70 protein-coding genes, 2 pseudogenes and 1 riboswitch (1 of these 73 running past the window's edge) are annotated in these 86,551 nt (G+C 46.7%); of the genes and pseudogenes, 10 read left to right on the top strand and 62 right to left on the bottom strand.

The window, feature by feature from the left end; genetic code table 11:
• Together LDN12_RS07290 and LDN12_RS07285 are read right to left on the bottom strand one after the other, a co-directional pair.
• The coding region (locus tag LDN12_RS07290; RefSeq protein ID WP_223922016.1) for a LamG-like jellyroll fold domain-containing protein at positions 1-3,719 on the bottom strand (3,719 nt) is incomplete at its 3' end.
• A 567-nt stretch (positions 3,720-4,286) separates the two neighbouring features.
• Positions 4,287-5,378 (bottom strand): hypothetical protein, encoded by a 1,092-nt coding sequence (locus LDN12_RS07285; RefSeq protein WP_223922015.1) that lies wholly within the window; start codon positions 5,376-5,378, stop codon positions 4,287-4,289.
• Between the two features lie 137 nt (positions 5,379-5,515).
• On the opposite strand from LDN12_RS07285, the gene LDN12_RS07280 reads away from it, so the two are divergent.
• Positions 5,516-5,677 (top strand): hypothetical protein, encoded by a 162-nt coding sequence (locus LDN12_RS07280; RefSeq protein ID WP_223922014.1) that lies wholly within the window; start codon positions 5,516-5,518, stop codon positions 5,675-5,677.
• Between the two features lie 136 nt (positions 5,678-5,813).
• Here LDN12_RS07280 and LDN12_RS07275 read toward each other — a convergent pair whose 3' ends face one another.
• The 35 genes from LDN12_RS07275 to prsT form a co-directional block, all read right to left on the bottom strand.
• Entirely contained in the window at positions 5,814-7,016 is a 1,203-nt protein-coding gene (locus LDN12_RS07275) for a TIGR03087 family PEP-CTERM/XrtA system glycosyltransferase (RefSeq protein WP_223922013.1), read from the bottom strand.
• A 21-nt stretch (positions 7,017-7,037) separates the two neighbouring features.
• A complete protein-coding gene (locus LDN12_RS07270) occupies positions 7,038-7,760 on the bottom strand; it encodes a class I SAM-dependent methyltransferase (protein WP_223922012.1) in 723 nt (240 codons plus the stop codon).
• Positions 7,761-7,828: 68 nt separating this feature from the next.
• Positions 7,829-8,941 (bottom strand): glycosyltransferase, encoded by a 1,113-nt coding sequence (locus tag LDN12_RS07265; protein WP_223922011.1) that lies wholly within the window; start codon positions 8,939-8,941, stop codon positions 7,829-7,831.
• Positions 8,942-8,964: 23 nt separating this feature from the next.
• Complete coding sequence (locus tag LDN12_RS07260; protein WP_223922010.1) at positions 8,965-9,576, bottom strand: DapH/DapD/GlmU-related protein; 612 nt, start codon at positions 9,574-9,576, stop codon at positions 8,965-8,967.
• A 130-nt stretch (positions 9,577-9,706) separates the two neighbouring features.
• The gene (locus tag LDN12_RS07255; protein ID WP_223922009.1) at positions 9,707-10,906 is read right to left on the bottom strand and encodes a glycosyltransferase; all 1,200 of its coding nucleotides are present in this window, start codon (positions 10,904-10,906) and stop codon (positions 9,707-9,709) included.
• Positions 10,907-11,047: 141 nt separating this feature from the next.
• Positions 11,048-12,370: an O-antigen ligase family protein gene (locus tag LDN12_RS07250; protein WP_223922008.1), complete on the bottom strand. Its 1,323-nt coding sequence runs from the start codon at positions 12,368-12,370 to the stop codon at positions 11,048-11,050.
• Between the two features lie 57 nt (positions 12,371-12,427).
• A complete protein-coding gene (locus LDN12_RS07245; RefSeq protein WP_223922007.1) occupies positions 12,428-13,726 on the bottom strand; it encodes a transglutaminase-like domain-containing protein in 1,299 nt (432 codons plus the stop codon).
• Positions 13,727-13,796: 70 nt separating this feature from the next.
• A complete protein-coding gene (locus LDN12_RS07240; RefSeq protein ID WP_223922006.1) occupies positions 13,797-15,275 on the bottom strand; it encodes a lipopolysaccharide biosynthesis protein in 1,479 nt (492 codons plus the stop codon).
• 65 nt (positions 15,276-15,340) lie between these two features.
• Positions 15,341-16,342 carry a glycosyltransferase gene (locus LDN12_RS07235; protein ID WP_223922005.1) on the bottom strand — a complete coding sequence of 334 codons (1,002 nt, stop codon included), beginning with the start codon at positions 16,340-16,342 and terminating at the stop codon, positions 15,341-15,343.
• A 48-nt stretch (positions 16,343-16,390) separates the two neighbouring features.
• Positions 16,391-17,530: a glycosyltransferase gene (locus LDN12_RS07230; protein ID WP_223922004.1), complete on the bottom strand. Its 1,140-nt coding sequence runs from the start codon at positions 17,528-17,530 to the stop codon at positions 16,391-16,393.
• A 51-nt stretch (positions 17,531-17,581) separates the two neighbouring features.
• A complete protein-coding gene (locus tag LDN12_RS07225) occupies positions 17,582-20,179 on the bottom strand; it encodes a glycoside hydrolase family 127 protein (RefSeq protein ID WP_223922003.1) in 2,598 nt (865 codons plus the stop codon).
• Positions 20,176-22,053, bottom strand: a complete 1,878-nt coding sequence (asnB, locus tag LDN12_RS07220) for an asparagine synthase (glutamine-hydrolyzing) (protein WP_223922002.1) — start codon at positions 22,051-22,053, stop codon at positions 20,176-20,178. Before asnB ends, LDN12_RS07225 begins: the two co-directional genes overlap by 4 nt.
• A 50-nt stretch (positions 22,054-22,103) precedes the next feature.
• Positions 22,104-23,045 carry a glycosyltransferase family 2 protein gene (locus tag LDN12_RS07215; RefSeq protein ID WP_223922001.1) on the bottom strand — a complete coding sequence of 314 codons (942 nt, stop codon included), beginning with the start codon at positions 23,043-23,045 and terminating at the stop codon, positions 22,104-22,106.
• Between the two features lie 7 nt (positions 23,046-23,052).
• Positions 23,053-24,117, bottom strand: a complete 1,065-nt coding sequence (locus tag LDN12_RS07210; RefSeq protein WP_223922000.1) for a FemAB family XrtA/PEP-CTERM system-associated protein — start codon at positions 24,115-24,117, stop codon at positions 23,053-23,055.
• Positions 24,090-24,953 carry an XrtA system polysaccharide deacetylase gene (locus LDN12_RS07205; protein WP_223921999.1) on the bottom strand — a complete coding sequence of 288 codons (864 nt, stop codon included), beginning with the start codon at positions 24,951-24,953 and terminating at the stop codon, positions 24,090-24,092. The genes LDN12_RS07210 and LDN12_RS07205 overlap by 28 nt, the downstream gene beginning before the upstream one ends.
• A 69-nt stretch (positions 24,954-25,022) precedes the next feature.
• The gene (locus tag LDN12_RS07200) at positions 25,023-25,673 is read right to left on the bottom strand and encodes a PIG-L deacetylase family protein (RefSeq protein WP_223921998.1); all 651 of its coding nucleotides are present in this window, start codon (positions 25,671-25,673) and stop codon (positions 25,023-25,025) included.
• Between the two features lie 185 nt (positions 25,674-25,858).
• Positions 25,859-26,644: a sugar phosphate nucleotidyltransferase gene (locus LDN12_RS07195; protein ID WP_223921997.1), complete on the bottom strand. Its 786-nt coding sequence runs from the start codon at positions 26,642-26,644 to the stop codon at positions 25,859-25,861.
• Positions 26,645-26,674: 30 nt separating this feature from the next.
• A complete protein-coding gene (locus LDN12_RS07190) occupies positions 26,675-27,445 on the bottom strand; it encodes a bifunctional 2-polyprenyl-6-hydroxyphenol methylase/3-demethylubiquinol 3-O-methyltransferase UbiG (protein WP_223921996.1) in 771 nt (256 codons plus the stop codon).
• A gap of 12 nt (positions 27,446-27,457) precedes the next feature.
• The gene (locus LDN12_RS07185; protein WP_223921995.1) at positions 27,458-28,651 is read right to left on the bottom strand and encodes an ABC transporter ATP-binding protein; all 1,194 of its coding nucleotides are present in this window, start codon (positions 28,649-28,651) and stop codon (positions 27,458-27,460) included.
• 13 nt (positions 28,652-28,664) lie between these two features.
• A complete protein-coding gene (locus tag LDN12_RS07180) occupies positions 28,665-29,444 on the bottom strand; it encodes an ABC transporter permease (RefSeq protein ID WP_223921994.1) in 780 nt (259 codons plus the stop codon).
• Positions 29,445-29,464: 20 nt separating this feature from the next.
• Positions 29,465-30,391 carry a glycosyltransferase family 2 protein gene (locus LDN12_RS07175; protein WP_223921993.1) on the bottom strand — a complete coding sequence of 309 codons (927 nt, stop codon included), beginning with the start codon at positions 30,389-30,391 and terminating at the stop codon, positions 29,465-29,467.
• 243 nt (positions 30,392-30,634) lie between these two features.
• A complete protein-coding gene (locus LDN12_RS07170; protein WP_223921992.1) occupies positions 30,635-31,618 on the bottom strand; it encodes a glycosyltransferase family 2 protein in 984 nt (327 codons plus the stop codon).
• Positions 31,619-31,659: 41 nt separating this feature from the next.
• Positions 31,660-33,000: a polysaccharide pyruvyl transferase family protein gene (locus tag LDN12_RS07165; RefSeq protein WP_223921991.1), complete on the bottom strand. Its 1,341-nt coding sequence runs from the start codon at positions 32,998-33,000 to the stop codon at positions 31,660-31,662.
• 34 nt (positions 33,001-33,034) lie between these two features.
• Positions 33,035-34,348: a glutamate-1-semialdehyde 2,1-aminomutase gene (locus tag LDN12_RS07160; RefSeq protein WP_374045039.1), complete on the bottom strand. Its 1,314-nt coding sequence runs from the start codon at positions 34,346-34,348 to the stop codon at positions 33,035-33,037.
• 77 nt (positions 34,349-34,425) lie between these two features.
• Positions 34,426-35,718 (bottom strand): DUF4910 domain-containing protein, encoded by a 1,293-nt coding sequence (locus tag LDN12_RS07155; protein ID WP_223921989.1) that lies wholly within the window; start codon positions 35,716-35,718, stop codon positions 34,426-34,428.
• The gene (gene rfbC / locus LDN12_RS07150; protein WP_223921988.1) at positions 35,715-36,242 is read right to left on the bottom strand and encodes a dTDP-4-dehydrorhamnose 3,5-epimerase; all 528 of its coding nucleotides are present in this window, start codon (positions 36,240-36,242) and stop codon (positions 35,715-35,717) included. The genes LDN12_RS07155 and rfbC overlap by 4 nt, the downstream gene beginning before the upstream one ends.
• Positions 36,239-37,477: a class I SAM-dependent methyltransferase gene (locus tag LDN12_RS07145; protein ID WP_223921987.1), complete on the bottom strand. Its 1,239-nt coding sequence runs from the start codon at positions 37,475-37,477 to the stop codon at positions 36,239-36,241. The genes rfbC and LDN12_RS07145 overlap by 4 nt, the downstream gene beginning before the upstream one ends.
• A gap of 66 nt (positions 37,478-37,543) precedes the next feature.
• Positions 37,544-38,593 carry an NAD(P)-dependent oxidoreductase gene (locus LDN12_RS07140; RefSeq protein WP_223921986.1) on the bottom strand — a complete coding sequence of 350 codons (1,050 nt, stop codon included), beginning with the start codon at positions 38,591-38,593 and terminating at the stop codon, positions 37,544-37,546.
• Between the two features lie 76 nt (positions 38,594-38,669).
• The gene (locus LDN12_RS07135) at positions 38,670-39,935 is read right to left on the bottom strand and encodes a TIGR03016 family PEP-CTERM system-associated outer membrane protein (protein ID WP_223921985.1); all 1,266 of its coding nucleotides are present in this window, start codon (positions 39,933-39,935) and stop codon (positions 38,670-38,672) included.
• The gene (locus LDN12_RS07130) at positions 39,935-41,137 is read right to left on the bottom strand and encodes an XrtA/PEP-CTERM system-associated ATPase (protein ID WP_223921984.1); all 1,203 of its coding nucleotides are present in this window, start codon (positions 41,135-41,137) and stop codon (positions 39,935-39,937) included. The genes LDN12_RS07135 and LDN12_RS07130 overlap by 1 nt, the downstream gene beginning before the upstream one ends.
• Before the next feature lie 26 nt (positions 41,138-41,163).
• A complete protein-coding gene (locus LDN12_RS07125; protein WP_223921983.1) occupies positions 41,164-42,003 on the bottom strand; it encodes an XrtA-associated tyrosine autokinase in 840 nt (279 codons plus the stop codon).
• A gap of 44 nt (positions 42,004-42,047) precedes the next feature.
• Positions 42,048-43,550 carry an XrtA system polysaccharide chain length determinant gene (locus LDN12_RS07120; RefSeq protein ID WP_223921982.1) on the bottom strand — a complete coding sequence of 501 codons (1,503 nt, stop codon included), beginning with the start codon at positions 43,548-43,550 and terminating at the stop codon, positions 42,048-42,050.
• Positions 43,551-43,590: 40 nt separating this feature from the next.
• Complete coding sequence (locus LDN12_RS07115) at positions 43,591-44,397, bottom strand: polysaccharide biosynthesis/export family protein (protein ID WP_223921981.1); 807 nt, start codon at positions 44,395-44,397, stop codon at positions 43,591-43,593.
• Positions 44,398-44,433: 36 nt separating this feature from the next.
• Positions 44,434-45,831 carry a TIGR03013 family XrtA/PEP-CTERM system glycosyltransferase gene (locus tag LDN12_RS07110; protein ID WP_223921980.1) on the bottom strand — a complete coding sequence of 466 codons (1,398 nt, stop codon included), beginning with the start codon at positions 45,829-45,831 and terminating at the stop codon, positions 44,434-44,436.
• Positions 45,832-45,838: 7 nt separating this feature from the next.
• Positions 45,839-48,466 (bottom strand): XrtA/PEP-CTERM system TPR-repeat protein PrsT, encoded by a 2,628-nt coding sequence (gene prsT, locus LDN12_RS07105; RefSeq protein WP_223921979.1) that lies wholly within the window; start codon positions 48,464-48,466, stop codon positions 45,839-45,841.
• Positions 48,467-49,426: 960 nt separating this feature from the next.
• Between prsT and LDN12_RS07100 the strand changes: the two genes are divergently transcribed.
• Positions 49,427-49,780, top strand: coding sequence for a PilZ domain-containing protein (locus LDN12_RS07100; RefSeq protein ID WP_223921978.1), 354 nt, complete (start codon positions 49,427-49,429; stop codon positions 49,778-49,780).
• A gap of 76 nt (positions 49,781-49,856) precedes the next feature.
• Here LDN12_RS07100 and LDN12_RS07095 read toward each other — a convergent pair.
• From LDN12_RS07095 to LDN12_RS07025, 15 genes and pseudogenes are all read right to left on the bottom strand, one after another.
• Positions 49,857-50,202: pseudogene (locus LDN12_RS07095) on the bottom strand (IS3 family transposase); the annotation flags it as partial.
• Between the two features lie 325 nt (positions 50,203-50,527).
• Positions 50,528-50,806: a hypothetical protein gene (locus tag LDN12_RS07090; RefSeq protein WP_223921977.1), complete on the bottom strand. Its 279-nt coding sequence runs from the start codon at positions 50,804-50,806 to the stop codon at positions 50,528-50,530.
• A 20-nt stretch (positions 50,807-50,826) separates the two neighbouring features.
• A pseudogene (locus LDN12_RS07085) lies at positions 50,827-51,204 on the bottom strand (JAB domain-containing protein); the annotation flags it as partial.
• Between the two features lie 124 nt (positions 51,205-51,328).
• The gene (locus LDN12_RS07080) at positions 51,329-51,565 is read right to left on the bottom strand and encodes a hypothetical protein (protein ID WP_223921976.1); all 237 of its coding nucleotides are present in this window, start codon (positions 51,563-51,565) and stop codon (positions 51,329-51,331) included.
• A 279-nt stretch (positions 51,566-51,844) separates the two neighbouring features.
• On the bottom strand, positions 51,845-52,450 hold the full coding sequence (locus LDN12_RS07075; RefSeq protein ID WP_223921975.1) for a hypothetical protein: 606 nt from the start codon (positions 52,448-52,450) through the stop codon (positions 51,845-51,847).
• A 336-nt stretch (positions 52,451-52,786) separates the two neighbouring features.
• Positions 52,787-53,101: a hypothetical protein gene (locus LDN12_RS07070; protein ID WP_223921974.1), complete on the bottom strand. Its 315-nt coding sequence runs from the start codon at positions 53,099-53,101 to the stop codon at positions 52,787-52,789.
• A 51-nt stretch (positions 53,102-53,152) separates the two neighbouring features.
• Entirely contained in the window at positions 53,153-53,482 is a 330-nt protein-coding gene (locus LDN12_RS07065) for a hypothetical protein (protein ID WP_223921973.1), read from the bottom strand.
• Between the two features lie 16 nt (positions 53,483-53,498).
• Entirely contained in the window at positions 53,499-54,368 is an 870-nt protein-coding gene (locus LDN12_RS07060) for a GIY-YIG nuclease family protein (protein ID WP_223921972.1), read from the bottom strand.
• 52 nt (positions 54,369-54,420) lie between these two features.
• A complete protein-coding gene (locus tag LDN12_RS07055; protein ID WP_223921971.1) occupies positions 54,421-55,353 on the bottom strand; it encodes a hypothetical protein in 933 nt (310 codons plus the stop codon).
• A gap of 67 nt (positions 55,354-55,420) precedes the next feature.
• Positions 55,421-56,377 (bottom strand): hypothetical protein, encoded by a 957-nt coding sequence (locus tag LDN12_RS07050; protein WP_223921970.1) that lies wholly within the window; start codon positions 56,375-56,377, stop codon positions 55,421-55,423.
• A 48-nt stretch (positions 56,378-56,425) separates the two neighbouring features.
• Positions 56,426-57,487: a hypothetical protein gene (locus LDN12_RS07045; protein WP_223921969.1), complete on the bottom strand. Its 1,062-nt coding sequence runs from the start codon at positions 57,485-57,487 to the stop codon at positions 56,426-56,428.
• The gene (locus tag LDN12_RS07040) at positions 57,468-59,303 is read right to left on the bottom strand and encodes an ABC transporter ATP-binding protein (RefSeq protein ID WP_223921968.1); all 1,836 of its coding nucleotides are present in this window, start codon (positions 59,301-59,303) and stop codon (positions 57,468-57,470) included. The genes LDN12_RS07045 and LDN12_RS07040 overlap by 20 nt, the downstream gene beginning before the upstream one ends.
• A gap of 8 nt (positions 59,304-59,311) precedes the next feature.
• Positions 59,312-61,003 carry a restriction endonuclease subunit S gene (locus LDN12_RS07035; protein WP_223921967.1) on the bottom strand — a complete coding sequence of 564 codons (1,692 nt, stop codon included), beginning with the start codon at positions 61,001-61,003 and terminating at the stop codon, positions 59,312-59,314.
• Positions 61,000-63,522: an N-6 DNA methylase gene (locus LDN12_RS07030; RefSeq protein ID WP_223921966.1), complete on the bottom strand. Its 2,523-nt coding sequence runs from the start codon at positions 63,520-63,522 to the stop codon at positions 61,000-61,002. The genes LDN12_RS07035 and LDN12_RS07030 overlap by 4 nt, the downstream gene beginning before the upstream one ends.
• Positions 63,523-63,531: 9 nt before the next feature.
• Entirely contained in the window at positions 63,532-66,291 is a 2,760-nt protein-coding gene (locus LDN12_RS07025; protein ID WP_223921965.1) for a DEAD/DEAH box helicase family protein, read from the bottom strand.
• A gap of 640 nt (positions 66,292-66,931) precedes the next feature.
• A riboswitch (cyclic di-GMP riboswitch) is annotated at positions 66,932-67,014 on the top strand.
• A 145-nt stretch (positions 67,015-67,159) separates the two neighbouring features.
• On the opposite strand from LDN12_RS07025, the gene LDN12_RS07020 reads away from it, so the two are divergent.
• The 4 genes from LDN12_RS07020 to LDN12_RS07005 are packed head-to-tail and all read left to right on the top strand — an operon-like array spanning position 67,160 to position 76,906.
• Complete coding sequence (locus LDN12_RS07020) at positions 67,160-68,050, top strand: hypothetical protein (protein ID WP_223921964.1); 891 nt, start codon at positions 67,160-67,162, stop codon at positions 68,048-68,050.
• An 18-nt stretch (positions 68,051-68,068) separates the two neighbouring features.
• Entirely contained in the window at positions 68,069-69,337 is a 1,269-nt protein-coding gene (locus LDN12_RS07015; RefSeq protein ID WP_223921963.1) for an RHS repeat-associated core domain-containing protein, read from the top strand.
• A gap of 40 nt (positions 69,338-69,377) precedes the next feature.
• Positions 69,378-76,337, top strand: coding sequence for a toxin TcdB middle/N-terminal domain-containing protein (locus LDN12_RS07010; RefSeq protein WP_223921962.1), 6,960 nt, complete (start codon positions 69,378-69,380; stop codon positions 76,335-76,337).
• Between the two features lie 47 nt (positions 76,338-76,384).
• Positions 76,385-76,906, top strand: coding sequence for a hypothetical protein (locus LDN12_RS07005; protein WP_223921961.1), 522 nt, complete (start codon positions 76,385-76,387; stop codon positions 76,904-76,906).
• 132 nt (positions 76,907-77,038) lie between these two features.
• On the opposite strand, the gene LDN12_RS07000 is transcribed toward LDN12_RS07005, so the two are convergent.
• The 3 genes from LDN12_RS07000 to LDN12_RS06990 are packed head-to-tail and all read right to left on the bottom strand — an operon-like array spanning position 77,039 to position 78,705.
• Positions 77,039-77,683: a FlgO family outer membrane protein gene (locus LDN12_RS07000; protein ID WP_223921960.1), complete on the bottom strand. Its 645-nt coding sequence runs from the start codon at positions 77,681-77,683 to the stop codon at positions 77,039-77,041.
• A 25-nt stretch (positions 77,684-77,708) separates the two neighbouring features.
• Entirely contained in the window at positions 77,709-78,365 is a 657-nt protein-coding gene (locus tag LDN12_RS06995; protein ID WP_223921959.1) for a FlgO family outer membrane protein, read from the bottom strand.
• The gene (locus tag LDN12_RS06990) at positions 78,358-78,705 is read right to left on the bottom strand and encodes a lipoprotein (protein WP_223921958.1); all 348 of its coding nucleotides are present in this window, start codon (positions 78,703-78,705) and stop codon (positions 78,358-78,360) included. Before LDN12_RS06990 ends, LDN12_RS06995 begins: the two co-directional genes overlap by 8 nt.
• 136 nt (positions 78,706-78,841) lie before the next feature.
• On the opposite strand from LDN12_RS06990, the gene LDN12_RS06985 reads away from it, so the two are divergent.
• Complete coding sequence (locus tag LDN12_RS06985) at positions 78,842-79,183, top strand: helix-turn-helix domain-containing protein (RefSeq protein WP_223921957.1); 342 nt, start codon at positions 78,842-78,844, stop codon at positions 79,181-79,183.
• Here LDN12_RS06985 and LDN12_RS06980 read toward each other — a convergent pair.
• Complete coding sequence (locus tag LDN12_RS06980) at positions 79,180-79,773, bottom strand: hypothetical protein (RefSeq protein ID WP_223921956.1); 594 nt, start codon at positions 79,771-79,773, stop codon at positions 79,180-79,182. The genes LDN12_RS06985 and LDN12_RS06980 overlap by 4 nt on opposite strands.
• 36 nt (positions 79,774-79,809) lie before the next feature.
• Positions 79,810-80,775, bottom strand: coding sequence for a hypothetical protein (locus LDN12_RS06975; RefSeq protein ID WP_223921955.1), 966 nt, complete (start codon positions 80,773-80,775; stop codon positions 79,810-79,812).
• Positions 80,776-81,184: 409 nt separating this feature from the next.
• On the opposite strand from LDN12_RS06975, the gene LDN12_RS06970 reads away from it, so the two are divergent.
• The 3 genes from LDN12_RS06970 to LDN12_RS17975 are packed head-to-tail and all read left to right on the top strand — an operon-like array spanning position 81,185 to position 81,975.
• Positions 81,185-81,460, top strand: coding sequence for an integration host factor subunit alpha (locus tag LDN12_RS06970; protein WP_223921954.1), 276 nt, complete (start codon positions 81,185-81,187; stop codon positions 81,458-81,460).
• 33 nt (positions 81,461-81,493) lie between these two features.
• Complete coding sequence (locus LDN12_RS06965) at positions 81,494-81,718, top strand: hypothetical protein (protein ID WP_223921953.1); 225 nt, start codon at positions 81,494-81,496, stop codon at positions 81,716-81,718.
• 38 nt (positions 81,719-81,756) lie between these two features.
• Entirely contained in the window at positions 81,757-81,975 is a 219-nt protein-coding gene (locus LDN12_RS17975) for a plasmid pRiA4b ORF-3 family protein (RefSeq protein ID WP_223921952.1), read from the top strand.
• A gap of 451 nt (positions 81,976-82,426) precedes the next feature.
• On the opposite strand, the gene LDN12_RS06955 is transcribed toward LDN12_RS17975, so the two are convergent.
• The 5 genes from LDN12_RS06955 to LDN12_RS06935 form a co-directional block, all read right to left on the bottom strand.
• A complete protein-coding gene (locus tag LDN12_RS06955; protein WP_223921951.1) occupies positions 82,427-83,407 on the bottom strand; it encodes a hypothetical protein in 981 nt (326 codons plus the stop codon).
• Positions 83,408-83,617: 210 nt separating this feature from the next.
• Positions 83,618-84,976, bottom strand: a complete 1,359-nt coding sequence (locus LDN12_RS06950) for a DUF3987 domain-containing protein (RefSeq protein ID WP_223921950.1) — start codon at positions 84,974-84,976, stop codon at positions 83,618-83,620.
• The gene (locus LDN12_RS06945) at positions 84,925-85,107 is read right to left on the bottom strand and encodes an AlpA family transcriptional regulator (protein ID WP_223921949.1); all 183 of its coding nucleotides are present in this window, start codon (positions 85,105-85,107) and stop codon (positions 84,925-84,927) included. The genes LDN12_RS06950 and LDN12_RS06945 overlap by 52 nt, the downstream gene beginning before the upstream one ends.
• A gap of 204 nt (positions 85,108-85,311) precedes the next feature.
• The gene (locus tag LDN12_RS06940; RefSeq protein ID WP_223921948.1) at positions 85,312-86,184 is read right to left on the bottom strand and encodes a hypothetical protein; all 873 of its coding nucleotides are present in this window, start codon (positions 86,182-86,184) and stop codon (positions 85,312-85,314) included.
• 42 nt (positions 86,185-86,226) lie between these two features.
• Positions 86,227-86,551, bottom strand: partial view of an integrase arm-type DNA-binding domain-containing protein gene (locus LDN12_RS06935; protein ID WP_223921947.1) — the 3' end only. 881 nt of this gene lie beyond the right edge of the window; 325 of the gene's 1,206 nt are visible here — the last part of the coding sequence; its start codon lies beyond the right edge, outside the window — the gene reads right to left on this strand; it ends in the stop codon at positions 86,227-86,229.

Raw genomic sequence — 86,551 nt, 5'->3', positions numbered from 1 at the left:
CTCGGCGCGGCACCGCTCAGGGTGACCGTACCCTGAGAGGCCGTTCCCCCGACAACACTTGTCGGACTGACGGCAAGGCTGCTCAAAACCGGCGGGTTGACGGTAACGGTGGCGCTTTTATTCACTCCACCATAGCCGGCGGTGATCGTCACCGGCGTGGCAGCAGCCACCGGCGAGGTGCTGATGGTAAAGGTGGCCGTGGTCGTACCGCCCACCACCGTAACACTGGCCGGTTCACTGGCTGCGGTGGAATTGTCACTCACTGTCACTGTCAAACCACCGCTCGGCGCGGCACCGCTCAGGGTGACCGTACCCTGAGAGGCCGTTCCCCCGACAACACTTGTCGGACTGACGGCAAGGCTGCTCAAAACCGGCGGGTTGACGGTAACGGTGGCGCTTTTATTCACTCCGCCATAGCCGGCAGTGATGGCAACGGAGGTGGCAGCAGCCACCGGCGAGGTGCTGATGGTAAAGGTGGCCGTGGTCGTACCGCTCGCCACCGTAACGCTGGCCGGGACACTGGCAGCAGAGGAATCGGCGCCAAGGGAAACGACCGCTCCACCACTCGGGGCGGCAGCGGACAGCGTTACCGTACCCAGGGCAGAGACTCCCCCGGAAACACTTGTCGGGCTGACAGCAAGGCTGCTCACTATAGCCGGCGGGTTGACGGTAACAGTGGCGCTTTTATTCACTCCGCCATAACCGGCAGTGATCGTCACCGACGTGGCAGATGCCACCGGCGTGGTGCTGATGGTAAAGGTGGCCGTGGTCGTACCGCTCGCCACCGTAACGCTGGCCGGGACACTGGCAGCAGAGGAATCGGCGCCAAGGGAAACAACCGCTCCACCACTCGGGGCGGCAGCAGTCAGTGTTACCGTACCCTGGGAAGAGCCCCCTCCCGTCAGACTAGTTGGACTTAATGTCAACGCGGACAAATTAACTGCTGGATTAACCGTTAGACTGCCCGATTTAGTGACTCCTTCAAAGACGGCGGAAACACTGACCGTTACGGCAGTTGTCACGGATGTGGTGGATATCGTAAAGGTCGTTGAAGTACTTCCGGCCGGTACCATGACGCTCTCCGGAACCATAGCCACTGAGGCGTTACTGCTTGTCAGGGTAACAACCGCCCCCTCAGACGGTGCAGGAGCACTTAGTGTCACTGTAGCCACGGAAGAATTGCCACCAACCAAACTTCCTGGTGCAAGTGAAACCCCGCTCAACGCAGGTGGTGCCGATACGTTCCCGACCGGAGTATTCACATCAGTTTGAATTTCGGCATTAGTGAGCGCCCGATCAAATATTCGAACATTATCAATAATGCCAGTAAAATACTCCGTTGCCCAAATACTGTTACCACCGATCCGAAGAGCTCCGGAGGAGGCTGGAATAGTCGCTGAAATAGTTTCACTACCCTTCAATATTCCATTAACATATACGCTAAGCGTCGTACCATCGTAAGTGGCAGCCAGATGACTCCAAGTATTCGCGGTCAAATTGGTTGGTACTTCAAATCCATGTTCCGAACCATTAATGACCATAAAAACAACTGGATGATTTGCCGGACTGATATAAAGGCCGTATGCATAAAAGTTCGACGTTTCTTTCATGAGGACGCATCCCCATTTACCGGAGCTATTGGTCGGATATACCCATCCCTCCAATGTCATCCCCGTTGTCAGGTCGAGCACGTTGGAAGCCGGGACCGTGACCAAATTGTTCACTCCATTAAAGGAGAGAGCATTGCCGTCTTTGCCCGCTACCCAGGAGGCGCCGCTTATTGTCCCGTTCAGACCGTTGCCCGACGCGTCGGCAACAGTGGTCCCGGTTCCTTCATTGAAAGCATAAGCCGCTACCAACCCAGCTGTTACCGCACTACTGCGGGTAAAGGTTGCCGTCACACTTTGTGCTGAAGTTACCGTACAAGCTCCTGTACCCGAGCAAGCACCACTCCATCCGGAAAAAACAGAGCCTGGGTCTGGAGAGGCGACCAAAGAGACCGACGTGCCGCTATCAAAGTTAGCGCTGCAAGTGGCTCCACAATTGATTCCCGCAGGGGTCGACGTCACAACACCTGTTCCGTCCCCCCCCTTGACAACTGAGAGCAAAAAAGATGCTACGGGAGCATTGACATTAATAATGGTGCTCCGGGTGACTCCATTATAAGTTGCACTTATGGACACAGGACTTTGGGTTAAAACGTTAGACGTTGAAACAACGAAGTTCATACCAGTGCTGTTCTCCGGAACAGTAACACTTGGCGGTACGGTGACTACTGACGTGTTGCTGCTTGCCAGGGTTACTATCCCCCCGCCTATTGGAGCAGGACCGTTCAGGGTTACCGTTCCCTGCGAGGATACCCCTCCTGTCACAATAGCCGGACTGACTGATACTGAACCTAACTCTGCGGATGATGTAATTGTAATGTTTGCTGTGGCAACGTTACTGGTTGTGGTTCCATTGTCAATTGTGTATGTAAAGCTATCGCTTCCGACATAGTTCCAATCAGGTGTGTAAATGAAAGACCCGTTAGCATTAAGTGTGAGGCTGCCATGAGTCGGCCCCCCCGCAAATTGCACTGATACGGATGTTCCCTGAGAAAAAGTATCGTTATTCAGCACCCCTGGAGCGGCCTGGTTTATAGCATTATTCATAACGGTGCTATACACATCATTCGTTGCGACTGGAGACATATTGTAAGAGGATGGAGTTATTGAGATAGTCCCATGATCGGGGATGGCATCGTAGTAGATTACTCTCGTCGCTCCTTCAATGACCGAATCTATCGTTTTAACGTTAGTTCCCTGAGAGACAACAGTTGAAGTAAAGTTTGATGGCACCTCAGTACGTATGGTGAGCGGTTCGTCGTAAATTGAATCATCCAACGTATCAGAGAGATTCAAAACGATCTGATTGTCTGAAGAAGAGACAACCGATATTACCGCAGACTCTCTTTCTTTAATATATTTGGCGACATCCCCCATAGTGCCTACCCAAAGATTTTTGGTCCCAAGGTAGTCAAGAAAACCGGTCAAATCACCTATTTGCCAATTGCCATAGCAATCAGTCCCTCCAGCCAAACTATGAACAAAGAAAATCAGCCAACCACCCTGCTGTTCAGCAGCATCAGCCTGTTGATTAACATTGACCCCATCATCGGGAGAACAAGCCCCCAAATTATACATATCATAAGGTTCATTGTTGATTTGGCAAAAAACCCCCCTGGCAGCACTATAAAGAGGCTGGGCCATTGCCTTAACTTGGTCATTGGCATCTCCAAACGGATATGAAAGAGACAGACATTTCTTTGCGGGAATTTGAGCTTCAATTATGGCCTTCGACCCGGCCAGTTCTTCTTGAGCCTGGGATAGAGACAGCTCACCCAACTTATGATGAGTGACTGTATGACTGGCGATCTCATGCCCCAAATTTGAAGCATTTTTCCAGGCGTCCCACGAGACAACCCAGTCCGTAACTACAAAGAAGGTTCCATTAAGCCCTCGAGCATTCAGAGCAGGTATCCCCAAAGATATTTGAGAGGGACATGCGTCATCAAAAGTTAGCGATATGGCACCCGATTTCCCCCCCTTCCACTTTGCAACCGACGACGCTCCATGAGCCGCATGCGGAGTTGCCACAGCGCAAACAATAAAGAGTAAATATATTACATATGCTTTGCCATATGTTTTTAGCATCAAACATAAGGATGTGCTCGACATATCTCAATCCTCCCATTTTGAAATAACCGATTAAAAAAGCACAATTTGTACCAATTTTTTAACCGCTAATATTATTGATTTTTTTACAAAATAATTTAAGTTAAAATTAGAGCGTAAAGTATTCCGACAATTTATTGCAAATCTATAGGCGCTCATCTGGGATAACGAAAAACGGAAGCATTCATCACTTGACAATTGACAGGGGATGAGGCGCATTACCGAGGACTCAATCAAATGAAGCTGGTTGACCTAAAGTTAATAATCACAACAACACCGGAGCATTGCCTGTTTCACCCTTCAGGCTGTCTCGCAAACCCCGGCCAACTCAGAACTCAGAAAGCTACATCAGCTTGAAGAAGGGAGATGGCAACAATCAACAGCTGCACAGTGCTCATAAAAAATCTCCAAACACCTTTTAGGCGCAGGGAGATTAATATAAATAAGCCGAGAAGCTGACTGTTTTTTAACCCCAAACGGGGTAAGATTTTATTTTGCTTGGACCGTTGTACTAAAGATAGAAACCAACTGAAACGAGCCACTAACTCATTCTTTACTGATAGCAGACCATTAGGGAGAAGTATTTACTTGATAAACCAGGACAATTGGAAGGATCCCGTTCTCAGCCCTACTTTCGACAACATATATCCGCTGGGTGGCAGGGTCGTACGCTGCACCGGCGATGAAGTGTTCGGAGGTGTCGAAGGGAGATGATATGGGCCATATGGCCGGCGTTATATCCCACGGGTTTTTGCTGCCATTCTTTACGGCAAGAAGGTCATCGGCGTTTACCGCCCAAATCTGGTTGCGATACGTGGGGGCATGAATGTCCCATGCCCCTGCTGGCCGTGCGGTATCTCCGGCGATAATCGCATCGCACCCCCAGGCGGTGGGATTGCCGCTTTTGTAGCAGACAGTGGTTCCCGTGCCGGTATTCCCAAAATACAGAACGGTCTTGGTCCCATTCGGGAAGACCACCCCATTTAGTTGGGTCGAGCCGTTCCAGAATAACCGGCCTTCACCTAAACCGCTACCGACGAAAACGGAATCAGCCGGACTATGCGATCCATCTCCGGGCCAATACATAAGCACATTATGCGGCGTATTGCTGCTGAAATTGTCGGGATTGAAGGTGACCGCCGCAGGGCCTAAGGACGTCCGTGAAACGACATTGGGCGACATGGCGCCTGCCAACACCGTGCCCCCCAAAGCCGTCTGCCAGTTCGTGCCGCCACTACTGCTGTTATCCGGGACCGTAGTCATATATTCGTTGGAGATAGAAACAGGCGGGCCACCGTTGCCAGTACTTGTTACCGTGTAATCTCCGGCAAAGGTCCCGGTAGCAAGGCTATTTGCGTTCGTGTTGACAAAGTGGCTCCACGTCTCCTGGTCGTTATCAAAAGCATAATAATCGGTTGCGCCAACAATCAACTTCCCGTTATAAACAAGAAAACCACCAATAATCAGCCCTTCATTGGTGAAGACATGATGCCCCCTGGACACATCCGTAAAGTTTTGCCTTACCGTCGCGATATTCAAGGCACTGATATTCGAACTGTTTACTATTGCCGGGATATTAATCTCTGCGACATACGAGTTATTCCCGTGTCCCGACATGATCAGGGAATTATTAGCGGCATTGTAGGCAACCCCTATGGGCATGGCAAACCCGGCGTAATTGAACGAATATTTTGTATCGTCGCTGCCCCCATAGGTTCCGCTCGGTACGCGAAATGCGCCTATATACGTAACATCAGATGATTGAAGCACTTTATCGTAAATTGCTGTTGTAGCAGTTGATGCGGGAGCGCTACTGCTGCTACTGCTACTGCTGCTACTGCTACTGCTACTGCTGCTACTGCTACTGCTACTGCTGCTACTGCTACTGCTACTGCTGCTACTGCTGCTACTGCTACTGTTACTGCCACCAGAACAACTCAAAATGGAAATCATTGCTATAACTATAATTGTAAAGAATAAGTACTGAAGTTGCAGTATCCTTTTCATATGCTTCATCCTTGATAGATAATAATCAAAACGTTAATTTTGACTTTATCTGCTAAAGAGTTAATGAGCAATATTTTCGGGGAAGTCGAATTAATGAGAGGAAAAAGCTTTTTGTGTTTCAATCAACAACTCCTCTAATTTTCCAAGGTTCATTTGCCAATTATAACAACTCTCCACATTTTTTCGAGATTTTTCAGAAACAGCCCTCCTCAATTCGGCATCTTCCACAAGCTCGATAACCCGCATTGCAAAAAGCTCTGGTGTATCTTCAACGAAAATATCCTCTCCCTGTTTTGCAGTTATTCCTTCATAACCTAAAGACGACGTAACCACGGGAACTCCCATTGCCATGGCTTCCAGTATTTTGTTCTGTACCCCTCTGGCAATTCGCATAGGGGCTACAAATACTGCGGCATTACTCATATAGGGTTGCACCGCTTCGACATAGCCAGTTACTATTATACTAGTATCCTTTTTCGCCAACAAGATTATTTCCTTGGTCGGATTACTCCCTACAATGTAAAATTTGACATTATCAATCTTATTTTTGATGAGAGGCAATATTTGGTCGACAAAATAAAGTACTGCTTCGACATTGGCATAATAGTCCATTGCACCAGTAAATATGAGTGAATTCCTCTCATATGGTTCTGTCCCCGGAGTAAACATCTCACAATCTACTCCATTCAGAATTGGTGTGATAGTCGAACACGGACATACCATTTTCTTGAAATCCGCCGCTTCATTTTCAGAAACAAAAATACCATGCTGGTAATTTTCTGCGATCAAGGCCTCGTATTTTCTGAGTCGGTAACTTTCAATGCGGTATAAAAGCCTCATGGGAAATGAGGCATAGGTAGCGTACTGATTCCATTTCTCGGAATCAACATCAACGAAATCAATAAGTTTTGGAATATGCTGTACATGGTCAACATATTGGGCCATTGAGGAACAATAGACAAAAATTAAATCATATTGCCCATCGATCAACTTCATATTGATCATTTCTTTGAGTTTTTTAGAATAGAAATAGGAAAGGGTTAGCGGAATATCGGAGAAAATAGCCAAGCTTGATTGAAGTTTTGATTGAATTTTGGAAAGATGTACAACATCAATCGACTTACAAAGTTGGTTCAGTTCATCAGGAATTCCCATCTTCTGATAATTATCAGTAAGACAAAACAGAGATATCTCATGATGTTTGGATAAATGCTTGATCTCATTGAATGCTCTTAGTTTATCACCTTTATTAGGTGGGTAAGGTATCCGTTGAGACAGATAAAGAATCTTCATTTTCATATCCACTAATTACATTTATGTATTATCGTTCTGCTTTATCATGTGCACCAGTATCCATCCTCTTAGAAAGCTAAGAAATTCAAATCTTTCCAACAATTTTTCATAACAGGTCCCAACCAAAAACAAATATTTGTTGAACATGAGATTATGAGGATATTGCCCAACATATTCAAATTTATCAATTTTAAACCCTGATAATTTTGCTATATCGTAAACGGACTTTTTAGTATTTATTTTGTAATACGTTGGAAATACGTCATCTACTTTGCGTCCCTCAACTTTAGATACGATTTGAGGATGATATTTATTTGGTACTAATAATGATATGATTGAACTATAATCATATAAATTTGGTACAAGAAAAACAAAATTACCATTTAGCTTTAGGACTCTATTGATTTCTTTAAGTACTAATTCAGGATTTTGTATATGTTCTAAAACTGCTCTTGATATAACCATATCAATAGAATTACTATCAATAGAATCCATATTTCCTATATCGCCTCTAACCAGTTCAATACCAGGAATTGGTGAGGCGAATTCCTCGCAATCAATGCCAATCAATTTTCCAACCTTACCGGTATATTTTCTTAGAACAGGTGCTTCCCGACCGCATCCTGCGTCTAACAAAACCCAATCTGGCTTTAAAGCACTATTTATTAACTTTTCATAAATATTATAAGGATGATCTTCATCTTTAAAATATTTACGTCGCAGGTCATCTGCCGTTGACATCATGATACCCTCTTATTAAAATGTTGATACTCGCATTATGATAAATAAATCTATAGTTAAATGAAATGAGTTTATACGCTCATCAGTTCATAGTATATGGTTTCATATTCCAACGCCATTTTCCGGCTCGAATATTCTGACATAATCATATCGCTGGCGCGAATTGCCATGCGTTTGGCATCATCTGGGTGTACTCTGGCATATTCAATTTTCTCTGCAAGATCTTGGCTGTTACCAGGAGCAAAAAGCAATCCCGTCTTCCCCAAAACAACTAAATCACGATTTCCTGGGATGTCCGACACTATAACGGGAATCCCGGCTGCCATCGCCTCCATAATGCAGCGCGGTATTCCCTCCATAAGTGAAGGTAATACAAAAACATCGAATGTTTTTAACAGCGAAGTGGCATCCTGTCTATATCCCAAAAATTCCACCTGATTTTCTATACCAAGTTGTTTGGCTCTTGCTTGTAAGGCGTCTTTTTGATGGCCGTCACCAATCACCATCAATCTAATGTTTTTGTTATCTGCGTACAATATTTTAAACGCCGCAAAAAGCGTATTCAAATCTTTCCTTTCTATTAATTGGCCTATATAACCAATCAAGTAGCAATTAATATTTGTTTTATCAGAAGAAATTGCAGTTAATACCTCTTCAACATCAACACCATTCTGAATGAGTCTGATTTTATTACCAGTTGATATGCCCTTCGCAAGGTCACAAGAAAGTGGGCAAACAATATCCATGTACTTAAAGAGCCATCTATCGATTGTTTCATACAATTTCAGTTTATTATTCCCTTCCTGACTCCAGCCATGTGGGGTTGTTATCATCTTAACCCCTGATAAGCGGGCCGAAAGCAGGCCAATAACGTCGGACTTAAAACCATGACCATGGACAATATTGATTTGATGCTCCCGGATCCACTTTGCCAGACGAACGGCAACTATAGGATTAAACTTTCCGCCTGTAACAAAATCAAAGGCAACAAAACCTCTTTGCTTCGCCGCAGTTACCACCTGAGATTGCGCACAGCCACTATCGACTAAATTTATTAAGGTCATATTGACCTTATCAGCATTACTTGCCCGCATTAGCGCAAGAACCCATCGTTCTGCACCATACAGTCCTGTGCTACCTATTAAATGGAGAACGCAAATTTTCTTATTTTTGTCAAATGTCACCATATCTCCCTTTAGATAGAGATTTAGGTCGCATCATGCAACTTATCTGAATCAGCCAATCTACATTTTAAAACTCTTGCAGGGTTTCCCCCCGCGATTTTAAAATCTTCCAGATCCTTTATCACAACGCTTCCTGCTGCAACAATACACTTTTTACCAATATTAGCCATAACAACGGAGCTGTTACCCAACCAGGAATCTGCACCAATAACAATTTTCTCAAGTTCGCCTCCCTGCTCTCTCATTGGAACATCAAGCCGTTCAAACGAGTGTTGCTTCTTCCCGCTTATGATATCGACGTTACTTCCAATAAGAACATCGTCTTCGATTATGCATGCGCCTACGCAACAGTTAGTGCCAATATATACGCTTCGGCCAATTTCAATCGAACGCTGATTGAGCCTCGTACCAAACTCAATACAACAGTCATCGGCACAATGCGCCAGCGATAGCCGATAAAACTGTTGTCGCAAATAGTTTCCCGGCAATCCAGGAACAAGGCTTAACAACTGTGAACATCCCTGAAATGGCTGATCGTTCTTTGAGATCAACTCGCTTATAATTAAAAGGATGTATAGTGGATAAACCAAAATAAAGGCTATTCCCTTTACTATTGATTTGATTACATTCTTCAAACTATCTCCCAATATCAACAAACGAAGTTAAATTTTGTTATTTGTCAATTTGTCTAAACTGGCCTTATTTAATATTATGCATCATTAGATAATATTTTATTATATAATCTGATTTATTCAAATAATATATTTATTTGTAAATATACTTGTCACGTTTATCCGTTTCACTGTTTATCAAACTTTTAAATACTGATAATAAACTTTGAATTATTGTAATGATTAAATTTCTATTTGAAGGTGAGTTTTTCACCTCATCAATAATTGTTTTAATACTTTCTGTTACAGCTTTTTTTGTATATCTGTCAGCAACATGCATTATTGCATTTTGCTTAATAGTATTATACAGTTCAGCATCATTTATCAATTCTTCAACAGCATGTGCAAAATCTTCAGGTGTATCCGCAATAATTACATTCTTCCGATTTGTCAAACCCATACCTTGAGCACCTACAGATGTCGTTACAACAGGGACACCATGTGCCATAGCTTCTCCAATTTTACCTTTCATACCAGCACCAAAACGTAACGGGGCAATTGATATTTTACTAGCATGTAAATAAGGTGAAGTTGAAGAGACAAAGCCTGTTACGATAATATTTTCATCCTGAAGGGCTATTATATCTTTTGTTGGAGCGCTTCCAACTATTTTTAATTGAATACCTGGAATGGATTTACGGATAATTGGCAAAACTTCTTTATGAAAAAATAGGATTGCGTCAATGTTAGGCTCATGCGTAAAACCACCAATAAAAATTATACTGTGATCATTAGCATTATTACTACAACAATTTATTTCGTGAATATTTGGTATTATTCTAATTCTTAATTTAGGACAATCCATACTTAACAATTTAGCATCATCGGGTGTTACAGTTATAACAACATCAGCCTTGTTATATATTTTTGTTTCAATATTTTTGGTTATATTTGCATTTTCAATATCTTCATTATTATTAGTTATGTTACTTTGACTATATTTACGTATATAATGAACGTCAACTGTATCAATAATTATCGGGCATCTTGGTTGAATTAGTCTTATTCTTGGCAAATAATAATCTGCAATAAAATAAAATTCTATAAAAGCAACATCATATGTATATCTATGCAAGACATTTGCTATAGACATGTTATCGTCAAAAACAGTAATGCCAATAACTTGTAATTTATCTAGATACTGTTGATCATCATATTCTATTTTACATGCATAAAAATAAACTTCATAAACCTCAGCAAGGATCTGAAGTATTGTATATAGCCGGAGATCTCCGGAATTACGATCATATCGGGGTAGCGAAGGGGCTATAATTAGAATTCGTAATTTTAGCATTGTATTTTCCGATTATAATACTGCGGTTAAGGTACTGAATATTTTTATAAACTATGTCATTTATGTATCCATATTACATTTGTTAAATCAATTTTATACACAGACTATCGTGTTAAACAGTAATCAGTTACCAACAATTAATCACACTGTTTTAGGTACATAATCATTATAATTCTTACTATTTATAGCGCATAAAACCGACAATGAATTAATAATAATTAATAAATAGTAATATACTTCAAAATAGTTTAAACTCAAAAACATTGAGCATGTTATTAATCCAGCGAATGATGTAGTACATGCTTGTAATAAATATTTAAATTTGTCTGAATCATTATTGTCTTTATTTATACTTATCCATTTAAATATTTTTTTTGAACAAAAAATAAAATTAGATATTATAAGCACATAACATACACCAGCACCAATTCCAGATTCAGCAGAGTATTGAACTAAAGTATTATGAGCTATGAGCGGCAGGCCATTAACATATTTGGGGCATGCGTACATAAACGAGCCAATTCCGACACCTGTAATTGGATTATCACTCAACATTCTGATTCCACCTGTCCAAACTCTAATGCGAGCTTCCGCTGAAGATTCTCCTTCATACGCAGTAATTGTTTCACTACGCTCCTTCATCGTGTTTCCAGCCTGCCACTGGTAAAAACCAACAAAAAAAAGCAACATAACAAATATCAATGTTATTTTTTTTGAGTAGAGTAAACCTACTACCGTGACAACACCCAAACCAAGCAAACCACCTCTAGAACCAGTTAAGAAAACAGAATGCCATCCCAATGGAATGCAACAAAGTAACGAATAACGGACAAGTTTATTCGTTACTATCTGTGATAAAAAGTATACAAATGGTATTCCTGTTACAAATAACATTGCAAAATTATTTTCATCGCTATATATTCCACCACCATCAACACTAGTAGGCCCCATTAAACGCCCCATATTAAATTGAGACCAGTTACCAGAGACATATTGCATATTTGACCAATATATATAAAATAGTGTAGTTATAATGATAATTAAACTTAAATAGTATATTTTTTTAATATCATTTATAAGCAAGACTGATATAAAATAAAATAAGTATATCTTTGTGGCTCTAATGATCAGCTCTGAAGGGTTAAATGTGGTATTATTCGATGATACAAATGGTCCAAAAAAATATGAAATGACCAGAAAGCACCACAATGCAAAAAGGATTCGATTCTGTCTTGTTTTAATGAATCCAGTTTCAATTTTTCCTTTTAAGAACATAAGAAAAAAACCGGCCATCGTGCAAGCAGCTACTGTTAAAGAAACATGCAGGTTCCTAAAATTCCACCACCAAACATACTGCGGTCCCAATAGCGCAAGAAGGTAATACGCAATTATACCGATCCATGGCTTGCTCAATGAGCTAACAGCTGTTAAACCTATTATAATAACAAGTAAAATTTCTGCCATTTAGTATCCAATAAATCTGTTTATAATAATGTATTTCAACCTGATAAATGCTTTAATTCACTTTGTTGTATTACCTATATTGATAACCACAAAACTAGGAATTCCTTCTTGACCATATGAATTAACAGACCGTACTTCAATACTATTATCCCCACTATGGATTGGCCATAAAAATTTATTTTTGCTTTGTTTCAAGGTGTGTATTCCATCAATTTTTATATCAAAAAACGCATAATTCGGAGTGTTTGTCTCAAATGATACCATTATACCATCATCTGTTCGGGTACTATCGGCAAATAACAGGTGTGTCCGATTCAGATCCCAATAAAGATCATCAGGGTTATCCACTTCAGGTTTAAAATCAAGAAGGACCTTAAGCCGCTTATCCTGCCATACCAATGTATTTTCATCACTTCGTGCCGGGTGCCCGGGAAAGTAGTGATTCGTTAACCAATCATTACGCATATCAATATAAAAATAGGCATAATATTGCATCAAGCTTGATAATCTTTCTTCCAAGTCATGAATTGGTCTATGCTTACCGGTTACAATGGCAATATCCTTTGTATTTTTATCCATAAAAGCGTTGTGAATTTCAAGAACGTTAAGGGGAATCCCATTTTTTGTGTACCAAATATTAAAGTCAGGGTCGATCATAACCCACTTTTGATACTCATTGCTCCAAAATTCCGCCACTGCATGTTCATGTATATATCCATTCTTTGATAAGGATACCAATCTCCCTTGGTATCCAACAGAAGCCGCCGATTGGATCAACGTCATTGCGGCGACATGGCACCAGAATGTGGCGCCATTTTTAGCCTGGATGAGAACATCATCGGCATCAAAATTCGAAGGGTTGAACTTGCCGGCTGTTCCATGCTGCCATTGGCTATTCACCCAATTTGAGATCTCAGTAATCTGTTCAAAATCAGTTCGTTTTTCCGAAATAAATTTGTCTATGCCATATTTCTTTCTCAGCTCAACGAGCCGACGTTCATTCGACGTCTGATAGCTGAAAGGATGTGTACTATATGTAATCTGCTTGTTGTTATATACTTTTAGTTTATTTATACCTTTAGGATATTTTTTATTGATAAGCAATAATACATTCTCGGAATTGGTATTTTCAACAGGAGTATGATTGGCAGATGGTCCAGTTGGAGCAATAACGACTTTAGTCGGATCGTAAATAGATGTTGCATATTTTATAATTTCAAGGCACGCCTCTCTAGCTACAGTTTTTGATACATAATATGGAGATACTGAATAATAATATGATATACCCAGTATTAAAGAGGAACCAATCAACATAATTAAAAATATCAATAATGTTGATTTGATAGTTCTTTTCATTCACATTTACCTTCTAGCTGTTTTTTGTCAACATCCATATTATTACAACTTATCATGCTAAAATATTTTGCTAATTATTGCGAATTACTCCATCGACAAATTGTTTTATTAATTCATTTAATTTATTTTTTTCTTCTTTATTAAAATAACCTATCATATACAGTAAAAGTGGCAGGCTTAAACATATTCCGGTTAAATAACAAATCTTCAACGCTTCGTTATGCGTTGATACAAGTGTCGATAATATATAAAATAAAATGCATATTCCCGTGAGTATGGTTAAGCGAATCCACTCAAATCGTATGTAATATACATTTTTGTATAATTTCCAGGATATGCAAATGAAGCTAAAATACGTAATTACCGTAGCCCATGCAGCGCCCATATAGCCATATTTCGGGATCAATATCAGATTGACGAGCACATTCAATAAGGCCGCAATCCCGTTGCTGACAGGAAATAGCCATGTCTTATTGTAGATGGTCACACCGATTGATATAAAATTATGTAGTGCATATGGAATTAGCCCCAGACATACTATTGGTATCACATGGTATGAGCTGTAATATTCTTCTGAAGCAAGGATCTTTATTATGTATTCTGAAAATATACTGACAATGAACATTATAAATATAAATATTGATATTAAATATGTAGTTATTTTAGAGTATATTTCTTTTGCATCTGGTAGCTTATAAATCTCAAACATCAAAGCAGAGCCCCATATAAGGTTAATCGACACAATAAAGAGGCTATTTATTGCAAATGGTATTTTATATCCAAGCGCGTATATCCCTACTGTTTCCAGTCCTTTAAAATATCTCAACAGATATTGATCAACATTATGCATTAGCGAAGCGAAGATTGTTGCAGGAATCAATGGCAGGCCAAATGATATCATCATTTTAAGCTTCTCTCGTTCAAAGCCAACGCCATTCTTTAAAAGGACATGTCCTGTTGAAATAAAACAAATGATGCAATTTGATAAAGCCTGGCCGTAAACCATTCCAAAAACGCCAAGCTTCAAATATATGATAAAGAACAGATTTGCACTTATGCTCATAGCCAGCTGAGATACGCCATAAACAACATAAATTTTGGATTCTTTGACTGCTGCAAAATATGAAAGCGATACGGATAATACCGTCTCAGATATCAAAATAACCGCCGCAACATCGATAATCTTATACAAAGCGGCATTTCCGAAAAAAACATGTGCCAACGGATGGGAATTGGCAATCAAAAAAAATCCGCCGACACCGCTACTGATGACTGCAAGCCATAAACCTGTACTTATGACGGTTTTTTTATCCGAATCCTTTTCATAAAAATTGAAAAACCTGTTAACAGCGGCGGCTCCCCCCAGCGTGAAGAGAATCTTGATATAGTATACGGATTGATCCACAAGCGCCAGCGTGCCATAATCTGCCTTGGTCAAATACCGGGTATAGATCGGCAATAAAAGTACACTTGCAATACTGGTCAATAATATATTTAACGAGTAGACACTCGAGTGTTTAACTATTTGCTTAAATATTTCTGTTAGCATATATTATAAATATCCTTGATCAACTATAGTTACAGCTATCTCACTCTTCACGGCCGACGTGAATATCAAATCCAAATATCGTTATTATCTATTCTTTCCTTGCCTATTGCATGGGCGATGCCTTCAATATTAAAATGGCCATAACTGGCAAACATCCCCAATATAGATTTAATCCTGACCGATAAATTTCCCTTTGCGATAGAATTGATGAATTCCTTTCTTGCCAGATCCCACTTCTTTTTCAGCAGACATTTGCGGCCTTCATGGAAGCATGACTCTGCTATATTATTGTTCCAGTGAGTCCTGATAATGTTTTCATCGAATTCAGTTTTTTCTTTTATGGCAGCCGGCAATTTCTCGAAGAATTCACATGCAAAATCAAGAGTACAATCGAGAAGTTCGTGCTGTCTCGCCGTACTCATCTGGGTTGAGTGCCGCCTCCAGCAGCCGATAACCTCTGGCACCACTGCAGTCTCGCCGTTTACAACACTTTGCAACCACGTCGGATAATCAACCGTGACCATATATGGCGTTTGCTGGAAACCACCGATGGACAGCAATTTGTCCTTTCTCAGCATGACGGTGACTGCCGGAATAAAATTGCCCATCAGCAGCTCCCGTATATACTGATGTCGGCTAAATCCTGAATATCTCTGAATATCATTTGGTGCGGAGAGAATATGCCGCCCATCTTCATGTACCCAGTTGGCCGCCCCCCACACAAAATCGACTTCTTTATTGTCGAAAAGGGGAACCTGTTTTTCCAATTTGTTTGGCAGCCAATAATCATCGCCCTCAAGGATTGCTACGTACTCACCTTTTGCCAGGTTCAGGGCGTCGTTGTACGTGTCTTTTAAATTTTCGACTCCTTTATGGGGTTGCCTGATCAATCTGATGCGTTCATCGTTATAGCTCTCGACCGTTTCTATTGTTGAATCTGTTGACCCGTCATCAATAATGATCTGTTCCCATTGCGGAAATGATTGATTTAAAACACTATCTATACATTCCTTGATATATTTTCCGTGATTGAATGTTGGCGTAATTATTGTGACAACGGGATTCATTGCATTATCTCCTCATTGATTTTCACCCATTATACCCAATAGATTCATCTATGATAAATAACATTGTTGGATATATGAACCCATCATCCTGTCAAAGGTAAATTCCGTAAAAACTCTTTCCTGACCTTTCATGCCAAATTGCCTGGCCAGTGCGGGGTCTCTCAGCAATCTGACAATTTTTTCGGCCATTTCGACATCGGCATCAATGGGGACCAGGTATCCGGTCAGGCCATCGACCATCACCTCGCAATTCCCGCCAACGTCTGTAGCCACTGCGGGCACCCCGCTTGCCATAGCTTCCAGCAGGGTGATGGAAATCCCCTCCGTGAAAGAGGTTAACAGGAAAACATCAAGCAATCGATAGATTTCAGGCAGATCAAATCGAAGGCCGATAAATTTGACCCTGTCAGCAATTCCCAGTTGATCGGCATGGAGCCTGAGAGACTCCTCCTGAGGCCCCTGCCCGGCTATCAGCAGGACGGTATCGGGGGCATCCTGCAGCACCCGCTTGAATACCTCGAGCATCATAGGGATGTTCTTAATCTCATTCAGCCTGGAAGCGGTGCCGATAATCCGGCAGGTCTCGCTCAAACCGAGCTCTTTTCTCTTTGCAACAACATCAACCTGCGGGTTCATTCGTGTGAGATGTATGCCATTGTTAATGATTTTGATTCTTGAGAGAGGAAGGTTGTCATATGTTGACATTGCCCGGGCAGTACTCGCGGAAATTGAAACAAGGTGGTCAACGCCATAGGCAAGAAGCGGGTTCAAGAGGGTGCGCTTCCAGCTTTTTCGGTCTGGATAAAAACGCCCGTGTTCCGTATAGACGAGCTTGGCCCGCCCGGCCAGAAGGACAGCCGGAACAGAGTAAAAAAGCGGGGTATACTGGTGGGCATGTACAATTGTTACCCCTTCCCTGCGGATTATCTCACGAAGCCAGGGAATGACGCTCAAATCGAGCCCTTCGCGACGGTTTTTTATATATACCGTATAACCGTTCCGGCGTAACATCTCTCCCAGTTCGCCAAGTGCATCCAGACAGCAGACAAGTGGTTTATTCTCGGCAAACATGGGATGGTTGACCATGTCGTAAACCAGCTTTTCCGCCCCTCCCACCTCCATGGAGAGTACGACATGCAGGATCTTGTGATTTCTGGTAGTCAGGGCTATGTCATTAGCGTATGGCATGTGATTTTCTCTTGATTGGGCCTTGGGAAAGGATGGTCCCGTGGCCGAAAGTCATGTCACTCTGGAAACCAGCCAGGCCCATTCACGACGCAGGCTGGTTTGGCGAAAAGTACGTATCAGCTCGGCGCACGTGCGGCTGACAACGGAAGCTAACGTGAGATAGGGGGTCGGTTGCCCGCTGTGGCTCTGAGGGAACAGGTGCCTTTCCTCCCCCTCTTGTTCGGAAGCGAATTGACCATTCTCCGACAGGTGTGGTTCAACCCAGCAATTTTGCAGCAGGAGAACCAATGGCCGGGTAAAGTGGGTCGTTTCGTGCAAGAGCAGCTCATTCTTGGCATTTTCAAAAAAATACCGCCCTTTCTGCAAGAAAACAGACCTCCGCCCCCGTTCGGCATAACGGCTTGCCTGAAAAAAAATCACGCATTTTCTCAAATCCTGTGCAGGCCAGGTTTCGTTGGGATACTCAAGAATTTCCGGTTTTTCCAGGTAGAGATACTCATTATCAAGCATCCACTCCGCATAGGCGAGAAGAGCAGCGCGAGCATAGACGAAAGCGGAGTCAAGCTCACCCAGTTCCCGCTTCTTGTCAAGGTATTTGCCGACAGCTACCAATAACACCGTATAGGACCAGGCTCTTTCCGCCTCAAGAAGCTTGCGCGCATTTAGATCATCATCTGGATGCAGCGTGCCACGAATCAGTTTCTCCGCTGCATCCAGATACTTTTTCCCTCCCCCGATCTCATAGGCATCAAGGCAGGCAGTGATGGCATTCCCGGTCCCCCGGGTCAGCGGATATCGGGGAAAGAGGCGCACATTTCCGCGTGAATTCCGCCAGAGATTCAGAGAATGAATCCCTTGTTTCAATGCAGCCAAAACGGTCTGTGGCCCCTCCAGTACCATCAGAACCCAGTCAGCCAGGGAAATGACCGATTGCATGAATAAGGGGTTGCCGGTCTGAAAATAATGCAACATGAGACCGGTTGTATAGCAGTGTTCGGCACCAGGCCCTCCCCCACAGGATCGTGGTTCTTTACTCTTGAGATGCTCCCGGGAGAAAGAACGGTGGCTCGAAAGCCCGGCATCAATGTAGTGGTCGGTATGCCAGAAAAGCCCGTGGTTGTATTCCTGGCGGTCCTGCCCGGTATGATAGATATCGATATCGCTTACATGGACGGCAAGATCGGCTGCGATACGTTCCCAATCACTATTTCCGGTTGCGAAAAATTTTCTGTAGGCCCCGGCGATGAAATCGTACTGATTGTTATAGTGTGAGACAAACGTCCCGCGTTCCTTATGAAAGACGGATTCGTGGTCGGCATATATCTCGCCAAAATTGCGCCAGCCGTATTCGTCAATGATCTCCCGTTTATCGAGAATAGCTGCGGCGGTGGAAAAGCTGTCGATGAGATCCACATTATCCGGCAAATCGAGTAAAATCTTGGCGGCACGATATTCCTCGGGTGCTGCAAAGGCCTGGACAGGCCATAAGGCCCAACTCAGGTCATCCGGTTGTGCGGCGAAATCCAGGCAAAGAAGATGGGTTTTGCGTTCCCCTCCCTGGAGTTCATGCACATCCGGGAACCGTGCGGGGAACAAGTGAATTTTGAGCTGCTTTTCATCCGCTTCGATTGACTTGGGAAATTCCTGCCAAAAAGAAGGCAGAGCTGCAGCAACCCCAATACCTCTTGTACCGCACCAGAACCGCGGAGTCGCACGCATGCCCGTGGCGTTCTCAACCCCGTCGATCTCGATGACATAGCCTCTGCGGGACATGGGCACGCGCCCATCGCGATTACGGTGTGTCGGGCTCTGCCAGTTACACCCTCCACTCGACTCCTGATAAACGCAAAGCTTGGTTGCGCCGGAAATGTTTATGGAGGGAAGACCGCGTTCCGGAATACAATGAATCTCAGATGCCATTCCTTCTGCAAACGGCAACGTAAGAGTCAACTCATTTATCAGGACAGCCCCTGGGTCCCCCAAATCCCACAACCCTCCTGCATGCCTGGCAGCCTGCGGGTTGTGAATTGTGAACTCGATCTTTACCGCCATGCTCCCGGCAAAAAAATGCAGTCGCGCATAAAACCGTAGGTCTGTCATTCTTCCTGCTTCAGAAAAACGGCCCGACACATTGATGACCGCCCGCAGAGGACCATTGTCTTCAAGGGACATATTATCAATCGATGGCGTAAGCTGCGGAAAATCTTTAATGCTTAGTATGCACAAGCCCCCGCCTGGCTGAAGCAACTCGCCCGTCTGCCTTTGGACGCTGGCGAATGGCCGGAAAACGCAAGCATCCACACAAAATGTCCCCGCCCCCGTATCCACACGCCATCCGGAAGGGTCCTGGGTGACACGCACGGAAACAGCGGGTGCGGGCATTTCTTCAGGTTGGACAAGAAGCTTGCAGCTTTGGGAACTGCCGGCAGAAACAGAAACGGCGCAGTCCGCCAGCAGCCATTTGACTGAACCGTCAGGCCACTGCTTAAGCACCTTTGTCTGGCAGGGTTGTGCTTGACCGCCAGGGTCAATAATGCCCATCGACGCACTGGGCAATGCCTCTCCGCGCGCAAAGGGAACCGCGAAACGGACGTATTCTTGCGTCCGGCCGATACCCGCAGGTTCATTTATACGTATCGTCTTGATCATGCCAATTCGTATTCCCGCTGCCACAATGCAAACATAAGCAAGCTCCAAAGCAACGAACCGTGGTCAGTTTTCTTTTCCTGGTGTTCCTGCCAGATTCGCCGCAGCACGGTAGGATCCAGGTAATCCGACAATGCGGACTCTTGCAGGAGGTGTTGTTCGGAAAGGGCTTTCAACTCGCCGCGGAACCAGGTGTCGAGAGGGACCGTAAATCCGTGTTTTTTGCGGTTCAGGATACGGTCGGGGAGCAAATGTCCGAATGCCTTTCTGAGGATTATCTTTTTGTCATTCCCTTTTATCTTCCATTTGCTCGGTAGAGAAGCCGCAAATTCAACAATTCGGTAATCGAGGAATGGCGCCCGCACCTCAAGGGAATTGGCCATGCTCATCCGGTCAACCTTGACGAGAATATCGTCGGGCAAATAGGACTTAAGGTCGGTATAGATCATGCGTGTCACGTGATCGGCACCCTGCATTTTATCCCAGTACCGGGTCGTATGTTCACTGGGGTCATACCCGCTGCTGGATCGCTTCACCTCATTCGCCAGAAGTGATGCGAGTAAATCGTCTTCAATAAAGGTGTTGGTTCGGTAAAAGGCCAGCCCCGGCTCCTGCAGGGCACTGCCGGTCAGTGAACGGGCCTTGCGGACCCATGGGTGGCGCCAGGTTCCGGTCCCGGCGTGCAGGGTCGTCAGGAGTGGGCGGGGCACAACCTGTCGAACAAATGCTTCCTTAAGTTCGATGGAATACTTATCATAGCCGGCAAAGCTCTCGTCCCCCCCGTCACCTGCCAAGGCGACGGTAACCGACTGCCGGGCAAGCCGGGAAACATGGTACGTCGGCACTGCCGACGCATCTGCAAAAGGCTCATCGAAGTATCTCGGCATGAGCTGAACCGTTTCCAACAGGTTTTCCCGGCCAAGATATTCCTGATGGTTTGTTTTGAACAACTCTGCAACCTCTCGCGCATAGGGCGACTCGTCGTGCCTCTTGTCTTCAAACCCGATGGTACAGGTACGGACCGGTTCTTGAGAAGCCTTAGCCATCAGCGCAACCACGGCACTGGAATCCACCCCACCGCTCAAAAAGGCACCGAGCGGAACATCCGCTACCATCCTGCAGGCGGTGCTGTCCTGCAGCAGCTCCAGCAGCACATCTTCGGCTTCTGCTTCCGTGCAGGTCGTCCGGGCGGAGAAATCGACATCCCAGTACTCGGAAATACGCGGCTCTTCCCCGGGACGCAACAGGAGATAATGTGCGGGTGGCAGTTTATAGATGTTCTGATAGATGGTTTTTGGCGCCGGGATGTAGAGATATTTAAGAAAGTCGATGAGTGCGGTTGGATCTATCTGCTGCTTGATTCCCGGTAGCTGGAGAAGAGACTTGATTTCAGAGGCGAAAGCGAGCCGGTCGGCACCGCCGTGGTAATAATAGAGAGGCTTCTTGCCGATCCGGTCACGGGCCAGAAAGAGCGTTTTGTCAGCCTTGTCCCATATGGCAAAGGCGAACATCCCATTCAGTTTTTCCAGGCAGGCGACCCCCCTTTGCTGATAGAGCGCCAGAATCACTTCGGTATCGGTTTGGGTCCGGAAAAGAAAACCATCCCGCTCCAGTTCAGCCCGTAACTTCTGGAAGTTGTAAATTTCGCCGTTAAAGACAATAACCAAGGAATTGTCATAAGAAAACATCGGCTGGTTTCCCTGAGGGGAGAGGTCAATAATACTCAACCGACGGTGCGTCATACCAACATGGTCGTCTAGATAACTCCCACCGGCATCAGGGCCGCGGTGAAGAATTACGTCTCCCATTTTCTGAAGAACGGTCTTGTCGGAAACCGATGCGCAACTTGTTCTGAAATAACCCGCTATCCCGCACATGAGGGCAACCTTTGCGTCAAGTTTTATTTGATGAACGTTGATCCGTTACGCTATTTCCAACGAACGGGGACAAGACTGCGTGCAAAAAAATAGGCATTGAAGAGAATGTATAACTGTAAAACGGTTTTTATTTCACTTGTCTTGTTCTTTCTGAACGATACAAAAATAATCGGAACCTGCCACAACAGCAGTATTCCCAAGAGATAAAACAAATACCTATTGCCCATGCCGGTCAAGCACGCAACGAGCAGCAACAGGGAGATCACCCAAAAGACAAGGTATATCAGCGGCAATATCAAGCTGGGGATCTCTTCTTTATCTATTTTGCGTCTAAATATTCCCGTATAATTATTTTTGCCGCGCCATATTTCTTTTTTAATAAACTCTTTGATGGTAGCAGGTTCTCTATAATGGATGGCCATAACTCGATAATCAGATACCAACCGGCCGACAGCCTTCAGCTTCCGGGTCAAATCATAGTCTTCACACGTGACGAGAGATTCGTCGAAACCATGCACCGTCCGAAACGCTGAAGATTTCACAAACAGGTTGGCGGATTCAAGCCAATCGACATCAACGACCTGCCCTGCCCTGCCCCTGACGTTGAACCAGGCCTTCTGCACCCACGTTCCGCCTTCAGGAACAACCGCAGGGCTGCCGAAAGCAACAATATTTTCAGCTGGATCCAGGTAATGAGATGCAAACTCAAGCCATTGGGCGCTGACGGCACAGTCGGCGTCAAGAAAAGCATAAATCTGGCCGCTCGCCTGGGATGCACCAAAATTTCTGAGGCCGGCAATGGTCAGATCAGGTTCGACATAGACCGTAGCGCCCTTCTGGCGAGCTATCTCTGCCGTTTCGTCTGTTGACCCGTTATCGACAACTATCACTTCATATTGACTAGTATCAAACGTCATCCGACTGATGGAGTCAAGACAGCGCCCAATGTTTGCTTCCTCATTTTTAGCCGGAATTATGATAGAAAATTGCATATCATTCTCAAGGAATATTCCGCACGATGCCTGGTCCCACTATCTTCGTAAGCCCCACGGGAAGCTTTTGCCAGACCTTGATGGCCATTTCGTACTTCGGATTCTTGGGGTTGATCTCCGGCATCGCAGTGCCGGTTTTGAGTAGATATTGCCAATAGAGGGGCAGCGGTCTGGCGCCCCATTGTTTTTTGAAACGATACGTCCCCTCTTCCGGCGTGGACCGGCCAAAGTCGAATTTCGTGGAGCCATTCAGGATGGCGAACTTAATTGCCTCCCAGTAGAGAAGATTGTTGGGACACAGTTCCCGGAAGTCTCTGATCGAGGATGCCCAGGGGACCTCCAGTGTGTCCCGATACCACACCAGGATGCCTGAGGCAATCGTTCTGCCGTCAAGGAAGATTGATATGATGCGGGTTGTGTCCGGGAATGCATTCAAAATATTCTGGAAAAATACCTTTCCATAAACCGGCGTACCCAGATCCCTCATGTTACGGCAAAATACCTCGTAAAATCCGTCCAGCAATTCCTGTTGCCCGGTCCGAACCGACAGCCCGCTCTTTTCCGCCTTGCGCACCTGATTCCGGACTTTGGCGTTCAGGTCATTCCATTGTAACTCCCCGTCATCCCGCAGATCGAGGATCATTGTTACCTTGTGTTCTTTGGTAGCAAGCTCCCCGGAAAATTTTTGCAAGTGCCGAAGCTCAACGTATTCGGCACCTGTCGCACAACGTATGTTTTCAGCCTCCTGCAAAAGGGCGCGGGATATGTCTTCATCATCGGCCAGAACCCCGCCGTAGTTAAAAAATGGCAATGACACCAACAAGTTGCCGAATAACTTGCTTTTCATGTGGGTCAGGGGCAGAAGTCCGCGAATCGCCTTGGCGCTGTCCCTCGCAACCAGATAATGTGTCCTGTGACCAAAACTGTTCTCTATCACGTTGCGCCAGCCGTACTGGTGATAGTTGGTGCCGTCGCGGTGGAGAGCTGCGTACTCGTTCCATTCAGTGCCGGTTTCGTTGTAGGAATGAATCGCCATCTCCATGATCAATCCACCGCGGGTATCGGTACACATGCTTCGAGTACCTCACGCATAGTGCCGAAATTATTTCGAGACACCAGAGCCCGCAACTTCCCTTCGGTTTTTTCCAGATTCACATAATGCCGGAAACGGCTCTTGAGTCCAGTCTTGATACGCGGCTGGTGCGGATCGATCTCCCATGGATGGAAATAGAGAACGGTCGGCTGCTTCTCCTGGCGGTTTATCGTATTGATCGCCCAATCGATCATCCTTGCGGGAAACAAGCGCAAATACCCCCCACCGGCAACGGGCAGTCGAATGTCTTTGCCAAACAATTTCAAAGACAGGGTGGACAGGGGAAATTCCCGCAACACCCCGGAAGCACATCTGATCACGCCAGGAAAACGGCTTGCATCAGGTATTCCATACGTGTCATGGATTATCGGAAATATGCTTGAATCATACTCAAAGCCTTCCTCCACCAGAATCTCGAGTGCCCACATGGACTTCCTGGTGATGGAATAACTGGGCGCCCGGTAACCGATCACGCGTTCACCGCTGATATTTTCCAGGATGGAACGCGACTTGGCTATATCCTCCCTGAATTTATCCGGCCCGATGGCATAAACCAACTGATGACCATAGCCGTGGCAGGCGATTTCATGCCCTCGCCGATGTATTTCCTTAACAATGTCAGGGGCCCGTTCTGCAACCCACCCCAATATGAAGAAGGTCGCCTTGACGCCGAATTCGTCGAGCATATCAAGGATGACGGAGGTATTGCGCTCAACGCGAAGCGGATAATGGTCCCAATCTTCATATCGTATCTGCCGGGCAAAGGCATTCACCTGAAAATAATCTTCAACATCTATGGTCAGAGCATTAAGCATCGGGCCTTTATCTCCTGGCTCAATCCGGCGGGGAACCCCGTCATATCCTCTCCGGGTTGCCAATATGAATTACACTACCATCTTCCTGACATGGAACGCTTCGGAAAGCTTCGAAGGAGAGTTCACTTCCATCCCCCGCAAGCGGAGAATGGCCATAAACAGATCCCGAGTAAACCAGCTTTTATTGGATTGGCTGGCATAGTTTTCCAAAATATGGTCAAGCTTTCTGGTGCAGGTAGCCTCAGACAGCACTGAATAAAAATTCGGTTTTCCCAGATCACCGTCAAACTTCGGGATTTCATATTCAAAGACGAGATGGTTACGAAACGTGTTCCAGGTCAGTTCGGAAATGATCCGATGGTCCTGGTGGAGATCCTCCCTATAGTGGGTGAAAATAACATCCGGATCGACTTCGTGTTTTATCTGCTCAAAGCACTCCTTTATCTCTTTCCATGAACTGGGGAAAAAACCATCCCTAAAATCATAGTTCCTGCATTTCGAGGCATTTTCAGGGTCCAGGAAACATTCTGCCGATGCCCGGAACTCCTGTGACCTGATTGCGGTGCCGCTGAAGACTATCCATTGTATCGTTGCATCGGGGAACTCTTCGCGCAGTTTGAGAATGGTTCCGCCGCACCCTATTTCGATGTCGTCGCAATGGGCACCCAGGCAAAGGATTTTCAACGCGTCATGTTTTTTTGTAAAATGCAAAGGTAACATTACCCCGAATTCCTTTCAAAAAAACCTAGTGCCCCGTGCGGTTAGTCGTAGGAAGTAATTCCGAGCTATTTTGGCCGGTGCCAAGGCGCGGCGACGTAGGTGTAGCACGGTCTACATCAAGGAGCTGCAACGACGGCAGCGGACAAAGAGCCGGAATGACGAGTACGAACTAACCGCACGGGACACTAAGCTCCAACCGTTGACCAGACCTCCCAGGGGGTAGTGCCCTTGGCATACAGGTCATCCAGGTGCTGTTTGTCTTTAAAGGTGTCCATGCTCATCCAAAACCCGTCGTAGCGGTAGGTGAGCAGCTCTTTTTTATCGATCAGGCGCCGGAAAGGCTCATTCACCAATTCATCGCCGTCCTTGATATAATCAAATATATTCCGGCGCAGGATAAAGTAGCCGCCATTTACCCAGATGTCCGAACGCTCCAATCCGGTAATTGAATTAACAAGACCACTCTCCGCGACATTGACGATATGAAAGCTTTGGTTTGGCCTTACGCTCATAAAACAGGCCGTTTTCTGCGATTCGGTAAAAAAGTCGATCATTGTGGGAAGATGAAAATCCGTTAGACCGTCGCTGTAGTTCGCCAGGAACACCTCGTCATCGCCCAGATATTTCTGAACAGCCCGCAAGCGCTGTCCAATATTGGTCGTGATGCCGGTATCGGCAAAGGTTATGGTCCAGTCCGAGATGTCATTATGGTAGAGATGGAGGTCTTTGCCGCCATTGGTGAGAGTAAAATCGTTGGAGAGGCATTCCGTGTAATTGAGGAAGTAGTTCTTGATGGAATCTGCCCGGTATCCAAGACACAGGATGAATTCAGTATGCCCGAAGTGGGCGTAGTATTTCATGACATTCCAGAGAATCGGCCGATGGCCGACGCAGACCATGGGCTTGGGAATGGTCTCCGAATAGTCACGCAACCTCATGCCCATACCACCACAGAACAGAACGACTTTCATAATAACCCCTTCTGTTATCACGTATGAATACTATTTATTATGAGACGGCCTTTTCTGAGCTACAATCACTATCGACTGTCCCAGTCCCAAGCTTTCCTTAAAAGCTTCGATCCTTGCAGGCGGGAAAAAAACTTCCAGGATCTTGTTTATTTTATATGAATTTGTCACTCTCAGTATTCCCCGGTTACCGCATGGCAAAACCGTATCCACAGAGATAATTTTGAAATCCGCTTTAAATAAGTTCAAGATATCCTGTTTTGAAAGCCATTTTCTGATTTGTCCCGCCCCTGGTGGTTTGACATCATCTCTCCGTTCAAAGACGAATTTATTGACCGAAGTGATAATCACATAGCCATGCGGCTTGACCAGTGAAGCCAGCTTGGAAAAAAATTGCGACTGATCGTTCACATAGGAAATCGTTTCTAAGGCTATCACAATGTCGAACGATTCAACCGGCAAAGAAATATCAAAGAAATCTCCGGCAATAAACGTAGCTCCAGGAAGCCGAAATCGTGCAGATTCAATCGCCCGCGAAGATAAGTCCACACCCGTTACGGAACCAAATTCAAAAAGCCGTTCACACAGCCAACCGGTCCCGCAACCGATTTCACATATGGTACGCTGAACGGAAGGCAATGATTTGCAAAATTCGAGTACTTTTGTCCCTCTCCTGATGGTAGCCTCATCAAGGACCTCAAGAGTGCCCGTCCGATGCTTCAAATTCCAGGAATCCCACCAATCTGCCTGGTCTTTTAGGCTCGGGACCTGTTCTTCAAGCAGTTTGCTCATCTTCAGTACCACACATTATCCATGTTACGGTCCTTCTACCAAGACAGGGTACAAATTGGCAGCTCCACGTGCATCCCTATCCGATTTCACAAAAATTGTTTTGGCAGGAAAAAGTGAATCATAGGTTTTCTGTATGTCATAACGATATATCAACGCACCGACATGATATGTTCCTGGGCCAAGATTCAGTTCAAGTTCAAATACATGCTTCATAATTTCATTTTCATTTATTGTAAAACTGCTTTTAGTGAGTCTTTCTGTTGATGTATCAAAAATAAGATAGTAATTATCATCCTGCAAATAAATGCATACAGCTATTTTATCGACTTTTTTTATGCCTTTTACGCTGATTTCCAATCTTAGCTTGTCTTTTTCGTAAAACTGACTCTGCTCTCCGTTTTCTCCATAAATTACTATATTTTCTAATATAACATCTTTACTATCTTCACCCATTTTTTTATAGGGATCACTTTTGTAATAACAATCAATTACTTCATGAGTAGGCCCATCCAGCAGAACCCTGCCATGGTCAAGGAGCAACGAACGGTCGCATAAATCGGAAACTGCGCGCAGATTATGCGAAACGAAAAGCACGGTTGCACCTCCTTTCAGAATGGAGTGCATCTTATCAAGGCCCTTTTTTTGAAAAACGTAATCGCCGACGCTCAAGACCTCGTCCACGACAAGAATATCCGGCTCAAGATGCACGGCCACAGAAAAACCGAGACGGGCATGCATACCGGATGAATAGCGTTTGACCGGCGTGTCGATAAATTCTTCGAGTCCCGAAAAATCGACTATTTCGTCAAACTTTCTTCTGATTTCCGCGCGCGACATACCGAGGATGGTTCCATTCAGGAATATATTCTCACGCCCGGACAGGTCGGGGTGGAACCCGGCACCAATTTCGATGAGCGCGGATAATTTCCCGTTTACCGTTATGGTGCCGCCAGTTGGCTTCATTATGCCGTTGAGGTGTTTCAGCATCGTACTTTTGCCGGCGCCGTTGTGGCCAATTATGCCGACTGACTCACCTTGCGCCACAGAAAAGGAGATATTCCGCAAAGCCCAAAATTCGCTGCTTGCCAGCAGGTCGCTCTCTGTTTTTTTAAAAGCCTGTTTAACCAGGGCGGGGATGAAATCGCGCAATGAATCATACATTTCACCCCTCTTGAATTTTTTCGAGACATTATCAAAAGATATGGCTGTTTGTGACATAGAGCGTTTCCGGTTATATGTATTCTGCGAACATGGGTTCAACTTTATTGAATATTTTTATTGACAACAGTAGCAAGAGAAAAGAAAAAACCGCACTATAAGCAACCCATTCCATATACAAAAACTGATCCATAACCAAACATCCGTTCAAGCATTCCAGGATTGGTGAAATGGGGTTTAAAAGTAACAACTTATCCCATGCCCCAAATAACTTTACTTCGTAGAAAACAGGAGTGAAGAAAATGGCGAATGTCAGTACAACTTCCACTATATACTTGACATCCCTGAAAAATAAATTTGCGGCCGATAACAAGATACTCAAACCAATCGTATAAACTATTAATATTACCAGCAATACTATGGCAAATAAACTTTTTGCGCTAAAACCGTATCCCAGGATCAACAGGAATATAACCATGAAAGATGCAGCAATGACGAAATCGATTAATTGAGAAAATACCGAGCTCAGGGGAAATATTATCTTGGGAAATTTTATTTTCGTTACTAAACTGAAATTTGAAGTCAGGCTGTTTGTTGAAAACCTAATTGATGAAACAAAAAATGACCAAGGAATAGCTTTTATGGATACACTGGCAATTTCATTATAAGAGAATTGCGTGCCGGCAACCTTTGACATGCTGTATTTCACGAGAATACCGGCAGATATGATAATGATCGGCATGAACAGGGCCCAGAGGATCCCCATAAAAGACTGCTTGTATTTTACTTTGATTTCTCTCCAGGAAATCATGTAGAAGAGATCTTTGTACTTGATAATATTAGAAATATCCATGAACCGTCTTTCCGTTACAGTTACCGGGTATTGGCACTACGCGGACCGGAATCGTTTCGATACTGATCGATCTCGCCTTTGATCATCCAGAAGTCAATTCCAGCATCAATCCTTGCGGACGTATTGAAAAAATTGATGATTCGCTTTACTGCCGTTTCCACAAACGACCTGACGAGGTATCTGGGAGCGTTGAAGAGGAAAGGTACATTCGGCTTTTCGCCGATTTTCGCATGGCTCCTGCCCAATCGATACGCTCTTCCATATAACCATTGCACTTCAAGCTGCTCAGGGCGAATCTGGTGATAAACCAAGCTGTTGGGCAGGAATATCGAATGATAGCCTTCCTTTTCCACCCTGATGGTAAACTCCGTTTCACTCCCTGAAATATAGTCCTTCCCGCATGGGCCTATACCCGTATTGAATCTCCGGTTCTCGGCAAAAAGATTGGCCCGGATTGCCATGTTGGGTCCCCACACGCGGTGCGCCTCATAGGGGCCCTCGGCAATATTCCAATCGGCAACGACATACGCGCCATTGAAAAAAGGATGTTTGTCCGAAATAGGTATATTTCCGGAAGGAAAATCAGGCAAAATCCTTCCTCCGAAAACAGAATACTCAGACCATCTCCGCGCCCCCCCCCACATTTCCATCAGCCAGTTGCTGTCAGCAATAACGTCATCATCGGTAAAGACATACAGCTCGCCTTTTGCTATTCCGATGGCCGTATTTAAAGCATAGTTTTTGCCTTTACGTTCTTCAGGCAAATAGAGTATCGGGAGCCTGCCGGTGTAGCTTTTTACCAGATTCAATACTTTATCATCATTGGCATTATCAACTACGATTAATTCCCAGTTAATGCCTTGTACATTTAAATTACAAAAACTATCCAATGTCTTAGTTAGAATAGTATTTCTATTATATGTTGCCAAGATAACCGAAATATCCATTTATTAACCCATAAGTGCTCGGCATGGCCTGGCATGTGTTATTAAAAACAATCTCCCAAGGTGATTGCCGGATCACTTCGCAATGTTTTTGCAAATGAAATAAGCTAGTTGAAAGTTTAATGCTTGAAATTGTATACCACATCCCATATAAAAACAATCACATAATATATTTTAACATCTTTATAACTTATTGATATTAAAGTTAAATTTTTGCCCCAAAAATCAACTGAAAGAATATGAATATTATTTCAACTTTAAAATCAGTAATCTGACATTAAACATATTTTTAAGCAAATATATGATTCTGTACTTCATAAGCTTAAATAAATTTATTTTATAATCAATGCTTTTAAGGTTATTACTGTGGTAGTCGTAATAATCTCGCCATGACGATGTCATGAAATAGGTGCCGAGAAACTGATAGTATCTATATTCCACATTTTCAAGACATTTTATATATTCCGGTCCATCCAGATACAGTTTGCCAAATTTGACAACTGTTATTAATTTATCAACCAGATAGAAGGGATCAAATTTCCTGATACGCGACGTCAACGATTCGTTTTCTCTACGGGTAAATGTGAGAACTTTATGAACAAAACCGAAATTATTATCGTAAAGAATCTCATAGCATGATTCCGTATCTTCATGCGGACAATTCTCTTTATAAAATGGACTGCGGCTTCTCACAATATCGGATCGCAGCAATATCGACGTTGCCGACCCGAATACAAAGAAATCTTCAAGTAAGGATTTTCTACAAATATCTCTCCCCGAGAATATCGTTTCTGGATATGGCAATCCGTCACAATTCACTCTGCAGTCGTCCAGGCGGTAAGCACCAACAATTCCCACAGCAGGGTCGGATTCTGCTACTGAAACCATTTCCCTGATACAATCCGGGAAAATCCAATCATCTGCCTGCACGATTTTGCAATACCTGCTCTGTTCCGATATCTGCTTCAACGCATGGTTGTAATTTTGCACTTGCTGCAGAAATATTTCATTTTTCACAATCCTGATTCTGGGGTCCATGCTTTCAAAGTTGCGTGCAATTTCAAGCGATCCATCGCTGCTGCAATTATCGACAAGAACATATTCAAAATTATTATAGTTCTGGTTTAATACACTCTCTATACATTCCGAAAGGTACTGTTCGGCATTGTAAAATGGTGTTACAACGCTGACAAAAGGTTCATCTGTATATTCTGAGTTATTATTGCTCATAACTTTGCATGTTTCGTGACATAGTATATTAAAGACAAGAGTTAGTACGCAGCATGCCTGAAGACAAGGTCGTATTGTTCATCAAGCAGGGCGGTGTACATGGATGTTTTATCACGCAATACCCCTTTAATTGCTTCTTCGCTTGAAACTATTCTGGCAAAGGCTTCAGATATGGTATCAGCATTGAATTCTTCGATATTCAGGCAGAAATCTTTCTGGCCATTATTTGCCATATGAATATCAACTTTCGGATCGTGGGATAATGCCAGAACCGGAAGATTGAGCATGTGTGACAAAATAACACCATGCAGCCTGCTCGCTACCACAAAATCGACTCCGGACAGTTGTGTGAGAAGATCGCGAACGGTGATTTCCGGGATACCCGGCTGCAAACAACCCTCCCCTCTTACGTGCAGAGAGGCGAGCACGTTCCTGACATCATCAATTGTTGACAGGTCCGATGCGGTGGATGCGAATAAAAGTATTTCATAGTCTGAATTAAGCAACCAGGCAACGAAATTGGCAAGCCTGAGGATGTAATCGTCATACAGTTCCTGATCTTGCCTGGGCCACGTACGCGGATCACAATATGATATGGGACTTACGGCAACGATTGGTCTTTTGGAAGGCCGGTTGCATTTCTTTCGATACGCATCAAGCGGCAGGCTGTATGCCAAATCCGGCAATACACGATCATTGTGCGTTATGGCGATGTTCTGCAAGCGCTCTTTGGAAACCTCGTCCCGAAAAGACCGATAATACGCAAGGCTAAGCGCCCCCTTGATAAAACGGCGACTCAGACGGAAGTCAAGGGATGATGTCCCCACACTCATGAAAACAAATCTCGTGCGTGTCAACCTGGCGATCAAGGCCCATTTCAGCAATGCATACGGCTGCCCCCATGGCCCGCCCCAGAAATCATCGAGCTGCCCCCCGCCCGATACTATGAGTAGTTGGAAACCTTTCAGTATCCTCACTGATCGGCTGAAATGAGCGCATTCCCTGATTATCAATCTTAGAATGGCTCCGGCGTCTTCCGCCTTATGCTGTATGAATTTGGCAAAGTTATACAGAAAAGGAATTTTTTTTATCATGGCAACGCAAAAATGCTGCAGGGTTGCTGAAGACTCACCTGGCTGAAAAGAGTTATGGCCGGCTTCCTGTGAAATGTGATAGCCGTTTGTGGAAAAGGATGAGATGGGGTATGTCGGTATATTGTGCCGCTTCCGGGTGTCCTCGGGATTCAGAGTAAAACCGCAGATCTCCGCGTCGGGTATCCGACGTTTGATGTGATGAATCATAGCCTCCTGGATTGCCGCATCCCCAAGGTTTCCCCAACCGCAGGGACTAAGGAGGCCAATTTTAACGGTCGAATTTCGCATTATCTTAACGTACCTACCCTGTTTGAGTCAGGAGTCAGTTGTATTTTCTGAAAACCGGCTTGAGCGGCCTGCCAATCAGATATTTCTCTACGCCCTCATCCAGGGCCTTCCGGTATATATGCAACGCTTCGCCAATGCCCTGGACGGTCTGTTCAATATCCTTTTCCCGGTGAGAATAGCTAATGACCAGCGAGGGCATGAGCAGACCGTTCCTGATGGTCTCCTGAAGAAACAGGGCCCTGAACTCCTGGGAAGGATTTTTTTCCTGGTCCTTTGTGGCATACACAAGGTTACAGGGTTGGCCTAGAAGCTGAAAATAATCTTCCAGTTTCAGAGATGCGATGATTTCATTGACTCTTTGACGCAGGACATCCCCAAACGTCCACAAATGTTCAATGACGTTATGCTCCCTGTACACCTTGATAGTTGCCAAAGTGGCGGCCAAGGCATGATTTTCGGCACCTTGCGTTGTCGAGAGCAGGAAAACCCTTTCCTTGTCATGGGTGATCCCGCCGAGATCCATGATCTCCCGTTTGCCGGCCAGAGCGGCTATGGAAAAACCATTGCCCATTGCCTTTCCAAACGTGGACAAATCGGGCTTCACCCCATAGTAGTTCTGCGCTCCCTTGAGATGCCAGCGAAATCCGGTTATCATTTCATCGAGAATCAGAACAGTACCATGCTTGGTACAGAGCTTCCTGACTTCATTCAGAAAACCCTCCTCAGGCTCGACCGAGGTTGCTGCTTCAAGAAAAAGGCAGGCAATCTGGCCCGGATATTCATCAAACAGGGAAACGACACTCGAAATGTCGTTGTACTTGAATTTGACGGTAAGATTTCTGATCGCTTCAGGAATGCCGGCAGCCATTGGCGTTGAACCGATAAACCAGTCATCGACCGAAAAAAACGGGTGGTCCTGACAGACTGCTATCAAGTCCCTCCCCGTATACGCGCGAGAAAGCCGGGCTGCCGCTGTTGTCGCATCCGAACCATTTTTCGCGAACTTGACCATGTCAGCGGCGTCGATGAGCTCAACCATCATTTCCGCGCACTCGACCTCGATCGCCGATGGACGGGTATAATTGTTGCCGAGCAGCATCTGCCGGTAGGCAGCATCGACGACTGATGGATATGCATGGCCCAACGTCACGGCCCTCAGCCCCATCCCGTATTCGATGAACTCATTGCCATCCAGGTCCCAGACCCGGCACCCCTCCCCCTTGGATATGAAACCTGGTGAATGTACGGGGTACTGATCATCACCTTTTGCATACGTGTGACAGCCACCCGGAATAAGTGCGTGTGCCTTCGATCTGAGTTTGTCCGAATTGTCGAAATTCATGTGCATGTCCTAGCAGTTAATTTTTTATTGCCGTCATTATAACAGCTCAGGTGCGTGTTGCATTGATCGTCACCTGAAATTCATCATGTTTCACAAATAAGTGAATGCTCGACGAGAAGTTCAGCCGCCTGATGTACACGATCAAAACTCAAACCCGATTCTTCGGCTATGTCCAGCAAGGTATGTTCGCCATCGGATAGATTGAGCACCCAGAGCATTGCCATCTCATTGTCGCCAATAGTGTCATAGAGCCCCCGTTTGCCCAGTTGAGGCTCACAATAAGGATTTTGCGTCATATACAAGCCATTATTTTCCAGGAGGCGGAGAACGTCCCAGACAACGCCAAAAGTCTCTCCGAGCTTTTCCGGCGAAATAAAAGCGAGGTTGTCTGCGGAGGTGTGATACTCGGGATATTCTCTGAATGGGGTACGGGAGAGTCGGCCTACCGGCAGATTGAAACCGGGGGAGCAATACTGACGCTCATCATAGCCGTAGGGTGAAAAATCATGTAGTGCAAACTCATGCCCGGAATGTTTCAGAATATGAGCAAAGGCACGGTCTATCTGCGCGTTGCCGCGACGGCTTTTTTTGTAGGAGAAGCCACCAGAGTCACCAACCCCGGAGATCACCAGCCCATGCCTGATCCGTGCAACGGCCTCCCGGTTCAGCGCCAGCCAGGTAATTGCCCCGATCGTGCCGGGTATGAAAATGATGCGATAGGAATAATGATTCGGCTGCGCGAGCAAACGCTCTCCCAGCAGTGTTGCCAGGCTCACCCCCGATAAATTGTCATTACACAGCGAGGGATGGCAAATGTGGCAGGAAATAAGGATCTCATCCTGCAGCTGACCGGGGATGAACAGCTCCCCGTATGTCAAATGTCCCTCTTCAAGCTCCGAATCGATGAATACCTCGTAATCGCCCTCTCCCAGAGTCAGGAATTGCCGATGGCTGAGACAGAACCCCCAGCTCTCCTTATAGTAGGATGTTTTGTACTGTATCCAGTCGGGATGATCGCTCAGGGTGTGGAGATGTTCTTTCAATTGATCCAGCGGAATTGTCTCATGAACCGGTATGCTGTAATTGACCACATGAAGGTTGGAGTCTTTGAAGTCTATGATCTTCTTGCCATGGGGATCCTTCACATACGCATCTTTAATATTCCATTCTTTTGGCACCGTCCAGTCGAACACAGGGGTTCCCGTGGGCACTTCCCTGATCTGCAGAGGGATGCGTTGCGATAGAATCCCGAGAGAGTCGCGAACCCCGTTGCCGGTTATGCTCCTGCAAATGGGATACAATTCGGCAACCAGACGGTAAGCCTCGGCACCTATCGATTTTGCTTCGGGTGTATGATGAAGGCCCTGTCCGTTCATGGCGAAAAGTTCGGGTACGTTCTGTCGCGTTCGGAAATCACGGAAATATCGCAAGGCCATTGAATCGCGAAGGCCGGATCATCCCAGCGCACCCCTTTGGCGTTGTCCGGGATATAAAACTCGGACATCTGGTAAAAAACCTCGGTATTCTCCTCCATGGTCTGGAAGCCATGGGCAAACAGCTCGGGAATATAAAGCATGCATCTGTTTTCTTCGGAAAGCACGACACCAAAATGTTTCCTGTAGGTAGGCGACCCGGGGCGGAGGTCTATGATGACGTCGTAAACAGCCCCCCTGGTGCAACGGACCAGCTTGGCTTCACCGGAAGGTTCCTGGTAGTGCATCCCGCGTACCGTACCCTTGCGATGATTAAAAGAAATATTGCACTGGGCAATCTGGGGCTTCATTCCCTTGGCCTCAAACTCCCTCTGGCAGAACGTGCGGGCAAAAAAACCGCGCTCGTCCTGCAACCTCTCAGGTTCTATAACCCAGGCACCAGCTAATTCAACGGGAGTAAAGATCATGGAAAGACCTTTACTTCGGGAATGGGTATGACAAACTTGCCCCCCCACTCCCTGATATAGTTGTTCTGCTCCATTATTTCTTCCTTGAAATTCCAGGGGAGGATCAAAAGGTAGTCCGGCTTCGTTTCCATGATCTTCTCAGGATCATATATCGGGATATGGGTCCCGGGCAGGAACTTCCCCTGTTTGTAGGGATTGCGGTCCACTGTGTAATCAAGGAAATCGGTACGGATGCCGCAGTAATTGAGGAGCGTGTTTCCCTTGCCGGGGGCGCCATAGCCGGCGACACTTTTCCCTTCCCGTCGGGCGGAAATCAGGAATTGAAGCAGTTTACGCTTGGTTTCCTTGACCTTTTCCGCAAAATCCCCGTACGAATCAAGCCGGGGGATCCCGGAAGCGACCTCGCGCGCCCGGAGTTCATGGACCCGCGGGGATACCTCGCGGGAAACATTCTCGGTGTGTCGGGCAAATATCCTGAGGGAGCCGCCGTGGGTGGGCAACTCTTCCACATCAAACAGGGTCAGCCCGTGGGCGGCAAAGATCTTTTCCGCGGTAATGAATGAAAAGTAGAAAAAATGCTCGTGGTAGATGGTGTCGAACTGATTTTCCTCCATGAGCCGCATGAGGTGGGGGAACTCTATGGTGATGACGCCCTCGGGCTTGAGCAGGATCTTCAACCCCTTCACAAAATCGTTGATGTCCGGCACCTGGGCAAGCACATTGTTCCCCAGGAGAAGGTCGGCTGATTTTCCCTCTGCGGCCAGAAGGCGCGCCGTCTGCTCGCCAAAAAATTCCACCCGCGTCGGCACGCCCTTTTGTATCGCCACCTCCGCCACATTGCGGGCCGGTTCGATGCCGAGCGCCGGAATGCCCCGTGCGACGCAATACTGTAAGAGATAACCGTCATTGCTGGCCACCTCAACAACCAAGGAGGACTGATCGAGCCCGAACCTGTCGGTAGCCATTTCCACATAGTTCTCGGCATGTTTCAGCCAGTCGCTCGAATAGGATGAAAAATAGGCATACTCAGTAAAAATGTTCTGCGGGTCCACATATTCTTCCAGTTGTACCAGAAAGCAGTTGCCGCAAACCCGGACGTGGAGAGGATAAAACGGTTCCATCCTGTTCAATTGCTCCGAGCTGACATAGCTTTCACACAAAGGCGACATACCCAGATCAACAAACGTATAGTGGAGATTTTCACCGCAGAACAGGCATTTGCTTTCAGTCTGCATTACTAAAACTCCTTTTTCAGACCCGGAATTGTCCGGCAAGATCATTATGTTATGTACGGCAAAACCCTAAATCTGTGGACTCCATCGAAGTGTAGCGTCCAAAAATCCTTTTTCACGAAGGTGGTTCAGTTGAACAAGGCGCATAAAAGGCGAACTGCGGAAGTTTTCGTCCTTGAAGTTCATGGCAAGCAATCCCTCCTTTAATTCGCGGATGGATGCCTCCAAGTCATACATCGGTTGGTGATTGGGGGCGACCTGCCTGAACAGATCAAAATTTACCCGATAGGAACGCTTGTCCGGCTGGGCATTTTCGTTAACCTGGACAGTCACCCCAGGTAGTACTCTTGCCACCGCCTCGGCCAACTGCCTGACCTGGTAATTGCCCTGTTCGCATCCGATATTGACCGCGAAGAAATCCCCCAATGAAGGATTCCGGCTAACCGCCCATTCGAAGGCCCTTGCCATGTCCTTGACGTTAATCAAAGGCCGCCATGGGGTACCATCACTAAGAATGGATATCTGTTTCGAGGAAATTGCCCCGGCGACAAAATCGTTAAGAACCAGATCCAGCCGCAGCCTTTCGCTCAGGCCGCAGGCTGTGGAAAAGCGAAGACAGGTTACCATGAACCCGTCTCCAGCCTGTTGGCGTAAATCCCTTTCCGTGAAAACTTTGGAACGGGCATAGGCCGTGAGGGGGTTCAAGGTGTCGTTCTCGGTTTTGGCGCTCCCTTCGGCTGAACCGTACATGCTGCAGCTCGAAGCAAAGATAAAGGCTTTGACACCTGACTTTTTCGCCTTGATCGCCAAATCGACGCTTGCACGATGGTTGATATCCATGGTCACCGATTCGTACAAATTACCCATTGGGTCATTTGAGATTGCCGCAAGATGAATGATTGCATCAACGCCTTCCAGGGCGGCTTCGGGAAATTGCCGTACATCGGCAAAATATTGCTGATCGAGCCGCAACTCGGGAACCGTATCCTGGGGGATTGAGCACCCGGCAAAATAACCCGCATCGACCCCTATCAAGTGGGCTCTGGGGTATGTGGACCGCAATTGCTTGGTGACCGAGGGCCCCACATATCCCATATTTCCCGTGATCAAAATTTTCATGTCACTCCCCCTGTTTATGTTCAGAACAGTACCATCGATGAATCGGGACCCACGACCGGAACGGATGAATGGGTCGCTACCAGGCTTTTTTCAGCTCGATAATGCCGCGATTGATCTCTCTTGCACCAGTTGCGTCGTTCAAGTCATTACGGAAGGTTTCATATGTGTAGTTCAGGCTGACCATGAAATCGCGGTTAAAACTATAACTGAGCCCACTCGTTGCGTTCAGGTGATATCGAAAGTCAGTCACCGTACTCTCTTGGTAGTAACGATCGGCAGTCACAACAAGGCTGGCAATTAGGCTTTCCATGACCTCGTACCGGCCATTTCCAGAAAAAGAGAGCTTGCGCTGGCTGTTTACTCCGGTTTGGGTATCTTCATACTCTGTGTACGTACTGGAAAAACCAACGGCACCACGCTGCAGAACCTTATCGAGCTTGCCGATGTAATTCGTTGTTTTGGTCGAAACCGCCAACGGGTCCTCGGTTGTTTGAACACTCGATTCAAGCGTTGCCACGGCAATGCCGAAATCATGGATGATCCCAGCGTCCCAGAACAAGAACCTCACGTTCACACCATTATTGAACATTTGCCAGGTATTACCAATTTTGCCAAAAATGGAAGACTTATCGGCATATTGATAGTTAAATCCACCATATACATCATGAGTATCGTAGCTGAATGGCGTTGTTTTGTTCCGTGAGTAGTCATATCCCGCTGAAAGGCTGAACTTTGACGACAACTCATGTTTAAGTTCAGCAAACGCGCCATGTTCGCGTTTTTCGATGCCCTCCCCCCAGTAACGCGTGTCGATATAACGGTAGCCGGTTTTGAGTGTGCTCTTTTCCCCCAGCCGCCACTGGAGATAGGGGGAAACGGTTGCAATGTTCTGGTCGGTTTGATTGAGAAAAAGACTGCTCTCCGTGGTCACGTCACGGGCAACATCGAGTGACACACGGTGATACGTGTCAGCGACATCGAGAAACAGGAAATTGTTCAGTAATGATATGTTTCCCTTCAAGTTCGCACTATGATTGTATTGGTCACTTTGACTCTTTTGGGCGTACTTTCGGTATTCGAACGTATAATCCGCATCCCAATTCCAAAAGGGAGCCAGATAATGAAATGTCGCTCCGGGCATTACACGGGTAATATAATCCGTCTGTTTGTTGGAAGAGGTCTCGTAGATGTTGTCATTGACTTCTTCGCTGACCGACAAGGAAGGTTTGAACTCCATTTCAGCGGCGCAGGCTTGCTCGACAGCCCCTGCCAACAGACCGATGCCGAGGAGGCTCGTCACCATCAGCAAACGCATCATTCCCGCCTGAAAGAAACTATTCATTACTTTCTCCTGCTGAAGGGATCGCCGCCGAAGACCCTACGGACAAAACCTACGTTAGTGGATTCATGCGATATATCCGTTGGGATTTCACTTTTGTTCGGTACGGCAATTTCATCCAGCTTTCTAAGAAGGCTGAATATTTGGGAGTCCGATTTTGCCATATGCGAGGTGACATTGTTCTGGAGCTGGGTAAAACGGTCCTGAAACTCATTGAGTACGGTTTGGACCTGGCTGCCGCCGAGATTGTTCTCAAGAGCATCCATTCGCCGGGAAATGTCGGTCAACATGTCGCTGACGTCCTGGTTCAGCGATCCCTCCGCAGATCGTTGCAGGCAAGCACCAGCATCAGCCGGTTGACCTCCCGGCGGCACCGTGACAGTCGCTGACCAGAAATGGTTATCGAAATCCAGATCACCTATGACCTCCCGCACCATTTCGACAGGAATCACTCTCATTTCCTCCGCAAAGGCGGAAAGCATCAGAAAATCGCAGATTATGTTGATCAGGCGCGGGATTCCCTTACTATAGCGGAAGACGACATCCAGCGATTCGAATGGAAATTCCACTGCCAAAGCGTTTCCCGCCACCTCAAGACGATGCATTATGTAACGCTCCGTTTCCTGGCGGTTCAACGATTGCAGATGGCAGTTAATACTGATCCGCTGTCGCAATTGACGTAGGCTGGGGGCAGAGAGGATTGTTCTCAGTTCCGGCTGCCCTACCAGGATGATTTGCAGCAGCTTACAGTCAGAGGTTTCCAAATTCGAGAGCATTCGGACCTCCTCCAGTAGTTCCTCCGCAAGATTCTGTGCTTCATCGATGATCAGAATCGGGTGGTTGCCGCGCGCGTACTGTTCAACCAGGAATTCGTTCAGGTCCCTGATCAGGGTCACCTTATCCTTGTTCTGTGTTTGCAGGCCAAAGTCATCATTGATCATTGCCAGCAATTGTTCCGAGGTAACTCGCGTGTTAAAGACCTTTGCAAGAACCAGTTGTTCATAACGCTTATTGAGCAAATCCCTAATTATAGTCGTCTTACCCGACCCAACTTCACCGGTAAGTAAAATGAAGCCTGCTCGTTCCCTGATACCATAATCTAAAAAAGTGAGGGCCTTTTTATGGGACTTACTCAGGTAGATAAACTTTGGGTCAGGGACTAATTCAAATGGTTTAACGCGCAAATTATAAAATGTTTCGTACATACATACTCCACACTCGGGTAGTTTCCTTACGACGCTTTGGCAGCGTATTCCCGGTAATAGGAATAACGCTCATCATGGCGGTCGAGCATGGCGTCGTTATAAACCATTCCCAACAGTTCACAGCCTTTTAATGACTCAACCGCTTCTTTAATATTCTCCTGCGAGGCAAGACGTTCTTTGACAACAAACAGGACCCCGTCAACCAGATGTGCCAGTGAGCGGGTTTCTGCAAAAGGAAGGATTGGTGGGGTATCAAATATGATATAACGATCATGATACCGATATTTCATCTCCTCAATAAAGCCCCGCATTCTCTGGGAAGTAAAGAGTTCAACCGGATTAGGAACTGAACGCCCCGCCGGGATTACTGAAAGCTTGCCTATCCCTGTACCGATGATTGTTTCACCAATATCGGTCTCGCCCAGAAGACAGTCGGAGAACCCAACCTTCCAGTTCATATTGAGATAGCTCTGGACTGCCGGTCGTCGTAGATCGGCATCCACCAACAAAACGGTATGATCAAACTCCTGGGCCAAGCTAATAGCTAAATTTAGGGCGGTGAGGGTTTTCCCTTCGTGCGGCACGGCACTGGTGACCATGAGCGTGTTTTTGAAAAACCCCTCGCCTTTGGTCATCTTCACCAGCACTGATTTCAACTTCCGAAATTCTTCTGCGGTGGAGGAGAGAGGATCATTCAGATTAACGAGATAAGGACTGTCGGAAATAATTTTTTGCTCAGTCCCCATAGTTGGCGGGATATGTATCGTCGACTTACTATGATATGCCTGTTTTCGTTCCCCAGGAGGAGAGACAATACCCTCTCTGAGTTGAGCCGCTTTTTCCATTGCTTTTTCAATTCTACTCATACATCAGCCCTTTCGTCCCCATATTGCCCATGATTATACTCAATTCATCGCAAATTATCCTTAATTCCCTGAACAAGATCGCTGAGGTTTATATTGTTAAATATTTTATCTACATACGTGGATCCCATTAGCTCCATAGCCGGGAAGCAGAGTATAAAAAGAAAGTAGATACTGGCAATAGTAAACAGTCGGGTAGCTCTCCTGCGCTGTGCCGCAAGTTCTCGTGCGTCATTAATATGTGGGATAACGGCCAATACCGGAACATTAAAATCCTTGATGAAATTCACATCCTTGACAGAGGTATCCATCTGATCAAGCAACAATAAAATTCCAAAACTTCCAGCTATACCACCGATAATCCCCATCAACATGATTTTCAGCCGATTGGGGCTTACCGGTTTGGTCGGCAATATTGCTGGATCAACGACACGGAACGTTGTTGATTTATCTTGAACCTCCATCTGCTTTGAGACCTCCGACTGGCCGTGACGGGCAAACAGTTGATCATAGATATTTTTCTGGTTGTTCTTCTCCAACTCTAGCTTATCGAGCCCTGCCTTCGCAGACGGAATGTTTCGAAGCAGTGACTGATTTGTGGCAATATATCGGCGCATACCCTCTTCACTCACCTTAATGGCGGCAATCTCTGCATCGATCTTTGCCAACTCAGTTGGGTCGAGTGATTGGTACCCCATATCGGCATGGCCTTTCATCTGCTCCTGGATGGTTTCTATTTCACCTTTTATTCTGATAACTTCCGGATAATTATCGGTATACTCGGAGCGTAAATCTCCCAGTTTTTTCTGTAACGAAAGTAGCTTTGCCTGAAGTGGGTTCCCACTTTTTTTCGTAACCTGCCGCATACCTTCCAACTGTCGTCGTTTCAACTCCATATCGTACAATTTTTGTTGTGCTGTATTAATCTCTTCAAAGAGCTTTCCTTCATCAATTGCTATAACGCTACCCTTGTCCCGTTTATAGGCGTTCACATCATTTTGAGCTTTTTCCAGTTTTGCTTTAAACGTATTGATTTGTTCAGAAAGAAACTTTGTAGCATCATAAGACTCATCACGTTTTGATGAGGTATTTTCCTCAATATAAAGACGAACCAATGTATTGACAAAATCCCTGGCTGTTTTGGGGTTACTATCTTTATAAGAAATTATAAATAGATTCTTATCCTTAACTTGTATATCGATGTTCTTTTGTAATTTTTTCACTAATTCTTCATTATCAATTCTGATATTCGGTGCTAAGTTCATATCAATAGTGTCAGCAGCTTTAGAAAGCAGCGTGCGACTGGTTATTGCATACGTAAGGACCTTTATAGTGTCTTCCATTGAAGGCGTGACAGTAATACCTTTCACCAACTCGCTAATTACATTCTTCTCAATGAATACAGTGCTTTTGGCTTCATACTTTTTGGGCAGCACAAAACTTAAGATAATTCCTGCTGTCATAATAAGCAAAGCCAGCACCACAAATAACTCTTTGCGTCTGATCAGGAGTTGTAAATATTTTTTGTAATCAAATTCCGAAGACTGCATAGACACCTCATGCGTAATATTTTACTTAATAAACCACCATTCAGAAAAGGCTTTCCTTCACAAGAACATAATCACCGGCCTCCAACATCAAATTCTGAGACAGGTCGCCTTGCTTAAAAAGTTTTTTTGCCTTGACCTCCAGGGATTTTTCTTCCTGCCCGATTTTTCTCCTGATAACAATATCATCCTGGTCTGCAAACTTGGTAAATCCTCCCGCTTCAAGTATTGCTTCCATAACTCTCATACCCTCCCTATACTCAATGGCTTTGGGAGTATTGACGGCACCGAGAACATAGACATTCTTATCAAGCAGTAGCGGAATAAACAGTGAATCGCCGGGTTCCAGCAGAATATCGTTTTCCGCCTCACCCTTAATAAACAGTTTATAAAAACCCTCTTTTAGCTTTTTCCCGTTCCGCAACAGATATGCCTTCCTGAGGTCGGCCGTCTTTACCTCCCCAAGCGTACATAAAAGCTGTAAGAGTGTTGTTCGTCGCTGAAGATCGTATACCCCCGACTTTATTCCGGCGCCATAGATATACACCTTGCTGTTGGTGATCTCTTTTACGGTAACGGTGACAATCGGATTCTTAACAAGTTCCTTGAGCCTCGCAGCCAGGGATACCTGCAAACCTGTTGGAGTACTACCACTTGCGGCCACATCCCCCAGACCAGGGACAGTAATCTTGCCATCCGGACGCACTTTCACGGAGAACGTCAGCTCTTTTACCCCCCATACGGCAATATCCAGGCCGTCGCCCTCGCCGATCACATAATCCGCCGCACTGGACGCCAAGGGGATCATTAAGAGCATGCCGATACATACCATTGCAAACGTAATTCTCATAAGTTCCTCGCTAATTTGTGGTTAGTTACAGGGATGCTACTGTCCACCACGGCCAAAGAGGACCACCTTGATGGTTTCAAAAAAAATCAGCGTGTCCAGAAACGGACTGAGATTTTTGATATAGAAAAGATCATAGCGCAATTTTTCAATGGCATCTTCCACTGATGACCCGTACGGGTATCGCACTTGTGCCCACCCGGTTAGCCCAGGTTTTATGAAGTGCCGTTTTGAATAATACGGAATTACTTGCTTCAATTTTTCAACAAATTCGGGGCGTTCCGGCCGAGGTCCAACAAAGCTCATATCACCCTTCAATACGTTATAGAGCTGGGGGATTTCATCAATTCGAGACTTTCTGAACAAACTTCCGAGTTTTGTCACGCGGAGGTCGTTCTTGACAGCCCATATGGCGCCGGACTTTTCTTCCGCATCCTGACACATGGTTCTGAACTTGTATAAGTTGAACATTTTTTCTTTGTTCCCGACACGAATTTGTTTAAAAAATACAGGGCCGGGTGAATCGAATTTAATGGCAAGAGCAATAATGGGGAAAAAGGGAAGCGTCAGAAACAAGCCGGCCAAAGACAATACAATATCGATATAACGCTTGCAAAGACTGAAATAGATTGACCTTCGAAAGCCTGTGGAGAAAATAATCCAGCTTGGGGTGATATGTTCAAGCATGAGTTTGCCATGGACAAGTTCATAGAAAGAGGGAGCATCCATGACCTCCATCCCGTTCAACTTGCAACGCAGTACGTCTCTAAGCGGGAAAACGCCTCTTCTCTCGGACAATGCAACGACAATTAGATCTGCTTGCGATTTGAGCATTGCCGCCATCAGGTCATCGGCGCTTCCAACGACCAAGTCATGAGAAACGACAATATTCTCACTTTGTCTTTCGTTTTCGCTTGCACCATTACAGTTGCATGACGCGTATCCAGCCAAGACGAAATTACGATCATGTGACGAACAAAATTCTCCAACCTGGCTAGCCAAGGGGCCGGTACCCAACACTAAAACTCGTCGGCAGAATCTCGGGTTATGGCGACCGACCAGGTAAAAGACCACATGCCAACCATATTGAAGAAAGGCGAAAAAAATTATTGAAAGTAGTAAAATACCACGCCCAAGCATAATAGCTGGGTCTATATAATAGATAATGGAGAGGAAAAAAAATGAAGCCGCTGCACTGAGCAGTGTATTAATAAAGATTTCCCGTTTTCTGGTATTTCTGTCGAAATCATAAGTATCCATCAGGTGCGAAGAGAACAATATTGCTATTACAAAAATGACTACGATAAAATACGTCGAGGTATCGGACAATTTAGTGGTGGCTTCCAAGTAGCCAAGCCTCACCACAGCGGCCGTACAGAGAGCCACCAAAGCAAAAAAAACATCAAAAATTATGAGTATAAGCCAGCGTAAGCTCATGTAAGTCTCATTTTTTCAGTTCTGACAACATTGATTTCGCTGCATTTGCTTCGGCAAAATCACCGAGCATAAGAGCCTTTTGCAAGGCGCGTACCGCATTTGGTTTATCCCCCGATTCCTTATATGCAAGCGCCAAATGGAAATTAATCGTTGGATTGTTTTGGAGAAGTGCGGCCGCTTTTTCCAAAACCTTCCTAGCATCGACGATACGGTGGTTTTTCAACAGGGCGTATCCAAGTGTATCCATAACGCCGGCATTCCCCGGCTCTAATTTATACGCCGAGATTGCCAAGCGTAAAGCTTCTTCCTTTTTGCCGTAACCGTCCGCGTTAAGGTAGGCCAGATTGTTCAAGGCTGGCACGTAGGTACTTGATTTTTCAAGACAGAGTTTGTATTTTTCGACTGCTTCCTTCTTTTTCCCTTTCAGGTCCAATATTGCCCCCTGGGCGTAAAGAGCTGGCGCAAAATCCGGATTTTTATGCGTGGCGTCTACATATGCCGCCATCGCTTGATCATACCTTTTTTGAATTTCAAAGAGTTTGCCTAAATAGAGAAGTGCATTCACGTTGTTTCCGTCAGCGCGTAAACCGTTTTTCACTTCAGTAATGGCACTACCATAGTCTTTCTGGTTCTCGTAAATGGAACCGAGCAACAGATACCCACGTGCTGATTTTGGGGATTTGGCAATAACCCTTCGTGCCTCTTCCGTCGCTTTGTCAATGTCCTTCATGGCTACGTAAGTACTCACTTTCAGAGCACTCCCGACTTCAGGATTGAGGGTCGCAACATCATCAAAAACCTTGACCGCTTCTTTATACTTCTTATCAGAAGCCAAAATGCGCCCTTTCATCTCAAGGGCAGAAATGTTCCGCGGGTCAACTTTAATAGCTTCATCCAGCACCTTTATTGCTTTATCAGTTTCATTCTTTTTCAGATAATGGCTTGCCTGCGCTAAAAACGCCGCAGGAATGTTAGCGTCCTTTGCCTTCTGGAGATAGGCAAGGGCTGATCGATCATCACCTTTTATTTCATATAAAGCCGCCAACCCCAGCAATGACTGAGCATTATGTGGGTCGTTGCGCAGGAGGGTATTGTATTCGTTAATGGCTTTGTCATAATTACCCGAGACAGCATAATACGTAGCCAGGTTCTGGTAGGATGCTGGCAAGAGGGGGTCAATATCTTTTGCCTTTTGCAGGCTCTTGAGAGCTTCGTCCTGCCTGTTTTCGGAGAAAGATAACGCAGCAATAGCATTATACAACAAAGCATCACTCTTTTTCCCCGTTAAACCGGATTTGAGGACTGACTGGGCTTTAATGATATTTCCTTTTCGTGTGTAGTAGGAGGCGAGCAGCAAACGACTGTTCAGCGAGTCTGGGGCCATTTTGACAGCCGCTGCAAGCTCCATTTCTCCCTCAACGTTCTTCCCGCGAGTGAAGTAGTAATATCCCTTCTTCTGATATGCGTCTACCATCTTAGGATCGATTTTAGTCGCCCGGTTCAGCTCCTGCATGCCCTCCTCAAACATTCCTTTGGCCATATAGGCATTACCAAGCATGTTGTGGGCAACCGCATCCTTGTCATCCTGTTGTAGTACTTTATTGATCTCTGCAATCGCATCATCAATTCGTTTTTGGGTCAGCAGGGTTGCGCCAGTCATGAGGCGGGCTTGCCGAGAGGTCGGCACAGCGTCGAGAATCTTGCGGAATTGGCTCAGGGCGCTTTCAAACTCACCGAGGCTATAATAACAAAGCCCTAGGAAGTAATATCCCTCAAGAGTGGGCGCGATTTTTACAGAATTCAGAAGTAGGGAGATCGCCTCGGTGTATTTTTTTCTCTGGTAGTTCACCAACCCCTTCAAGCGATAGCCTTCAGCTTTTTTGGGAAAATCCTTGATCAATTCGTCAGAGTTCTTGTCAGCCTTATCCAATTCACCCTTTTCAATACGGATTAGTCCTGATTTGTAAAGGGCAAGCGTCTCGGAACGGCTGATTCCAATGATTTTCTGATAAATCTCCAAGGCTTTATCGGAGTTTCCCGAACTCTTTTCCAAGGCAGCAAGAACATAATAGGCACGGGGATTTTTGGGGTCCGCCGCAACGACTTCATCCAGAAGGGTTTTCGCTTGCTGTTCTTTCCCCACGGAGATATAGACCACTGCCAACTCAAGCTTTGTCTTTGCACGCCGGGGATCTACTTTAAGGGCCTGTAAAAGATAACTTTCTGCTTCGCCGTATTTCTTGCTCACGGCATATGCCGCTCCCATTGTTTCCAGACACTCTGCACTGTCGGGGTGCTTACCGAGATACTGTCCCGCCAATTTTAACGCTTCATCGGGTTTGTTTGAAGAGATGAGTAGTTTTGCCAACTCGAGTAAGACTTCATCGCGGGAAGGGTTCTGTTTGAGAACCTTGTTGAATTCTTTTTCAGCCTGCTCTCGCTTTCCCAAAGCAGCATATACCTTTGCCAACTGAAAACGGGCATCGCTATAATTTTCATCCTTCTCCAAGGCGCTTTTGAAGAGCACAACGGCAGCACTCGGATTAGATCCATTTAGCTGTTTGAGCCCCTCATTGAATAACTCTTCTTTCGACTTGCTGCCACAAGCAGAACACGCTAATAAAATTATAGCCACTACAATGCACTTATACACTATTGACCCCTCATGGTTAGAACCAAGAAATTACCAATACGCTAGCACCATATCTCATCGTCCCCCCATCTTTGCCTAAGCCGAGATTTTTCAACACCCCACTTACTCCTCAGCCCACTACAACTTTAGGATACGGCTTTTTGGCCTATAAATTTAGCACAGTTTTAGCCAAATACCAGCAAAACAGATTATTACAATTTATAATGCAATTTCCTAACTCGTGTCCTGCACGGTTAGTCGTGGGAAGTGATGCCAAACGTTTTTACCGGCGCCAAGGACCGGTAACGCAGGCGCAGCAGTACCTGCATCAAAAAACTGCGACGACGACAACGGTCAAAAGGGCTGGAATTACAAGCATAGACCGCACGATCTACCGACTTTCCCGAGATGCATAAAAGCGTTTATTCACCCGCCCATTCACGATACCGACTAAGTTTCTTGGAACAAGAACTCCCGCCTCACATTTAACTTACTCTTTTTCCCGCCCAAGCGCTACTGTCGATGAAATTAACACCGCACTATCGCCTCTCCCAAAAACAAAAATATATCCAACAAAACAAATAGTTGTGCAATGGCCTATAAATTGCATATTACATGTATTATAATTAGGCTTTCGCTCGATTTTTTCCGAGTTTTTACAGACCGGTTAATCGCCATATTTATGCATGAACTCCTCACTATTAAGACGTGTCTGTCTTTGTTATTTTAGCAAACATCATGCCATCACCAGGGACAGAATTAACGGAAATATATTGCAAGGAGAATCTGGCACCTGTACTTCATCTTGTTTGTGATAGGCAGGCAACGATGACTCTGCCATAAAACATATTCAGGACAATCGTTTATATTTTATGTAGTTTTGTTATAGTATTATACCGTATTCGCATTATCAACGTATTTTAATGCAATTTTTCTCTTATTATCTCTCGAGGAGCTCTCTAAATGGAGAAAAGAAATTTCACCAGAGTTACTTTTTCGGGTGGGGCCTCAATCAAATACAAAGAGCAGATTCTTTGGGGAAACATAGAGAATGTGAGCCTACAGGGCTTTTTCATCAAAACAAAACATGATCTGCCACTTCATAAACCTCTGGAAATCACCATCTATCAATCGCCAAGCTCTTCAATCTATTTGCATGCCAGTGTAGTTCGTAACGACCAAGATGGCCTAGGTATGAAAATCAACGAACTGGATGTAAACTCATTTGTCCGGTTGAGAGACGTGGTCTCACAGCAATGCAACGACCAAACCCTTATAATGCATGAGACCTATAAAATGGCCAATTGCATCAACTAAAGCTTACTCCTGTTGGCGGACGTACCCACCAAATGCCCCTCTGATCAGTATGAATTGACGCCAAAATTGACACACCTCAGCATCTTGCACTGAATCGCCACCAGCTACCCAGGAACCCCCACTTCCATGAATGCCACCTCTCAAACTTAATCGATAACTGGTCGCCGTTGTAGTTGTGACACAGGATTGGATTGTAGAACATTTCGATATAGTTGAATATCATACTGCCGTGCTTCTTCCCGATCTTTGTATGTCTTCCGCTTGATTCGTTCCCTTTTCAATAGCTGGAAAAAGCTTTCTGCAACTGCGTTGTCACAGCAATTACCTCTACGGCTCATACTGAACACCATATTGTGGGACTGCGCGAAATTCTGCCGGTCATTACTTGAGTACTGACTGTCCCGTTCAGAGTAAACCATTAGCTATGTTCTTGAGTTTGCGGCAACGGGCGACAATCACCCTGGAAATGGCCGGACAACACAAAAAGAAAAAGCCTCGGAAATTCCGAGGCTTTTTGACTTGTCCGAACGCTATCGGACTTTTTTATGGTTGCGACTTCACTTTAACTAATCCTCCAATATATTAATATTATTGTTTTATTTATAGTCAATCTTTTACAGATATACCGTTATGTATACCAATAAGCTTTCCTTGAACAAGAATCCGAGTAACTTTCCCAGCATATTCACCTATATAAATACCATACATCTTGCATCAAATTCTACCCCCCTCCCCCACAAGGTGTTATTAATATTCATCTGGAAGCATCACCGTCGTCACCGACCGGTCCCATTCCGTTGTAATCCATATCGGCGGCAATCCATCCCGCGTATAGGCAGAAAATAACCGCTCACCGTCTAACAAGGCTGATTCATTGGCTAATTTATCCTCTCCACATATTTCCCCCCAATCCCCTGCCACATGTCGATTTAGTGACGCATATATATGTATGGCAAATTCGGGGTTCTCGGTCATCAGGTTATGCACACTTCTTGTAACGACTATCTGCCCTAGATTGAATTTCATGGCGTATACTCCTTGAGAATTTAGTTATGACGGTTACAGCATCCGCGATTGGCGAACGAAACATGGCTGTCGCCGATAATGATGTGATCGAGCAACCGCACGCCGATAATCTCGCCCGCCTCACGTAACCGCTTTGTTATCTCGATATCCTCTCTGCTGGGTGTCGGGTCGCCAGTCGGATGGTTGTGCAGCAGGATGATGGCTACCGCCGATTACAACAGGGCCGTCTTGAACACCTCCCGCGGGTGAACGATGCTCTGATTCAGGGAGCCGACCGATACCTCGTCAACGCAGCAGATGCGATTCTTGCCGTCGAGGTGGATGGCAAAAAAATATTCCTTGGTTTCCTGGCGCAAGAAGCTGAACGTGTCGAAGACCTGCTCAGGACTGGTGTATCTGGTGAATGGTTGTAAATAGTTGCCGACCTCTTCCTTGATGGTCAGCGTTGCGTAGACTGCCCTGATTTGCTTTAGCTTGATAGATCTGGGCTTTGCCGGGATCTGTTCGTGGCCGAACATGGTGTCAGTTGTCACGGGTTGTCCTCCTGAGCCGGTTGGTCTCAATGTCAATGGTGTAGCCGTTGGTTTCCAGAATCGACCAGAGGCCGTCCAAGGCCGAACCAAGCAACTCGGCATCGCCCTTCCCAATGTCGTATTCCTCGATTGCCCCTGACACTTTCTCAATACTTCTGATCGCTGCCGCAGCAGCCAACAGAATTGCGCGGTCGATATGCCCTTCCGGTGAGTGGCGCAAACTCATAAAGCCGCCTCCTTCTTCATTTCGATGGTGATTGACGTTGTTGCGGATGTGGTGACGCACGCCGGACGCACCAATACACCGATTGTCAGCACCAGGCAGGCGCAACAATTAATTGATGGCTAACTTTGCCAATGTCGGACGCCGGGATACCCAGTGCCGTCAGTTGTATGTGATTTGGGGAAACGTGAATTGCTGGTGTGGAGCAGAACTGCGGTGAAAAATCTGTTTGTTGCGGAACTCATCGTAACGGTCTTGCCGATCACGCGGTCTATCGGGATGTTATACGCGACACCTCCTCAGCAAAAGACACTCTCGGTCATCTTTGTTGCCTAATACATATTTGCGCTCGTCAGCATCTTTCGTTCGTCTGATGTTTTTGTCGAGCCAGTCGCAACGAATGCGTAGGTTCGGCTCCTGTTGGCTGGCTGTTGCGGAAAACTGGATGGCATCGACATTGATGAAGCGCTTGGAGCGCGGCGAGGGATCATGGCAATGCAACCACCCGCCTTTATAGTGAAGGCCAAGAATATAGTGCCAGTTGCCCCGGCTGGAATGCACGCACAGCAGAGCCACACCTCCGGCATTCAACCACCAGATGATTTTACCGACAGGTCGCAAATGGACCTGACTACCGCTGATGAACTCTGTCTCGACGGCGAACTTTGAGTATCGCTCCTCCCGGTAGTGCTCGAACCAGAATGCGAGGTCTTGAATTGCATGGAATGACGTGCCGCGAGCACCGTCTAAATCGAGGCATTCCTTGTAAATCTGGTGAACGACAAACGGCGGAATATCTTTGCGGTCAAACAGAAAACACAACGCATTCAGCAGTGACGTCGGCCCGCAATCATAATCTGAGGCCTGTTGCCTAAATGGTACCTTCATAACAACTCCATTTTCTCATAAGTAAATCATACTTCGATAACAGCATGGTCCCGTACGACGACATCACCTCCTTGTATAACTTCCTCGGCGCATAAAAATAGAAATGCCGACACTGTCTATTGATAAGTATCGGCAATCTTTTATTTTTTAAACAATATGTAATTCTTCAGAGCTAAAGCAGGTCACGCGTTGATGGACAACAAACGTGGAAAGTTGAAATTATTTGCTAACAAAATTATTATACTGATGTAATTCGACGACTAATTAATTTATACCACATTTCATCTCTAAATTCAAGTACTTATGTCGTTTTCGCGCATTTTTCGACAAAAATGTTTAGACATTTTTCTTGTATCCGTACTCCAACAGCCGCTTTGATGCTATATCCCTTTCTTCTTCTGTGAAAAGATCGTACCATTCTGTTTCAAGAATAAGAGCCTCAACCGTCAAATTCAGCCTTCCCCTTTCCCATAGAGCGGTATACCCCTCGGAAACATGGTTGCTGTGAAGTAAAAGCTGTGCTGTTTCTAGCCCACCGTGGTCACACAACATTTGGTGGAAGCGGGTAGCTCGGTATTTTGCCTCTTCCCAGGCGCGATGATAAATGCTCATCATGGCCGCATCGAAACGGCGTTCAAGCTCGGATTTCATTTGGCCCCCAGTCTGAGCAAATATTCAGATATAAGCTTTTAATTTATATACTTACATCTTATTATATTTCGGTTTCAAGGACATCCGAAGTTTCAATTCAAGTTCTTTTCGCTCTTGTTCATCGTCAACCGGGATAAAGCTCCAACGGGTGAACACCTTATCAGAGTCCTTACGGGTATGTTCTGCCACCCTCAAAAGGCAGTTCCAGCCTTGCCCTACATATACCAAATCTTCATCATGGAAGAGGAAATAGACACCTGAACAATTACCCAGAAGCGGCATACTGGTTCGATGCAAATCACCAATATCCGGTAGCATATCAATTCCCTCCATGCGACCCGGTGGTGGTTGGATATTCTCAACAAGATCAGCTTTGGTCATGAAGTATCCTCTATGGCTATGACTCTTCAGTCACCTGCTCTGTATGCTCCTGAATATATTTCAAGGTTTCACCTTTACTGTTTTTCCATTCAATTCTTCCATTCGCCGTCCTACCAAGAACTACGCCTGCCGCAGTTGAGGGAGAGTTGAAAAAATAGTCTTGCGCAAAAACAAGGGCGCCTCCGGCTTCTTTCAGAACGCCTGTTTCAAGCAATTCACGTCTTAGGACGGACATATAGTGATGAATCGAAGGTACCTCCACCTTTACTGCTTGTGAACCTTCCTTGACGATAAATCCTTCCGGAGATTCGTACCCTGTCACCTTAATGCCCTTTGACTCAATCGACAATAGTTGCTGTTTCTTAATTTTACTGGGGCCAACCTTTTGGAATGCGCTTAGTCCCAATAAAGGGAAGATGCTCAAAATATCCTCAAGAAAACTTTCAACATCAGCAACTTCTGCCTCAGAAAGCGACGGTATTTGAGGTTCGTTGAGATTATCAAAAAAAGATCGTTTTGCCTCCTTTGCGATACGAACCAATTGAGCTTCAAGATGCTGCACATGGGCCTTATTCAGCGAGCGGTCTTTCGAGACAAAGAAAACTCCCCAGGTCCAGAAGTCCTTTTTTGAAAAATGCTGTTCAAGGCGGGACTTTACCGGGTCCCCTTCACCAATGTAGATTTTTGGCAGCTCTCCTTCTTCTGAAGGCCCCACGAGAACATAGACACCTGTTTCCTGGAACTCTTCCCTCTTCTTGATATCAGGGAAAAGTGAACGAGGAAATACAATGCAGCGCCCTGTCCAGTTTGACTTATCGACTATCCTAAGCCCGTCAGGTTGACCGTTTGGCAGGAATATTTTTATTGAAAATGGCCTTTCACTCATATGCTTCTCCATTTTGCAAACACTTCGATATATAACACCATTGACAGAATTCTCAAAAGCGATTGTGGATAAAATCGTTCACTTTATCCAGCAATTCTATATCATTAGCGACATCTATTTCTGGGATCTCAAAGTCATGGGCAAAAGTGCATTTTAGTGATGTTGACGATACACCAAAAGGTGTATTCAATCTCGCCACAGAATGTACAAATGTAAGCACAACGGGCCTAACTTTATCACACTCAAATATATCTACCATCTCAGCCAGATTCTTAATTCGGGCATCATGATATATTTGGATTACATCCTGTGATAAAACCTGTAAGGGGCTTAGGGGATTATCATATATACAACCTTTAATTTTTTCATGTGGAAGGATATTCATCGCATTGAACAAAACATATCCAATATCGCATGTGGCTCGTTTTAATTGTTTTGATGCGGACCTTAAATTTGCAATTATTGTTTCTTCCGATTTGCCCCTCAAGGTTTTACAAGCAATAGCTATGCGCTTTCCTCCATAGTCAAAGAGTACGTCTGGATTATTTCCATCGGAAGATTTTATTGGATCATCAAGATCAACATTTGTGCCAAATTTTACGGCAAACATTCCAATAATAGCTTCAATAAATTTATTAGTCTTATCATCTTGCTTTTTGCTAACGGGGTTGATCATCGGAGTAGTGGAATTTATTTTTGGAGACGCCTGAATCAATAGCTTTAAGTGTTCTTTTAATTTAGGAAATTCGTAGCAATCTTTAACTGCCCACACCCATTTGTACAATTCAAAAAGCCCTATTAGAGCAGCTCTACCACTTTCATCTTTTTTAGCACAAGGATTTACGCTGTATTCCTCTACAAACTGATGTGCCTTTAGGTAGTCACTTTCGAGGTGAGAACTACAATCGGCTGTAATTCCGTTTTTATTCAGAAATTCAACCAAGTTATCAATATTTTGTATGACATTAGCATAATTCTCATACATTATTTAGCTTTCTCCATTTTTCCATCGAATGAATATTCTGCCACAAGTTTTTGAGCGTTTGTTATCGTTAAGCCTCTGGATTAAGTTCTCTGTGTGCCCGCCATGCTAAGACATGCTCCTCGGGAACCTCTCGGCATTCAACGTCATATTTGGCACAGAGCATTTTCACATCTGTCGCGATAGAATGAGCCACCAGCACTGCGCGGCTGTCATCTTGTCGTGCGCCCATGGCCATTTCAAGCATGCGCCGGTACTTCACAGCCTGAAGTGCTCCAATAATGTCGCCGCTGCCGACCACTACTTCCACTTCCAAGCCAATAAACCTGCCGTACCTATCTCGTAATACAATATCCGCGCGATCTCCTGTCGGAAAGCCCCGTTCAACCGCAAATGTCGTCACGTCAGGTTCACCCAAAACAAGAGACGGGTGAGCAGCAACATATTCTTTCAAGGCAAGATGTTGTGGCCCTTCGCCGCCTCCAATCGGTGGATGTGTCCCGTTTGTTATTGTTATTGGTGGTTCGGTCGGAGTGCTTTCACGATAGAGACGGAGCAGTGTTTCATACTCCTGAAACGTGAGCATCTTAAGCCCGGAATGCTTCTCTCCAAGACCGCGTAGATTATAGTTCGATTTATAGCCCAAGGCGGTGGCAAGGCGTTCGCGGGGTATGAATCCCGACCTTGATTGCAATGTCACAGGTGCATACCAGCGCCACCAGGTTTCTGTGCCATTTGTGTAGCGTTCTTTGGGCTCGTCATCCAGACTCTTGAGCGGACTATCAACAATACCAACAGCTACCACACCTTCTCTGCCCTTCTGACAACGGCGTAATCTTTCAGTGCCATCAGAAAGCGTCTCGATAAGCGTCCGACCAGAGCGTGGATGGTAAATGAATACAACATCACCCTCTGCAAAACCCGTAGCTGCGGCCTCACGCCCATCAGGCACCCACACGCCGCCGGACACTTGATCTGCGGGGTCCCCTTCGTAGGGCGGCCAGTGCGTCGTTAGCCAATAGTTCATTTTTTGACTCCTGACTTCCGTTCGGCTCTCACTGTCTAAAACATTTAATTAGGTTCCGTGTACGCATACACGGATAACCTGATCGAGCAGAACCTGCGTGTGGGCAATGTGCTCATAGAAAAACGACTTCACAATCGCCAAAGCGTCCTTCCCGATCTTATTACGTTCCTGACTGGCACGTTGCAACACACATGCTCGCACGCTTGCTTCTGTTGGTTGTTTACCATCAAACTGAAGCAAGCCCTGCACATCACTGGCGATAATCTGCACTTCATCGTCAAGAAACCCACCCCAGAATTCACTAAGTCCAAACATTCGCTCCATATTATTCAATCGCAGCTGGTCGCCAGCAGCTAGAGCTTCGAAAACGACTTGTGGTTGCGGCGCTGGCCCAGCCGGAAAAGTCAGCCGATACTTCCCAACGGCATTACGCCAGCGGGGATGAAACCATGCCCCAGCTTGGTCGGCTTCATCAGGGTCTAGTGGTGCTGTAGTGCCTTTGTGACTACCGCTGTTGGAATCGGTGCTGCATGGGATCAAATTGTCTGGATGGCAGGACAACATAGGGTACTGATCCTTCGGGATGAAGTGATCGAGTTTCGTGTCTTGGATAATGTTATCTGTGTAAGGGCAGATTTTAACACGTGGGGTAAACCCAGCAATAAAATGCTCTTTGTGAAACTTCTCCCCACCAGGATTGTGGAACCCCTCCTCTTTGTAAAAATACGGATCATAAAAAGATTTAAGGAGCTGGTTCACTGCGGCAAAAACTGTCGGCTTCCAGTCATGTTTGGTGAGTCGGACGGTCGGCGGGTTGTGATACAGATCCGCAAAACGAAGCTGCTCTGCTACCATATTGCTAATGGTTTGCTTGTCATCAGTATTGGCAGCAGCAATTGTTGTAATCCACGTGGCGCGATTGCCTTTGTCGTTTTCCCAAAACCTCTTTATCCACGCGGCCGGCAACCCTGGCCACACGCCTTGTAGCCATGTTTGGTCAACCACGGCGGCCTCGGGGAGATTACAAAGCGCCTCCATCAGCTGGCGCTGCATCTCAACCACCGCCAGTAGGCGTGCGCGCTCTGTGGAATCAGGAATTTGGTGCAGCATCGGTACCTTCCAGTTGGTCGAGGATTTCCATGAGCTTGGCGCGCGGCCAGCCACTGCCGATTTCATCTATAAGCGTACGAAGCTTCTCCCGGTCTTCCGCAGGCCATTTTGTCGGATCGAGCTTACTGCGCAGGAACTCGGCGGCGCGGGCACCAATGACATCGGGAGCGCCGAAGACATGGAGTAGGATGCGGCCAGGGTCAGCGCCGAAAGTCGGGAACATTACCGGTTGCGCTGTCGTGACACCCTGTTCTTTTGAGAGGCGGGTGATCTCACAGGAGAAGACGTCGGTCAGCGCCAGACTCGTGTGCGTGGACACCAACACGTGGGCTGCGGTATTCTTTAGGATACTGTCATCCACTAAGTCGATTATCTGGCGCTTCCAGGCATCATTAAAATGAGACTCCGGCTCATCGAGAAGCAACAGGCTGTTTTCCTGCCCTCGCAGTAGGAGTAATAGGGCCATCCGGCCCAACAACATTTGCTCGCCATCGCTGAAACTGTCGTAGCTGATCACGCTGTCATCAAGCCGCCCTTCTAGATCAGGCACTTGATGGATGCGTTTTACGGTGAGTTGCGCGTCCTTGAGCAAACCAAAGGCGCGCCAAGAAGCCAGCGTTTGGAAAATACTCCAGAGACTTTCATCGGAGCTTTGCTCACCAGCGAAAAGACGTCGCAGCGCTTCGGCTCCGCAGCGGGCATTTCGCATGGGCTCACCGCCGAGCTTTAGCAATTCTTCTAGAGTCTCGCTACCTGCCAGTTTTTCAGGGCGGACAGGGGGACAATGTCCCAAAGTTACAACCGATAGGCTTTCATCGAGCGGATGGCGGACAACAGCATCAGCCAAGGCATGCAGCCAAAAGCAGCGAACCGGATCGGTTGTATAACGCGACACATTGTTGGTATCGGCAAGCAGAAAGCTGGCGTGCGTGGGCCAGAGCCAATCAAGCTCATTAAGCAATCGCCGGGCAACATCTTCATCCCTGTGTACCATTTTCGATTCAATCTGGTCCAAATACCTCCGACGCAGGGCCTTTTGCTGATTTTCTTGGGGGTTTTCCTCAAGATCCAGAGCAGCTTTCCAGAGCCCCAAGGAGACAGCCGCCAGACGAATGTCCTCCGGTGACAGTAGAATACAGCGTTCATTGAATGGAGTGTCGTCATCACTCTTTTTTTTCATCGGCAGGTTAGACACGTTGGATTTACTGGCATCAACGAATTCCTGCTCCTCCGTCCATCCGTACGGCCGCTCTTTAGTAACGTCAAAACTCTCTGGATCGTCCGTGAGTTCATCCATCGGAAAACGAGGATAGGTCATGGAGTGCCAGGGGGTTAAATCGCCGGAGGTATAGGCCAGCACCCGGCTTGGCAACAAATTACGAAGGTTGCCGTCCCCTTTTAAACGGTCCCCCGCAACATACGTGTCGAGTGTGCCAGCATTCCCTTTTGGGGCTAACGTGTTTGCCACATACCCCTGCCACTCCTCTGCCGTTTCAAAATTAAGGGGATCAGGGGCTGGCGCCAGGAAACATGCCGACGGAGGGCCTTGCGGCCGGTGAAAGACGGTCGTAACGCATTGAGAGCCTTTTACGATGTCGTAAGCCATGGTCACCGGAAATTTGGGCAATGCTTCGCGTGAAAGGCTGTGAAACACGTCATAGATGGCACGCAACAGACTGGATTTTCCGGAGCCATTGAGTCCGACCACAAAGTTTATGGTACCTTTGCGATTCTCAATGTGCTTGTTCTGGCCAAAGACAACAGCTACGTTTTTGAGCGGCCCGTAGCCCGGTAGAAAGAGATAGCGAAGTCGCATGGCGAACGTTATATCCTTCCCATAGCAAGATTGCGTTGGGTTTCCATCAACGAACCGCGAATGTCATCGTCAATGCCGGTAGTATCGTCATCGTATTTCAATGACCTTTTTTTTGTTACCGGCAGACGATAACAGGCAGCAAATGCCGGTCCCGTGCTGTCTGAACAAGGACGGCTAACTGGAATAATGAGGCCACGGGCAGCAAAAAAGGAAAGGTGGGACTCAATCCTTTGCGGATGGCGGTGGAGAGGTCCTTCCACATCTGTAGCGAGTTGTTCCGCTGTTAAATAGCGTCTGTAATTCGAAACGACCACAATGCGCTCGATCTCGCTGAGGAGGTCACGCTGTTCACGATTGAGATCAGCGTAGATACCATCGGTAGGCAGCTCCCATATTTTCTCCATCTCCTGCATTGTGGCCATGCGTGAATTGGCGAAAGTTGCTCGTGCTTCCATGAGTGCTGCATCCCGCTGCTCGATTTCGTCGGAAAGGTTATGGTACCATTCCTCACGCCAACCCGCGGTAAGTTGACCCGAGAAAGCATGGGCGGAGAGTGCCGCACTTGTTAGAAAACCCATTTGATTGCAAGTAACCATGGCCTCCTTGAGGTTACGAATTTCTTCGGAAGCAACCCGAAAACGTTCCATCAATTTTGATGAAGGTTTTGGCAAATTGAGGGACTTGAGGGCTTCAAGTGTGAGACCTTCTGTATTGGCTCCCCGTGCACGAGAAAGTATGCGACCGAGCTGCGCCTGGAGAGAGTAGACCAAGAATTCAGGTGCAATGCCTGAAGTAGGAATTATCCCTTTGATGTCCTGCCCAAAACACATCGGAACTTGGGTAATGGCAACGGGAAGCGTGTGTGCCAAAATCTTGCTTTTAACAACGACCAACACTGTTCCTTTGGGCACGACATTGGTCGCACTAGCCTGCACAGCTTCTTCTGTAACATGTTCCTCTGTATCTTCAAGATACAGCGTCTTGATGTCCTTGGATGTGGCCCAAGGAATCTGTCCTGAATAATAATGCTCGACGCTTCGGCTGGGGGTGCCACCTCCCACAATTTGCACTAACTCCCCCAATTTGGGGCCACCCTTCCATTCTGACGGAGAACCGAATATTGCATCGAAAATTGCCGGTACAAGTCTGTCGGTTTTAGCTTCGGCTTCAGCGCGGAGGCGACGAATTTCCTCAGCCTCTTGTAAGATTTCCACAATCTGTTGCTGCTCGCTAATGGGCGGGAGAGGAATACGCACTCTTGCGAGATCTGATGTTCGCAAGGACGGATAAGCCGGATCTAGCGCGAGCCTCATCATGTCCAATGTGCAGGAGAGATAATAGAGATACTCGGGATCAATGAAAATGCCGGGCACAAGCACTGCGAGGTGGCTCACCACATAGGCGGGTTCACGAAGCAGCGCGCGTTTGTTGAGCGCCACCGATGCACCACTTTTGGGAATAAGAAGTGAACCAGCGGGCCACTGTCGGAGAGAGTGCTTTTCTAGGGCCAGATCATTCAGGCGGTCTACTGTTGTAGTGATGTATGGTGATTGGCATCGCCCGACGTCTTGCATGCGCACAAATGGATAAGTGCCGCCGGCAAAATACGCGTCACCCTGTGGTGCCCCATTTCCAGCACCCACTTGGCATATAGCGCCGATTGGAACTAACGGCCACGTTGACGGAAGTGTATTCATCATTTGACCTCAATAAGGGCCAGCAGCTTCCCAAGCCGTTTCTGTACATCTTCATGAATAGCCTGAAGCTCGCCAATGAGCGCAGCAGGTGGACGGTGTTGACCGGCATCAAAGATGAATGGTTTATGACGACCAGCAGAGAGATTGAAGTCAAGTGCTTCGAGACAATCAGAATCAAGTCGGTCGAGGAACTCCTTCTTCACCGTGGCGTCATCATCGAACACTTTCAGGGTATTGCGTAACCAGACAAGGTATTCGGGATCAATGACGCCGTCCTGGTGAGTGGGCTTGTTGATTGTTTTCTTAGTTTTTGGATGTTCACCCCAGCTTTCCAGTTCAGCCCAAAGGCGGACCGGGACGATCCAACTGAGCAGGGTAGGCTCACGCTTGGGCTCGCCATTGTCGGAGGGTGTGAGCTTTCCGGCGTGGCATTCGGATTTGTGGCTCCGGCGCCAGACATTGTAGCCATCAAGCTTGGCAAGCTCCTTAAGTAGCGGCGCAAGGGCATTGACAGTCCGCTCTACGCTTGGCTCGGCAGCTGTTTTTTTCAATTTTTTTTCCGGAATGCGGACAGTTGCTGCCCATTCTTTTACCTTTGCGGTCATTTCCTTGAGTATAGTCTTAAGGGCGTTCAGGCCGTATTGGTCAAATTCGCGGTCCAACAGACCTTTGTCCCGGACCTGCTTGTTAAGTTGATTGGCCACGGCTTTGACGTTCTTTTCGGCAGCAGCAATTGCCTTTTCCACATCGGGTTTGCGAGCTGTATCATAGGCGTGCTTAACAGTCTGTTCGACTAATGTGCCTAACGTTTTTTCGAACTTGGGACGTACGTTGGCAAGGACTGCATCATCATACTGTCGAGAACCGCGTGTGTCGGCATGATCAAATAACTTGAAATCCTGCGGCCACAACTCGTGCAGTGGGTAAGTGTGACCTTTATCGCCGGATTTTTCAGGAAATATAGCCAAAAATTCGTCATCTACACTGCGCCAGCGCTCCTCCCAATAGTTGGGCTGGTGATAATTCTTGGCAATAGCGGCTGCACGAAGAGATGAAAGAGTTTCGCCTTTCAGACCTTTGACATCACCTTGGCGGTAGTTGTTCCAGGCTTTGAACTTCTCAAGGCCGTCCCAAAGGTCGTTGTCTTGGCCGTTGAGTGCCTTGCGTTTCTGGTCGAGCGAAAATGCCTCATCGGTAATCTCGTAAAACCATACTTCGCGAGTGCGCGGTTCGGAACCGGCAGCCACGGGGTCATCAGCCTTCTGGAAAAGCAGAATTGAGGTCTTTACGCCCGAGTAGGGCTGGAACATATTGGCCGGAAGGGAAACTACAGCCTCAAGGGTGTTCTCAAACAGGAGTTGGCGCCGCAGCTCTCTATGAGCCTTGGTGGAACCGAACAAAACGCCATCCGGCACAATAACGGCTGCCCGCCCCCCAATTTTGAGTAGATCAAGCATGAGCCAGACAAAGAGCAACTCGCTCCTGTTGGTGACAGGCACGTTGCCTTTGCCACTACGAGGAAAGCGCTGCCGGTTTTCACTGAGATCACCCTCGTCAACACTGCCAGAAAAGGGAGGATTTGCAAGGATGTAGTCGTAGGTGCCGCTTTCCTCGTCCTTGAGCCGCTTGCTGAGTGCGTCGAGTTGGTGAATTTCGGGAATCTCCAAATCGTGCAGGACAAGGTTCATCCAGGCGATGCGGACCATAGTACGGTCGTTATCGTAACCGTGGAACATCTCACTGAAATTGGGGTCGTTGCCTTCGGGCCAGACCGGGAGGACATCATGTGGGGTCCCGTCCCATTCCAGGCGCAATACATCAGGGGCGGTATGTTCTGCTTTCCAATGCAGGAGGCAGTTGAGCAGGAAGCCCCCCGAACCGCAGGCAGGATCGAGGATTTTGACATCGGTTTTCAACGTCGGATCGAGCAACTGCACCATGAAACGGATGACGTGTCGTGGCGTGCGGAACTGGCCATTTTTACCCGACTCCTTCACCTCTTCAAGCAAGTACTCGAAAATGTCGCCCATTATGTCGGAATTGACCGACCGTGTATCGAGCTGGCGGAAAAGATCGTCTATAAGGCTGACAGCGCGCTTCAGTGTATCGGTTTTGTTGGCGTCGAGGATGAAGTAGGCGTCGCTCAGGCGTCCAGAGATACGGCCGAGGGTGGTGTTACCATTTTGCGCGGGACCAACGCGGTCTTCAAGACTGCGGAGCCAGGGGAAGACGGCATCATTGAGCAATCCGAATGAGACGTTTTGCCGGATATAGGACCAGCGGCATTTTTCGTAGTCGGCTGAAATAGACTTGTCCTTCTTGCGTTTTTCCTTTTCCTCTTTAGTCAAGGCATAGATAGACGTTTTTTTAGCCTTGACACGGACGCGGTCGAGGGCTTCCAACTGACGGATGAAAAGCAGGTAAGTTATCTGTTCGATAGCTACAAGCGGGTTTGACAAACCTGAGGACCAGAAGAGCGACCAAAGGTCGTGGACTTTGCGGCGGAGTTGCGGTGAGAGCATGTACGTTCCTTATGCGGCGATGTCGGTGATTAGATCGAAAAGCTCGGAAAGCTCCGATAGTTTAAATAGTTGTTCGGGGTCTCCGATGGTGTTGAATGGCGGCTTACGTAATGCCGCGAGCGAGGAGATCTCAGCCTTTTGCATCACAGCCTTACGCAGCGTCCTGACGAACATGAGCTGGGTGGCAGTCAGTCGAGGATGCTGGCGGACCCATTCGTCAAAAGCTCGGGAGATGGACTCCTCTCGGGACGGCAGCATGACTATATTCAGGATATGACGTAGAAAATCGGCAAGGTTGGCCTTGGGCTGGTGATAGGCTTCGCGCAGGCGTTCTTCGGTCACAAAAAGATCGGGGCCGTTCAGCGCGGCTGCCACGGCTTCAATGTCCTCAGGTGAAAGCTCTTCGCCCCGCTGGAGCCTTTGCAGAGCCGGGTTGTCCCCTGCAAGGTCCTTGACAAGAGCCTCCACTTGGGCGCGATATGATTCTGCAAACGCTCCCTCACCGGTTGGGCCATAGATGATCCAATGACGTCGCTTGATCTGGTCGGGAAGCGTGAGGTGAACGAAGATGCCGGGCGGACGGCGGTTGCGAAACCGCATGAGCGGCGCAAAGGTCTCCTGTAATTGCATAATCCGGGCGCAGGTCAGATTTCCCCAAAAGGCATCGGTCTGAGCCGCTACGAGTGCTTCAAGATGAGGCTGAATCTCCGGGATGCTTGCCGGAAGCAGCGACAAATGTTCCGTGATGCGCTCGCGGAGTTTGGCGATCTCTTCAACATCGGCTTTTAGCTGGGCAAGTGCAAGCTGCTCGGTTTGGTTCTCAAATTGAAGCTCCGCATAGGAACCGGCCACGGAGAAGCGCAACAGCGGCGCAATTATCTGGGAAAGGTGCGCAACGCTTTCGTCGGTCAGATCGAGCCATGGCTCATCATTGGCGGCAAGACGCCGGATTTCATCTGCATGAGGAGTTATATTGATATTGTCCAGAGGCAGGGAACCCATAAGGTCACGAAGCTGTCGGACCGTATAGGTTGCGGACGGGGAGTCCGACCGGCCAACAAGAATCTGGAGCTTTTCCAAACGCAGACGAAACAGGCGGGATGGAAGCGGCTCGGAAACCGCACCGGCACGGCCATCTTTGTTGACCTGAAAATAATCAAAATTGTCCCAGTGGTCAATGACTAGGAAGTCGGCCTTCTTTTGTCCATTTACCGGATCTGTCCAAGTGCGGGTGCCACGACCGATCATCTGCCAGAATTTCACCTTGCTGAAAACGGGCTTGGCAAAGACCAGGTTGCGGATAGAAGGCACGTCGATACCGGTGTCGAGCATGTCCACGGAGATGGCGACACGGGGAAAGTTCTTGTTTTTGAAATCGTCGAGGGTCTTTTCGGCCCGTTCCATGGCGCTGTCAATGACCTTGGCGAGCCCCTTCCGTTGGAGGTCGGGATAGAGACGGTTGAAACTCTTGAAGATTTCAAGGGCGTGATTGTGGGAAACAGCAAAGATGATGGTCTTTGCCGGAAGCGTCCCAACTGCGTCCTTGATGGCATTATCCATGAACTCCCGGACAATGGCGTCATTGGTGCCGGTGTTGGTGACCTTGCGTTCCAGTTCCGACCCCTCGAAACTGAACTGATCGGGATTAACCCCCTGCTCGCGGACCTGTTTACTTACTTCGTCGGGCAGTTCGCCAGGCTTTAATCCTTCGATCTGGAAACCTGTGCGGGCCACATGAACCGGGCGGTAGGGGACAAGGTGTTTGTCTCGCACCGCCTCATCGTAGCCATAGTAGAAAGTTGGGTTGCCATCGGGGCAATCAAACAACTTGAAGGTATTATGATCGAGAAAGTCGGTCGGCGTAGCAGTCAGCCCGAGCAGCAGGGAATCAAAATGATCAAAGATGCCACCGTAGCTTTCTTTTTCGTAGATCGAACGGTGGCTTTCATCGGCGATGATCAAATCGTAATAACCGGGAGAGAGCCGTTGGTAGAGCGACATCATCCCCGGATAGGTGGCAAAGTGAATCTGTGCATCCTTATCAATGGTGCCGCCTTCAATCCAGCAACGTGGAGCGCCGGGCAGGTGTTCCTTAAAAGCCCCAAGCGCCTGCTTCACCAGTTCCCTGCGGTCTGCAAGAAAGAGCACACGCTGGATGCGTTCCTGGCGTTGGAGCAATTCTACCAAGGCCACAGCAACACGGGTTTTGCCGGTGCCGGTGGCGAGCACCATGAGAAAACTCCGCTTGGCTGATTCGATACGCTCGGCGATGGTTTTGACCGCCTCGATTTGATAGGCACGATCAATGATGCCTTCAAGCGGCATGGCCCCCGTGAGCGGTTGACCGAATTTGTCTAGGTGGGCGAGGCGCAGCAGGTCTTCTTCGGTAAAGAAACCACTGACTTTCCGAGGCGGGTAAAGGTTTCGATGCCAAAACCAGATTTCATTGCCGTTGGCTAGAAAAACGAAGGGATCGGTGCCGTGCTTGGCCCGTAGCGTATCGGCGTAGTCGGCTGCCTGGCGTTCCCCTTCGAGCGGATTTCGGCTGGAACGCTTGGCTTCAATAATGGCGAGTGGTCGGTCGAAACGGTCCAAGAGCACATAGTCAGCAAACTGATTTACTGCACGGTAATCGGCCTCCGATTCGTGTAAAGAGGAGGCTGGCGCGACAATAAACTCTTCGATCAACCGCCTGCTGCCTACGGCCCAGCCAGCCCGCCCCAGTTGAAGGTCAATTTTTTCCTGACGTGTCTGGCGTTCAGAGTTCATATGAACAATCCCAATTATACTGGATTGGAACAGATGAGTCTTCATACCAGAATTTGCCTCAAAAAGCCACTGAAACCCTCACCGTTAAAGCATCTTTGACCACTCTTCAAGGCATGTAATTTTCGCTATCATTACATTATCACCCAAGCTGCCCTCATATGCGCCAAGTCCCCATATTGTGCAATCTTCACCGAATTCAACGTCTATATCCTCTCCTGACGTCACTCTTTCCAATATTGGAGTTTTGGCGTTGTGCTCGGCTATTTGAATATATTGAATCTACAATCAGCACTGACAACGCATATAGATAAACGACCGAAGAGTCAACTTGCTGAACACAGTGCGCAGCAATAGGTCAAAATGATACAATTTATTAAATGTTTGGCGCTTTGATGCTTATTACTTCGTGTGATATCAGGATATTCAATAAAATGTCATAAAAATGTTAATTTTTTTAACATTCCATAAATAGTGTTAATTTTTTTAACATACTGATTTATTTGTTGTATTCCTTTTCAACTTATTGTAGAAGCTAAAACAGTATCGCTAAATCAGTCATTTGAGCGATCATTGCTATTTCACTCCATTTTGCGGAATATGCGGAAGAAAATCGTATATAAGCCGCAAATATAAATATCATCCCCGATAAAGCCTAACTCTCCGCGAGGAGGGGGCGGAAAGCCGCGGGTCTTCATTCATTACGAAGATGGCCGAGCTGCCAAAGGATATACCCCTTTGTGCCTCTCGGCCATTTTTGTGCCTTGAGTTTGCATTTCCTGAACCAAACCAAACGATTAAAACAGCAAATTGATGGTTATGCAACCATTTGAATAGTGGACTGAAATCGAGTTTATGCAGGAGGTTTGTTATGCGTCGTATGAAATCGCTGAAAGTCGGTCTTTTCGCCTTGGCATTCATTGTTTTCACGGTTCCCTTTGCTTTCGCGGTCGAGGTCCCTCACGTCATTAACTATCAGGGGACTTTGACCGACAAGAGCGGAACGCCGGTGGCGAATGGTCAATACAAAATCACCTTCAAAATATATTCGTCCCAGACAGGCGGGTCTTCCGTGTGGAATGAAACATGGGGGGATACCGCCGCTACACCGCCCACAAGCTCCGTCGGCGTCACCAATGGTAGTTTTAATGTGATGCTGGGGACATTTAGTCCGCTCTCTTCAACATTCTTTGCCACATATCCCAGAGCTTACCTTGGGGTGACGGTGGGAAGTGATTCGGAAATGCTGCCGCGCCAGATGATCTCCAGCGTCGGCTATGCTTTCGCAGCCGGTAACGGCATCCCCAAAGGCGGCATCATCATGTGGAGCGGAGCGGTTGACCAAGTACCCGATGGATGGGCGCTCTGCAACGGTACGAATGGAACGCCGGATTTACGTGATCGATTTGTCGTGGGAGCCGGGGCCACTTACCCAAAAGGGCAGACAGGCGGAGAAGCAACGCACGTTTTAACAACATCGGAAATGCCGGTTCACACCCATGCCGATTCAGGACACTCGCATGCTGTTACCGATCCAGGGCATCGACATGGAGCATATTCGAGAAATACCGGGACCGGTGGAGATGTGGATACCACCAACACCGGGACGCAACAGTCATATAGCAACGTTTGGCATTCATTCTCTTCGACAACCGGAATCACAATAAACACGGCATATGCAGCCATTCAAAACGCAGGGGGCGGCCAACCTCACAATATTCTCCCACCCTACTATGCCCTGGCTTTCATAATGAAACTATAGGAACCAGCGAGGGACGCAATGAAACGCATGTTCTTTCATTTGTTTGTGTCGATAACATTTTTCACGGTGTCTGTCGCGGTAGCCGTGGCCGCTACGACATTGAACTATGAGTACGACGCCAACGGGAATTTGGTTCGCGGCGAGGGAAAGTATTATGAATACAACGACGCCAATCAACTCGTACGGGTCCGGCATAACGATGCGAGCGGGGCTGTGCTGGCAGAGTACGTTTATGACTATAACGGCCAACGGATCAAGAAAGTGCAAAATGGCGTCACGACCTACTACATCGGCAAACACTACGAAACTCAGATTACCGATGAGAGCCAGACGAACACCAGCTATTATTTCGCCAACGGCGAGCGGGTGGCAAAGAAAGACACGACGGGAAAGCTTTCATATTACCATTCCGATCACTTGGGCGGCACGAATGCCGTAACCGACGCCTCTGGAGGGCTTGTAGAGCGGACAAAGTACTATCCCTTTGGTGAGATACGAGAAGGTGGGAGTGAAAAATATTCTTACACCGGCAAGGAGAAGGATAAGCCGACAGATTGGTATTACTATGAGACTAGGTATTACAATCCGCAAATAAAACATTTTACTCAGGCCGATACGGTAGCACCTAACATTTATCTCCCACAGGAACTTAACCGTTATTCTTATGTAAACAACAATCCACTTAAGTTAATTGATCCATCAGGAAATAAGGGCATTATTTCTTGGTTTCTAGGCATCTGGAACACCTTATTCACTAATTCGACAAACAATGCGCTACAGACCTACCAACACCCAGAAACCCAGTCTTCAATTAAAAATTTAACTTCTAGCAATTTGTTACTGCCACCGCCATCTATACCAACGCACTATATCCATGAGGATATTCAGGACGGGGCTGTTTATGGCGATGGCCAGTGTGTAACATTTGCAAAAGGGATTACTAATATATCTGATAGTTACAGCCAACTAGGATATTCAGAATATGACAACGGCGGTACAACTAAAACTATGGATTATTGGTTGAAACAAAGGGATGCTTATCTATCTGATCATCATAGTATAAACAATGTTGATGAAGGTGATGTACTTGTTATGGACCGGTCTAAAAATGGCAAAGCAGATCATGTAGCTGTTGTAATAAAAGTATCAAATAATGAATTTATTATAAGAGAAAGTAATATAAATATAAAAACAATTAACAATAAAAAAATTGGTAAGGTTAGTACTGAAACAATAGAAAAAATAGATGATAGAATTAAAGGTTACTATAAAGCAAAACTGAAGTAAATATATGCAGCGTAAATAATATGTTAAGTAGGATTATCCTATGACAGTATTTGTTCGTATAGCTATGGCAATATTTATATTTTTCAATGTAATTGATTGTTTTGCCGACGACCTCGACCCGCACTACAAATTTTCCGGTGTCCAAGCCCCCGCCAGCCCCTACAAGAATACTTGGGGGGCTTTCCAGACTGACCTTTTCTCTGGTAGCTTCAGCTACAACTACAAGGTTGAAGTTCCGCCAGGGACAAACGGTCTAGCCCCGAAAATCTCCCTTGGCTATAACAGCCATTCCGCCAAGGGCAAAGCAAGCTGGGTAGGAGCAGGCTGGGAAATCCCGCAGAGCTATATCCAGCGCAATATCCAATACACCCGTAAGGATACCAGCGACGACACCTTTGAACTGTATCTGGACGGCGCCAAGCATGATCTGGTTTTTGTCACCGGCGAGGGGCACTACCATACACGCGTTGAGTCATACCTGAAGGTCGATTGGCATGGGACCGGAGCCCCCAACGATAGGGGCAGTTACTGGACCGTTACATCAAAAGACGGCACCGAATACCGGTTCGGATATAACCCTGATTCGGAAAACATGATTCAGGCGACCGACACGAGTTTCAGCCATTATGTCACCCGCTGGAGCCTGGACCGGGTTAAGGACACTAACGGCAACTGCATTTACTACACCTATGCCGAAAATCCCACCCCCAATGATCGCGGCGCTGTTTACCTGAGCAAGATCGAATACAATAACGACAAGAAGCGCACCATAGAGTTCAAATTGGAAGATTCGGACAAGCCCGACACGTATCTGACCATCGAGCAAGGCTCGGAAATCCGCGAAGCGCGCCGACTCGGTGAAATTCTGGTAAAAGTGAATGGGTCGCTTGCCCGGCGCTATGTGCTCGGCTATGGCCTCAACGAGGCGCAAAATCGCTCACTCCTTACCTCCATAACACAATACGGCGCTGACGGCGTATCCGCCCTTCCGCCGGCGACGTTTTCCTATAAAACTTTGGATAAAGGATTTACCTCCGGTGTAACCTGGGCGGCTCCATCCGATAAATGGGTTCGCAAGAACAATTGGGATAGCAATGACATCGTTACCGACACTTTTGACGTGAATGGTGACGGGCTGCCCGACCTTGTGAATTTCAACGATAGCAACACGACATGGAGTGTTTGGCTCAATACCAAGACTGGTTTCAGCTCGACCGAAACCGTTTGGAACGTACCGGCAAAATGGGCTATCCGCCACTGTAATCTGTTTGATCCCGCCGATAATCAGCCGCCTAACACAAAAAGCTCCCCTATGGACATTGACGGCGATGGTTACGTCGATTTTATATGGGCAAACGATGATACGCAGCTATCAATACAGAAAAACGTAGGAAATGGATTTAACTCTTCCCTGTCATGGGGGCTCCCTTTTGCCGCATACCTTCGGGCCGTGCAGCTACCCGACAATGCCGCTCCGAACGTAGAGCAGGATTTTTTCGATATGAACGGTGATGGCAAACCGGACATTGTCAGAAAAAACAGCGACACAACCTGGCATGTATGGAGAAATACCGGGAGCGGTTTTGCCGACTTCGGTGAGTGGGCCGTGCCTCATCAGAATGCATGGCTTGAGGACTTTACCCGCGGCGACACAACGGCAATGCAGGTGGGGCACTTCGATGTCAATGGCGACGGTCTCCCGGACATTGTTAATCCCAAGCGACCGGCAGATGGTTCCAGCGGCAGTCTATGGCAGGTGTACCTGAATACCGGCAGCGACTTTCTTCCTGCGGAATATTGGGGGACTCACGTTGATTCGGATCTTATCAACGACACCGACTCAACCGGAAACGTGAGGCGGGATTTCATGGATATCAATGGTGACGGTTTGCCGGATATCGTGATGGGGAGCGGACAGGTCCAACTCAACACCGGCCATGGTTTTACCCCGCCGGTTTCTTGGCCTATGCCCATCAGCGACGGCCTGATCCGTGATGCAGAGCACGACACCGGCAATATCCGGCGTGATTTGCTGGATCTTGATGGAGATGGCCTCCCGGATGTGGTTAGCGGGCTGGGATCTAACTGGACGATCTACAGCAACAAGAGTGGCCCCGCAGACTTACTGGAAAAAGTAACCGATACCCTGGGCGGGACGGTACAGGTAGGTTATGCTTCCTCAATTAAATACGACAACACCCGGCTCCCGTTCAACTATTGGGTGGTTAACTCTATCATAACCAACAACGGCGTTGCCGGGCCACATGCCATTACCGCCACGACCGGCTACTCCTATGCCAAAGGCCTCTATGATTTTCCCACACGCGAATTCCGGGGATTCGGCCAAGTAACCGAAACGCGGGCTGACAGCTCCAAGGTAATCCACACGTTTCACCAGGACGAGTCGAGAAAGGGCAAGGAAGCAAGCACCGAGATACGGTCCAGCGCGGGTAAGCCGTTTGCACTGACGGCAAGCACCTGGAGCGACGAGTTCGTGAGTCCGGTATATAAGAGCAGCCTTGCCGCAATGGACCAGTACATCTATGACGGTTTTGCTAACAACCCAAAGCAGTCTCGTAAAGAGTACCAAAATTATGACACTTATGGGAACGCCGGGCTGGAAATCAATTACGGCGACACCTCTGTAACGGGGGATGAGACCTTCACCTATCGGGAGTTTGTCTATAATCCAAGTCTTTGGATCGTGGACCGGTTGAATCACAGCTATGTTTCTGCCACGGTTGGCGGTTCGAAGCTGAGGGAAAGCTGGTTTTATTATGATGGTTCTTCCGCTCTTGATACCCCTCCTGTTATCGGAAACCTAACCAAGGAAGTACATTTTCTCGACGAGCTTCCTAATCCGGTTACGACTTATGAATATGATGGTTATGGGAATCGTACGAAGACCACCGATGCCGAAGAACACGTCACGAGAGTGGCATACGACTCGCTCTTTAACACCTTCCCGGAGAACACTTGGGATGCCAAGGGTTATTTGACGGTAAAGGCCTTCAACCCTGCTAACGGGGAGGTCTTGCAGGAAACAGATCCCAATAACTTCGTCACGAAGTCTGTCTTTGACACCTTCCAACGGAAGATAAAGGAAATAAAACCGTACGACAGCGAGACCTACCCAACCACGTTCCTCCAATACTTTCTCGATGGACCTGCCCCGAAAAGTATCATGGTATCAAAAAGGGAGACTGCGGGAGGCAGCGGGACGCTTGACACAATTCAGTTCGTAGATGGTTTTGGGAGTCTCATTCAGACCAAATCTGAATTCAACAACGGCTTGAACCGGATTGCTGTAGATGTCTTCTATGATGAGATGGGGAGGGTGAAGAATCAGTCCAATCCATACCTTGCCGACAATTCCTTGAACTACAGCACACCCGACACCACAAAGCCAACTGTATCATATACCTATGACACGATGGGCAGACCCACACGGGTAACAAACCCTGATGGGACTACAGTAATCAGACTGTTCGACCACTGGATAGTGGCTGAAACCGATGAGAACGGGCACGACAAGTCCTATGTGTTTGATTCTGGGCAACGGCTCAAACAGGTTGTGGAATACTCAGACGACGCCAATTTTACGACAAACTATCTTTATAGCCCGCTCGGAGAACTGAAGCAGATAAGCGACCACTTGGGAAACAAGACAACAATCAATTATGATACGTTGGGGCGCAAAATCCAGATGAATGACCCCGACCTCGGGGCTTGGAGTTATGGTTACGACAGGGTCGGTAATCTTACCTCCCAAACCGACAATCGCGGCCTCACTACCCGAATCCAGTATGACGAACTGAACCGGAAAGCCTATATCGACTATCCAAACAGCGCGGATATACAGTACAAATACGACCGGGAGTTGAAAGGAACACTTTCCCAGGTAAACGACGGCGCAGGCATTGCCAAATACACCTATGACCAGAGGTTACGCAAGATCCAGGAAGACCGAACCATGGATGCGTTTGCCTGGACTACGAAGTGGGACTACGATTCCCTGGACCGAGTGGCAAGCCAAACCTATCCCGATGGGCAGAAAGTGCTCTTCTACTATAACAACCAGGGAAAGCTAGACAACATCCCAGGTATTATCACAAAGCTTGACTACAATGCGGCTGGACAGACAACCACGAAGAATTATGCAAACGGGAAGGGAACGACCTACGTTTTCAACGATAAAAATCTAAGGCTTTCCTCAATTACAACACCAGCTATACAGGACCTTTCCTACGGCTATGACTTCGTCGGCAATATTTTGAAGATTACCGATGGTGTCGCCGGGAAGGTCGAGCAATTCGGCTACGACGGGCTGGACCGGCTAACGTCGGCTGGCGACAGCGGCTACAGCGCGAGTTACCAGTATAACGCCATTGGAAATATGCTCACCTCTTCCCTGAACAACTCGTCAACAAGCTACAGCTACGGGACTGGAGGGATAAGGCCACATGCCGTGACCGCCATGACCGTACCGCAACCGGTTGTCGAGTCTCTTCTGGTGGCCGAAGTTTCCACCGGAAAAACATACACCACCACCGGCAAGGTGACGCTTGATAACGTCACTGTGGGTAGTCCCACTGATTACATGGCAAGTGAAAATTCTTCATTCACAGGCGCGGCCTGGCAGTCTTACCTAGCAAAACCAGTCTTTACCGTGAGCCAGGGTTATGAAGTAAAAACCATTTACTTCAAGGTAAGGAATGGTAATGGTGAGTCTGCGGTAAAAAGCAGCACTATTGAGTTCCTGGCAGATTCTAATGGAGACGGCATTCCTGATAAGCTTGATAAGGATAATGACGGCATCCCGGATAAATGGGAAACGGCCCATGGAATAGACCAGAGTGTTGCTGGGCACGCATTGCTTGATACCGATCACGACGGGATGAGCAATCTCCAGGAATATCTCAACGGTACAAACCCAAACAGTGCTGACTCAGACAATGATGGACTGAATGATTACGCCGAAATTTACGTTACCAAAAGTGATCCCAATACCATCGATACATTCCAGCCACCTGCCAGCGAGAACTACTCAATCCGAAGCGGGAATTTCAATGCCGGTGCCGATATAAGGACAGGAACGATCAACTTGGTTGCCGATAGGGTCGGTCATCAGTTTTTCAGTGCGACTTTGGTTAGTAATGCAAACATTGTCGTCAGCCCGTTGAGCGTCGATTTCGGCACCGTTGCTAATGGTTATCGAATGGAGCAAATAACCGTTCATAATTTGGGGGAAAATTCGGTATCGGTCACTGGCGCTACCGTGAAGGGTGAAAACAGTTCGTATTTTACTCTCACAAACGATCAGTGTTCAAATAAGTCGGTTCCCCCATCAGGAGTCTGCACGGTTGATATCAAGTTCGTTCCGGGATCAAGCGGAGCAAAAGGTGCATACCTGGAGATACAGACAGACGACTCGCAAACAGCCAGCTTTAAAGTTAGTTTGGCCGGTATTGCGCTCGATCAAACAGCGCCTGTTGGTTCGATAATTATAAACAATGGTATTTCGTACACCGCCTCGCCGACAGTCACATTGACACTCCAAGCCAGCGATCCCAGTGGTATATCCCAGATGTGCATCAGCAATACAAATGATTGCAGCACATGGGAACCATTTGTTTTGACACGAGCATGGGGGCTGTCAAATGGGGATGGGAATAAGATCGTCTACGCAGCATTCATGGATGTTTTTGGCAATGAATCAGTTCGTTACAGCTCATCGATTATTCTGGACACGACTCCGCCGGTAACAACTGCCGTGCCCGCAGGCGGAGTCTATAATTCGACGCAAAAGGTAACATTGAAGGCAAACGAGCTTGCAACGATCTATTACACGACTAACGGTAGCCCCCCAACAACAGCTTCTGCCCAATATTCCGCACCAATTCAGATTGGTGCCACGGCCATCCTGAGGTTCTTTGCCAGGGATGTGTTGGGAAATAGTGAAGCGCCAAAAACGGCGAACTTTACTATCGATAAAGTTGCCCCCTCACTGGTGCTTTCAACCCTTTCAAATGATGCTTTCACCAACAATGCCATCATGAATATATCAGGTTCGGTTTCAGACGAAAACGGGATTAAAGAACTGACCATAAACGGTTCGACCGTAAATATTGCCGAGGATGGGACATTCAGCCAAGCATTGCCCCTTAAACTCGGTGACAATGCCATTACCGTCGTTGCCAGTGACCTTGTTGGCAACCAGAGCACCGACACGAGAAACATAATCCTCAACCGGACCGTTCCGGGTATCGTTATCACCGTTCCGGCTGACAACAGCAGAGCCAATAGCCCGGTTGCCTATGTTGCGGGAACTCTGGCCAAGGACGTTGTCGCCAATTTAACAGTGAACGGTGGTTCATCTCAATCTGTCTCAATTACCGACAACAACTTCTCAGCAACCGTGAACCTTGTTCCCGGAATCGACACGATTGAGCTGACCGCTACCGATTTGAATGGGAAACAGACCAAAGCAAAAAGGACCGTAACCCACGACAACCAGACTCCCACGCTTGCTGTAACTGATCCCGGTCAGGATATTGTGACCAGTCTGAATAGTGTCACCATTAGGGGTGCTGTTTCTGATGCTTTGACTGCCATAACAATATCTATTTCAAATGATTCAGAAATATTTACACCAGCTATTGCTAATGGGATTTTTGAGCAGGTATTAACCTTCAAAGACGAGAAGACCTACCAGATAACCGTTAAGGCTACTGACGAGGCAGGCAATTCAAGCGCGGTAATGAGGAATATTATTTATAGAAAATTGGGAGACTCCGACGGTAGCGGTGATATCGGTATTACAGACGCCCTGAAAGCCCTGAAATTTGTTGTAGGCGTTGAGCAGCCGTCTGACCTTGAAAAGGCCCGCTGTGACGTCGCTCCCCTTGGCCTCGATGGAAAACCAAATCCAGACGGAGTGATCGACGTAGGTGACGTAGTGCTCATTTTACGCAAGATTGTTGGGCTGGTGAACTGGTAGCAGGGCGTGCGAGCCAATACGCTTACGTCGAGTTGGAGATAAAATACATGAATAAACTGATTGTATGTAAATTTTTCTATTACTCTTTAGCAGTGTTCAGTTTGGCTGGGTGTGGAGGAGGCGGTGGAAGCGGCGGAGGTTCAGCTGTCCAACAGCCAACAACAGCAGTCTTGAGGCTAAGTACACAAGGCACTTTATCCTCAAACACCTCCATTGCGGGTATTGGTATAACGGTCAATCTGCCGCAAGGGGTCACCGTCGAGACGGATGCTGGCGGAGTTGTCAGTAATACAGTTGCGATCCCTTCCGGAGTAGCCGCGCAGTCTATTATTACCCCGCCAATATATACACCTGCAACATCCGAAGCTCCAGGAAAACTAAATTTTGTTCTGGCGAGTAAGTTGTCAAGCGGCTTTGGAACTGGTGAGTTTATAACGGTTAACTGTGACATTTCAACAGGTGCCATTCCAAAGGCCGCAGATTTTGGATTGACCTACTTCAAGCCTGTGGATCTCTACGGTGCCGCCATCTCAGGGGTGAGTGTAACGTTTGTTGCGGACATAAAATAGAAGGGGCTGGCAAACCTGTGTCGGCGGTGCGGGTGCCACCAATGACATTCTTGTATTCCTGAAACTACGTTGAAGGTGGGTCAATCCAAGCTCCAACACGGGACCATATTTCGGTGCCTATCAACAAAAGACTCAATTGACCGAATACTTCAACGACCTCCCGAGGCACGAATAATTGACCTCCCGCGTCACCATCCGGGATATCTTCCCGGTTGTCATGTTGATCCTTCTGACAAATATGACCACCTTGTTGTTGCTCAGGTAGTTGTAGGTTCCCACTATCGCCTCGGACTGGAAATACTCATCCTTCTTAATCTCGTTCACGTTGCGCGTCAGCACCACCAGCCCGCTTTCCGACAGTTTGAAGTATTTGGCGAACTCGGCCTGGATGATTTTGTAGCAACAGGTCTTATTGAGGCTGGCCCGCATCAGTTCCCCCATCAAGAGGCCGGGCTGGTTCGGTATGAAGGTTTGGAGATCGGCAAAGTCGGTGACGAGCACGGTCAGGCGATTAGCTTCGTCGTTCGGTGCGCTGGCCGGTATGGCCGCTTTGCCGTCTGAGGTCCGTGCCGCGCACTCGGCACAGGTATCCACGCACAGTTCGGCGGCGATATCCTGGAACAGCGCTTTCAGGTCGGTGGCATCGAGCAGTACCGGCAGCGTCTTATTGTAACAGGCCCCATAGGCTTCGGGGTGATAGGAGTTGTAGGTTGCACAGCCGGTCAAGGCCTGGGTGATAGCGATACCAGCCACAGCCACAAGGAATCGTCGGATCATGAGAGGCGGCCTTTCCGTACCAGTTTCATTGTATGTCCGTCCCATTTGGTAGGATTGGCGTATCACCGACAATCTTCATGGGCTTGCGGTTCTCTTCGCTGAACAGCAATGAGTCGGTAAACCAGTTGACCGGCATATGCACCTGTGCCGACGAAGCCACCAGTCCGCTGTCGATGTCGATGATCCGGGCGTTGACGATAACGTGATCTTCCGCCACGGAATAGGTGCCGGTCACAATCCCGCCGATCTTGTACATATCCCGGAGCTTCTTGATATCGCGGCTCAATGAGAACTCGCCGGTTTCGTTGATGACCACATCCTTGGTCAGCCGGACCTCGAAAACCTTCCATTTACGCACTTGTAGTTCATGTATCAGGTTCTCAGCCACCAGCCGGCCAAACGGGGTTGTTTCCGAGAGTTTATTGAGGTTGGTGAAGCTGGTGACGATGAAGGTGTTTTCCAGGCTCTTGCGGTCCACGTTCCGTTCGATCTGATCCGCCAAGAAGATCATTTGCGCGTTGAAGCGGCCCGCCGTTGTTTGACTCGGCGCCACCTTGAGCTGCTCGTTCATGACATACCGCTCATGGGGCTCGATCATGGCAACATCGGCACAGCCGCCAAGTAGGGTCACAGCGGCAATCACGGTGGCAGATACTCTCATTGCCGGTTGCCAGCTAATCATGTGCCACCCCCTTGGCCGTCTCCTGGGGCATGACGATATTGCCGCCCGCCGGGAGTGTTACCAAGTAGCCATCGGCCCCGGTCAGAACGACAGTTTCCTTACTCCGTGAGGATACCGGATAATCGTAGTCGTACCCTCCACAGCCATGCCTGGGCCACTGCCGGTCATTGGCATTGCACCAGGAATCCCAAGTCACGTCATATGCGCTTTGGAAACAGAAGGTATCGCTGGCGCATGGGGTGAAAACCTTTCGCTGGACGTGATTCTCCATGACTATCGGCGGCGTTGCGCAGCCCGAGACAGCCACCAGCAGGAATATGAGGTACAGCAGTCTTTTCATGGAATCCTCCTTGTCGGGAACAAAACTCAGCCAATTGGCAAAATCATCGAAATAATTTCATATATAGACTATGTTGTCAAATAATAAAGCCAATCGCCTATTACCTTATTAAGGATTTCGCTTATGTTCTGAACACATGAGACAAGAAGATTTTTTGATAGCCTTGGGGAGTGCGATACGTGCCCGGCGGAAGAAACGGGGCCTGTCGCAAGAGAAGCTGGCCGAACTCGCGGAACTGCATCCTACCTACATCAGCGAGATCGAGCGCGGCTGCGTCAATGCCTCGATCTACAGCATTTTCCTGATCGCCAACGTGTTAGAAATGGAATTGGCCGACTTGATGAATCTTTCTGCGGCGTCCATCAATCGCCAACTGGAGAATGAACTTGCCGAGATTTCAGGCACAATCAGAGGGTTGGACGAGAGCAAACAAAAGATAGTGCTGAACGGACTGAAAGGGATGCTGAGCGGCCTCTAAGGTTCGTCAGGTCTGTATTGACCGGCTGAGTGCAATGCCCGCTCCACTATTGTCGAGCACCAAGCGTATGGCAACGAGCTGGCGTAACGTTCCTTGATGTAATCGTATAAATCGGAAATAACCCCCGCCGATAGCTCGCCTTTGCTTATGACCATACCCATGAACTCATCCAAGCTGGTTCCTGCCCCAGTTTCACAGAACCGATAGATTCCGTTGGCAATGGTCTTCCCGTCACCGTTACCCGATAGTTCCTTTACCAGCGACTCAATCTGTTCGCGAAACACCAAAATACGCTGCGTGTCTGGCTGGCACCACCCTTTCAGGCTCAGCACTTCATGGTCGAACAATCGTGATTCCTGGCCCGCTTTTCGGCGGCAATATTCATCGACGACATCATGCGCCGGCTGGCATCGGGTTCCCGCCCAGACTACGAAAGCACCTTCCGTATGAGTTGCCGGAACTACCTCTTGGAAGGCATATTTGAGATTCCCCCGCTGCACGTCGTTGCGTGTGCAGCCATGCAGACGACCCTGCTCTTCAAGTGACGATTCCAGCCCTGCCAATAACGCATTTCGATTGAACTCATGCATTGCCACCCTCCCCCACAACGTCAAAACGAATTATTCTCATTTGTCATCAAAGCAAAACGACATCGATGGCCGCACGATGTGGTGTGTTCGCTTGACTCTGTCACAGATATCAATCCAGCCAGGAATCGTGCAGCCACTCACCCTTAGCGTCGCCATGAGGTTCACCACAATATTATCCCCTAGGTGGTCGTCAAAAATGGGGACAAACCAAGTAATGTCATCATCAAATCGAGTATGCAGATAGTGGCAAATGGAATCAAAATCATCCATGCACAGACTAGATGGCCCGTTGAGATTGCACAACACGTCATCTATTTCCGATAGGTTAATCCCCTGGTCTGTTAGGCTGGCCACCGCCTGTTCTGTCGCAATAATTGGCCTGTTACCGCTATGTGCGCTGCCGGTGCCGAACCTTGTGAGTTTTCCGCAAAGGAGATCCAGCACGTCAACAAGGTCAATCCCAACACATGACGGGCGGATTATCACGTCAGCAATCGCGCGGATTACCGGAGGGAGTAGATAGCCCAGCGCTTGGGGATCACGATTATCGCACGATAGGGTTGTACTGGAGGTATCCAGGGATGAAGCACCTAAGACAATTACCCCGTCCACAGAGGCCTTTGGAACATTACCAGTAACACCCGCCTTAGTGGCCTCTGGGGCATCCCGCAGCACCAAGAACGTTCGGATACTGTCCTCGAATATTGCACCACAGATTCGCCCCAGCAAAATGTCATCGTTTTCATCGAGTCCGGCCAAGACAAAGACGATATCAGCATCACCAAGGGTGCTGAGCAGCGGAGCAATGTCGCACTTGCCGCTATCTCCGTACGAATCGATAGTGACAAATGAAAGGTGCTCCGAAGTGTTTCCCCCGCCAGGAGCCCCACACAGGGCTTCGACTCGGAAAACAACACTTCCAATATGATCGGCTGATGGCGGCTTGGTTTTCTCGATTCCGATGGCGTAAATACCGGGTTGCATTTCTGAATGCTCTATCATAATAAATCCTTTCCAGGCTGCATGGCCGTGGCCGATATAGTTACGGCGGTCTGGCCGTTCAGAGTAGGCGATTTGTTTTCGTCCTCAAGCTTCTGAACCTCGTCATCGTGAGGGGTCTTCTGTGCAATCGGGAAGGCAATCTTAACAATCCTGTCCGGGACCATGGGTAATGGTCGAAATCATCCTCGCAATCCACCAACAGCGACTTGCTCAACGGCGCCAGCATGTGCCCGTATTCGGAGTACGCAGGTGGATATCATTATCGCACATGCACACGACATACTGCGTCGCGCGAAAAAATCCTTACTGCATTTGAATTTGAACAAACAACCTCCTGAATGTACTGGAAATATGTGATTTATCCTTGTAATATGCGCCGAGGCTGGAAATACACGCAACGGGGATGTACATGACCAAAGCCGATATCGCAGAGCGGATTCATTCCGCAACCGGGTATTCAAAGAAAGAATCTGTCGAGATGATGGAATCCTTATTCTCCATCATGAAAAACACCCTCGAATCGGGAGAGACGCTGAAGATTTCAGGTTTTGGCAGCTTTATTGTCAAACAGAAGATGGATCGCCGTGGCCGCAACCCGCAAACTGGCGAAACAATCACCATTGAGGCCAGACGTGTATTGACGTTCAAACCGAGCACCGTTTTAAAGCAAGCGATCAATAAATAAGCATTACTCTATCAAAGCTATCGGAGGAAAATCATGGCTCATCAAGTATCTTTGAACTTAAACGAAAAAATGGTGCTGCATAAAGATGTAGAGATTGAAGTAAAGCAAGATGGTTCAAAGCTAGGGACGCTGCTAATCAGCAAAGGTAATATTGAATGGCTCCCGGCTGGAAACTCCGTCAAAAAGCATCGGCTCACGTGGAAAAAATTTGCTGAGTTAATGGAAGAACAGGGAAAACCGGCCAAAGTTAAGAAATAAATGCGGCCGGATTACTGATAGTTAACTCAGGATAGATAATGCCGCCTATCAGGCAAATTTACCAGATGAAGATTACCCTGAAGAACATCGAGCCTCCGATTTGGAGAAGGATTCAGACACCCTCTTCCGCAACTTTTGGGATTTCCATAGCTATATTCAGGATGCCTTCGGGAGGACGAACAGCCATATGCACCAATTCATCTACACCGACGATTTGCCCACACCACTTTCCATTGCCGCTTGATTGCCCGTGGTAATGACATTTGCCCCAATTCCAAGGGCGTATTTGGTTACTTTGTTTGTTGATAAATTTGCCCGCAACACGGCAAATGTTGCCCCTTTTTCAAGAATGCTGCACTATACACAGGAAAGGAGAATCACACCCAAAACTCGGTGTTAACCGGCCTGAGTACGGCTCAGAATGGCACAAAAGAACCATCAAACAGCCCATGTTTTCACGCAACTTGTTTTTATACATAACCAAAACAGTTAACCACATCTCAGTTACTACATTAACCAGAATAGCCTCACAACTGTCATATCAACGTTGACCTTAGTCTGAATTGATTACTTTAGTAAATGGCTATACGAGTTATTGTTAATTGATATTACACTATACCTGTAGTGTTATTGATAGTATATTGTTATATATATAATTTATTTATACTTATGATAAGCTTTTAGTCAAATAACAATATTTTGATAACACTACATATCATCCTTTACATCTAAATCAATGTATGTTTTCGTCTTTTTTAATCTGTATCCGCTTTTTTCTGCAAATATTTTGAATATATCCTCCAGTGCGTGTTCAACAGAGAGACGCTCTACCATGTTTTTGACCATGGTAGCTGTACGCCTAATCTTCTTGTCAAATGTGATCCTATTAGATGTTCCTCTTGTACTCCGTCTTCTTTCTACGATTTGCTTAAAGGTAATTTTCTTAGTGTCTGATCCAAGAAATTGCCTCCATGAATGCTGTCGAACATATTGATCAGGATCTCTAGTTTTTTTCGTCTTAGAGGTTATAAAGTCGATGCAACTAACCAAGAGCTTAAGGCTCCTATCGTTGAATTTACGTGGTTTCTTATCATCATATGAGTCAAGCAAGTACAGTATCTTATCTATGTTTTTGATCTTAATTTCAATTCGTACATGGCCAGTATCGCGGACATAAATTGTTCCATAGTTGGTAGTTGACGTTGCTTTTGCTAATCGGATTGCATCAAAGTCCTTTTCTTCACGCAGAATCTTCGGCCTGTTTCCAAAAAGGCTACCGGCACAATACTTTTTTCTATCTTCACACCAACAAATTATCTTATCTATCGACAAGTAGTTATCATCGTCAACATAAGCTACATCAAGCTGTTTTGGCGTCCATTGGTACTTGGCAAGCCATGCCAGAAGTTTTGACAATCGGAAGTCGGGTGAGTTATCAAAAAATGAGCCCTTAAGATTAACAATCGTCATGGAATCGGGTTTTCTATCTTTGAATTGGATGTACACACTCTCCTTAGCATCCTCATTCGGAAATTTGTAGCGTTTTTCTAGATACTTACCACCTTCATGTTCTTTGATGGTGGTAAAGGCATCAAATTTGAGCCCAAGATAACAGTCACAGAGAGTTATAATATCTTGTTTACCCATCCCATGGATGACCATATTAAGTCCGTGAATCTCGATAAACATGTCTGTTTCTCCTATATTTTGGTTGTATGCTAAATTATTTTTACTTGAAGATATCGCTCGCGATGACGGCAATGTGGGGGTGACTCTCAAGCGTCACCTGACAAGGCGGCAAAGTCTGATTCTACTCAATCAATTCGTAAATTCGTAGATTCGTACACATGTGGACAACACCACTATCATGCCGTGTGCTGCCTCTCGCTAGCGTCAGGACTACGAAATTAGGTGCACGATGGTTATTTTGTGGCCATCCTTCTTGACCACTTCAATTCGCAGAATTCCTCGCTCAGCCATCCCATCGAGAACACGCTTGATCTCCATTGCCTCGACATTCTTTTTGAAAACATCACGGCTGATCTCAGTTTTTGTCATTCGGTGTTCAGGGGCATTACGCAATGCCTGGAGAATCTTCTCGTGATGGACACCTGCTGCATCTTCGCTGAAGAGAGTCATGGCTGTTTGCTGAGCATAGGTAACGAGTGCCAGTGCTGCTTTCAGTTCAGATACAGAGATATTTTTTTTGTTCATTGCAAGGGCATAGATCAGTGCCAAGCGTATGGTATGGGTTTCGGTACGGCTAGTAATCGCTCCAAAAGCGCCTGGATGTTCGCCAGAAAGGCTACGGTAAACTTCCTGCCAGTAGTCCTTTGCCTCTTTGGTAAGCCGTACCACCCTCAATTTCCTTGCCTCTTTGACGCACTTGGCAATGATTCGCCGATATTTCTCCATCTCTTCCTTGGGAATCGGTTTGGGCAACGCTACCAGCTTCTGTCGTTGAGCATGAATCCAGAGGAAGCGATTGGCGAACCCGTTAAACATCTGGACTTGGCTCATAAGTCTTAACTCCGCCCTAGTGATATGCCCAAGAATCACCACATGGGCCTTTGTCGCCTTTATCCGGCTGGTCTTTGTCATTGGTTCGGCATTGCCATCGTCATAGAACCCCCTGATAATCGCCGAAAGGGTACTACCATCTCGGCGAGTACTGGAAAGTGCTGGTTGAAACTCCTCTTCGTGAAAGAAAAGCCGCTTGTCTGTGACACCGGGATCAATGATAATTTCTTCACCAGTCTTTTTATCAATACCGAACGTCGCGTCCCTGACCGCATAGATAAGCCCTTCACCTGTTGAAAGCGGGCCTGGCGAATATCGAGCTGCCCCTTCAAGTCCTGTAAACAGCTTCATGACCGGCTTGGAAGAAGTCCCTTTCCGTGCCCTGGAACTGTCACCCACAATAACCCCAAAAGTTCGCGCCCACTGCTTTGCATCTCCGATCAAGACGTATGGTCCCTCGCATTCTGCGGCAAAACGCAAAAGTAACGTAATCAGGACAGCTGCCGGATGTGCTTCGGAATCCCGGCAAGCCAGGGCAACAAAATTGCCAATCCAACCGGGCAGAGCTTCTGATGACAATTCAATACATTGAGTTCCTGAATTACTCACGCTGCAGGAGATTGAATGATTATGTGTCGTTTGGGTTGTCACAGTAGTGTCTCCTTTCTGTTGGCTCTGAGAATTTTTCATTTCGACTCCTCCCCATTTACGAGCTTCATAATTGAGGACAATTTCCATGCCGTAGTTCGTGGCCCCAGATGTACTGGTGCAGGATAGCGGCCTGATCGAACCCCCTCCCACCAGCTAGATTTTCCAACTGGGATGTAATGAAGAACTTCTTTCAAACGAACTAAACGGTCTGCATCCATATATCTTTCCTCCCGAGTTCAGATAGCTAACCTTACCATGACACCACCACAAACCGTCAAGCTAACTTATTGTTATAATTCGTTATTTTAAACATTCAGCTGTCATTTTTTCTTACAGCTGAATGTGTGATATATTTTTAACAAAAAGGGGCGACAAAAATGTCGCCCCTTGCAAAGGAATAAATCTATATGTGTGAAAGACTTCTATTTGCCAGTTAAGGCCACTTCCACGCCTCTACAGGTAATACTTGAATATGGCTTTTGGTTTTCATCTTTAGGAGAAATAAAGTTCACAATATTTGCTGTTAATCCTCTGCAATGAGCTTTGCCTTTTTGTGCAGCGGATTTTGCATGTCTTTGCAACAGACCATATATAATACAACACAAAACATGAGTAAGTATTTTAGTTGGCTTTCTTGATTCCATTCCAGACATTATCAATTTAGCCTTGTTCACTGCTATTTTTGTGTCGTACTCTGGCATATTACCTAATACCATTATAGTTATAGCAAATTGTGCTCTTGATATTTCAATTTTAAGTGTATTTGTTAACACTCTATTATCGTATATTATGTTAGAAACATACCTTGATAACGTATCATTTAGATCATTTGCCTTCACATAGTCCTTAAACATGTTTATTTCTTTCTCTAACTCCATATTCAGGGAGTAAGGTTCAGGGAAGCACAAGGGGTATTTTTTGTCTAAATCAGTATATTTTTGATTTTCTATTAGTATTAATGGCTCAAATAAACCTTTTGTTTTATATAGTTGAACAAATAATATGTTTGAATCTGGTCTGCTTGATAAATAACTGAAAAATTCTTTGCCTTTTGAGAAGTATTTTATTGCAGTTGAAACATCATCTTCAGACACATTTGGACTATCGATAAAAGCCTTTTCCCAAGCCATTGCATAAAACATTGGGTTAGGTTTAACATATATGATATTACGTAATATATTCGATAAGTTGGTGTCTATATTTTTGTTCTTATGCTTGTAACCATATTTTTTCTCTAATGGCGTTAACTGCCGAGATAGTTGTAAAATTGCTCTTTTATATTCTTTATCACTCATATCATACCATGTAAATATTGTTTATTGAACAATAACAGATAGTTATAACATTGATTTTAGGGAATCGAGATAATCTGCCCACGCCTGCATCATCTTCTTACGTTCAACAAGATGAGCCGTTCGGTTATAGGCCCTTCCGTTGGGGTCTTTGACAGCATGAGCTAGCTGGTGTTCTATATAATCGGGGCGAACATGCAAAACTTCATCAAGTATCGTTCGGGCTAAGGCTCTGAAACCATGACCGCTCATTTCGTCCTTCTCAAATCCCATACGCCTGAGTGCTGAAAGTATCGCATTATCACTCATGGGGCGAAGTGGTGATCGAGGGGACGGGAAAAGATACTCGGAATGCCCTGTCAGCGGATAA

It is taken from the genome of Geobacter sp. AOG2 (genome assembly GCF_019972295.1).
Taxonomy (GTDB): domain Bacteria; phylum Desulfobacterota; class Desulfuromonadia; order Geobacterales; family Pseudopelobacteraceae; genus Oryzomonas.
This window is presented reverse-complemented; position numbering and strand designations above follow the sequence as displayed.

Bases quoted from the DNA above. Each gene is read 5' to 3' on its own strand.
- LDN12_RS07245 (WP_223922007.1), bottom strand. From the start codon at position 13,726: ATGAAAAGAACTATCAAATCAACATTATTGATATTTTTAATTATGTTG.
- LDN12_RS06975 (WP_223921955.1), bottom strand. From the start codon at position 80,775: ATGATAGAGCATTCAGAAATGCAACCCGGTATTTACGCCATCGGAATC.
- asnB (WP_223922002.1), bottom strand. From the start codon at position 22,053: ATGTGCGGGATAGCGGGTTATTTCAGAACAAGTTGCGCATCGGTTTCC.
- LDN12_RS07160 (WP_374045039.1), bottom strand. From the start codon at position 34,348: ATGCACATGAATTTCGACAATTCGGACAAACTCAGATCGAAGGCACAC.
- LDN12_RS07015 (WP_223921963.1), top strand. From the start codon at position 68,069: ATGAAACGCATGTTCTTTCATTTGTTTGTGTCGATAACATTTTTCACG.
- LDN12_RS07065 (WP_223921973.1), bottom strand. From the start codon at position 53,482: ATGACCAAAGCTGATCTTGTTGAGAATATCCAACCACCACCGGGTCGC.
- LDN12_RS07040 (WP_223921968.1), bottom strand. From the start codon at position 59,303: ATGCGACTTCGCTATCTCTTTCTACCGGGCTACGGGCCGCTCAAAAAC.
- LDN12_RS07135 (WP_223921985.1), bottom strand. From the start codon at position 39,935: ATGAATAGTTTCTTTCAGGCGGGAATGATGCGTTTGCTGATGGTGACG.
- LDN12_RS07205 (WP_223921999.1), bottom strand. From the start codon at position 24,953: ATGCTTAATGCTCTGACCATAGATGTTGAAGATTATTTTCAGGTGAAT.
- LDN12_RS07100 (WP_223921978.1), top strand. From the start codon at position 49,427: ATGGAGAAAAGAAATTTCACCAGAGTTACTTTTTCGGGTGGGGCCTCA.
- LDN12_RS07030 (WP_223921966.1), bottom strand. From the start codon at position 63,522: ATGCTCTCACCGCAACTCCGCCGCAAAGTCCACGACCTTTGGTCGCTC.
- LDN12_RS07235 (WP_223922005.1), bottom strand. From the start codon at position 16,342: ATGAATCCCGTTGTCACAATAATTACGCCAACATTCAATCACGGAAAA.
- LDN12_RS07250 (WP_223922008.1), bottom strand. From the start codon at position 12,370: ATGGCAGAAATTTTACTTGTTATTATAATAGGTTTAACAGCTGTTAGC.
- LDN12_RS07175 (WP_223921993.1), bottom strand. From the start codon at position 30,391: ATGGATATTTCGGTTATCTTGGCAACATATAATAGAAATACTATTCTA.
- LDN12_RS07000 (WP_223921960.1), bottom strand. From the start codon at position 77,683: ATGATCCGACGATTCCTTGTGGCTGTGGCTGGTATCGCTATCACCCAG.
- LDN12_RS07070 (WP_223921974.1), bottom strand. From the start codon at position 53,101: ATGAAATCCGAGCTTGAACGCCGTTTCGATGCGGCCATGATGAGCATT.
- LDN12_RS07225 (WP_223922003.1), bottom strand. From the start codon at position 20,179: ATGATCAAGACGATACGTATAAATGAACCTGCGGGTATCGGCCGGACG.
- LDN12_RS07195 (WP_223921997.1), bottom strand. From the start codon at position 26,644: ATGAAAGTCGTTCTGTTCTGTGGTGGTATGGGCATGAGGTTGCGTGAC.
- LDN12_RS07125 (WP_223921983.1), bottom strand. From the start codon at position 42,003: ATGAGTAGAATTGAAAAAGCAATGGAAAAAGCGGCTCAACTCAGAGAG.
- LDN12_RS07230 (WP_223922004.1), bottom strand. From the start codon at position 17,530: ATGCCATACGCTAATGACATAGCCCTGACTACCAGAAATCACAAGATC.
- rfbC (WP_223921988.1), bottom strand. From the start codon at position 36,242: ATGATCTTTACTCCCGTTGAATTAGCTGGTGCCTGGGTTATAGAACCT.
- LDN12_RS07090 (WP_223921977.1), bottom strand. From the start codon at position 50,806: ATGAAATTCAATCTAGGGCAGATAGTCGTTACAAGAAGTGTGCATAAC.
- LDN12_RS07275 (WP_223922013.1), bottom strand. From the start codon at position 7,016: ATGAAGATTCTTTATCTGTCTCAACGGATACCTTACCCACCTAATAAA.
- LDN12_RS07050 (WP_223921970.1), bottom strand. From the start codon at position 56,377: ATGAACTATTGGCTAACGACGCACTGGCCGCCCTACGAAGGGGACCCC.
- LDN12_RS06985 (WP_223921957.1), top strand. From the start codon at position 78,842: ATGAGACAAGAAGATTTTTTGATAGCCTTGGGGAGTGCGATACGTGCC.
- LDN12_RS07080 (WP_223921976.1), bottom strand. From the start codon at position 51,565: ATGAGTTTGCGCCACTCACCGGAAGGGCATATCGACCGCGCAATTCTG.
- LDN12_RS06945 (WP_223921949.1), bottom strand. From the start codon at position 85,107: ATGGATGCAGACCGTTTAGTTCGTTTGAAAGAAGTTCTTCATTACATC.
- LDN12_RS06965 (WP_223921953.1), top strand. From the start codon at position 81,494: ATGGCTCATCAAGTATCTTTGAACTTAAACGAAAAAATGGTGCTGCAT.
- LDN12_RS07170 (WP_223921992.1), bottom strand. From the start codon at position 31,618: ATGAGCAATAATAACTCAGAATATACAGATGAACCTTTTGTCAGCGTT.
- LDN12_RS07180 (WP_223921994.1), bottom strand. From the start codon at position 29,444: ATGGATATTTCTAATATTATCAAGTACAAAGATCTCTTCTACATGATT.
- LDN12_RS07155 (WP_223921989.1), bottom strand. From the start codon at position 35,718: ATGAACGGACAGGGCCTTCATCATACACCCGAAGCAAAATCGATAGGT.
- LDN12_RS07185 (WP_223921995.1), bottom strand. From the start codon at position 28,651: ATGTCACAAACAGCCATATCTTTTGATAATGTCTCGAAAAAATTCAAG.
- LDN12_RS07140 (WP_223921986.1), bottom strand. From the start codon at position 38,593: ATGAAAATTTTGATCACGGGAAATATGGGATATGTGGGGCCCTCGGTC.
- LDN12_RS07120 (WP_223921982.1), bottom strand. From the start codon at position 43,550: ATGCAGTCTTCGGAATTTGATTACAAAAAATATTTACAACTCCTGATC.
- LDN12_RS07045 (WP_223921969.1), bottom strand. From the start codon at position 57,487: ATGCTGCACCAAATTCCTGATTCCACAGAGCGCGCACGCCTACTGGCG.
- LDN12_RS07165 (WP_223921991.1), bottom strand. From the start codon at position 33,000: ATGCGAAATTCGACCGTTAAAATTGGCCTCCTTAGTCCCTGCGGTTGG.
- LDN12_RS07130 (WP_223921984.1), bottom strand. From the start codon at position 41,137: ATGTACGAAACATTTTATAATTTGCGCGTTAAACCATTTGAATTAGTC.
- LDN12_RS07060 (WP_223921972.1), bottom strand. From the start codon at position 54,368: ATGAGTGAAAGGCCATTTTCAATAAAAATATTCCTGCCAAACGGTCAA.
- LDN12_RS07200 (WP_223921998.1), bottom strand. From the start codon at position 25,673: ATGTTACCTTTGCATTTTACAAAAAAACATGACGCGTTGAAAATCCTT.
- LDN12_RS07255 (WP_223922009.1), bottom strand. From the start codon at position 10,906: ATGCTAAAATTACGAATTCTAATTATAGCCCCTTCGCTACCCCGATAT.
- LDN12_RS07020 (WP_223921964.1), top strand. From the start codon at position 67,160: ATGCGTCGTATGAAATCGCTGAAAGTCGGTCTTTTCGCCTTGGCATTC.
- LDN12_RS07075 (WP_223921975.1), bottom strand. From the start codon at position 52,450: ATGAAGGTACCATTTAGGCAACAGGCCTCAGATTATGATTGCGGGCCG.
- LDN12_RS06950 (WP_223921950.1), bottom strand. From the start codon at position 84,976: ATGGAAATTGTCCTCAATTATGAAGCTCGTAAATGGGGAGGAGTCGAA.
- LDN12_RS07215 (WP_223922001.1), bottom strand. From the start codon at position 23,045: ATGCAATTTTCTATCATAATTCCGGCTAAAAATGAGGAAGCAAACATT.
- LDN12_RS06955 (WP_223921951.1), bottom strand. From the start codon at position 83,407: ATGTTTATCGAGATTCACGGACTTAATATGGTCATCCATGGGATGGGT.
- LDN12_RS07210 (WP_223922000.1), bottom strand. From the start codon at position 24,117: ATGTGTACCGATACCCGCGGTGGATTGATCATGGAGATGGCGATTCAT.
- LDN12_RS07145 (WP_223921987.1), bottom strand. From the start codon at position 37,477: ATGCAGACTGAAAGCAAATGCCTGTTCTGCGGTGAAAATCTCCACTAT.
- LDN12_RS07270 (WP_223922012.1), bottom strand. From the start codon at position 7,760: ATGATGTCAACGGCAGATGACCTGCGACGTAAATATTTTAAAGATGAA.
- LDN12_RS07025 (WP_223921965.1), bottom strand. From the start codon at position 66,291: ATGAACTCTGAACGCCAGACACGTCAGGAAAAAATTGACCTTCAACTG.
- LDN12_RS06995 (WP_223921959.1), bottom strand. From the start codon at position 78,365: ATGATTAGCTGGCAACCGGCAATGAGAGTATCTGCCACCGTGATTGCC.
- LDN12_RS06990 (WP_223921958.1), bottom strand. From the start codon at position 78,705: ATGAAAAGACTGCTGTACCTCATATTCCTGCTGGTGGCTGTCTCGGGC.
- LDN12_RS07285 (WP_223922015.1), bottom strand. From the start codon at position 5,378: ATGCCCATAGGGGTTGCCTACAATGCCGCTAATAATTCCCTGATCATG.
- LDN12_RS07005 (WP_223921961.1), top strand. From the start codon at position 76,385: ATGAATAAACTGATTGTATGTAAATTTTTCTATTACTCTTTAGCAGTG.
- LDN12_RS07035 (WP_223921967.1), bottom strand. From the start codon at position 61,003: ATGATGAATACACTTCCGTCAACGTGGCCGTTAGTTCCAATCGGCGCT.
- LDN12_RS07115 (WP_223921981.1), bottom strand. From the start codon at position 44,397: ATGAGAATTACGTTTGCAATGGTATGTATCGGCATGCTCTTAATGATC.
- LDN12_RS06980 (WP_223921956.1), bottom strand. From the start codon at position 79,773: ATGCATGAGTTCAATCGAAATGCGTTATTGGCAGGGCTGGAATCGTCA.
- LDN12_RS07280 (WP_223922014.1), top strand. From the start codon at position 5,516: ATGCGGGAGCGCTACTGCTGCTACTGCTACTGCTGCTACTGCTACTGC.
- LDN12_RS17975 (WP_223921952.1), top strand. From the start codon at position 81,757: ATGCCGCCTATCAGGCAAATTTACCAGATGAAGATTACCCTGAAGAAC.
- LDN12_RS07010 (WP_223921962.1), top strand. From the start codon at position 69,378: ATGACAGTATTTGTTCGTATAGCTATGGCAATATTTATATTTTTCAAT.
- LDN12_RS06970 (WP_223921954.1), top strand. From the start codon at position 81,185: ATGACCAAAGCCGATATCGCAGAGCGGATTCATTCCGCAACCGGGTAT.
- LDN12_RS07240 (WP_223922006.1), bottom strand. From the start codon at position 15,275: ATGCTAACAGAAATATTTAAGCAAATAGTTAAACACTCGAGTGTCTAC.
- LDN12_RS07055 (WP_223921971.1), bottom strand. From the start codon at position 55,353: ATGTATGAGAATTATGCTAATGTCATACAAAATATTGATAACTTGGTT.
- LDN12_RS06940 (WP_223921948.1), bottom strand. From the start codon at position 86,184: ATGAGTGATAAAGAATATAAAAGAGCAATTTTACAACTATCTCGGCAG.
- LDN12_RS07110 (WP_223921980.1), bottom strand. From the start codon at position 45,831: ATGAGCTTACGCTGGCTTATACTCATAATTTTTGATGTTTTTTTTGCT.